Genomic DNA, 115,343 nt, shown 5'->3' with positions numbered 1-115,343 from the left:
TTTCTGGTGCGCACAGCCAAATCGTAAAATACAACAGAGCTCTAAAACTCTTCTCCATTTGCTTCATGACCACCGAACACATCTCCCCCATCATTGAAAGAAAGCCGCTGTCGCGTTTGGCCAAAGCGCTATATGGTTTTGCCGGTGGCGTGTCTTTGCTGCTGGGGGTGATAGGTATATTTTTGCCGGGGCTGCCTACTACACCGTTTGTTTTGCTGGCTGCAGCCTGCTTCGCGAAAGCATCGCCGCGCGTGCACCAATGGATGTTGCAGCATCAGCTGCTGGGCCCAATGCTGCGCAACTGGCATGAGCATCGCAGCCTGACGCGCAAGACAAAATCCATCGCTATCGTCTCGATGGTGTTGATGCTGAGTATTTCTATGTGGAGTTTTTCTGGCCGGCTGTGGATACAGCTAGCCTTGCTGGCGTTGGGAGCAATCGGTGCTGCGATGGTGTTGCGGATACCGACACGCGTTACCAAGGTAGCGCCACCACGCAACTAGGCACGTCATAAAAAAAAGCACCGTGTTTTGCACGATGCGTTTTTTCCTTCACGAAGCAAAAAATTATTTTTTGTCGCGGATACGCTCAATCAGCAAATCACCGTACTTAGACGTCGATACCTTGCCGCCGATATCTGCGGTACGGCCATCTACTGTCGCGACGGTTGCATCAATCGCATCGCGCAAATCCAGCGCGACTTTATGCAAACCTTTGTGCTCGGCCATCAGTGCTGCTGCCAACAACAATGCGGTTGGATTAGCCAAGCCCTGACCGGCGATATCCGGTGCTGAACCGTGGACTGCTTCAAAAATTGCTGCACCTTCACCGATGTTTGCACCCGGCGCCATACCGAGGCCGCCGACCAAACCAGCGATCTGATCTGACAAGATGTCGCCAAACAAATTGGTCGATACCAGCACATCGAACTGCCATGGATTCAATACCAATTGCATCGCGCAAGCGTCGACGATGCGATCGTTGAATTCGATTTGATCGGCGTAGTTGAGGCCGACTTGTTTTGAAGTTTCCAGGAACAGGCCGGTTAATGCTTTCAACACATTGGCTTTGTGGACGATGGTGACTTTCTTGCGATTGTTGCGCACTGCATAGTCGAATGCGAACTTGGCGATGCGACGGCTGCCGGCGCGGGTATTAATACCAGTCGCCATCGCGACTGCATGCGCGTCGTCGCCGATTGGTACGTAATGCTCGTGGCCTACGTACAGGCCTTCTAGATTTTCGCGCACCATGACCAGATCGATTTTTTCGTAACGACCGCCGGGCACGATGGTGCGGGCTGGACGTACGTTTGCATAAAGCTGGAAGGTTTCGCGCAGACGCACATTGACTGAACGGAAGCCGCCACCGATAGGCGTCGTCAACGGACCTTTTAATGCGAGGCCAGTTTGGCGAATGCTGGCGAGCGTTTTTTCCGGCAAGAGGTCGCCGTGTTTTTCAAATGCATTCAAGCCAGCTTGATGTTTGTCCCATGTGAATGGGTTGCCCAGCGCATCGAATACACGTTCGACGACATCAACGATTTCAGGGCCGATACCATCACCCGGAATAAGCGTCACCGGAATTTTTTGCTGCGTGCCAGGGTTAAGCATGTTGTGTCCTATCCATGATCAAGATAATAAAAGCGCGAATAACTTTGTGTAAAAGCTGGACGTAGTTTAACTCAAAAGTCTTATGTCATATATAAGAGCAAAGGCTTTTTATGACTGAATGATTTTTTGACAAGCTGGCAAATGAACAATCCAAGCCTGGGTCAAGACAGCATATTTCCGCCTAGGCTATAGTGACGCTCACGCTAGCTCGCTTGCAGGAACTGGCCAATTCACCTCTCAATCACGCATTCAATCAAGGATATTACAAATGGCACAAACCGAAATCAAAGTAACAAAAGGCGCAGGCAAGTTTCAACAGATCGTCGCTGCTGGCCCACACAGCTTGATCGCAGATGCACCATCCGCCTTCGGTGGTGATGACGCAGGTTTTGTACCGCATGATTTGCTGGCAGCAGCATTGGGCGCGTGCACCGCAGTGACATTGAATATGTATGCAGGCCGCAAAGAATTGCCACTGGAAAAAGTCGACGTCTCAGTCATCGCCGCTGAACAAGATGGCGCGTATGTATTCACCCGCACACTGACTTACTACGGCGACCTGAACGCAGAACAAAAAGAAAGCCTGAACAAGATTGCTGACAAGTGCCCGGTACATAAAGCACTGTCAGGCGACATCAAGATCGTCACATCGTCGAACTAAGTAGTAGTTAATAAGATGGGAGATAAATTTTTCTCTCATCCATGATTCTGAAAAAATACGAAAGCGAGTTGTGTATGGAACCCGATCAAAGCGCTCTAGAACTTGTCGTCGTACCGCGCACGCGCGACCTCGGTGACAATTTTGAAGTACGACGTGCATTGCCGACGACGCAAAAACGCATGGTCGGGCCTTTCGTCTTTCTGGATCAAATGGGGCCGCATGCATTTATCGCAGGCCGCGGGCTGGATGTGCGGCCGCATCCGCACATCGGCCTCGCTACCGTCACATATTTATACGATGGCGAAATCGAACATCGCGACAGCGTCGGTTCGATTCAAACCATCAAGCCGGGCGCAGTGAACTGGATGACAGCCGGCAGCGGCATCGTACATTCCGAACGCACAGGTGCAGCCTTGCGCGCGCAAGGCACGTCGCTTTACGGCTTGCAGTGTTGGGTTGCGTTGCCAAAGAAATATGAAGAAGTAGATCCGGCTTTTCAACACACGGCCGCCAATCAATTACCGATCATCGAAGGCGATGGCGCGACTGCGAAAATTATTGCCGGTAGTTTTTTCGGCAAAAAATCGCCAGTCGCTACTTTGTCAGATTTGTTCTATGTCGATGTACAGCTAGAAGCTGGTGCACGACTTGATGTACCTGCCGAATATCCCGAGCAGGCAATGTATGTGATTGAAGGTCAGCTCGATCTGGGACGCGATGGTATTTTCAATGCGGGGCAATTACTGGTATTGAAGGCTAATACCGCCGTCACGCTGCGCGGCGTCGGACCTGGCATCACCAAGCTGATGCTGCTCGGTGGCGAACCTATGGATGGTTCGCGTTACTTGATGTGGAATTTTGTTTCCAGCTCACTGGATAGACTGGAACAAGCCAAGGAAGACTGGAAGGAACGACGCTTTGCCGAGGTGCCGGGCGAAACCGAATTTATTCCGATGCCGGATATTCCCGGCACCCCAGTCGGCTATCCCTGATCGTCCCGCAAGCGCGAGACTACAAGAGATTAGAAACCAACGTCTGTACCCGGATCGAAGTCCAGCAAACCATGATCCAGTGAAGCGCTGGAACCTGGTCCTTTTGCCTTCGCCAGCATCAGTGCCTGACTGGCGCGCAAAATCATCTTGTCTGCATCATCACCAGCCATATTAGTCGTCAGGCCAGTCGAAAAAGTCACGGCCAATGACGGTGCAATCGAGGCCCAGTCCAGCGCAGAAACCGCTCCGGTCAAACGCACAATCGCGCCATCACTTTGATCCAGCCAGGTAGTCGGCAAGATCAATGCAAATTCGTTAGGGCTGATACGGCCGAATGAATCCAGCGAACGGATCAATGACAGCACTGCGCCTGTCAGATTTTTCAATACTTGATCGCTGATAACGCTGCCGTATTGTTCGTTCAACGTGTGATATTGGTCGATAGAGATAACCGCGAATGAAAATGGATGGCCGGTACGTTTGGCCCTATCCAGTTCGCCGTCCAGTTTTTCGATCAAGCCACGGCGGTTCAAGGCGCCGGTCAAACCATCGGTAGTCGCCACCGCATCCAGATTTGCCAATATCGACTGCAATTCGCGAATCACGACATCGCCACCCACGCCGGCTTTGACTTGCTCTAACAGAGCATTCAATTGCGTCGTCACATCTTGAAGATTCTGCGCGGGATTGGTTTGCAAATCGCTCTCCGTATCGGAAAAAATAGCGTTAAAAATGTTTGGTATGCACTACAGCCGGCTAATTAATCAGCAGCACAGCCGCATGAATAAATCATCGGCTTGATTGTCGTCATTATTTTGGCTGATTGCAACATTGATCGCGCCACCAAAATGCGCAAATACATCACTCATCGCCAGCCCAGCCGGGCTAGCTTACAGGCTTTGGCTTTTCGGGATTGTTAACTGTTGTTAATGAGTGTTGTAAAACGAGGGAAATAACAAGGGCGGCATTGCGCCCAAATCGGCAGATAAACTGAACAAGCTATTGCTACTTGCTATCCAATTGGTCGTAAACCGCATGCGCGATTTTCGCCAGCTCACCTTTGTCGACGCCGCCTGATAAGGCATAGCCGAACTTGCCATCTATCCAATAAAACACATTGACCGCGCCTTGCTGTGCGAAGCGGAAACCAGTGTCCTTGTTCTGCGCCTGATCGGTAGAAACATACAGCGTCAAACGCTGACCGCCAACGTCCTGATACATGAATTGCGCGACCGGACTGCCGCTTTCACCCGGCAACAAACGTCCACCCACTAATTCATAACCGAGCTTGCCCAGCTTGGGCGGATGCATATCTGCGCCTGTGCGTTTGTATAACCAGGCCACCAGTTGATCTTCATGATCGGCACCTATCTCTACCGGACGACGCACATCTGGTGTGTAGACGCCATGCGCAATTGCTGCCTGCCGCGCAAAACCAGTCAGCGCGATATGCGCATCGGGATTCTTGATTGTGGAACCAGCCAACATGCCGGTTTGCGTAGAACCGTGCAACATCCAGCCGCCAGCGCCACTGACAATGGCGATCAACAAACCTGCTGCGAAACGTAAATAAGATGGCGTAATCGAAGATGCAAGCGATGAGTTGTCATCCTCCAAATTTTTAGTCAAACGTAGCGGCACCACTTCATCCAGCACGGGATTGAATAGCGCACGCAATCCTTCATTCTGCTCACGGTACGCATTGATGCGCGCCAGCTCTTCCGGCCGCGCAGCCAGATACGCAGCGACTTCCTCGCTGCGCGCGTCACTCAGCAAGCCATCGACATAGGCGTGCAGATCTGATTCTGTCACCGCTAGCTGATTCATTTAACTACCTTTAATGGCGACAGGACTGCTCGCCCTTCCATATGTGCGCGCAATTTTTGCCGCGCGCGCGACAGGCGTGACATCACAGTTCCTATTGGCAGGCCCAGCGTTGCAGCCACTTCTTCATAAGACATTTCTTCCAGCGCTACCAACAACAGAATTTCTCTTTGCTCGGCGGGCAATGTGGCGAGCGCGGATTGCAGATCGCGCATTTCCAGACCATAGGTTTGCGTCGCCCTAGCTATTGGTAGCGGCGTATCGTCGTCCAACACTTCTGTTGCAATCGTTGGACGCCGAACTTGATCGATATGCAGGTTGTGCATGATGCCAAACAGCCATGCGCGCATATCGCTACCGTGCTGCCACGACGACAATTTTTTCCAGCCGCGCTCCATCGTGTCTTGCACCAAATCGTCAGCGCCCGTGCGATCACCTATCAGTGCACGGGCGTAACGACGCAGTCGCGGGATGCACGCGATCAAACGATCGCGCTCATCCTGCATAACAACCTCCACAAAGGTGCGACAGCAATTGCATCAGGACTGCTTAGTCCTTGACGACGTGCCAGACTTCTTTAACGTTGTCGCCGTTACGATCACCGGCTTTGGTGTCGGATACAAACAGGTACAGCGGCTTGCCTTTGTAGGCAACTTGCTTGGCACCATCGTCACGTGTGACGACAGAATACGGCGCAGCCAGTTTGGCATCACCAACAGCTACTGGCGGCCATGCAGTTGCGCAAGGACCGTTACATACACTTTTGCCGCTATCGGCGACATCTTTGTCGAAGGTGTAAACCGTCATGCCAGCGCTGTTGACCAGAATGCCATCGGCTTTTTTGACAGGTGCGGTTTGCGCAAAAGCAGCGCTGGAAAAAACCAGGGTAGCAGCAGCGGAGAACAGAATCAGTGAGCGTTTCATTTTGTAATTCCTTTTCGGTGAGGGTGATGACGCTAGCAAAATGATGAAAACGTTTTTCAAACCGCTTGCATCGGACAACTCAAGAACACACAGCAATCGCTGATATCGAGGTAAACGTTAGTGCGACAACTTTATTCCATGAAAACGAAAATATTTTTCTACAACTTCTTCTACTAGGGCTGATTGCTGCCCATAGACTACGCCGCTCTGCCGAAACAAACTACTGGCGTAAACCAATAGCGATAAGCATTGCTGCCTTTATATAGTGAAGCACTATAGACACGGCACTATAGAAGCACCTCATCCGCGCTAGATAAACACTACATACGCAATGAAGTACAACCGAAATCAAAACGCGTGCTTAAGGCAAAAAACTCTCAAAATATTTGCGCAAATTCACTAGCAAATCACTTCACACTATCTTAACAATTTACGTACTATCCACAAAAATCATAGGTGGTATCCACACTTCCTATTTCTTATCGTGCCGTGAATACGTGATATCCACAATCTGAATATCAGACATTCTTGCATTTATCTATTGCGACGATTTATCACTTCTCTGATAGTTGCGTCGTTGAATTTAATAAACACGGATCGCATGCACGCAGTCAGCTGAATATCCGCTTTCTGAAGATGCTTGCGATTGCAAATGATCGAATGAATCAGTTGTTTATTGCAACGAGCGCACTGAGTAGTACATAGGTGCATTCCCATACCTGAGAGTTGAGAGAAGGCAAAAATGAATCAAGCTACTGTTACTCGTCCATCGTCGTTTCGCTGGATACAATTGATCCTAGGTATCGTCGCCATGGCGATGATTGCAAACTTGCAGTACGGTTGGACGTTGTTCGTCGATCCTATCGCTGCAAAACACGGCTGGAGTCGCGCTGCGATTCAAGTCGCATTCACGATTTTCGTTCTGACCGAAACATGGTTGGTACCAATCGAAGGCTGGTTCGTCGATAAATTCGGCCCACGTCCAGTTGTTATGGTCGGCGGCATATTGTGCGGCCTTGGCTGGTTCATCAACTCGTTTGCTGACTCCCTGCCTATGTTGTACTTCGCAGCAGTCGTCAGCGGTATCGGCGCTGGTGCTGTGTACGGTACTTGCGTTGGTAATGCGTTGAAATGGTTCCCGGACCGTCGCGGTTTGGCAGCTGGCTTGACCGCTGCTGGCTTCGGTGCTGGTTCTGCTGTCACCATCATTCCTATCTCGGCAATGATCGCTACTCGCGGCTACCAAGATGCGTTCCTGTACTTCGGTATCGGCCAAGGCATCATCGTTGTGTTGGTTTCGCTGTTCTTGGCACGTGCTCCAGAACACAAAAAAGGCGATGCAGTCGCAAACGTTCAACAAACCAAACGCGATTACAAACCATCGGAAGTTCTGCGTGAGCCAGTGTTCTGGGTCATGTACGCAATGTTCGTCATGGTTGCAGCTGGTGGCCTGATGGCAACTGCTCAATTGGGTTCGATTGCACGTGACTTCAAAGTGTTCGACGTTCAAGTCAGCATGATGGGCCTCACATTGCCAGCGTTGACATTTGCTCTGGCTATCGACCGCGTATTGAACGGTTTGACCCGTCCATTCTTCGGCTGGGTATCGGATCAAATCGGTCGCGAACCAACCATGTTTATCGCGTTCTCGATTGAAGCAGTTGGTATCCTGGCTCTGTTCCACTACGGCCACAACCCATTCGCATTCGTTATCCTGACTGGTATCGTGTTCTTTGCTTGGGGCGAAATCTACTCGCTGTTCCCATCGACTTGCGCTGATACATTCGGCAGCAAATTTGCAGCGTCGAATGCTGGCTTGCTGTACACAGCTAAAGGTACCGCTTCGTTGCTGGTCCCACTGTCAGCAGTGTTGGCTACCGCGACCGGTGGTTGGTACGCAGTGTTCGTAGTTGCTAGTGCGTTGAACGCAACTGCAGCTCTGATGGCATGGTTTGTATTGAAACCAATGCGCGCCAAACACATGGCTAAACCAGCTGCTGCTGAATAATTCATTCAGTTAAGCTGTTCCTCTTCAAGACCGGCCTAGGCCGGTCTTTTTTTGTCTGCGTTTTTGCTTGTATCACCATCACCGGCCGAGTTTTGATTTGCCAGCAGCTTGATGCCGGCCAAACATCCGATCTCGCCCTCCCAGCATCCTTATGTGAGCTGGCGCTCTCACTTACGCCACAAGTTCAGGTAGCATTGGCGGCATCAACAATGCGCGCCGTTCAGCGGCCACCCCTACATGAACTATCCAGAAATCCAGCAAAAGACTTTTCTCACTTTATTGGTTGTCTTTTCGCTCGCGTTCATCGCGATTTTGCTACCCTTCTATGGCGCGGTATTCTGGGCTGCCGTACTGGCGATTCTTTTTTCGCCCTTCTATCGCAAGCTGTTAATCAAGATGAATCAGCGCAGCAATTGGGCTGCGCTCGCCACGCTGGCAATCTGCATGCTTGTGGTGGTGCTTCCGCTGGTGCTGATTTCGATCTCGCTGGTACATGAAGCGACTAATTTATACGGCACCATCCGTTCCGGCCAACTCGACTTCGGCGTGTTTTTCCAGAAAATCGTTGCTGCGCTGCCGGCCTGGGTCGTCAATCTGCTGGATAGGTTCGGCCTGACTGACTTCACCGTTATCCAAACCAAACTGTCGAACGCGGCAGTACAAGGTAGCCAGTTCATCACTACCCAAGCGATCAACCTCGGCCAGAACACATTCAACTTCCTGGTCAGCTTCACGATCATGTTGTACATCTTGTTCTTCTTGCTGCGCGACGGCGATAAGATTGTGATGCGCATCAAACAAGCTGCACCTTTGAATCCAGATCACAAACGGGTGTTGTTCAACAATCTGACCACCGCCATCCGCGCTACAGTCAAAGGCAACATCATCGTGGCCGCAGTACAAGGCGCGTTGGGCGGTATCGCCTTCTGGTTCCTCGGCGTACAAGGTGCGTTGTTGTGGGCTGTATTAATGGCGTTTCTGTCGCTGTTGCCGGCAGTCGGTGCCGCGCTGATCTGGGTACCGGTTGCGATTTACTTCTTGGTGACGGGAGCGATCTGGCAAGGCGTATCGCTGATTGTGTTTGGGGTGATGGTCATCGGTCTGGTCGATAACGTGTTGCGCCCTATTCTGGTCGGCAAAGACACGCAACTGCCAGACTTCGTCGTATTGATTTCCACAGTCGGTGGCATGGCCTTGCTGGGATTGAATGGCTTCGTGATCGGCCCGGTGATTGCGGCACTGTTTATTTCTTTGTGGGAGATGTTCTCTTCAGGGAAGCAAAAACAGGAAACCGACAAACATCATCGCCCTGATTAAATTTGTTTGAGTATTACCGACTAAGCACGCTGCGATTTCTTGTATCCAGCGTGCTTTTTCTTTTGCTCGGCGTGTTTATTCCGTAAATATAAATATTGCCCGAGTACCGCAGCGAATAGCAGCAAGGTGTTGGTCACCACAAATACCCAGTTTTCCACGGCGAAGCTATAAATAACAAAGCCGACCGATGCGCTGATTTGTCCTATGAACAGCCACTTGGAAACGCCGGCGCTGGTCTTGGTGCGCCATTGCTTCCACACCTGCGAAGACACTGTGAACAACAGTATCAAGGCACTCGCCCACCCTATCGCTTCGGTCATCATTGCTATATCAGTTTCCGAATTTTTAATATTGAATAAATTTAGAAAATCTTGCTGTCGCGCTTGGTCGGCGTCTTGGCATTTTTGTGTGCTTCGTCAGCCTGTTCCGAAGTGAGTGTTTCCGGAGGATCAGACAATTCTTCGTTATCAATCAGATTGCTGATTCCTGAATTGCCATCCACATGGCTTTGCTCGCCGCTCGCATCGTGGTTGTCATTGATGCCGCCATTTTTCTTGCTCATCTCGTCTCCTTAGTAACGCTGACGGCACTCCGATAAGAATGCCGCCAGTTACCCAGCTAGCTTACGCCATTGCTGTCATCAATTCTTCCTTGCGTTCCATGATCTCTACCGCGAGTCCTTCCAGATCCATTTTTGCTTTTCTCGCTTTAGGAAACATCTCTGTCTCTTCTTCTTCGACGTGGTGATCGATGTACTCGCTCAACACTTTTACCTTGGCGTCGTACATAGGATCGTCGCCCGACATCTCTTCAATTTGTGCGATCAGGTCTTTGGCTGTGGCGTGCTCAACCTCAGCCTCATTCAGCAAATCGTCGTCCTTGATTGCGTCACGTGCAGCCGGGTAAAAAATTTCTTCTTCTACCTGCGCATGAACCGTTAATTCTTCGCAAATTTGCAGAGCGATCTCTACCTTGCCATCTACATCATCCTTTTTGGCTAACTTTTCATATTCCTTGAAAAGCTTTTTCACTTTCTTGTGATCGTCGATCAATAAAGTCACCGCATCCGGACCGACCGCCTTGGTGGCAGATTTGGCTGGCGATTTCTTGGCTGGCTTGGCATTCGATTTAGTTGCAGTTGTCATCATGACTCCCGAATATTTTTAACGTGAAATCGGGCAGAAAACGAAAGTGTTTTTGCCCACTATAGGCGAATGATTTATTTAAAGTGTAAATTTCGCCTGTGGGTCAATGTAGTACTCGCGCAGTGCTATGCGTATCAGACAGCGGCTTTAGTTGATGTAAGAATATGCGCTCTTGCCCTGCTTCAACGCTTGCGTCTGCGCAATCTGCCCGGTAAATCTGCGACAATCTCGGTATGAACCAAACCCAGCCTTTGGCAGCAGACACGCTGTTGCACACCGCCTTTTATAAATTTGTCGCCTTGACCAATGCCGACGCTGTCGTCACGCATTTACGCGAGCTGACGCGTGATTTGCTAGGCAGCATCCTGGTGGCAGATGAAGGTATCAATGGCGTGCTGGCTGGCCCTGGCGCAGCGGTTTATGCCTTCGAGCAAGCATTGCGTAGCGATGCGTTTTTCGATGGCAAATTTGCCGATATCCGCTTTAAGCACAGCGCTTGTGACACCGCGCCATTCGCGCGCATGAAGGTGCACAAGAAATCGGAAATCGTTTTCCTCGGCGTCAATGGTGTCGATGCGGTCAGCAAAACCGGTATCGACGTCAGCCCGGAAGAATGGCGCGCACTGATTGCGCAAGACGATGTGGTCGTCATCGACAATCGCAACAGCTTTGAATTCAAGCTCGGCAAGTTCAAGAATGCGATCGATCCCGGCGTCGATAATTTTCGCGACTTCCCAAAATACATAGAAGAAAACGTGCCTCAATGGCAAGCCGACGGCAAGCGCGTCGCGATGTATTGCACAGGCGGCATACGTTGCGAAAAAACCAGCGCATGGATGCTGGACATGGGCGTACCGGTATATCAACTCGAAGGCGGCGTGCTCAACTATTTCGAGAAAATGCCTGACGCGGAAAAAGACTGGGAAGGCGAATGCTTCGTCTTCGACAACCGCATCGCACTCGATACCAAACTGCAGGAAACCGATACCACGCTGGAAGATGTCTACGGCGGCGTGCCTGAATGGGAATGGCGTTTGCAACGTGCAAAACGTCTGGATGAAGACAGCGAGTGAGCGAGAAAATAAATACGCTGACTAAACCAGTCAGCAGGAATGGCGTCGGCCCCAGCAGCGTAGCGCTGCCGCCCGGTCCATGGCCTTCCATTATCGATTTTCTGGTTGAACAATTCCCTGCGATTCCGCGCAGTGAATGGACAGAGCGCATGCAACGCGGCGATGTGCTGGACGCGCACGGCAAGACATTAACGCCAGCGAGTGGCTATCAAGCAAACAGCAAGATTTTTTACTTTCGCAGTCTGCCGGTCGAAGCGCGTATTCCATTCGATGAAGTGGTGTTGTATCAAGACGATTATTTGATCGCAGTCGACAAGCCGCATTTTTTACCCGTCACGCCAGCGGGCCGCTATCTGCAAGAAACGTTGCTGGTAAGACTGAAAAATTCTCTAGGCATAGACACGCTCGCGCCCATGCATCGCATCGATAGAGAAACCGCAGGTTTGGTGCTGTTCACGATACAGCCGCAGACACGCAATCTGTATCAAAGCCTGTTCCGCGAACGCAGCGTCAGCAAAGAATACGAAGCGATCGCGCCATATCGTGCCGATCTCGGCTTGCCGATTACCTACTGCAGCCGGCTAATGGAAAGCGCTGCCTTCATGAAGATGGAAGAAGTCGCGGGCGAACCGAATGCAGAAACTGCGATTGATTTAATTGAAGTTGAAGGCACGTTGGCGCGTTACAAACTGGAGCCTGTCAGCGGCCAGAAACATCAACTGCGCGCGCACATGGCGGCGCTTGGAATACCGATCGTGAACGACAGGATTTATCCCGAACTATATCCGGATGAAGGTGCAGATCAAGATTACAGCCAGTCATTGAAACTGCTGGCGAAGACGATAGAATTTGTCGATCCGATTTCCGGGCAATTGCGTCAATTCCAAAGCCTGCAAAAATTATCGTTCTAAAAAGCCCATGTAAAAATCCTTTACACTGCTCATTACACTGTACCCGTCAATCTACAGAAAGAAATCGATGTCATTGGAATCCTTTACCAGCTTTATCGGCAGCACCATCACCCCGCTATCGCTCTGGCTCACAGAAAAAGCCGCAGATCGTTTTGGCGGTCCTGAATCAAACCTGCGACAAGTGGTAATTCGGAGTCTGGCATTCATCTTGTTGCTGATACCGATCGCGCTCGTCGCACTCATGATGGTGGGCATGAGCATATTCAGTTTTCAAATGCTGTATGCCGGTATCTAAGTAAAGCACTAACTTTCACTTTACGCCGCCTGAAGCAAGGCCTTGTCTTTGCTCTCATTGATTTGAGTACAAATACGCTCCTGCCAATCCGAATGCGCTTGACCTGAAGTCCACACTGCCAGATGCAGTTGCGACATATGGAGCGGGTCGCTCAGCAGAATATTCTTTTGCGCATCAGCCAATGCAGTTGGACCACTCAGCAAAGCAGTCTGTACCAAATCGTTGCTGATTTTTTGTGCAGCAGCAGAACGGTGTAGATGCAACTTGCCGCTCGCACAAACCACCCCATTCAAATTCGGCTCAATCACTGCTTCGATAAAATCGGGCGGTGGCGGCGTCGCTTTGACATGCGCCACGGTTGCCAATAATTCCACCGGTGGTTCAGCTTCTTCCGGAATCAAAAACAGTTTTTTCTTGCGAAAGCGCAAGCCGTTAGACACCTTGCTGGAATAAATCGAAATCGGAATCGCCACTGCCAGTGAGCCGACAATCGGCAGCAACCACGGCAAGAAAGTTGGATTCAACCAGAACACCGCGCCGCCCCACGCCAAACCTAGCAGAGTATGCAAACCATGATGACGGAAGGCTTCAGCGGGAGTCGTTTCGGTATCTTCACGCGGCGGCGATTTCCAGCGTAAAGCCCAACCCATGAACGCAGAAATCACAAAGTGTGTATGGAACAGCATGCGCACTGGTGCAAGCAACATAGAAAAAAACATTTCGATCAATACACTGAACAACAAGCGCATGCGGCCACCGAATTGTTTTGCGCCCTGCCAGCAAATCAACAACGCACTCAATACCTTAGGCAAGAACAACAAGGTCGCGGTTGCGCTAAATAGTGCCAGCGCTTTTTCCGGATGCCATTGCGGCCAGTTAGGAAACAACTGCCACGGCTCGGTGAAGTAAGTCGGCTCGGTCAGCGTATGTTGCGCCAGCAAACCAGTAGAAAGTATCAAGAATAAAAACCACAAAGGTGCAGACAGATACGCCATCACACCAGTCACGAATACTGCGCGATGTACTGAGTGCATGCCGCGCGACAAGAACAAACGGAAGTTCATCAAATTGCCCTGGCACCAGCGGCGATCGCGCTTCAATTCATCCAGCAAATTCGGCGGCATCTCTTCATAACTGCCATCCAGATCGTAAGCGATCCAGACCTTCCAACCGGCACGCCGCATCAGCGCAGCCTCAATAAAATCATGCGACAGGATTTCGCCAGCAAACGGTCCCTTGCCCGGCAATAGCGACAAAGCGCAATGTTCTATAAAAGGCTTGACGCGAATGATCGCGTTATGACCCCAGTAGTGCGATTCACCAAGTTGCCAATAATGCAGACCTGCCGTGAACAGCGGACCATACACACGCGTCGAAAATTGCTGAATCCGCGCATATAAAGTATCGCGGCCCGCAGCGCGTGGTGCGGTTTGAATAATACCGGCATCTGGATTGGCTTCCATCGATTGCACCAGCTTGCTCAGGCAATCACCGCTCATCACACTATCGGCATCCAACACAATCATGTAGCGATAGTTGTTGCCCCAACGTCGGCAAAAATCATCGATGTTGCCGCTCTTGCGTCGCGTGCGACGTTGACGTCGGCGATAAAAAATTCGGCCGAAGCCATCGACCGCTTTGCATAATGCCGCCCACGCTGCGACTTCTGCCGCGCAGGTATCGCTGTTGCCGCTATCGCTTAATACAAAGAAATCGAAATGCTCGAGTTGCCCTGTCTTCTGCACTGATTCATACGTGGCGCGCAAACCGGCAAACACGCGCGTCACATCTTCATTACAAATCGGCATTACGATCGCGGTACGTGCGCCCGCCTCTATCGTGCCGTTGGTCAATGCAGTTTGTGAAATCAGGAATGGATCTTTACCGCGCGCCAGCAAGATGAAGCCTGTCATCGCCGTCCAGAAGCCGGCAGACACCCAGCAGAACAGCAGCGCGAACAAACTGAGCAGCGCAATTTCCAACCACTCTTTGCCTTGATACGGCAAGACGCGACTCATGTAATACGTGGCGAGCGCAGTTTGTCCCAGCATCAGGAACAACAAGACCAAACGTCGAATGCCGCCGTTGGCTTTGCTGCTTGCAGTCGGCTCTTTAGCAACTACGGCTAATTCAGGCGGAGTTTGATTTACTGATACATCTGCAACTGCAGAGTCTTCAATTTTCGTCTCGGCGATATGACTCCGATTCATGCGCACCGGGCCGAACGCACGCTGGAACCAGCGCGTGAAAGGATTCAAAGCGCCCCAAGGATGCGGCACCATCGACGCACGATTCAGCGGCGGTGCTACACACAAAGCTGCCGGCGCATTATCTTCATTGGTATCTGCAGCGGAAATTTCATCACGTCCGCGCCACACGGCGGCATGTCCGAGCGCAAGCTTCGCGCGTGCAACGACAGAGCCGTAGGCTGGATTATCGCCATCAGCATTTTTCTGCGCGAGTATGTGATGCAAGCGCGTCATTGCATCACGCGTGGATAAAGTCGGCGTCTCTGCGAGTTGCGCTTCTATGCCCTCGCGCACGGTAGGCGGCAAGGCCAGCCGATCCAGATAATGACTACACGGCAGCGGAATAATTGGCGCGTCCATCAATCAGCCGGCAGTATGTAACTCCACGTTTCCGATAGAGTCGTATTCACGGTTTGCAAGAAGCCGCGCATTTCCACCGGCTTCTTGTCATCGATGCGTTTGACACGCAGAGCAGCGCGATAGCCGCCTGTCGCTTCATTCTTGATCACATGCGACTCAAGAATTTCGCCATTACCATCTACTGAAACGCGCATGCTGATCTTGGATTCCTTCGCCAATTTTTTGAAGATAGGTCCTTCAAAATCGACAAACAAGGCAATGCTGTCATCCGGCTTGCGCAAGTAGCCGTGGCCGCGCCGGGTCTGCGTCACCCATGACAAAGGCGGCAGTTTTTGCGCACCCTTATGCCACGACAATCGATAATCGAAATTGAGTGGCGTGCCCGGCTTTGGAATTTGATCCGGTACCCAGTACGAGACAATATTGTCGTTCAACTCATCAGGCGTCGGTATCTGCACCAACTCAACACGACCCGGGCCCCACTTGCCGATTGGTTCTACCCACGCACTCGGACGCGCTTCGTAACGCGCTTCAAGATCTTCATAGTTGGCCTGCTTTTCATCTCGCTGCATCAAGCCAAAACCAGATGGATTGCTCAAGCCATACGAAGTCACCAGCAAGCGTTTAGGATTAACCAGTGGTCGCCAGATCCATTCACCGGTGCCAGATTGAATCGACAAGCCATCCGAGTCATGCACCTCTGGTCGATAATCATCCGAGGTGGCGCGCTGGTTCTCGCCAAAGAAATACATGCTGGTCAGCGGTGCGATGCCGAGCTTGGTGACGTTCTCGCGCAAGTACAACTGCGACTTCACTTCAGTGATGGTTTGTTCACCCGGCTTGACGACAAAACGATATGCGCCAGAAACGCGACGCGAATCCAGCAAGGCATAAATCGTCAACTGCTTGCTATTGGCGTTTGGCCGCTCTATCCAGAATTCCACAAAGCGCGGGAATTCTTCACCCGAATTCAAAGCCGTATCAACCGCGAGCCCGCGCGCTGACAAACCGTAAATTTGTTCCTTACCCACTGCGCGCAAATAACTCGCACCCAGGAAAACCACGACCTCATCTTTATACGACGCTTTGTTGATCGGGTAATGCACGCGGAAGCCGGCAAAACCTGCATGCTTTAAATCCTGCGCGCTTAATTTGTTTTTTCCATAATCGAAGTTGCGCGCATCAAACGGAATCGGCCGCGCGCGATTGCTGGTGATCTCATTGAGTTTGACGGCGCTGGCGAATTGGCGACCTTGATGGAAGAAGGTCAGCTCAAACGGCAATTTGGAAGTGCGCCAGTAAGCGCTGTCGCGTTTATAGCGGATGTCGCGATATTGATCGTAGTTCAGATTCTCCAAACCTTTGGAGATGTTCTTTGGCGGCTCTTTATAAGAAGTCGACGCAAGTTGCTTGGCCTTCTTGGCGACATCATTGAAATCAAATGCCAGTGCCGGCACGCTGGAAACAAAAGATAAAACCAACAACAAAATACCTGCCTGTACCCGCTTGGCAGTGAAGCAATCCGTAGAGAAATTCCGCAACATGTTTTCCAACTTATACCAACCTATCAGCAAAAAATATCGAGCCTGCCTCGCCGGGAGGCGAGTAGCTCCTGAATATTACCGGGATGACGGTGCCATCTGAGACGAAAAATGAGCTTTCGGAGGAAGAGTGCCATCTGGCGTGGTTCTCTTCGATTTTTCAGCGTCTTTTTCTCTTGGATGCGCTTGTCGATTAAATCCGATTACATAGAGTCAATAAAGTTCCGTTATTCAGCAGGCTTTTGCCTATTTCAATATTACTTCCCAAATGCACAATGCATGCCAATAATGCGGGATTCCGTACCGAGCGTTTCATCCAACAACTTCATACTGCCGTTTTAGCGCCGATCAGCGCCACATCATCAGCGCGGATCGGCATTAACCGGCATATGCAAATGCACAGGGAGATTGCATGGCGAACACAAAATGGCCGGACCACATATGGTTGGTCCGTCATGGTCAAAGCGCGGGCAACGTCGCGCGCGAACTGGCTGAAACACGCGGCCTGGAGTTGATAGACATTGTCGAACGCGACATCGATGTGCCGCTTTCCGATTTAGGTCGGCAGCAAGCGCAAGCCTTAGGCGACTGGTTCGGCAAACTGCCGGTTAATCAAAGACCGACCGTTGTGCTTTCCTCGCCCTACATACGCGCATGGCACACCGCGCAGATCATCACGAAAAATCTTGGTCCGACAGTCGACAAGCCCGATCATTTTCATACCTTCATCAGCGATGAGCGTTTGCGTGAAAAAGAATTCGGTATCTTGGATCGTTTGACCCGGCTGGGTATCGCACAAAAACATCCCGATCTTTACGATCAACGCCAACACGTAGGCAAATTTTATTTCCGTCCACCCGGCGGCGAAAGCTGGTGCGACGTCATCCTGCGCCTGCGCAATGTACTCGACACCATCACCCGAGAATATCCGGGCGAACGCATACTCATCGTCGGCCATCAAGTCATCGTCAACTGCTTCCGCTATCTGCTCGAGCACATGACAGAAGAAGAAATCCTCAACACCGACAAGGCAAGCGACGTACCCAACTGTTCAGTCACGTCCTATCAATTCAACCCCGACGTTGGAAAATTCGGCCAGCTCGAACTGCAACTGGTCAATTTTGTTGCACCGTTGCTGGAAGCCGGTGCACCAGTAACTGCTGCACCGGACATGTCCGGCGCACCCAAATCTTGAGGTAGTGATGACAGCGAATCAAACGTCGCAGCAAGACTCACCACAAAATTCCAAAGTGGATAACGGACGCATTCAAAAACTGGATGCAGAATCGCTGCGCAACTGGCCCTTGCCATTCCCATCAGGCGATGGCGACAAAGAAGATCGCGGCCACGTATTAGTCATAGGCGGCTCACGCGAAATGCCAGGCGCAGTCATCCTCGCTGCCACCTCAGCATTACGTGCCGGCGCGGGAAAATTGACCGTCGCCACCGGCGCAAGCGTCGCGCAACTGGTCGCATCGGCACTGCCAGAATCCCGCGTCATCGGCTTGCCAGAAACTGAAGACGGCGGCATCTTGCCCGGCTCCGCACATTTGTTCGATCCGCTGATAGGCAAAGTCGATGCCGTATTGATAGGCCCAGGCATGCAAGACGAACCAGCAATCTGCGCCTTCGTTCTATCGCTGCTGCCAAAATTTATAGACACAAAAATTGTGCTCGACGCCTGCGCGATGGGCGTAGTGCGCAACATGCAAGGCGACCCTTCGCACGATCACGCTAGCCAGAAAAATAATGCAGATGTGCGACTAGCCAATCTAGTCCTCACGCCACACGCCGGAGAAATGGCGCACCTGACCGGCGACGACAAAGACAGCATTCAAGCTGATCCACTTACTGTCGCACGCACAACAGCAAAAAAATGGAATGCAGTCGTCGCATTGAAAGGTCCAATCACCTTCATCGCATCACCCACTGGCGAAGCATGGCAACACGAAGGCGGCAACATCGGCCTGGCGATTTCCGGTTCAGGCGATACGCTGGCCGGCATCATCGCCGGCTTGGCGGCGCGTGGCGCGACCTTAGAACAAGCAACTGCCTGGGGCGTGGTCTTGCACGCGCAAGCTGGTGAGCAACTTGCGCAACGTGTAGGTTCGCTTGGTTATTTGGCGCGGGAAATTGCGGGGGAAGTACCGGGCTTGATGGATAAGCTTGGGCGGCGTGCAATTTGAAAATTATTGAACGTTAAGCCTGCCAAACCCCATATCCCGCTTCACGCAAACCTATCCCCAACTCCACTTCCATTTCGCACGCAGCCTGATACGGCATCGGGTTATAGACTGCATACAGTTCCGGCAGCAAACGCAGGCCGAACTTCTCCACGTATTTATTACTCTGAATGCCAGCCTTGTGTTTATCGAAGCGCTGATCTGGATCAAGGCCGGTCATGCCGACATACACACACGGTTTGCCGGGTATGTAATCGGGGTTGGCTTTTTTGAAGCGCGGCTCATACATGACGTCGGGCGACAATTCGACGACATAGACATGATGATGATGGTGGCGACGCGACATGAGAGTTTTTAAGCAAAACGTAAACGAGCGGTCAGCATAGCAGGCCAACGGAAGCGACGCGCATAGCAACATGGCCGCGACTATCGGTACAATCGCCACAGATACCATGCAAATAAAGACCATCTAAGCCGAGCAGAATCTAGGCGAGCACAACCTGATATCGCAGAAAGCGAGCGTCACAATGCAGCAATTCCATTTAAACGAAGCATGGCTTATCACCAAGCAAGCCGTCACGGCCTGGGTCGATGATTTTGCGCCCAGCATGGGTGCGGCCTTGGCTTATTACACGATCTTTTCGCTGGCGCCGATGTTGATTATCGTGATTGCGATTGCCGGTTTTTTCTTTGGGCAAAACACGGCGCAAGGAGAAATCATCCAGCAGTTGCGCGATCTGGTCGGTGATACCGGCGCGGCTGCGATTGAAGGCTTGTTGAAATCCGTCAGCGAGCCGGGTAAAGGCATCGTCGCTGCGACGCTAGGCACATTGACGTTGATGATAGGTGCGACCGCGGTGTTCGGTGAATTGCAAAGCGCGCTGGACCGCATCTGGAAAGTGCCGCCAGAAACCAAACGTGGCGGCCTGTGGAAAATGGCGCGCAAACGTCTGCTGTCTTTCGGCATGGTGATGGGACTCGGCTTCATGCTATTGATCTCGCTGGTGTTAAGCGCGGCGCTGGCAGCACTCGGCAAATGGTGGGGCAGCATCCTCGGCAACTGGGGCATCGTGCTGGAGATTTTGAATTTGGCGGTATCGTTTGCGGTCGTCACTGGTTTGTTCGCCATGATTTACAAGTTCATGCCGCGTGCATCGATACCGTGGCGCGATGTGTGGGTGGGCGCGGCAGTGACAGCCATCTTGTTCACGCTGGGTAAATTTTTGATCGGTCTGTATTTGGGCGGCACGAATATGGCGTCCGGCTTCGGCGCCGCCGGTTCGCTGGTGATCTTGTTGGCGTGGATTTATTATTCTGCGCAGATTTTTTTGCTGGGGGCTGAATTTACCTGGGTCTTTTCGCAAAGACGTCTGGAACGCATCAAGGAAAAAACGGCGGCTACTTCAACTGCAACCGCTACTGCAACACAGGCTGTCATCACCGAATAATTTCTTCATCTTGAACAGGCCGTACAAGGCTGCGGTCTGTTTTATTTACGGCGTGATCTTGAAACTGTTTTCAAGACGCCAACTCAGGTCGCTTTCAATCAAGATTCAATGACAGTTCTTTCAAATCAAACTTCACGCTTAGCCCGCATCGACGCTCTGCGCGGGATTGCCGTGTTCGGCATTCTGCTAGTGAACGTATGGTCTTTCATCTGGGGCTTTGAGAGTTTGCGCTACGGCGTGTTGCCGGCGACCGCATCGATTTTCGATGTGCTGTCTATCGCGTTCACCGCATTCTTTGCCGAGCAAAAGTTTTATCCTATCTTTGCATTTTTGTTTGGGGCGGGCTTTGTGATGGTGACGCGTTCACTTAAACAAAAGCTTGGTCGCTGGAGCGATGCTGAACGTTTGTATCGACGTCGTCTGAAATGGTTGCTGGCTTGCGGCGTGGTGCACGGCACGGCAATCTGGTTCGGCGACATCTTGACGGTGTATGCGATTGCGGGATTCTTTATACTGGCTGGATTGACCGGCGCGCGCTTGCGTAAAGTGCGCACTAGGCTGCGCGTCTGGCTCGTCATTTTCTTTGCGCTGTTGCTGGGAAATTTTTTTCTCGGCTTGCAAATGGTCAGCCCTGCTGCCTTGCAGGATCAAGCGATTAATACCGTCGCTGCGGTGGAAGCCGGACGCGTGGTTTATACAGAAGGCAATCTGCTGAGCATAGGGATACAACGCGTAGGCGACTATCTGTCCGTCACGACGCAATCGATATTCATCTTGCCGCATATCGCAGTGCTATTTTTATTAGGCGTACTGTCAGTGCGACTCGGCTGGTTAACGCAGCCAGTACGACACATAAAATTCTGGCGCAGAGTGCAATGGATAGGTTTTGCGATTGGCATTCCCTTCAATCTCGCATGGGCCACGATGGTGGTGGTCGAAGCAATCGATCCTTTGCATCCATCGGTTTATTCTTTCCTGCTGTATGCGTGGCTGCCGGTAGGCGGTACCTGTCTGGCAGCGGCGTATGTCGCCACCATCTTACTAGCTGAAGAAAGCATTGGACGTTGGCTGGATAACTGGATGGCGCCTGTCGGCAAGATGGCCTTGACGCATTACCTTTCACAGTCCTTGCTGTGCTCGATCTTGATACAAGGCTTCGGCTTTGGACTCGGTGCGACATGGACGCCGGCTGGATGGCTGGCGATTGCATTCGCGATCATGCTGCTGCAATTATTCTGGAGTCGTTGGTGGCTGGCGCGTCATGCGCAAGGTCCGATTGAAATGTTGTGGCGACGCTATGTCAACAAAGGGATAGTCAGCGCCGAATAAAATCCAAGTGCTTTAAGCGATGCTGTCATTCAAATGACAGGCTGAGAAATGGCTGGGCGCGAGTTCTTTCAATAGCGGTTGCTCGACACTGCAGCGCGGCATCGCGTGCTCACAGCGCGGGTGAAAATGGCAACCCGATGGCGGATGCATCGGTGATGGAATTTCTCCCTTTACTGCATAAAAATCAATTTTCTTCACTTCCAGTTTTGGTGCCGATGCCAGCAAGGCAATCGTGTACGGATGATTAGGCCGCGCAAATAATTCTGCCGTCGGCGAAGACTCGACAATACGTCCGAGATACATAATGACGACGCGATCGGATACGTGGCGCACCACGCCAAGATCGTGACTGATGAATAGATACGTCAGGTTCAGTTCATCGCGCAGCTTGATGAACAGATTCAACACTTGCGCCTGTATCGATACATCGAGCGCGGCGACCGCTTCATCACACACCAACAATTCTGGATTGACTGCCAAGGCGCGTGCGATGCCGATGCGCGCACGTTGACCGCCAGAGAATTGATGCGGGAAGCGACGCGCCAGAGCCGGATCGAGATTCACTTTTTGTAAAAGCTGCGCTACGTATTCCTTTTGCTGTGCGGCCGGAATCATGCCGTGCGCAACTGGCGCTTCGCCGACAATATCCTGTATGCGCATGCGCGGATTGAGCGATGCATACGGATCCTGAAAAATCATTTGCATCGCGAGTTGTTGCTTGCGTCTTTGCGCAACGCTGACGGCGGCGAGATCCTCGCCTTTCCACAAGCGCGTGCCGGATGACAAGGTATGCAAGCCGACTGCCATTCGACCTAAGGTCGATTTACCGCAACCTGATTCACCAACCAGACCGACGACTTCGCCGGAATGAATCGTCAGCGAAACCTGATCGACGGCATGCACCACTTCTGCTGCCTTCTTTGCGCCAAAGATGTTTGCCACTTTGGAAACCGCATCCAAAGGTTTAGCGAAGCGCTTGCTGACGTCGCGCAATTCAAGCAGGGGCTGAAAATGCTGAAGTGGTTCAGTCATGTTTTGCCTCTAGCGTCAAACTTGCTGCTTCCGGGATGGGATGAAAACAGCGCAAGGTGCGCGCGCCATCAGTCGTCAAAGGCGGCGTGTTCTCGCACACCGACGTTGCGCGTTCGCAGCGGGTGCGGAAAGCGCAACCGGACGGCAGATTCAGCAATGATGGCGTCATGCCGGCAATTTGCCGTAGCGGCTGACCGGGCAGATTGCGCGATGGCGACGATGCGATCAAACCATAGGTATATGGATGCTGCGGTTTCTCCAGCACATCTTGCACACTACCGCTCTCGACAATCTTCCCGGCGTACATTACGCACACTGCATCGGCCAAACCGGCAATCACGGATAGATCATGCGTGATCCAGATCAGCGAGGTGCCGGATTCTCTACACAGCTTTTGCATCTCGTACAAAATCTGGCCTTGTATCGTGACATCGAGCGCGGTCGTCGGCTCATCGCAAATGATCAAGTCCGGTTTATTCAACAAGGCAATCGCGATCGCCACGCGTTGTCGCATTCCGCCCGAGAATTGATGCGGATACGCAAGCAGCCGCTCATCCGGCGACGCGATGCCGACACGCACCAGCGCGTCGCGTGACATCTCACGTGCGGTCGCTTTGCTAACCTTCTGATGCGCCAGCACGGCTTCTATCATTTGCGTATCGATGCGCAGCACAGGATTAAGCGTAATCATCGGATCTTGAAAAATCATCGCGATGCGATTGCCGCGTATGCGACGCATCGCTTGCGGTGGCAACGCGCGCAAGTCCTGATCTTTCAGCAGAATTTTTCCGCCTACGATTTTTCCTGGCGCATCGATCAAGCCCATGATCGAATACGCCGTCATCGATTTGCCTGAACCGGATTCGCCAACCAGGCCCATGATCTGGCCGGGCGCAACCGAGAACGACACGTCTTCTACCGCTTTCACAATGCCGTCGCGCGCAGAAAAATGCATCTGCAGGTTTTGCACGCTGAGGGTTGGCGTAGTGTTCGTCATGGTCATTGCGTCTGCAGGCGGGGATTCAATACGTCGCGCAATTGATCGGCGACCAAGTTGATAGACACCACTGTGACCAGCAAGGCGATGCCGGGGAAAACGCTGATCCAGTATTTGCCGGACATCATGTAGTCGAAGCCGTTAGCGATCAGCAAGCCTAGCGACGGTTCGGTGACCGGCAAGCCCAAACCAAGAAATGACAAGGTCGCCTCCAGCGAAATTGCTGACGCCACTTGCAAGGCTGCGATGACGATGAGCGGTGGCAGGCAGTTCGGTAACAGATGGCGGAACACAATGCGCAATGGCGACAGGCCGAGTCCGCTCGCAGCTTCTATATATTCTTTTTTGCGTTCGACCAGCGCCGCGCTGCGCGCCGTGCGCGCGTAATACGCCCACTGCACCGCTACCAATGCGATGACGATTTTGCTGGTGCCTGGCCCCATCAATGCCAGCAAAATCAACGCGACCAAGATCGGTGGAAAAGACAATTGAATATCTGCCACCCGCATGATGAAGCCTTCAACGCGACCGCCGAAATAACCGGCGAACAATCCCAGCGTTAAACCGATCATCAACGCAATCGCCGTACTCACGACGCCGACAATGATGGAAATCCGCACGCCATACAAAATCGCCGACAGCATGTCGCGCCCTTGCTCATCGGTGCCGAGCAAATAGGTGAACGTGTGATCGATATTTTGTCCGCCCGGAGCGAGGCGTGAATCCATGATGTCGATTTGCGTCAGGTCATACGGATTCTGCGGTGCGATAATCGGCGCAAAAATCGCCGCCAATACGATCAGACTCAATGCGACAAATCCCGCCAGCGCAATTTTGCTGGAAAAGAAATTGCGCGTGAAACGCTTGAATGGTGTTTCCACTTCGAGTTTGATTTCAGCTGATTTGATTGCTGTGTTCATCATCAGCCTTTCGCATCCGACAAGCGCACGCGCGGATCAAGCATCGAATACACGACATCGACGATCAGGTTGATGAAGATGAACAGCACAACAATCAACATCAGGTAAGCGACGATCACCGGCCTATCCAGCACACGGATGGAATCGATGATCAGCTTGCCCATGCCCGGCCATGCAAATACCGATTCCGTCACGATCGCAAACGCGATGATGGAACCGAACTGCAATGCGATGACGGTAACGATCGGAATCAAGATATTTTTCAGCACGTGCACGCCGATGATGCGGCTGTTCGACAAACCCTTGGCGCGCGCAAATTTTACGTAGTCCTGCAACAGCGCTTCTTGCGCGCCGGCGCGCGTCAGTCTGATGACCAATGCGATATTAAACAGCGCGAGATTAAATGCGGGCAATAGCAAATGCTGCAAACCATCCAGTGTCAGGAAGCTGACCGGCACGCCGAACAACATGCTTGTTTCGCCACGTCCGCCCGATGGCAGCCAACCGAGCTGCACTGCAAACACCATGATCAGCATCAAGCCGACCCAGAATGTCGGCAATGAAAACCCAAGGATGGAAACCGCCATGATGCTTTTTCCGGTCCAGCTATTCGGCCGCAAGCCAGCCCACAATCCCAGTGGAATGCCGAGTACGATCGCAATGAGGATGGCGCAAATCGCCAATTCCAAAGTTGCAGGGAGACGTTCAAGAATCAGCGCCAATGCGGGCGTGCCGAATGAAAACGAGCGGCCGAGATCGCCGCTCAATGCTTGCTGAATAAAAATGAAATATTGCTGCCACAACGGTTTGTCGAGACCAAACGCGGCAATCGTGCGTGCGCGTTCCAGCTGATCGGCATCCGGACTGATCAGCATATCAATAGGATTGCCGATCGCGTACACGCCGACAAATACCAGCAGAGACATCACGGCCAGCACCAGTATACTTTGAGCCAGGCGGCGCAGAATGAAGTCGAGCATGATCAGTCCACGCTCGCTAATACGAAGTTAAAGGCGCGCGCACGAACCTCCGGCAAATGCAATTGCGCGCGGGATTTATTCAGGATGGAACTGATGTGCGAAGGTGAATTCATCGGTACGCGCAGTGTACTTCAAGCCTTTGCGCAGCGCCCAGGTCGCATATTGATGATGCAAGGGCACCACCGCGTAATCCTTCAGCGCCACGGAAGCTGCATCCTTCGCAAATGCTTCGCGCTTGGCTTGATCGACTGACGACAACGACGAGACGATCAATTTATCCACTGCGGGATTGCTGTACTTGCCCCAGTTCCACGAACCCCAACCGCTTTCTGCATTCGGTGTACCGACCAAAGTACGCAAACCAAAATCGCCTGCCAAAGTACCCCAACCTAATAAAGACACACTGAATTCGCCAGCACGTGCCTTGGCGAAATAGACTGACAGCGGCAGCGTCTCGACCTTGGTCTGAATGCCGATGCGATTCAGAAATTGCGCAACCGTCTGCACCACTTGTTCGTCATTGATATAGCGATCGTTCGGGCCGTGTATGGTCAGTGCAAAGCCGTTCGGATATCCGGCATCCGCCAGCAATTTCTTCGCGCCTTCCGGATCGTAGGCTTCGACTTTCAATGCGTCGTTATAGCCAAAGATGCCGGGTGAAACGATATTTGATGCCGGCACTGCCAGGCCTTCCATCGTGCGCTCGACCAAAGCCTGACGGTTAATCGCTTTTGAAATAGCCTGGCGCACGCGCACGTCGGCAAGCGGATTCTTGGGCAATGGTTTGCCGGCTTTGTCAGTCACGTAACGTGAAGGACGCGGCGATTGATCGAGCTCCCAGAAAATCGTGCGCCAGGATATTTTCTGCGCGAAGCTGAATTTCGCATTGTTCTTCAGGCGCGATAAATCGGCAGTCGGCACGCCTTCAATCGCATCAACGTCGCCCGACAATAAAGCAGCGAGGCGTGGTGCGGAATTAGTGATGATGCGGAAGGTGACTTTATTCCAATCTGATTTGCCGCCCCAGTAGCTATCGTTGCGCGCGACTTCAATCCGGTCGCCGCGTTTGAAGCTGATAAATTTATACGGGCCGGTTCCTATCAAAGCCTTGCCGCTGTTGAAATCGTCGGTTGTAGCTTTCTCTGCTGCTTTTTTCGAGACAATGAACACTGCGCTCATATCCAAGGTCAACGGACCGTAAGGTGCAGCCGTCGTCAGGCGCACTGTGTAGGGATCGACAATTTTCTTGGCGACGATCTGTTTTGTATATGCAGTGAATGGGCCTGGGCTGTTCGTCAGCTTGGCTGGTCTATCCAGCGAAAAGATCACATCTTCCGCAGTGAAGTCAGAACCGTCATGAAATTTCACGCCGCGTCGCAATTTAAATTCCCAGGTCGTCGCATCGACTGCGCGCCATGAGGTTGCGAGGCCAGGAACCAGTTTGCCGTTGGCATCCACATTCAACAGTGCGTCGAAGATGTGCGCAGAGAACGCGACGTTAGGCGCGATATTCAAATAATGCGGATCAAGCGAAGATACGTCAGCGGACAAACCGATTTTAAGATCGGCGGCCAGCGCAGAATGCGTCATCAAAGTCGCCGAGCATGCAAGCGCGCCGACCAATGCCAGCGCAGATAAATTTTTTCGTTTGAAACCGAACATGGTGTGCTTTCAGGAAAACTATGGGTGATGCTTGCGATGACTTGTGCAGGCTTGCGATCCGAACTCTTCGCATAAGTATGCACGACCGCGCTCAACATGCGATGTTAGTCACCTCACCGATGAATGTAAATAATGCATTTCGGCTATGGATAGTTCAAAAACTTATATCGGCCAGCAGACCTGGAATCATCGGGTGATAATAAGCAGCTTGAGACGAGGAACCGCCGCTGGTTCACGCGTTCTAAATATGTATTGTCGCTAGGAATGGAGCTTGCCATGTTGATCCGATCACTTACCCTCGCCTTTGCCGCGCTGATGGCGTTCAGCATGCCGGCTTTTTCGGAACCTCGATTCGATTTGCTAGGCAATCCAGCACCATCGAATGCAGCCACCCGCACCATCGTCATCACGCCAGAAACCAAATGGGTCAATGTTGAAGGTGGTGAGATTATTAATTTCGTTGTCGGCGACAAATCCTTCGGCTGGGATTTCTTTGTTGGATCAACCGTTTCATCTTTTGACCTCAGTCGCGTAGCTCCTCCCGGTGTACTGAATCGACGCATTGAAGCTTACGTTTCGCCAGATCCAAAATACAGAGGTTGGGACTAAAGATTTGCGCAGGTTTGAGCTAGTCATACAGTCAGCTGCGCTTTAACGCAAAGGAACATCATGAACATCGGTCAAGCCGCAAGCGCTTCCGGCATTTCCGCGAAAATGATTCGTCATTATGAATCCATCAATTTGATCAAGCAAAGCACGCGTACCGAGGCCGGCTATCGCACCTACACCGACCACGATCTGCATACCTTGCGTTTCATCAAGCGCGGGCGATCGCTCGGTTTTTCACTTGATCAGATCAAGGATTTGCTGTCGCTATGGAACGACTCGCATCGTGCCAGTTCAGATGTCAAAGCGATCGCCTTGACGCACGTCGCCGATCTTGAAAAGCGTATTACAGAATTGAGCGAAATGCGCGATACGTTGCAAGATCTGGCGAAATCCTGCTCAGGTGACGCGCGTGCTGACTGCCCTATTCTGCGTGGCTTAGCGCAAGAAAATGACGGCGCTGAATGTGGTGCCTGCCACTAGAAATATGTACTAATTAAGTCACACAATAAAAAAGCGAGCCGGTTCATCACCGACTCGCTTTTTTATTTCTAGCTACAGATTTATAGCGTTGCTCTACCAACAACCGGATAACCGGCAGCGACTATCGCCGCAGCAATCTTGTCCAATTCTGCAGAGGAGTCGACACGCACTTTGCGCTGCGCCAGATCGACCTCTACTTTCGCTTGCGCATCGACTGCCTGTACCGATTTCGTCACGCTGCTGGCGCAATGTCCGCAACTCATTTCTTCAACTTGCAATTCATACATGATTTGCCTCCTGTTAGTGAATCAACGCCTTCACTGTAGTGCTTCCCATTGTGGGAAGGTCAATAAGACTTCTTAATAAACCCGTTTATTTTCTGCTCGCTTTTGCTCGTCATCCAATTCCCTACAAATGTTGACGATTGTTTTTCTAATAATTTGGTACAAGCGTTTTGCCGAGCTTCCATTTTTTAAACCAAGAAAACCGTTCAGTTGCCGACACGCAAAAAAAGATGTGCATTAAATAATGCACGACATAAAAACATTTACTAATAGAAATTTTCATTCACATACTCAGTGAATATTTTGTGAATGTGTCATCAAGAAAGCAAAATAAGCGGGAATATCCCATATTTATGGGATGTGGTTAAGCGAATAAAACAACACAATCAATACGCAGATCCGATTGCCCGCCGTTAATAACTTTCCACCCTCATTGTTTCGTTGAATCGAAGCAACATACCGTGAGGCAATGCCGATGAATTACAGCCATCAACCATTGATCGCTCGCTTTAAACCGATCCTCTCGTCCGGACATACAGGGCTCGCGATATTTCTTCTATTTATTGGTCTGTGCTCATTTATATATACAGCGACCAAAGGTCTGCAAAGTATTGAGCAGATCGATCTGCATAACCAAGCCAGCCGACAGGCACTTCAAAACACTATTCTCATCGGTGAAACGATGTCCTTGTTAAAGGATATCGAAACCGGCCAGCGTGGCTTCATGATCACTGGCGATGAGGCATATCTCTTGCCATACAAGCATGCGCACGATCTGATCGACCAAACCAATAAAAAACTAAAAGCCAGTCTGGCGGAAGAGCGCGCCGATGGTTACTCGCAAACACGCCTCGACGATTTGATGGCAAGACGCATTCACCATGCAGAAGTCTTGATAGATCTGCGACGTCAAAAAGGTGCGGCGATACTCGAAGATCCATCCTTGTTCGGCGAAGGCAAACAAATGATGGATGAAATTCGACAAGAGATTGCCTTCTTGCAGAACGATCAAATGAGCTTGAGTGCTCATCGGATTCATCAAGCTGAAGACGTGCAAGAGCGTTCAATGACGCTCAATTTTTGGCTGTCTATTTGGGGTACTGCGCTTCTTTTCGTTTCCGCGATGTTTTTGATCCGTGAAAAACGTATTCGCGATCTGGCGCAACTCAAATTAAAAAATGCGAATGAAATGCTGGAGCGGGTCGTACATGAACGCACCTTGCAATTGCAACATGCCTTGCAACGCATCAAGAAGTTTGCGATGGAGCTGGATGAAAACATAGAGACTGAACGTCGTCGACTTGCGCGCGAAGTACATGATCAGTTGGGACAGATATTCACCTCATTGAAGTTGGTAATGATGGGAGTAAAAGGCGAACACACGCCAGAAACGATTAAAGAAAAAGTTGATGAGATTGCCGGCTTGCTAGACGAAGGTGTCAATGTCGCGCGCAGGATTTCAGCCGAGTTGCGTCCTGCCCTGCTGGACGACTTTGGTTTGTCGGCAGCGATTGAACATTATGCGGAGGCGTTCACCAAGCGTGGCGGTCCTGCAATGACAATTGATGTATCGCACGATTCCGCATTGACACCGCAACAAGCCAATCAACTGTTCCGCATCTTTCAAGAAGCAGCCACCAACGTATTGCGTCACGCGCATGCCGAGCGGATTTGGATAGATGGCAAATTTGAAAACAACAGTTATCGCTTCACCATCATCGACGACGGCGTCGGCCCCAAACAAATCAGAAAAGATGCGAGCGGCGTGCGCAATATGCGCGAACGCGCAACGCTGATAGGCGGCACTTTTGAATTCGGTCCGGCCGAAGATCAGGGCACAAAGATCACCGTATTAGTACCTTTGCAACTTGAGGGCGACGAATGAAGTGCTTGATTGTTGACGACCATCCCATCATGCGGCTCGGCGTGCGCCAGCTCATCCTCGGCCGCTGGCCTGATGCAGAAATTGCCGAAGCAGAATCCGTAGCCAGCGCCACTGCCAAATTTGCGGCAAGCAAACCCGACATCATCATCCTTGACCTCAGCCTGCCCGATGTCAGCGGCACCGAAGGCGTGGCGAAGATGCTGCGGGTCGCCAAAGAAGTGCCGATACTCGTCCTCAGCCTGAATGCAGAAACCGTCTACGCCTCACGCGTTCTGCAAATGGGCGCCGTCGGCTATTTGCCCAAGGATTTGGCCGGCGATGAATTGATCATTGCTATCCAGCGCATCCTCGAAGGAAAACGCTATGTCACCGCCAGCATGGCCGATCGCCTGCTGGATATTCTTGGTGGCAAAGCCATGGATCAATTGCCGCACGAAGATTTATCCGCGCAAGAATATCGCGTAATGCTCTTACTGGCTGCAGGTAAAAGTGCAAATGAAGTTGGTGAATCGATGCATGTATCCGCCAAGACCGTCAGCACTTATACCGCACGCATCCTGCAAAAAACCGGTTGGAAAAACAAGGTGGAAATGACTAAATATTGTGTGCAACACGGCCTGACGGCCAAAGACTGACTGTTTTACCCCTGTGCGCTTTCTTGTAAGGATTTCCTTACTTAAAGAGACGAACAATCCCTTCCGACACCATCGGCATCTGCGTCTTACCCCGAACGAGCTACTTGTTTATTCTTTAGTTCATCGGAGGTGCTTATGAAAATAGTTGTCGTGGAAGATTCAGCGGTGATACGGAAGCATCTGGTTTCGTTGCTGTTGTCGATACCAGGAGTCTCCGTGATAGGCGAAGCGGAATCGGAACATGAAGCGGTAGAGATGATCCTGCAGCTTTATCCCGATGTCGTGATGTTAGACGTCAATCTGTCACCAGGAAGTGGATTTAATGTGCTGAAAGCGCTTGGGAAAGCTGGCTCTACGTCGGAAATATTCATGCTGACGAACCAAACGCATGACCAGTATCGCCGTTTAAGTTTTGAATTAGGCGCCACTGGTTTTTACGATAAAAGCACGGGTATTGAAAACGTATTGGACAAGATCCGATCCATGATGCAGCCCGGATTGTCCAGCTAACCAAAAAATTACAGGAGTTGTAAATGTCTAAATTATTGAAATCAGCTGTTCTTTGTTCAGTACTTGCTACAAGCGGTGCATTTGCTGGTACGGCAGCGACTACCTTCCAGGTCACCGCAACAGTGTTGAGTTCATGCAATGTCACCGGCACCTTGCTGAACTTCGGTAGCAGCATTGATCCGATCGCAGCTGCAGTGCCTTTGGATTCGAATTCCAGTCTGACAGTGCAGTGTTCAAACACGACACCTTATACAGTTGCTTTGAACGCAGGTACTAACGCAGGTGGCGCATCCGCTTTCGGTGCACGTGCAATCAAAAACGGTTCGCACACCTTGGGTTATCAGTTGTACACGGATGCTGCTCGCACCACAGTATGGGGCGATGGCACCAGTAGTAACACAGTAGGTGGAACGGGTTCGGGCGGTAATCAATCGTTGAGTATCTACGGTCGTTTGCCATCGTTGGTTGGCGCAGTGCCAGGCAGCTATACCGATACAGTCACCGTTACCATCACTTATTAATCTCCTGATATTTGCAAGGGGCTGAGATGATGCGACTTTGTTTGCTGTTGCTGGCAATTTTTTCACAGACTTTATGGGCAGCTAATCTCGGTGTTACACCGGTTGCCATCCATATGGGCGGAGCGGTTAATCGCACTACGGTGAATATCGTCAACTACGGAACAGAAGCCGTCACCATGCAGGTGGAAACCATTGCATGGACCCGTGTGAATGGTGTGGATCAGGATGGCGAAACGTCAGAAATCATGGTCAACCCTGCAGTATTTACAGTTGAGCCTAATGAAAGCCAGGTCGTGCGCGTCGGTTTGCGCCGTCCCTCGGACAAAACTGACGAAGTAACGTATCGCCTGGTATTGCGTGAAGTACCGGTCGCTCGTACCGAAACAGCTGGCACCAATGTTCGTGTGTTGGTCGCGATGCGGCTGCCTATTTATGTGGCACCGGCACAAATCATTCGCGATGAAAAATGGACCGTACGCGCTGATAAAAAAGGCAACCTGGTCGTCAAGCTGCAAAATGGCGGCAATGTCCATTACAAAATCGGCGGCGTCAAAGTCAGATTGAACGAAGCCAAAGGCGGTGAAACCGTTGCGTCCACCACGGAAGGCGGCGTCGTCTTCCCCGGTGAAACACGCAGCTTCAACATGCGCACTGCGCAGACCATCTCCAGCCAACCGATCACACTTGAAGTGTTTACAGATCGCGGACCGCAATATATTTCCACGGAACTGGCACGAGGGGACTAGATGCGCAGCTGTTTGATTGCCGCGCTTGCCTTGAATACCCATGCCGTCCTTGCACAAACTAATGCGGCGGACGAGCGCGCCATCGTCCCGGAATTAGTAGCGCCCGCGCCCGACTATGCAGCGAAACAAAAAATATCGAACGCAACTGTGGTCGTATTGGCGGTCTTGATCAATGGCATTGAACAAGACGACACCAGCGCCGTATTGCAATTACCAAAAAATGAAATTGCTGTTTCGCAGGCAGATCTGCTGAAATGGAATATGCCGAAGTCGGCCGCGACAGAAATAATTTTTGAAGGCGCGGCATACATCAAGCTGGCAGATATCCCCGATATTGAATGGAAAGTGAATCCAAAAACGCAATCGCTCTTGATCAATGCCAAGGCGTCTGCTTTTTCCGTTTACAAGATCGCAGTCGAAGATGAAAAGACACCGGTACTTACCGAATCGCCCCTTGGTGGATTCTTTAATTACGACGTACAGGCAGAACGTAGCGATCGCCTGAATTCAGTTGGTGGTTTGTATGAATTTTCGTTATTTGGGAAGTGGGGTTTTGCATCCTCATCATCGCTGTATCGCAGCAATAACGGCAACAGTAGCAACATCCGTCTGGATACCAGTTGGACGATTGATGTGCCGGATAAACGGCAGAGCGTATGGTTGGGCGATGCCATCAGTGCGGGCGGTACGTGGGGACGTTCGGTACGTTTTGGCGGTGTGCGCTGGGGCACGAATTTCGCATTGACGCCTGGCTTCTCAACCTTGCCTTTACCAACCGTACGTGGCGAAACCGCTTTGCCATCCACGCTGGATTTGTATGTCAACAATAGTTATGGATCGCAGACGACAATCCCAGCCGGCCCTTTCGATTTAGCGAATGTGCCACTAGTGACCGGCAAAGGAGAAATCCGCATGGCAGTTCGTGATGTGCTTGGTCGGGAGCAAATTATTGTGCAGCCGTATTACGCCAGCCGCGCTTTGCTGAAACCGGGTCTGCATGACTTTTCGGTAGAAGCCGGGTTTGTGCGTGAGGATTATGGCTTTGCCAGTAATAACTATGGCCGTGCGTTTGTTTCCGGCACAGACAGGCTGGGCATCACGCCTAATTTTACGAGCGAAGTACGAGGCGAAATTCTTAGTTCGCAACAGACAGTAGGTGCGGGCGGCACATTGCTGCTCGGCACCTTTGGTACGGTCGGCGTGCAAGGTGCGGCCAGCAGAGCTGATGCCGGTAGCGGCTGGTCATCGGGCATCAGCATGGATAGACAAGCACCAGATCTCAGCGGCAGTTTTATCGCGCGTTACGCGACACGCAACTTCACGCAGCTTGGTGAAATCGAAGGACGCGCAACCAAAGTGTCGGGCGCACTGGCATTAGGCATGCCGTGGCTGAACGGCGGTATCGGCGCCAGTTATGCGCATCAGACGACCTGGCAAAACGAGCGCAATCGTTTGGCGGCACTTAGCTATAGCCGCAGCCTTGGACAGCATGCCTACTTCAGTATCGCTGCGACACGTCAACTGGATGCCAGAAACGGCACCATGCTCAGCCTGACCTTGATACATACCTTGGGTACGCAAGGCAGTGTCTCCGCAGTGCAAACCAAGGATAAGGATTCGTCTTATACCGCTTTGCAATTGCAGCGCAATATGCCAACTGGTCCAGGTTACGGTTATCAAATCAATGCTGATCAAAGCGAATCACGCCGTTATAGCGCGCAAGGCACAGTACAAAATGCCTATACGCGCTTGAGTGGTGGCGTCGCGCATACCGACTTCGATAATGCATATCGCGTCGGTGCTGCAGGCGCAGTGGCGGTGATGGGCGGCAGTGCCTTCCCGACGCGACGCATTGAAGACAGTTTTGCCGTGGTCAAGGTCGGCGACTACAACGGCATCAGTGTTTTACGCGATAACCAGAAAGTCGCCAGCACTGGCGATAATGGTTATGCCTTCATTACCGGTTTGCGCGGCTACGAAAAAAACCGTATCAGCATCGATCAGGCTGATTTGCCTTTCGATGCAGAGATCGACAAGCTCGATATGATCATCACGCCGGCGATGCGTAGTGGAATTTCCGTTCTTTTCCCGGTACGTCGTATGCAGTCGGCCACCGCAAAAATTGTTAGCGCTGACGGCACGCCATTACCACCTGGCACTGAAGTAACAGTGAAAGATCAGCCTAAAAAATCGACAGTTGGTTTTGATGGCAAGATTTTTATCAGCAGCATAGAAAAACGCGTCAAACTCAGTGCAAGAATCAATGCGGCTGACTGTTACGCAGAACTCGACATGATTGAATCATCAGAAACGATTCCCGCGCTGGGAACCGTGGTCTGTCAAGAAAGGACGCAATGAAAAAGCTGATGCTGACGCTGTTTTTCCTGTTCGTATCGAATCAGGCATCCGCCTTGTGCGTGCCGATTGTATGTACTTGCTCGGTCAGCATTACGCCGGTCAGTTTTGGATCTTTTAATCCTCTGTTGGCAGGTACGCATGATGCCAACGGTAACGTCGCCGTGAATTGTGGTGGTGTGGTTGGACTTCTAATTCCGTACACAATCAAACTCAGCCAAGGCGGCGGTACAAGTTATACGGCACGCAGAATGGCGAGCGGTACGCATTACCTTAACTACAACATGTACACCGATAACTACGTGACGATATGGGGCGATGGCACAGGGGGCAGTGCATTGCCCGGCGGGTCCATCACACTGGATTTGCTCGGCTTGTCGCCGGCGCGCAATCACACTATTTACGGACGTGTGGCGTCAAATCAGACAACGGCAGTACCGGGGCTTTATACGGATACGATCACAGTGACCGTTACTTATTATTGATGCGTTGCTTGAGATCTCGATGATGTAGCGAGTGCATCATCTTTTCGCAGGTGCGAAATTCTCTTTAATAAAAATCAATCACACGAACTGTGTAGAGCTGATCAGATGCACCAGCAACCGCCTCGCCACTCACGTTAATCATTTGCACTTTTTCAGAAACTTCGGCGACGTGCTGCACGACTTTGCCAGCGCAAATACGCATGTTTGCGTAATAAGAATTCAGGCAAGGATCGGCGACAGACAAACCTATCGCGACGACAGGTGACTTGATCTTATTGTTGGTAGCAGGGCCGGCAACACTTGGGAGGTGAATCGCGAGGCTGCAGAGTATGAAAACAAGATAACGCATGGTGTTTCCGCTGTTTTTTTGATGATTCAGTATAACAGCGGGGCATGCAAAATTCCTTGAACAGGCGCTCAGGAATTGTTAAAGATGATGTCTTTATGATGCGAAAACCACAAGCGATTTGATGAACAAATGTCATGCTTTTTTGACGATGACTAACTACCTTTAAACTTTAAAAATTTTCCCCGTCTCAAGAGTATTTTTGTTTTACATGTATTGAATAAATGTCTTTTTGATCTCGGCGACCAGTTCTTCCAGCTCAATACTTTTATCAAAAAATCCCTCAGCACCCAGCTCGCTACCAAGCTTTCTATATTGAGCGCCGTTATGGTTAGTCAGCATCCAAACCTGGCTGGGATTGCCGGCTAATCTGATTCTTCGCAAGGCTTCGAGACCGGTTCCCTTTTGCAGAGAAATATCCATCAAAACCAGATCAGGAAGTTTCAAGTTAATCATGTCAACTGCCTCATCTTCACTAGCGGCGTGACCGACGACATGCACGCCGGGGAGCCGGGTCAGTACCGAGGTCAAATTAGCTCTAACCATGGTGGAATCATCAACGAGTGCGATATTCATTATTTCTCTCCTAACAGATGACTCTATTTTAGGAGTTGCCGATTGAACGAAGAAGAAGCCGATGACGACGTGAATTGCAAAGATAGTCTGAATCAACTGTAAGGTATTCCCTACAGTTGATTCAGGCTCGATATGCGAATGGGATTGTGCGCAAGAAAGGACTAGTTTTGATTCTTATCTGAAGTCGTCGCCACGTCATCGCGCGAGCTCATGATTTGTTTGAATTCGCTCGCAGGTTTGCTTTTACCTATCGATTCACCCAATTTGGTTTCAGCTATACGCACGATTACATACGCGATCAATGCAAACATGAAAAACACCAGCAACATCCACGCGATGCCTTGCAATGTTTCGATGGCGGTTTGATACAACTCCAGCACCCAACGTTGCATAGTGAACTCAACCACTTTTGCATCTTTATCCCAACGCGATGGCGCAATATACTTTTCGAATTCACGCACGCGCACACCGGATGAAACGCCCACCACCAAAATCGCAAACTTCAAGTACTTGAGCCATGCAGCGCTGATTGCATCGGCAATGATTCGGTGCAAGATCGCATTCAGCGATTTGGAAAAAGCCTGCATCACTGCAATTGAAATGCCGAGCGAAATCAACAAGGTGACCACCAGCAAAAGAATAAACATGCCCGACTCCACAGAAAAATGAACGCCGGCGGCGCTCAAAAAATTTCACGCTATTGTCTGCGTGACGGCTTGGACAAACAAGAAATTATTTTGAAACGCGATCTAAAAATTGCTATTTGAATTTCTTATATCAACCTTCATTTATTCCACTATTTTCAGGCAAATCACTCATTTATAAGACATTTAATTTCCACATGGAAATATATTTGTTACATTTTTGAAATGGTCTCTTGTCGCTATATCACTTGTCTCATAGCCAAGAAAAAGCGCAAACGTAAAATATGGTTACCCGCACTGAACTAATGATGTTGTCGCGGAGTATTCAGATAAAATACTTAGGCCTAATCTGGTTATAAAAAACATATAAATCAATTAGTTGGAAATTTTTTGCGCTCTTGAAATTAGCTTCTCTTAATAGAAATTTTTCTTGAAGTCACGCCCCATGCTCACACAGATTCAATACATCAATACTGATCATCGTTTCGGCATGGGCTTACTGTGAATAAAGATCCTTCAATGATGGGATCTCTACTGGATCATTTGGTAGAGATCACCGGCCATCGCGATCACGACTTGCTCGACATCTCTGTGATGACAGCACTGCTCAACATGATCGGCGTGCATCGTGCGCGCGTCATGGAATTATTTCAGTCTCGCGGCGATCTGCTGATACGTCCACGTGTGTGGATTGTAGACGGCAAAGTACAAACCGTCGATGACGAAACATCTGCTCCCGAAATAGCTGGCGAACCGATTGTCGATTATCCAGGCCTGGTCGCGTGCATCGCACAACGCAAAAATCGTTTGGAAGAAGTGCGGCCTGATGGTCAGCACGCTTTGTGGATTCCGATCTGGCAAAACGACAAAGTATCGACTTGTCTGGAAATCGTCCACGAAGCACCTTTCACACCGCAGATGCTGCAAGTGATGGAAGGCATACTCAGCGTCTACCGCAACTATCAAAGCCTGCTCGATTACAGCGAGCGCGATTCGCTGACAGGTTTGCTGAATCGTAAAACCTTCGACGAAAAATTCGCGCGCATGGTTCACGCCAGACCGCAAGAACCATTACCACGCGACGATGGCGAACGCCGTCATCATGGCGAGATCAAATCACAATGGCTTGCCGTCATCGACATCGATCACTTCAAGCGCGTCAACGATGTATTCGGTCATTTGTATGGCGACGAAGTATTGATTCTGGTTGCCAATGTATTGCGCTCATCGTTCCGCTCGCAAGATCGCGTCTTCCGTTTTGGCGGCGAAGAATTTGTCGTGTTGCTGCGTTCAGCAACATTGGCCGATGCGCAAATGGTATTCGAACGTTTCCGCGAAAACATCGAGCAGCACGCATTCCCCCAAGTAGGCCAGATCACGGTCAGCGTCGGCTTTGCCAGCATCTCGCAAGAAACCCCGGTTGTGATTCTCGGCCACGCCGATCAAGCTCTGTATTACGCCAAGGATCATGGCCGCAATCAAGTGTGCCAATATGAAGCGCTGCTTGGGCAAGGTCATCTGCATGCCGACAGAAAAGCTGAATCGGTTGAATTCTTCTTCGACGAGCCTTGATTCTCGCTAGTAGCACCACAACTTCTTTCATATTAAAAAAGCACTGCTTACGCCGTGCTTTTTTAATTCTGATTCTGCCGCAAGCACCCCATCAGCAAAGTAAATCGCAAGCTGCGATAATCTGACGCTTGTATCTTCATCGCAGCGACGCTGCGTTATCCTTCAGCTTTTCTACCGAGCACTCCACCATGAACCCCGGCATTCTTTACGCCCTCTGCGCTTACGTGATCTGGGGCATGTTCCCGATTTACTTCAAGTCGTTGCAGGAAATCCCACCGATGGAAGTGCTGATGTATCGCATGGTATGGGCGCTGGCGTTTCTCGCGATTGTATTGAGCGTGCGCAAGCAGTGGGCATGGCTGGGACCAGTCTTGCGGCGGCCAAAAGTATTGATGGGTTTTACGGCGAGTGCGCTGCTGTTGTCGAGTAACTGGTTTCTTTATATCTGGGCAGTGAATCAGGATCGCGTGGTTGATGCCAGCCTGGGTTATTTCATGACGCCGTTGGTGAATGTGTTGCTGGGCTCGGTTATTTTGAAAGAGCGACTGCGCATGTTGCAGTGGATGGCCGTCGGCATGGCGGCACTTGGTGTGTTGTGGCTGACGTGGCAAAGCGGTCATCCGCCCTGGATCAGTCTGATGATAGGTATCACCTTCGGCATGTATGGCTTGTTGCGTAAAACTGCATCGCTGGGAACGCTGGAAGGCTTGTCGCTGGAAACCATGTTGCTGTTTCCGCTGGCGGTGATTTCTTTACTATTCATGACGTATCAAGGTGCGCACGGTTTCGGTGATGCATCGACCACCACCAAGTTGCTGATGATTGCATCTGGACCTATTACGGCAATACCGCTGCTGATGTTCGCCGCAGCTGCACGCTTGGTACCGCTTTCAACGATGGGGTTGATGCAGTACATCACGCCGTCACTGCAATTGGTTGCCGGTATCTGGTTGTATAACGAACCTTTTGGCGGTGCGCGTTTGATAGGCTTCGCGGCGATCTGGATTGCGCTGATTTTTTATACGATAGATGGTTTGTGGTCCACGTATGGACGCGCAAAAAATCCGTGTGAGATAAAGCTAAAAAATTGAAGCAAATAAAAAGGACGGCAATGCCGTCCTTTTTATTGAGTCGAATTTTTAATCAAGCTTAATTATCAATTTCTAACTCGCGAATGCATCGCGCTTAAATCTCAACCTTGGTACCAAGCTCGATCACGCGGTTCGATGGAATTTGATAGTAGTCGGCTGCGCCACGTGCATGGCGCGACATTGCGACGAAAATATGTTCGCGCCACAAAGCCATGCCGCGTACTGGATTCGCGACCACAGTTTGACGCGCGATGAAGAAAGAGGTTTCCATCATTTCAAATTCCAACCCCTGATCTTGCGCGAGATACAGCGCAGCAGGAATATCCGGTACGTTCTTGAAACCGTAGGTCACATTCATCTGATAGCACTCATTGCCCAGCACCTCGACACGAACCTGATCCTCTTCCGGCACATACGGCACTTCCTGCATCAACACGGTAAGAAACACCACGCGCTCATGCAGCACTTTATTGTGCGAAAGGTTATGCAGCATTGCATGCGGTACACCGTCCGATTCACCGCGCAGGAAAATCGCGGTACCCGGCACACGTACTGGTGGCGAAATAAACAGCGATGCCAGAAAATCGTCCAATGGAATCGCATGCTTTTGCAGATTCTCGAACACCAGTTCACGACCACGCTTCCACGTCAGCATCATCGTGAACAGGAACGCACCGAGCAACAGCGGGAACCAGCCGCCGTGGAAAATTTTCAGCATGTTGGCCGAGAAATAAGCCACGTCGATGATCAGGAAGAATCCGGTAGCAGCAATACACAAAAGCAGGTTGTAGTGCCAGCGATAGCGAATCACGAAGAAGGTCAGTATGGTCGTTACCAACATCGTCGCCGTCACGGCAATACCGTAAGCCGCAGCCAGATCAGATGAAGAGCCGAAGCCGATCACGGCCATCAAGACCACGACCATTTGCAACCAGTTCACGGCTGGAATATAAATCTGTCCGATCTGACTGGCCGATGTGAATTCGATTTTCATGCGCGGCAAAAAGCCCAGCGCAATCGCTTGCTTGGTCATCGAGAACGTGCCGGAGATCGTCGCTTGCGATGCAATGATTGCCGCCATCGTTGCCAGTATGACTAATGGATACACGCTCCACGGACCAAGCTGTTGATAGAAAGGATTACTGACTGCAGACGGATTCAACATCAGCAAGGCGCCTTGCCCAAGATAGTTCAGAGCCAGCGCAGGGAAGGCAACCATGAACCACGCCATACGAATCGGCTTGGCACCGAAATGACCCATGTCCGCATACAGCGCTTCCGCACCGGTGAATGCCAGCACGACTGCGCCCAGTGAAATAAACGCCAGCAGCTTGTTCCCTTCGAGGAAATGCATCGCATACCAGGGATTCAATGCCGCCAGAATTTCGGGCGCATCAATAATATTGATCACGCCCATCACAGCAAGCGCGCCGAACCACATGATCATGATCGGGCCAAACCATTTACCAATACCTGCAGTACCACGGGCTTGCAGCGAATACAAACCGACCAATACAGCCACCGTCAACGGCACTACATACGGATCGAACGCCGAGGTCGCAACACTTAAACCTTCGACCGCCGACAACACAGAGATCGCTGGCGTAATCACGCTATCGCCGTAGAACAGCGTCGCGCCGAACAAACCCATCACCATCAATGGAAAATACCAGCGTGAATGTTTGGTCACGGAAGAAAGTGCCAGCGCCATCAGCGCCATGATGCCGCCTTCGCCGCGATTGTTCGCACGTAAAACCAGCGTCACATATTTGAGTGAAACGATGATGATCAAACCCCACACGATTAGCGAAACAACGCCGAGCAGATTTTCAGGTGTGAGCGCAAGGCCGTGTTCTTCAGAGAACACTTCTTTCATCGTATATAACGGGCTGGTACCGATGTCGCCATAGACGATGCCGACGGCGCCCAGCGTCAATGCAGCGAGGCTGCTTTTTTTATCTGGTGAAGACAAAGAGTGCTCTCTTTAGAGGGGATTGTGCATCGCACAATAGGATAATGACCTCCATAATGCAAGAAAAACGGGCCGCTTGCACCCACAGTGTTGCGTCGGCGTTGAAACGTGTTCGCCCGTATTTACAAACCCAAAAATATTCGGTCTGCAATCGCACTCCTTGCGATATCGGTTATCCTTGCACCCACTTCCCGCAAGCAACTCCTTATTGAAAATAATCATGGCAAATTACGTCTACACAATGAATCGCGTGGGGAAAATCGTTCCCCCTAAACGTCAGATCCTGAAAGACATTTCACTGTCCTTCTTCCCTGGCGCAAAAATCGGCGTACTGGGTACGAATGGTTCCGGTAAATCGACTCTGCTCAAGATCATGGCCGGCCTCGATACCGACATCCAGGGCGAAGCGCGCCCGATGCCAGGCTTGAACATCGGCTACCTGCCGCAAGAACCGCAACTCGACCCGGAAAAAACCGTGCGTGAGGAAGTCGAATCCGGTCTCGGCGAAGTATTCGAAGCAAAAGCACTGCTCGAAGCAGTCTATGCTGCCTATGCCGAAGAAGATGCAGACTTCGATGCGCTCGCCGCAGAACAAGGCCGACTGGAAGCGATCATCTCGACTGCTGCCGGTGACAATCCTGAACAACAACTGGAAATGGCTGCCGATGCACTGCGCTTGCCACCATGGGATGCAAAAATCGCCGTGCTGTCCGGCGGTGAAAAACGTCGCGTTGCACTGTGCAAGCTGCTGCTCTCCAAACCCGACATGCTCTTGCTCGATGAACCGACCAACCATCTGGATGCGGAATCGGTTGAATGGCTGGAACAATTTCTGTTGCGCTTCCCTGGCACCGTGGTCGCCATCACCCATGATCGCTACTTCCTCGACAATGCGGCCGAATGGATTCTGGAATTGGATAGAGGCAGCGGCATTCCATGGAAAGGCAACTATTCGTCGTGGCTGGATCAGAAACAGGCACGCCTGAAGCAAGAAGAATCGACCGAATCCGCACGCCAAAAAGCACTGCAGAAAGAACTGGAATGGTCGCGTCAAAATCCGAAGGCACGTCAAGCCAAATCGAAAGCGCGTCTTGCACGTTTTAACGAAATGTCAGAACACGAATATCAAAAGCGCAACGAGACACAAGAGATCTTCATCCCGGTCGCCGAGCGCTTGGGCAACGAAGTCATTGAGTTCAAAAATGTCTCGAAAGCTTTTGGTGATCGCCTGTTGATCGACAACCTGTCATTCACCGTGCCACCGGGCGCGATCGTCGGCATCATCGGCCCGAACGGTGCCGGTAAATCGACCTTGTTCAAAATGATCGCCGGCCTAGACACACCGGACAGCGGCGAAGTCGTCATCGGACAAACTGCAAAAGTCTCGCTGGTCGATCAGTCACGCGACGATCTCGGCAACAACAAAACCGTATTCGAAGATGTCTCCGGCGGCGCCGATATTCTGAGCGTGGGTCGCTTCGAAATGCCATCACGCGCCTATCTCGGCCGCTTCAACTTCAAGGGCGGCGACCAGCAAAAAATCGTCGGCAACCTGTCCGGCGGTGAACGCGGTCGTTTACATCTGGCGAAAACCCTACTCAAAGGCGGCAACGTCTTGCTGCTCGATGAACCATCCAACGATCTCGACGTGGAAACTCTGCGCGCACTGGAAGATGCCTTGCTGGAATTCGCCGGCTCAGTGCTGGTGATCTCACATGATCGCTGGTTCCTCGATCGCATCGCAACCCACATCCTCGCGTTCGAAGGTAACTCGCAAGTGTCCTTCTTCGACGGCAACTATCAGGAATATGAAGCCGACAAACGCAAGCGTCTGGGTGAAGAAGGCGCTAAACCTAAACGTATTCGTTACAAACCTTTGACGACCTAATTAATCCTACGATAGTCGTCGCATCGCATGGGACGTGAAGAAACAGCAAAGCCTGCATCAATCAAAAGTTGATGCAGGCTTTTTTGATACGGAATTTTTTAATGCTTACTTTTTCATTTCATCTTTAGACATCGCGTCCTTGCCCATGCTGTCTTTTTTCATACCGTCTTTTGCCATGTGATCTTTTTTCATCGCATCTTTCGACATGCTGTCTTTTTTCATTTCATCTTTTTTCATGCCGTCCTTGGCCATGTGATCCTTCTTCATTGCATCCTTGGACATGCTGTCTTTCGCCATCTCATCTTTTTTCATTGCGTCCTGAGCGAAAGCAGCGCCAGACATCAACAGGCAAGCGGAGAGAATTGCGGTGGTGATTGTTTTCATGATGTATTTCCTTTGATTTAGTTAAAGAAGAACTGCCATTGCTTGAAACTTCAGGGCAACTGCACTACATATTGGTCAGCTGCCGCCGAACCAGTTGTACCCCTGGTCTTCCCAATAACCGCCGGGGTAGGTATTTGTGACGAACATCGCCTGTATGTGTTTTGGATTTTTGTAACCGAGCTTGGTCGGCATGCGCAGCTTCATTGGATAGCCATATTTCGGCGGCAATTCTTCACCGTCATACGTCAGCGCCATCAGCGTTTGCGGATGTAATGCGGTCGCCATATCGATGCTGGTGTAATAGTCGTCGGCACATTTAAAGCCGACATACTTCGCACTCAGATCTGCGCCTACGCGTTTGAGAAAATGCGAGAACGGCACACCGCCCCATTTGCCTATCGCACTCCAGCCTTCTACACAAATGTGGCGCGTGACTTGATCGGTCTGCGGCAGATTGCGCAATTGCGCCAGCGACCAAGGCTTTTTATCCATCACCAAGCCACTTAGCTCAAGTCGCCATGCATTGCCATCAACTTCTTGCACTTCGTCTTCGCCATAAAACGCATTGAACGGAAATGGCCGCGTGATCATCGAGTCGGGATAAGTAGGTGCCAGACGATTCGGATCAAACAAAAGCGCTTGCGCCTTATCGTTCAACTTCGACACTTTCATCAATGCCGCTTCAATGCTGCTGTTGTCGCTGATCGAACAACCCGTCAGCAGAGACAGTCCGCCCAAGGTCAAACTACGTTGCAGAAAAGCGCGGCGCGATGGCTGACTGATAGTGCGTATCGCATCATTCAACATCGCGACACTATCGCCTGGCATTGCAATTTTTTTCTTGATCATGTTGTTGTCCTTGGCGTGATTAACGACCACGTACCATCGCCAGCAAAGTACGCGGCACTAATGCCACCATCACCAGATGCACAGCGACAAATCCGACTAGCGCCGCCATCGCAAAGAAATGCACGCGTCGCGCCGCTTCATATCCACCCATCAATTCACGCAACAGTGGGAACTGCACTGACTTCCACAACACCAGACCGGATAGCACTATCAATACGATGTCTAGCATCACGAACAGATAAGCGACGCGTTGCACCGTGTTGTATTTGCGTGGATCGGCGTGCGCCAGTTTTCCTTTTAATGCTGCAGCCATGTCGTTTAAAAATGCGCTTGGCGAAACCGGAAAGAACTGTCTACGCAAACGACCTGAGAAAAAATTGATCAGCAAATAAGCGATGCCATTTATTAGCAGCAGCCACATCGCAAAGAAGTGCCACTGCAAAGCACCGCCCAGCCAACCGCCTAAAGTCAGATTCGCTGGAATCGAGAATGGAAAGAATGGTGACGCGTTATAAATGCGCCAGCCGCTGGTCACCAACAACAGCACGGCAAATGCATTGATCCAATGGGTGGCGCGCAACCAGACTGGATGAATCAAAATATTCTTATCGGACATCACATCCTCTTTGTTTGAATGCTGCGACCTTGCTGGTGTAAAGTTCGGCCTGCACTTGCATGGCAAGCTCGCTTTTGACTTCGCAGCCATTACCGGCATACGATAGCGACGCGATGCAAGTCGAACTAGCTGGCTTTGTAACTATGTTTGATTTCATGGTGCAGTGTGTTCAACGTATGTTTTAGCAAGTGATGTGCAAGGTAATTCGCACCCAGATGGAATTTGGTTACAAGAAAAGTAAAAATAATTTCAATGCCACCGAAATTTATTTTGCAAACCGTGTCACCTAAGGCATAGATGCAACGAATACCCAATAGAGATGAGCCAAATGACCATGCAGGCAACGCCCGCAATGAGCTGATTGAGCTGCGCCTGCACGCATTGCTGGTGCAAGGACTGAGCGGCGATGCGGCGGCGTATCGTGATTTTTTGCAGGCTAGCGCCACGCATTTGCGCGCCTTTCTGCGGCGTCGTCTAAGCCGCTGGCCGGATGAGGTAGAAGATTTGCTGCAGGAGTCGCTATTGGCGATTCACAACCAGCGTATGACGTATGACCCTGGCGCGCCCTTGACCGCCTGGATGTATGCGATCGCGAAGTACAAACTGATCGATTGGTTGCGCAGGCACGCCAGACGCGAGATGCAGAACGATGTGCTGGATGACGAGAATGAATTATTTTCGACCGCGGATGCAGATGCGAACGAAGCACAACGCGATCTGGCGACATTACTGGAACTGCTGCCCGAGCAGCAACGTGGCGCCATCATCCACACCAAAATCGATGGCTGGTCGGTGCGCGAAACCGCTATCGCCTTGAAAATATCCGAGGCGTCCGTCAAGGTCGCGGTACATCGTGGCTTGAAAACCTTGGCAGAAAAATTAAGAGAACAATCATGAAAACAGATGACTTGATCAATATGCTGGCCAGCGGGCCGGACGTTGCCGCAACCAAGCTACCGCTAGGTCGCTTCGCGATGCTGATTTCTGTTGGCGTATTGGCGAGCATCCTCATCATGATGACGACTTTAGGCCTGCGTCCTAACATGGCCGAACTCGCGATGTTGCCGGCGTTCTGGATCAAGATGGCGTTCGTCCTGGCGCTAGCTGGCACTGGCTGGATCACCGTGTCGCGTCTTGCAACACCCGGCGTGCGGACCACCATGTTGCCAGCACTGATCGCGGCACCTATCGTATTGATATGGTTGGTAGCGGCGGCGTCTTTAATAAATACCGCGCCGAATGAACGCGCCACGCTATTCTGGGGTGACACTTGGCATTACTGCTCGTGGTTGATCGCGATTTTGTCGCTGCCAATTTTTGCAGCGGTACTGAAAGTTATGCGCGAACTGGCCCCAACTCGCTTACGCCTCGCGGGTGCGGGTGCTGGCTTTGCGGCCGGTGCTGCCGCGACTTTGGTGTATTCATTCCACTGCCCCGAAATCCAAGCGCCGTTCATAGGTTTTTGGTACTTACTAGGCATCTTGATCCCAACTGGCATTGGGGCGTTAATCGGGCCAAGAATTTTGCGCTGGTAGTAAATTTATTCGCAAAACATCTAAAAAAAAAGGAGTTACACAACATTGTGTGTAACTCCTTTTTTTACGGTGCGACTTGAGCGAGCTTGGGTCCTGCCTTTATTTCATTAACAATTTCGAGACACATTGCCTGCACCTGTTTCTCTGTCATCGCAGAAAATACTCCCTGCCATGCAGTCGATGAAGAGTTATAAGCACGCTCCCCAAAAGATGAACCTGTTTCCAAATCGTTGAACTGAACCTTTGCATCCATGTATGCATTACCAGTCAACACGCCTAATCCGTAGCGAGCGCCAGGTGACACATAGCGGTAGTCATTTATATTGACCACGACCAGTGTGCCAACTTCTCCTGTCGGTTGCGGCTTGCTATCCTGACTCGAAAATTTAGCTCCAATCGAAGCTGCTGCGGCTTTCATTGCTGCGCGCCATTCACCTTTAAATTGTTCCCAGTCAGCTGATTCCAGGAGTTCCGGCTTACCCGTTACGTTTAGAACAATCTGTTTTGTTGACGCAGCAGGAATACCAATTACCGTTGCATGTGTTGATGACTTTTGCACGGATGCAGCACATCCACTTAACAATATTGATGCGAGTACAAGACCTGAAACTGCAAATTTCATTATTTTCTCCCTGATTGATTTTTGAATTAATTTTAGTCCGCGGCTATTCTAGCTCGGGAAGGAATACGGTTGAGAATTCAAATGTGTTTCGATGAAAATCATTCGATATATACCTAGCGTTTTGAACTACAAACACTTCTCTTGATACTGGCTTATCATCGCGTCTTCCCGATCTATTTATTCCTTATGTATCAATTAGCCGCACCCGCCACCGCTGAAACCGAAATCAAAAAAAGTCGTTTCATCGGTTTGCTGTATCCACTAACTACGCGTGCCGAAGCGCGCGCAAAATTGGCGGAGCTGCGTACGCAACATCCGAACGCGGTGCATTTTTGCTGGGTGTTGATGTGCGATGGAGATTCCGGCCTGGATGATGATGGCGAGCCGTCAGGTACTGCGGCGCGACCTATGTATAACGTGTTGGTGCACAAGGATGTTTTCAATGTGCTGGCAGTCGTGGTGCGTTATTGGGGCGGGACGAAGTTAGGCGCAGGTGGCTTGACGCGTGCGTATGGACAAGCAATTTCTGAAGCGATCAAGACGGCGGAATTGATCCCGGTAGAGTCTATGTGCGAGCGACGCTTTGTGCTGCAGTTCGCTGATGAATCAACCTTGCGCAGATTATGTGAGCAATATGAAGTTGCTGTGCTGGATGCGCAATACGGCGATGCAGTGACGCTGCTGTTGAAAATGAAATGCAGTCAGGCAGATGCATTTACGCGGCAGGCTTTTGATTTGTTGCGCGGTGCGCTGGAAGATCGCAGCGACCAGTCTTCGAATTAAATAATAAAAATAAGCTGCACGATAAAAGTACGAAGATAGCCGGAGAATTTAGGAATCTTCGCACTTTAAGATCAAATCATTTCCAGCGATTCCGGTCCACTAGGTGGCGGGAATACTTCATCCAGCTCAGCCAAATCTTCTTCCGTCAATTTAACGTCGAGCGCGGCACGATTATCTTGCACATGACTCAGCGTCGATGCTTTTGGAATCGCGATCACGCCTTGCTGGCGCAAGACCCAGGCCAATGCAATCTGCGCCGGCGTCACCCCATGCTTGTCAGCGATATCTTCGACTTCAGGATATTCAGTCAAACGCCCTTGTTCGATAGGCGAGTATGCCATCAGCGGCAATCCTCTGGCTTGCGCTTGCGGCAGCAAATCATATTCAATGCCACGACGCGTCAGGTTATATAAAACTTGATTCGTCGCGATTGCATCGCCGCCAGATGCGCGGGCGATTTCGCGCATGTCATCGACGTCCATATTGCTGACGCCCCAATGACGAATTTTTCCTGCGTCTTGCAAAGCTTCGAAGGCAGCGATGGTTTCGGCAAACGGTGTGCGACCGCGCCAATGCAATAAGTACAAATCGATACGATCAGTGCCGAGTCGTTTGAGACTGCGTTCGCACGCGGCAATCGTGCCGTTGCGCGATGCATTGCTCGGCAATACTTTGCTGACCAGAAAAACTTCATCGCGACGACCGGCAATCGCTTCGCCGACCAATTTTTCCGATGCGCCATCGCCATACATTTCTGCGGTATCGATCAAGCTCATGCCGAGATCGAGGCCTAGACGCAGCGTGGCGATTTCTTCAGCGCGACGACGCGGCTCATCGCCCATATACCAGGTCCCTTGACCAAGTACGGGAATGGATTCACCAGATGGGAGTTTTGTTTTACGCATAAAAATCTTTCACGTTATTCGGATGCCAGCGACCAGAGCGCTCATCTCAAAATATTGAATCTGGAAATCTGAATCCGGTTTTACCGAATCGGTTTTCCGCATCCAGCTTTAGAAATCAAGATTTATTCAACCAAGGTTTCAAACTTGAACGTATCTCACCTTCGCTGTAACCGCGTATGACTTTATCGCCAATCACGATCAAGGGCACACCGTTGCCATTCAATTTCCTGTGGCCTTCGTAGCCGGCACTGGTCTTTTCGATATCCAGTTCGGTGTATGCAATTCCGTTCGCGTCGAACAACTGGCGCGTGGCTGCGCAATAGCCGCACCAGTCAGTGGCATACAATATGACTTCCGGCTGGGCGGCATTGGCCGTCGATACTACCGAAGCTGTTTTCCCAGACCAGAATGGCTTGCTGAAATACAGGCCCGCGCCGAACACGGCAAGTATGACGACCCACTTCAGCACGCCGGATGATGAGCTTTTTTCGACCGGCGCACTGTAACGGCCGTAATTGGCAGAGACCGGTTCGCCAGATGCCTTGATGTAAGCGACCTGACAGGATGGACATTGCCATTCCGGTGCTTCATCAGTCGGTCTACGAGCGTAAGAGCACTTCGGGCAGATGCGAGTCATGTTGGAGTCAGTGAGTTCGATTCTTTTCATTATACGTAAATGTGATTCGTCCCTAAACTGAGCCGAACCGGTAGCAAGCAATATGTCACCAGCAAAATATTGGCGACAATTAACATGATCAAGTACAAGCAAAGAACACCATGAACAAGCCAGAAGCAAAACAGCCGACTAGCCAAATCGGCACCTTGACCACCTGCCATCCAGCGGATATGGAATGGTTGCCGTGGGCGATGCCAGGCGCGTATTTCAAATTACTGCATGCAAACGCCGTCACTGGCAGCTTTACCTTGCTGATCAAATTTGAAGCAGGTGCCGCCGCACCTATTCATCGTCACGTAGGCGCGGTCGAAGGCTATGTGCTGGAAGGTGGCTTCCACTATAAAGATGAGCCGGAACGTCCATTTGAAACCGGCTGCTATCTGTGGGAAAGCGATGGCGCCGTGCACCAACCGGTCAGCCCAAACGGCGCCGTGATGTTTGCGGTATTCCACGGACCGGTGGAAGGACTGGATGACGACGGTAATCTGACCGGTCGCATCAACTGGAAATGGCACGTCGAAAAATGGAAAGCTGCCGGTAATGATTTTGAAGCTAGTGGCATGACGGAAATCGCAGCGGATAGCGCAGCAAATAAACGCTAAGCATAGTCTCGAAAATCAGGCTTCTGAATTGCAGCCTTTATAATGCCGCTTATTGCAGAATGACTTTTCATTTGCGGACGCAGCACTCAGCGACCAAACCCCTATTCCCGAATTCATGCGCCTCTTTTCTGAAAAATATCGTTTACTCACATGGCTGAGCATTTTGCTGATAGCCGGATTTTTGACGACGATCATGGCCAGTTATATCGTTTCGCGCGACGCGATCAGGCAGAACGTGGTGGAACAAGCCTTGCCGCTGACCAGCGACAATATTTATTCAGAAATCCAGAAGGACATACTGCGTCCTGCTTTCATTTCATCACTGATGGCGAGCGACACCTTCGTGCGCGACTGGATCATTGCCGGTGAAACAGACCCCGAGCAGATCTCACGTTATCTGAAAGAGGTGAAGGAAAAGTACAACACGATCACCAGCTTTCTGGTTTCCGAAAATACCAAGCGTTACTACTATGCAGATGGCTTGCTAAAAACTGTCAGCAAGGATGAGCCGCGCGATACCTGGTTCTATCGCGTGCGTGAAATGAAGGCCGACTACGAAACCAATGTCGATAACGACATGGCCAACCGCGACACGATGACGATCTTCATCAACTATCGCATCTTCGACTACGATGGAAAATTCATAGGCGCTACCGGTGTTGGCTTGACGCTGGATACGATGACCGAAATTCTGGATAGTTACCAGAAGCGCTTTCATCGCAATATCTATTTCATCGATGCACATGGCGAAATCAAAATTGCCGGCAAGTCGATGAGGAATATCCACGGTCCGATCACCAAGTTGCCTGGCGTTTCCAGCATTGCGAAAGATATTCTCAATCGCGATGTGCGTCCGACTCAACTTGAATATCAACACGACGGTGCGACGATTCTGATGAGCTCGCGCTTCATCCCCGAGCTGGATTGGTATCTGCTGGTAGAGCAGGATATTACCGATGACGTACGGCCTATCGAGCGTGTTTTCTTCATCAATATTATTGTCAGCGCCATCGTCACGCTGCTGATCCTCGCGCTGACTTTGTTTGCAGTCAATCGCTACCAGCGCCGACTCGAACTCATCGCTGGCACCGACACACTGACCGGCCTGTTGAATCGTCAGGCATTTGAAATCGTGTTTCAGCAAGCGATTCTGGACAGCGAACGCAGACGTATTCCGCTGTCGGCAATTTTGTTCGACATCGATTTTTTCAAAATGGTGAACGACAATCACGGCCATCTGGCGGGCGATCGTATTTTGCAAAGCATTGCGATCATTACCAAAAATGCTCTGCGTGAAAGCGATATCGTCACGCGTTGGGGCGGTGAAGAATTTTTAGTGCTGCTGAAAGATTGCCCATTGGAGAAAGCCTCCGCGCTGGCTGAAAAAATACGCTGCGTGATCGCGGGACATGACTTTGAATTACCAGCCAGTGAATTGAATCTGACAGCAAGTTTGGGCGTCGCCGAATATGCGTATCGCGAAACATGGTTGAGCTTTTTCGGACGTGCCGACAAAGCGCTGTATCAAGCCAAGAGCGAAGGTCGCAATCGGGTCGTCGTTTCCAGCCCTGAAGTAACGGCCACTACGCAATAATTCTTAGACAATGCGCTGAGGCCAGTTCAACACGCAAATTGAACTGGCGCTACACTTATCCTTCCAGGATAGATTTAATCCGCAACCGCATTCAATATGAGCACGACACACACGACCGCAATGGACACTGCACTTTCCAGCGAACAGATTCAGCAATTCAAGACCGATGGTTACCTGGTTTTTCGCGCGATGCTGGAGCCGGCAGCCTGCGAGCACATGCTCGCGGTTGCGGCAGAACAATTGCGCGCTGCCTTACCGCCGTTGGAATATGAAGCCGAGCTGGGTTACGCAGGTGCGCCATCCTCGCTGGAAGCGGAAGGTGGTAGAACCATACGTCGTTTGCGTGGTGCTTATGATCGCGATGCATGTTTTCATGATTGGGCCGAAGACACCCGCGTGGTTTCCAAACTGCGTCAATTATTTGATGAGCCAGTTTGCATGACGCTGGCGCATCACAATTGCGTGATGACCAAGCATCCGCAATACGGCACCGCAACTGGCTGGCATAGAGATATTCGTTACTGGTCATTCACACAGCCGGATCTGATTTGCGTGTGGCTGGCATTGGGTAATGAGACACCTGAGAACGGTGGCTTGAAGTTTATCCCCGGCTCGCATCGTTTGCAGATCGCACCGGATCAACTCGACGAACTGGATTTCTTGCGGCCAGAACATCTGGCTAATCAGGCGATATTTGCACAAGGCAAAGCGGTTGAATTGCAGCAAGGCGACGTGGTGTTTTTCCATAGCTGGCTGTTTCATGCTGCTGGTGTGAACGCAACGCCCGCTGTTAAAACTTCTGTCGCGTTTGCTTATCACGGTTGCAGCAATCAAGCCGTTCCCCGCACTCGCTCTGCTGCATCGCCAGATGTACGCGTGGCTGATTAATTCACGGTCTTGAGTTTCGCGCTAGGCCAACTCAAGACCGTGCTGATCTACTGCACGAATCAACTACTTCTTGGGAATGCTAGGCGGTATGCGCGATGAAGCGGGAATATCTTCCTGCACATTGCCCGGCTTCTTGCGCTCGACTTCTTCCACGCCAGGAATGCCGCGTCGATCGGTATCCATCTGCCCTTCATTGATATCATCAAACGCTTGCTTGATATCCGCGCGCGGTTTGTCTTGCTGACTATCCACGGATTCGTCGCGCTCATGCGGCAAGCGCGGGGATTTTTCATTCTTGTCTGAAACCCCGGTTACGTCTTGCTTGTCACCATGTTTTTTAACGGTGGAAACTTCTGCTTGTGTCAATTTGCTAGCCATCGAATCTCCTTTTAACTTCTTTGTATTTTTTACAGTGTGGCTTTAAATTTGCGCCTAACTTGTGCATAAGGTGCGCGTGCCAGACGCGTTTTGCATGCGAGAAGTTGGAGTTAAATAATCGCTAATAATTCCCTGATAAAAATCCAGGCGTGCCAAAACGCACGTGCTCTGATATCATTCGCTTCGAACGTTGGGGAGTAGCCGGCCTTAGTCAACTAAGGCATCTGCATCAACACTCTTGGCCCGCAGGCCATGGTGCAGATAATCGAAAGATTTGGCGAGACCATAGCTCAAATGACGACCGCATGGGCCGGGGTCGCTGTTTGGGCTTTGGTTATTTATTCCGGCCCCAGAAAGTTTATCCCCATCATGGAAGCATTCTTCGTCTCAACCGGCATCGTTGCCCTCGCTGAAATCGGCGACAAAACGCAACTACTCGCTTTTCTTCTTGCAGCAAAATTCCGTCGACCTTTGCCTATCGTGCTCGCCATTTTGGTAGCGACGATTGCCAATCACGCGTTCGCCGCCGCCATCGGTACCTGGATCACAACCTTGCTCGGACCGGAAACCTTGCGTTGGGTCCTTGGCATCTCATTCTTGTTGATGGCTGGCTGGATATTGATTCCAGACAAGCTGGATGAAGGCGATACCAAGCTCGCAAAGTACGGCGTCTTCACGACAACCTTGATTGCCTTTTTCCTGGCGGAAATGGGCGACAAAACGCAAGTCGCGACCGTTGCACTGGCGGCTCAATACCATTCGTTTTTCTGGGTAGTGGCCGGCACGACTTTCGGCATGATGTTGGCGAATGCGCCTGCGGTTTATTTCGGCGACAAGATTGCTAATCGTATGCCGGTGAAAATCGTGCATCGCATTGCTGCAGTGATTTTTGTCGTATTGGGAATTGCGACACTGATGGGTGCAGGTTCTCGTTTCGGATTTTAACGAGAGTTGAATCCCGCGCATACGCGGGATTCAACTAGCTGTTTTAAATCACGGTTAAACGTGCAAGCGCGCTTTTGCTGCAAGATATTCCGCAGTAAGGCGCTGCACAATCTCGGCCACACTCGCTACTTCATCGATCAGGCCGACGCCTTGACCTGCGCCCCAAATATCGCGCCACGCTTTAATTTTGCTGCCGCTGCCTGAACCGAAATTCATTACCGTTTTATCTGCTTGCGGCAAATTATCAGGGTCGAGTCCGGCGTTGATAATGGATTGCCGTAAATAGTTACCGTGCACGCCAGTAAATAAATTACTGTAAATCACATCAGCTGCGGTCGAGGACACGATGCCTTGACGATACGCTTCATCCACATTCGCTTCCTTGCTGGCGAGCCAGCGTGAACCGATGTACGCAAAGTCTGCGCCCATCGCTTGCGCTGCTAACACTGCATCGCCAGTTGCAATCGCACCTGACAAAGCAATCGGGCCCTTGAAGAATTTTCGTATTTCTCCAACCAGTGCAAATGGCGACAACAAACCGGCGTGACCGCCTGCACCCGCTGCCACCAAAATCAAACCATCAACGCCGGCTTCCCATGCTTTTTGTGCATGGCGTATCGAGATCACATCGTGCAGCACGATGCCGCCATAACCGTGAATCGCATCCATCATTTCCTTGGGCGGTGCGCGCAAGGATGAAATGATGATAGGCACGCGATGTTTGACACAGATTGCTACGTCATGTGCGAGGCGATCGTTTGATTGATGAACAATTTGATTGACGGCTATCGGACCGATGATGGCATCCGGATTTGCTATTTGGTGATCAGCCAGATCGGCTTGCATCTCAGTCAGCCACGTATCCAGCATTTCTGCCGGACGTGCGTTCAGTGCAGGGAATGCGCCGACGATGCCGGCCTTGCATTGCGCCAGTACCAGCGCGGGGCCGCTGGCGATAAACATCGGTGCAGCAATGACAGGCAAGGCAAGATTCTGCAATGCGCTTGGCAGGTGATTCTGTGTGCGATCTTGCGAACGATTCGACATCAAGCTTTACTCCTTTTTGCAGATTGCATGCACGCGCATTTGCACGGCGTACATGCAATCGATTACAGGAATCGGTCTAGCAGTTTGCGGCTGTGTTTATCCAGCTGTTTTAAATCACGAATCAAAAATTGAATGCCATGCGTGTCGGCGATGATCAATGCCGATTCACCGATGCGGCGAATATCTTCTTCACCTTTCAACACCAGCAATGCATCGCCGCGATTAGTGACGACGGTCCAGGTACTTGGCGATGCGAAAACGGATACATGTTTGATCTGTTTGATCTCTGGCAAAAATTCGCGATTAGCTAATTCTTCTTCAAGCAGCAAACGTGTTGCTTCCGGCAAATCGCTGAGTTTTTCTATCCACGCCAGTTCGCGACCATCGGTGCTGACGATGGCGATGCCGACATCTGGTGCGGCGATCGGGAACGAGCGCACAGGCACCACGCTTTCATGCACTTCGTCATCGCCGGCTGCGATGAAAAGCAGTTTGCCGAAAGCATTGCGACTAAGTTGGAACTGCTTGGTTTGAATGTCGTCGCTCATGCCACTTCCTTCGCTGCATTGTCTTCCAGCATATCTTCAGCTTGCCGTTGTTGCGCTTGATACAGCTTGTAGTACGCGCCTTCACGCGCCAGCAATTCATCATGCGAACCGACTTCAACGATATAACCTCTATCCATCACAACGATACGATCGGCGCGACGCAAAGTCGACAGTCGGTGTGCGATGGCTATCGTGGTACGTCCACGCACCAGGTTATCGAGCGCTTTTTGAATCTCGCGTTCGGTCGTGGTATCAACCGATGAGGTTGCTTCATCCAGAATCAGAATATGCGGATCGATCAACAACGCGCGTGCGATCGAAATACGTTGGCGTTCGCCGCCCGATAAAGTTTGTCCGCGCTCACCGACCATCGAATCGTAACCATGCGGTAAACGCAAAATAAATTCATGCGCATTGGCTGCGCGCGCTGCGGCGATGATGTCTTCACGACTCGCATCCGGTTTGCCGTAGGCGATGTTGTCAGCGATAGTGCCGAAGAACAGGAAAGGCTCTTGCAACACGAGGCCGATATTGCGGCGATATTCTGGAATTGAAATCGAACGGATATCGACGCCGTCCACCATGATCGCGCCTTGCGACACATCGTAGAAACGGCAAATCAAATTGACCAAAGTACTTTTGCCGGAACCGCTGTGACCGACCAGACCGATCATTTCGCCCGGTTCAATATTCAGATCCAGACCACGTATCACCGCGCGATTACCATAACGGAAACCGATGTCGCGTATCGTGATGCGACCTTGCACTTTTTCCATGCGAACTGGATGAGCTGCTTCCGGCACACTCGAAACGTGATCGAGAATATCGAAAATCCGCTTGGCGCCAGTCGCTGCTTTTTGCGTGACAGAAACGATACGGCTCATTGAATCGAGACGCGTATAAAAACGGCTGATGTAAGCAAGGAATGCAACCAGCACACCGACCGTAATCAAGCCGCGCTGCACTTGCCAGATACCGAATGCCCACACCACCAGCAAACCGATTTCCGTCAGAAAAGTAACGGTCGGCGAGAACAGTGACCAGACTTTATTGACGCGATCGTTGATCACCAGATTGTGATTATTCGCTTCACGGAAACGTGCAGCTTCGCGTTTTTCCTGCGCAAATGCTTTGACTACGCGGATACCAGGAATTGTATCGGCCAACACGTTGGTCACTTGCGACCAAATGCGATCAACTTTTTCGAAGCCGTTGCGCAATTTGTCGCGCACTACATGGATCATCCATGCGATGAATGGCAGCGGCAACAATGTCACCAGCGCCAGCCACGGATTGATAGACGCCAGAATCACCGCCGTCATCACGATCATCAATACATCGGTGAAGAAATCCAGCAAATGTAGCGACAGGAAAACGCAGATGCGATCCGTCTCCGAACCGATACGCGTCATCAAATCGCCGGTACGTTTACCGCCGAAATATTGCAACGACAAACGTAATAAATGTTCATAAGTTGTGGTGCGTAAATCCGCGCCTATGCGCTCACTGACCAGCGCAAGGATGTACGTCTTGGCCCAGCCCAAACCCCACGCAACCATCGCAGCAGCAAACAAACCACCGAGATACAGCGAGACCAAAGCGGTGTCCAGCGGCGCGCCGTTTTGATACGGGATCAGGACGTTATCCATCAAAGGCATCGTCATGTACGGCGGCACCAGCGTCGCGGCGGTAGATGCCAGCGTCAGCAGAAAACCGGCCAACAATTGCCCGCGATAAGGTTTCGCAAAACGCCACAAGCGGAATAACGAAGCCGTCGATGGCGCTTGCTCTTCCGCAACGCCCTCAACATCACCCTCTTCTTCAGAATCGTCATCTTGTTCGGCAACAGGTGCTTTAACGCCTGTCGTAATTTCATGGCGCAAGCGATCAAATTGCGTCAGCAATGCGAGGGCCGCAGGATTTTGCGCCAGCGTGTAACGCCAGCTAGCCAACTGCGCTGTTGCATCTTGTAATTCCAGCGTGCCGACACCGGCGTGATCGTAGTGTTTCAGCGCCAGATTTGGCGTGTCGCAAGACCAGCTTTGCCAGATGCTTTCCGTCAGGGAACGGGTTAACAGGCGCAAATTGGTCAAAATGACCACGCCAGGTACGAAATGCAAACTCAGGTCAAGATCTAGTTCCAGATGAGCGAGTATGATTTCATCCTTGCTCAATTGACTAGTTGCATCCTGTAGCAGCGCAGGAAGTGCTTGTTTTGTTGACAACAGTGGTGGAAACGCGGTTTTCATCAAGGCAGGAAGGTGTTTCGTGAAGAACGGATGTTGATCGAAGTTGCGACCAGAATAAATGGTTTTATCTCGATATTGCGGCAAGTATATCCAAACGCCTCAAAGTTGTTGCTGCGTATTTGACGACTAGCGAAATATATTCACTAAACAAGTAAACCAAAGAACGCCGAGAGCGTTACATCAATTTTAGCCATAAAGTTTATGGCGGCTGCACTCACCCACACATTATAAAATGAACAATAAATCCATCGAGATTATCGATGTGCTGAGTCTACGTGGACCAAATATCTGGACGTATCGTCCTGTGCTTGAGGCATGGGTAGATATTGGCGATCTGGAAGACTTTCCTTCCAATACCATCCCCGGATTCTATGAGCGTCTGACTGCGTGGCTGCCGAGCCTGGTTGACCATCATTGCGGCGTCGGCGTGCATGGCGGCTTTTTGATGCGCCTTCGAGAAGGCACTTGGCCAGGTCACATCATGGAACACGTGATGATCGAACTGCAGAATCTGGCTGGCATGCAAAGCGGCTTCGGCAAAGCGCGTGAAACCGGCAAACGTGGCGTCTATAAAGTCGTCGTCCGCTCCCGCCATGAAGAAGTCAGTCGCGCGGCTTTGTATGCCGCCCGCGATCTGGTGATGGCTGCAATCCAGGACAAACCCTACGATGTTAAATCGACGGTAGACAATCTACGTAACATTTTGGAATCCGTAGCCTTGGGCCCGAGTACCGGGTGCATCGTCGAAGCCGCCACTGACCGTCGTATCCCATCAATGCGCTTGAACGAGGGCAATCTGGTGCAACTCGGCTACGGCATCAAGCAACGCCGCATCTGGACTGCAGAAACCGACCAGACCAGCGCGATTGCTGAAACCATCTCGCGCGATAAAGAACTCACCAAAACCCTGCTGCAATCTTGTGGCGTGCCTGTACCTGAAGGCAGCATTGTCGATTCCGCCAACGCGGCATGGAACGCAGCAGAAAATATCGGCTTGCCAGTCGTGGTCAAGCCGCTAGACGGTAACCACGGTCGTGGCGTGTCGATTAACCTCAACACCGAAGCCGAAGTACGCGCCGCATTTGAACTGGCTGAGCAGGAAAGCAGCGACGTCATCGTCGAACGTTTTGTACGCGGCGACGAACACCGTTTGCTGGTCGTCGGCGGCAAGCTGGTCGCCGCTGCCCGCGGTGAAGAAGCCTGGATCACCTGCGACGGTGTATCCACGGTCATGCAATTGATTGAAAGCCAACTCAACAGCGATCCACGTCGCGGCAGCAGCGAAGAGCATCCGCTTAATCTAGTCCTGACCGATCCGGACGATGATTCGCGCCCGGTCTTGCTGCAACTGGCACGTCAAGGCTTTACGACCGAATCCGTGCCGAAAAATGACGAACGCGTTCTGGTGCAACGTAACGGCAATGTCTCCTGCGATGTGACCGATCTGGTTCACCCTAGCGTTGCAGCCATCGCCTCGCTTGCTGCGCGCATTGTCGGACTGGATATTGCCGGTGTCGATCTGGTGGTCGAAGATATTTCCAAACCGTTGAACGAACAAGGCGGCGCGATTGTTGAAGTCAACGCCGGCCCGGGTTTACTGATGCATTTGAAACCAGCCGATGGCCCAGCCCGTCCGGTTGGTCGCGCCATCGTTGATCATTTGTTTGCTGAAGATGAAAGCGGCCGGATTCCTATCGTTGGCGTCACCGGCTCACACGGCACCACGGCTGTCTCGCGCCTGATCGCATGGCTGCTGCATCTGCAAGGTACGTATGTCGGCCTCGCATGCAAGGACGGTTTGTTCCTGCGTCAACGCCATGTCTTGAAAAAATCCGGCGACAACTGGGATGCCTCACGTCAAATCCTGATTAACCGCATGGTCGAAACCGCTGTGTTTGAAAACAGCAGCAAAGCCATTCTGTCGGAAGGCCTCGCCTACGACTGGTGCCAGGTTGGCGTCGTGACAAATATCGATTCGGCCGACAGCTTGCCGGATTTCTATATCGATGATGCGGACCAGATGAGCCGCGTTGCGCGTACCCAGGTTGATGTTGTATTGCCGACCGGCGTCGCGGTATTGAACGCTGACGATGCACGCGTCGCCGAACTGGCTTCACTGTGCGATGGCAGCGTGATTTTCTTTGCTACTTCAGCAAATGCTGCTGCGATTGTTACGCATCTGGAAGAAGGCCAGCGCGCCGTTTTCTTGCGTGATGATCAAATCGTACTAGCATCCGGCAAGGAAGAAATTCTGATGGTGAATGCTGCACAAGATCGTTCCACCTTGGATGTAGAAACTGTATTAGCCGCCATTGCAGCTGCATGGGCACTTGGCGTCAGCCCCGACTTGATGCGCGTCGGGATTGAGTCGTTTGAACCAACCGATGCGGCCATCGCCGCCTAAAGCCATGAGCACTGTTTTCGCATATCACAAGAATAAAGAGACCGATGCGGTTTACACTAGCGCATCAAATAACAAAGTGACGCGCGCAGCCAAAATTCGGCCAGCTGCTGCGCCAAGAAGGAAGATGTCCATGGAAATATCCCGCGTTCGCGCCCTGCGCGGCCCCAATCTCTGGAGCCGGCACACGTCGATCGAAGCCATTGTGTCGTGCAATGAATCAGAACAAGACATTGCTGCAATCCCCGGTTTCGAAGACCGCTTGCGTGCGCGTTTTCCTGAAATTAAATTTATCGAAAGCGCTCGCCCTAAACAGGCATTTTCGATGGCAGATGTACTTGAGTTCGCAGCCTTGGGCTTGCAAGCGCAAGCTGGTTGCCCAGTAACATTCAGCCGCACCATAGCTACCATCGAAAAAGATACTTACCAGGTCGTCGTTGAGTACACCGAAGAAGCAGTCGGTCGCCTCGCCTTTGAACTTGCACAAAACCTGTGCCGCGCAGCCGTCGAAGATACGCTGTTCAATTTGGCGACAGCACTGGCCAGCCTGCGCGAACTGGATGAAGACATCCGCCTCGGACCATCGACCGGCTCCATCGTCGATGCAGCAGTTGCACGCGGCATTCCATATCGCCGCTTGACCGAAGGCAGCATGGTGCAGTTCGGTTGGGGAAGCAAACAATTGCGCATTCAAGCTGCGGAAACTGGTTTCACCAGCGCGATTGCCGAATCGATTGCGCAAGACAAGGAAATGACCAAGCTGCTGTTGAGCGCAGCTGGCGTACCGGTACCTGACGGTCGCTCAGTAACAACTGCGGAAGATGCGTGGAAAGCAGCTGGCGAAATCGGCGCCGCCGTCGTCATCAAACCGCGTGACGGCAATCAGGGCAAAGGCGTTTCCGTCAACCTGAAAACCCGCGAAGAAATCGAAGCCGGCTTCGCAGCCGCACAACTTATTTGCGACGACGTCGTGATCGAGCGTTTTATTTCTGGTCAGGATTACCGCTTCCTCGTGATCGGTAAACAGTTGATCGCTGCCGCACGTCGCACCCCGCCGGAAGTCATAGGCGATGGCGTACAAACGATTCAACAATTAATCGACCAGGTCAATCTCGATCCATTACGCGGCGATGGCCACGCGACGCCACTGACTAAAATCAAGGTCGACAGCACCACTATCGCGACGCTGGAAAAGCAGAATTATGTCCTCGCCAGCATTCCTGCCAAAGGTTCGCCTGTCCTGTTGCGCAACAACGCCAACCTGAGCACCGGTGGCATCGCAACCGACGTCACCGATGACGTACATCCAGACATGGCAGCACGCGTGATTGAAGCAGCGCAAATGATAGGCCTGGATATTTGCGGTGTCGATCTGGTTTGCGAAACAGTCAACAAGACCATGGAAGAACAAGGCGGCGGCATCGTTGAAGTCAACGCTGCACCTGGCTTGCGCATGCACATTCGTCCATCGTTCGGCAAAGGCCGTCCGGTTGGCGAAGCGATTATTTCCACCATGTTTGCCGAAGGCGACGATGGTCGTATTCCGGTTGTTGCAGTAGCCGGCACCAATGGCAAAACCACGACCGTGCGTTTGATCGCGCACATTTTGCAAGCGAACAAACATCGCGTCGGCATGACCAGCACCGATGGCGTGTATATCGAAAATGAACGCATCGACACCGGCGATTGCAGCGGTCCACGCAGCGCACGCAATGTCTTGATGCACCCTGACGTCGACGCGGCTGTGTTTGAAACAGCACGTGGCGGTGTCTTGCGCGAAGGTCTGGGCTTTGATCGTTGCAACGTCGCAGTCGTTACCAACATAGGCGTCGGCGATCACCTCGGCTTGAACTTTATTTCGACGGTAGAAGATCTGGCTGTGGTCAAACGCGTCATCGTACAAAACGTCGCGCCTAACGGCACCGCTGTTTTGAATGCGGCTGATCCGATGGTTGCGAATATGGCGAACAGCTGCGCAGGCAGCGTCACCTTTTTTGCAAAAGACGTGCATCAAGCAGTCTTGGCTACGCACCGCGCACAAGGCAATCGCGTGGTGTATGTGGATGGCGCAGACATCGTCGCGTCCGAAGGCAGCTTCGAACATCGCATCAAGCTGTCCGACATCTCCATCACACACAATGGCTTGATCGGCTTCCAGGTTGAAAATGCAATGGCCGCTATCGGCGCAGCATGGGGCCTGGGCCTCGACTGGAATGTTGTATTGACTGGCTTGCGCACGTTTGAAAACAGCGCAGCAAGCACACCTGGCCGCTTCAACCTGTTCTCACATCGCGGCGCTACCGTGATTGCTGATTACGGCCACAACCCGGATGCAATCGAAGCATTGACGCGCGCCGTAGAAGCGATGCCAGCCAAACGCCGCATGGTCGTCATCAGTGGCGCCGGCGATCGACGTGATGAAGATTTACGCCGCCAGACCGAGATCCTCGGTGACGCATTCGATGATGTGATTTTGTATGAAGACCAATGCCAACGCGGTCGTGCCGATGGTGAAGTATTGGGCTTGTTGCGCGAAGGTTTATCCAAAGCCAAACGCACACAATCAGTCAAAGAAATTCAAGGCGAATTCCGCGCCATCGATACCGCACTGGAAAGCCTGCAAGCCGGCGATCTTTGCCTGATATTAGTGGATCAAGTAGAAGAAGCGCTGGCGCATATAGCGGCCAAGGTCGTTGCATGACATTTGCGAATTAGACAAGATGAACATTAACAAAGCCGGCTTATGCCGGCTTTGTTTTTTTAAACCTTTGTTAAATCAATGCTTTTAGATACTGATCCGGCGCTGTTACTGCATGTACAGCAAGAATTTGAACTGTTTTCCTGTAGTATTTAATTCTTTGCTGCATTAAATACGCATTATTTTCAATGGCTTATCCGACGCGCATTTGAAATTTTATAGCCCAAACAATCTGCCTCACGACCTTAAGGAATCGCCGCCATGTCAAAAGCAAAACGCCCTTCATTCACTTCATTGAATCGCTGCTTGTCCCTTTCCATCATTGCAGCATCAAGCGCTGTAGTAATGACGCAGGCGCTGGCGCAAGCTCCTAAGCTTCCACAAGCCGCATTGCCTGAATCAGTGTGGGCTGTCACGGCGACTAATGAATTGTTTCAAGTGAACGCCGCAGCACCAAGCAAGGTCTTGCAACGCAAACCTATTAAAGGTTTGATGAAGGGTGAACATCTGGTCGGGATCGATTACCGCGTATCGCGTGGCGTGTTGTTTGGTTTGACGCAAATCGGCCGCATCTACACGATCAATACTGCTACTGGTGATGTGTCGCCAGTTGGCGCGAGTGTTGCGATCCCTGGCCTGCAAGATCAGACCGTAGGCTTTGATTTCAATCCAGCGGCTGATCGTATTCGCGTGGTTACATCCGGTGGTACCAATCTGAGATTCCATCCTGAAACCGGCGCACAAGTCGATTTCGATCCAAAAACAGATGGCGTACAAGCAGACCCATCTTTGAGTTTTGCTGCAGGCGATATCAATGCCGGTAAAAAACCGGATGTGGTTGCCGCTGCTTATACCTATAACAAAAAAAATGACAAGCTGACGACCAACTATGCGATCGATCGCTCTTTGGGCGCGCTGCTGATGCAGGGTTCGCAAGAAGATGCGCAGCCGGTCGTGTCACCTAATCTTGGACAGTTGACGACTATTGGTGCGCTCGGACTGGGCAAGTTGCAGGATGCATCTTTCGATATTTCTGATTTAGCCAATGTGCCTTTGGCTGCAATCCGCACTGCAAATTCAAGCAAAACTCGTCTGGTTCAAATTGATTTGAAATCAGGCCATGCAAAATCCTTGGGCACATTGGGCAACGGTGAACCAGTTGCAGGTCTAGCCATAGAACCATGAGACGTGCGAAGGCATCTTTGGTAGCGTTGCTGCTAGCCAGTTTGATTGCAAGCAGCGCTATTGCCGGCAATGTCAGCGTGACCGTGCTCGACGAATCCGGCAAACCTCTGCGCGATGCAGTGGTTTTTCTGGAATCTGCACAAGCCAAAAAACTGAGCAAACCTTTGCCACTCGCGCAAATGGCACAAAGAGATAAAGCCTTCCTCCCGCCACTGCTGGTTATTACAAGCGGCACCAGCGTGTCGTTTCCGAATATCGATACGGTACGCCATCATGTGTATTCGTTCTCACCCGCAAAACGTTTTGAACTCAAGCTGTATGTAGGCACGCCGACCAATCCTGTCGTATTCGACAAGCCCGGCGTGGTGGTCATGGGATGCAATATTCATGACCAGATGATTGCCTACATTCTCGTGGTCGACACACCGTTTTATGGCACCGCGACCCCCAACGGTTTAGTGTCCATCAATGACGTGCCACCCGGCGATTACAGCTTGCGGATTTGGCACAGCCGTCTTCCAGTTGGATCAGCCGCGCAAAAACAAGCCTTGAAAGTTGCTGACAACGATGCGCCCATCAAAGTGACCCTGAAAGGTTTGGGGCCACAATGAGTTTCTGGAAAAAACGCCTAAGCAGTACCAGCCTGTCATCACGTATTGTCATCGTGATGTTGGCATTGCTGCTGGCCGTTCAGGTCGCCGGCTTCTGGGCGGTACGCGCTGCAGTCGAGCGACAAGTGCGCAATGAAATTACCTCTGATCTTACGGTTGCTGCACGCATCTGGGAGCGTTTACTGCAGCAAAATGCGCAGCGCTTGCGCGAAGCCTCTATCGTGTTGGCGGCGGACTATGGCTTCCGTTCTGCGGTGACCACCGGCGATCAAGACACCATTGCATCAGCATTGGAAAACAGCGGCGAGCGCATAGGTGCATCGATCACCGCACTGCTAGATCCCAATCTGCGCTTGGTCAGCTCCAGTCAGACTGGCGGTAGCGACGCCATGGTCGCCACTGTATTAAGCGATATCGGCACGATCTTATCCAAGGATGTAGATGGCAGTCGCGTTGCATTGGTTAATGGCGGCGTCTATCAATTCGTAATGATTCCGGTGCGTGCGCCGTTGACGGTCGGCTGGGTATTGATGGGCTTTCCTGTCAGCCAACCATTGCTGGATGATCTGAAACGTTTGTCCGGCGTAAACATCACTCTGCTCTCGGGCAAAAATGCCGATACCCATGAATTAAAACTGACCACATTGCGCCAACAGCACGAAGCCGTTTTGCGCGCTGCGCAAGTCGGCGCGCAAGAAGTGAAAATCGACGGCGACAGCATGGTCGCCCGCTATGTTGCAATCGAAGCCGTGGGCGGCGCACTGCAAGTCGTGCTGATGCGCTCCATCGCCGAGGTGAATGCACCGTTTGCAAAACTGCAGTGGATGCTGGGCTTGATTACCTTGGGCGGCGTATTTCTGTTTGCGATTGGCAGCCAACAAGCGGCACGCTGGGTCACGCAGCCGCTAAAAGAATTGACGCTGCTGGCACAGGCTTTGGCCTCTGGAAATTTCGATGTCAAGGTGGCAGGCAAAGAGCGCGGCGATGAAGTCGGCCTGCTCGCGAACGGCTTCGACAGTATGCGCACCAGCATTGCTGCGCAAAGAGAAGAAATTCTGCGTCTCGCGTATTGGGATCGACTGACCGGCTTGCCGAATCGGGAAAAATTCCGCGAAGCACTCAAGGCAGCAATCGAAAACAATCAAGATAGCGCCGCACCATTAGTCGTCATCACATTGAATCTGGACAGATTCAAACACGTGAACGATGTGCTGGGTTACGCGTTCGGCGATGAATTGCTGAAGGCAGTGGCAGAACGTTTGCAGCAACAAGTTTCTGGCCCGGGCAATTTAGTTGCGCGTTTGGCTGGTGATGAATTTGCCATTTTGCTGACACAATCAGACGCACAAATCGCACTTGCTGTAACCGAGCAAATTACTAAAGCGTTTGAAGTGCCGTTGGCTTTTGACGAACAAACCGTCGATCTCAGCGCCAGCATGGGTTTGGCCTGCTGGCCCACTGATGCAACCGATGCAGATCTTTTGTTAAGCCGTTCTGAAATCGCCATGCATGCAGCGAAAACTCAAATTGCCGGCGTATTGTTTTACACACCAACACTCGATTCTTCCAGCACACTGACTCTATCGCTGCTTAGCGATTTGCGGCACGCCTTGCAAAATGATGAACTGCGCTTGTTCTTGCAACCAAAGATCTCGACTGCTACCGGACAAGTCGTGGCAGCCGAAGCCTTGATCCGCTGGCGACATCCGCAACGTGGTCTAGTGCCGCCGATGGACTTTATTCCGTTTGCTGAACAAACCGGCTTTGTGCGGCAACTGACAATCTGGATGTTTGAAACGGCCGCTCAACAATGGCTGAACCTTCAACCGACTGAAGGCGATTTACGCATCGCCATCAATCTATCCACACGTGACTTGATGGATCTGGATTTTCCGCAGCGCTTGGCGACCATCATGCAAAGTACTGGTGTATCGCCTTCCGCCTTCTGTCTGGAAATTACAGAAAGCGCGATCATGGATGATCCGCAACGCGCAGAAGCCACGCTATATAAATTATCTGAGCAAGGTTTCAAGCTGTCGATTGATGACTTCGGCACCGGCTTCTCTTCACTGGCTTATCTCAAACGCTTGCCAGTCAACGAACTAAAGATAGACAAGTCATTCGTGATGGCAATGGATAAGGACGAAAGCGACGCCAAGATCGTGCGATCGACTATCGATTTGGCTCACAATCTGGGCTTGACGGTCGTTGCTGAAGGAGTGGAAAACGAGGCACTGCTGAATAAATTACGCGAGTTGAATTGCGATGAAGCGCAAGGTTATTTCATTGCCAAACCGATGCCATTCGACGAGTTTGTTGAATGGAGAACGCGCTGGAATGCGTCTATCTGAGCATTTGAATAAGCGTTTGAATAATTAACAACGAGATAAGCTAATTGGTGCGGCTGGCTGGAATCGAACCAGCGACCCTTGGCTTCGGAGGCCAATACTCTATCCACTGAGCTACAGCCGCATAAGGGAGACCCCTTGAAGAGGTCTGCAGGATACCTTTTTTCTGACTTTCCGTCCACGTAAAGCCACGTTTTGCCGTTCCAACTCGATTACTTTGTGTCTATAATCAAGGGTTTGGCAAAGCATGAGCTAAAACCATGCGCCGCGCAGTCATCGTCGGCTGCATGCGCCGTCTAACGATTTTCGAAAATTGTATTGAGGGAATAATGAGCGACGCACACCACGAAGAATCAGCGATTAAAACGCCGAAGCAACTCATTTTAGCCATCTTGGCCGGTTTTCTGGTCCCGATTATCTGTATCGTTTTACTGGTGATTTACGTCACTAACGACAAAACAATAGGCGCAGGCTCCGACGGATTAAATCCTGAAGCGGTTGCGGCACGCGTCAAGCCGATTGCCGATGAAGGCTTCACATTGAAAGATGTGAACGCACCAAAAGTATTGAAAACCGGTGAAGAAGTTTACAAAATGGCCTGCGTTGCATGTCACGGCACCGGCGCAGCTGGCGCACCAAAACTCGGCGATGCCGGTGCTTGGGCTCCACGTATCAAGCAAGGCTACGAAACTCTGGCCAAGCATGCGATCGAGGGCATACGCGCGATGCCTGCCAAGGGCGGCAATCCTGACTTGGATGATGTAGAAGTTGAACGCGTGGTCGTCTTGATGGCGAATAGCGCGGGTGCCAAATTTGCAGAACCTAAAGTACCAGCGCCTGCTGCACCCGCAGCGGCGGCAGAGGCTGCAGCTCCAGCTCCAGCTCCAGCTCCAGCAAAGTAAGATCTACTGCACGCAATAAAAAAGCCGACGTCAAGTCGGCTTTTTTATTAGGCATTTCAACTGTTTATCTTAACGATGATCGATTGCTTATCGCAAGAATGTTTTACAAGCGCTCATGCAAGGCGACATGTTCCTGACTCGCCTTTTTCTTTTTGCGGGTAGCAAAATAAATCGCTGTCGCACCCACACCGGCAACCGCTGCGCCGCGCAAAAGTGAGCGCAATATAGTGCCTTTCGCCAGCAAAGAAACACCACTCACGACCAAGGGCAACAGTCGTTGCAACTTCGCAGCAGTCAAACTATTGAAATCAAACATGTCGGAAAAATTGGCAAACGCTATTTGTGCCCGTCTGCTGACCAAGCCGATAGCCGTCTTGGCAATTTCATTAGGACCAAGATGTGCGCTGACTACGCGGCGTGAGCGGCCTATGCCGGCTCGATAGGCATCGCACTCCTGCAGCAATCTTTTCTTTTGCTGCGCGAGTGTTTCTTGTTTTTCCGGTTGACTATCTTGTGTCATGCAAACCCTCTTGGATTACAACAATGCATCGTGGTCATTTCGCAATTCCTGCATGGTTGCCGGCATGGATAACTTCCCTTGTCGGATCAGTGACTGAATATAGAAAAGGATGCCAGCGGCAATCACCGTACATACGATCGCAAGAATCAGCAAAATCTTCCAGCCCAACGTCGGCCAACTGAGATACGCAATCAGCACAGTCCAGTAACCAATCGCAAAGAATGCAACAATAACGCCTAAAGCAAACAGGACCACCAATTGCAGCAGATGCGTTCTGACTTCAGCCAGCTCCAGCGCGGCAAGTTCAATACGGCTCATTAACAAGCCGAAGGAATTCTTGGCAAGCTCGACGATGCCGCCAATCAGACCAGGACGAGTATCTTGCGAACGGGAGCTAGGCTGTTCCATGATCGGATCCGTTCGATTACTTACGTGAAATCAAAAGGCCCACCAAAACACCAACGCCGGCTGAAATTGCCACAGCGCGCCATGGATTTTCATGCACGTATTCGTCGGTTTTTTCAGCGACTTCCTTGCCGGTTTCGATCGCTGCGGTTTGCACTTCATGCGCGCGCGTCAATGCCGAATCCAGCAATTGCAGGCCGCGGCTACGCAGTTCATCTGCGCGTTCGCCAGTGGCGCTAGTCGCTTCACGGAATAATTCTTGTGCGTCTTTGACTAAGGTTTTCATATCGCTCCGTGTGGTTTTCAAGGTAGATGCTTTCATGATGATGCCCCTTATTATTAGATCAAATGGTCAAAACAAACTGCGGTCCGCCTTCGATAAAAATCTGTAAAACGGTACTGCGTATTACATATTTAAATCACATATTCATTATCAGAACAGGCAAATAACCGTCGTTTCTCAGGCTACGATGCCGATCATCAACATTGTGACCTCGGCTTTATTCATTAGTTGCAGATGTTAAACATTCAAACTGCAATGCTAAATGCTTGCCTAAGTTTTATCATATTTAGAGCTACGGCGACTAGGCGTTACCGCACATAAGATGCAAATAATTTCTCGAAATTGAATTTATCTAATTCAAACGCCAGGCGTGCAATCAGCGCAGTGTTCGATGGCGCTGACCTGCTTGACCAGATTTTCTTTCAAATCCCGCAAAGCCGTACGCACCCCCTCTTCAATCACCGGATGATAAAACGGCATCTCCAACATTTGATCGACCGTCATTTGATTTTGGCATGCCCACGCCAATAAGTGCGCCAGATGCTCGGCACGCGGTCCTATCATTTCGGCGCCGAGAAACCGATGTGAACCGCGCTCTGCATAAACCCGTAGCAAACCGCGGTTCTGCAACATGACGCGGCTGCGGCCCTGATCGGCGAACGATACTCCACCGGTCTGAAAATGATCTTTCTTCAAGCTGCGGTGAGTTTGCCCGACTGTCGCGATCTGCGGATCCGTAAAGGCAATCCCCAATCCAACGCGCCGCAAACCTTCGACCACATTCGGAAAACGCGCAGCGTTATCGCCAGCTATGCGTCCTTCATCAGTCGCTTCATGCAGCAAGGGTCTATCATTATCGACATCGCCCGCAATAAAAATCGCGCTATCGCCGCATTGCATCGTCAGCGGATTGAACAAAGGCAGGCCATGTTCATTGAGTTGCAGGCCGGTCATTTCCAATCCCAATCCTGCGATATTCGGTGTGCGACCTGTCGCCGCCAACACATATTGAAAATGTTCAATACGTTCAATACCTTCATCACTGCGCGTATGCAATTCAACTTGCTGATTCACCAACTTGACGCCAACCAGCGTCGTATTCAAACGCAAATCAAGTTCGGCACCTAGGCAATCGACGGCAGTTTGATTAACTGTTTCGTCACTCAGCTGCGCCACTTTGCCGCCACGACCAAAAATCGCAACGCGCACGCCCAGTCTATGCAAGGCTTGCCCCAATTCCAAACCAATCACACCCGTACCGATTACGGCCACAGATTCCGGCAAATCATCCCACGCAAACACATCGTCATTGACGATCAAATGTTCGCCAAGATCACGCAATTCTTTTGGTATCTGCGGGCTGGAACCGGCTGCAATCACTATGCGTTCGGCCTTCACTTGCGTGTGATCGTCGATTTGCAAACAATCGACTGCGATAAACCGCGCATGACCGCGCAAGCGCTCGGCGGAGTCTATGTTTTCCACACCCTTGACGACAAAACCGACGAAGCGATCGCGCTCACTTTTGACACGCTGCATGACGGCTTTGCCATCGATACGCAAACCGCCTGCATGCACCCCGAAGCCCGGAGCCTCGGCAATCGCATGCGCCGCTTCCGCTGCTGCGATCAATAATTTGCTCGGCATGCAACCTACGCGCGCGCAAGTCGTGCCATACGGACCGCTTTCGATTAACACCGCGCTTTTGCCGTGCGCCTTGGCGGCGCGATAGGCTGACAAGCCGGCACTACCTGCACCTATCACTGCCACATCAAATTCCAGAGTTTTCATTATTTTCACTTTAGAAAGACAATGTCATTGCGGAGCATGATCGGCGTTATAGCGCGATCAATCGTTGCGGCTATGCAGTTCGGCGATATCTTCTATGCTGCCGATTTTGATCACGACAGGATGCACGGATGCGCCTGCATGCATGGGCCGCCAGGCAAAACGCCATTCGTTTTCTTTGGCGTGATCCTTGGTTTTGGAAAACACTTTGCCCAAGGGACTGGGCGCGCCGTATGAAACTGCAGCATCGATACCCGCCCAATTCGGCAGCGTTCTTTGCACAGCTTTATGCAGGCGCTCGCCAAATTCTTCTGCATTGTGTACGACCAGATAGGAATCCACGCCAGGTGCTGCATCGAACAAAGTGCCATCAAAGCTTTGCATCAAACTGAGGCTTAGATATTGGCCGGGAGTCGCTGCATGTGCAGCCAGATCTGGCGGCGGCGGAATTAAACGGAATTCGCCTAGCGATAACGAGCGCTCAAGGCTGCTGCGCTCAGAAAAATAATAAAGCTTGGAAGGACGTTTGCTATCGATCAAAGTCATACCGCGTCCTAAAAAATAATAATGATCAAACGATCAGGTCCTTCATTTTAAGCAGATTGATCAAGACGTGCTGCATCAATCTGCAAGAACCAGGGCACGATTACGCGCACATCATTTTTTGCGATGATTTCATAACTGGATTTTCCAAATAAAAAGCGACCCGAAAGTCGCTTTTTATTGAATACAAATCGGGAACAATCAAACGTTAAACAGTCTTCCCGAATTTACGCAGATATTAATTCCCACGCTGCGCTTTAACACGTGCATCGAGGCTGGCTTTTGCTTCAGCATCTCGTTTTTCACGCGCGGCTTTTTGCTCTTGATTACGCACATTGACGTCTGCTGCAGCCGAGGTACCGGCCTTTGCATCGTGCGCTGTACCTTTTGCACCTTGCACCGTGCTACCGGTGCTTACACCTGCATCAGTACTACCGCCGGTGCTGCCAGCTTGCACACCAACACCGACATTCGCTTTGCCGCCAGTTGAGCTGCCAGCGCCTGAGGTCGAGCTACCCGCACCCGCCCCGACTCCTGCACCGACACCAACTCCTTGTGCCAATGCGATGGAAGAAATGGATGCAACAACCACGAACGACACGGCATGAATAGTTTTTTTCAAGTTCATAGCAAACTCCTTTAGTGAATGGAAAGCATATTAATCACATGCAGAAGTTGGAGAACCGTAGAGCGCCGTCGTTCGATGAGGTGAATATTTCAGGCCTAAAATTGCGAAATAATATTCGCAAGGCATTGAATAAAAAGGAATTTATCTAATGTAAGAGTGTGTAACGATGGCGCAAAATAGTATGATATTCATCAAAATTTTTACTAAATTGTTTAGCTGAATTACTTGCCTAAATTTCGATAGCGCAATCCATACCATGCAAGTCCTAGCCATTCATGCATTGCATAAGATGACTTCTGAAGCCAGTGCGCGCTTGGCAAAAAATCAGCTGGCGTGGACCGCGTATTACTCACAAAAATAGTCGGGGCCACAATCACTTCAAACCCCATTTGTTCGAACACCAATTTCGCGCGCTGCATATGGAACGCGTCTGTAACAAGAAGGATGCGATGCACGCCGACAGCGTTCAACATGCGATAAGAGAACTGCGCATTCTCTGCCGTATTGTTCGACGCGCCTTCTACCCATTTCACCGGCACCGAAAAATCCTCGCGCAACACGCGCGCCATGATTGAAGCTTCTGATTCCGCAGCGCCGTCCGGCTGACCGCCGCTTACCAGCAAGGGCAAGCTGGTTTCACGCTGTAATTTTGCTGCGTAGTGCATGCGTTGCAAAGCAGCCGCGCTTGGAATGTCTTGCGCCGCATATTCAGGTGCAGCGCTGATGCGCCCGCCACCCAACACAACAATAGCCTGCGCACGAGTATCTTTGGTCGACGACAAAGCAGGATTTAATCGTTCTAGCGGCGTGACGAATAGTGAAGCGCCGAAGCGCGTACTGATGACAGTCAAGATGAGTAAAGCCGCGATGGACAAACCCACACCAAGGCGTGGCCAACGGCAGCGCAGCCACAAGCCCAAGGCACACAGCAGAATCAGATTCAGCGGCGGCAATAACAATGCGCCGAGAGCGGCATTGATCAACCAACTTAAACTCATTACTCGTTCTTTCGTTTTTATTTATCGAGTAGAGCACATGTAAATGTGCATGCGCTCATGAGCAAGAGTTTATTCATCCATTTGCGGTTCGGCAATCGTGCGCAGCTGGAAGCGGCCATCATTATTGAATAGCCAGGTCTCCATCAATTCCACGCGGCCGTTTTTCAACAAGGAAGATGCTGGTTTTGGAAACGGTGCCGTGTTGCGCAAGGTAGAAAGCGCAGTCGCCTCGGTAGTGCGATCGCGGTTCGAGCGCAAAATCTCGCTGCGCACCAAACTACCGTTGGCATCCACCGTATATTTCACCACCACGACCGAACGCAACAGTGCTTGCGGTCGGCCGATATACACCTTGGTGGAATTGACTTGCACGATGCGATTCGCTAAAGCGACCTTGTACTCGCCGATGGAATCGGCTTTGGAAGTGCCGTCCGTGGTGGTTTCTATCTCGGTGCGTTCCAAGCCTTCCTTGCCGCTACATCCGGCCAACGCCAGCAAGAGCATCGTGATCGTGATTCGTGTTTTTATCATTTTGGCGTTCACATCATAAGGAAGTTAATGATTCGACTCGGAAACTGAGAAGCTGGTTCCGTTCATCCTTTAGCCCAGCGGCGCTAAAGATAAATCTGCAATTATTTCAATCAAAGCATTGCCGCGTACGGAATTGTTCAGTTGCAGCAATCAGCACCGCCGCCGTACCTGGCTCCATCGCGGCATGTCCGGCATCCGCGACGATATGCAATTTGGCTTGCGGCCACGCTTGATGCAAGCGATACGCAGAAACCGGTGGGCAGACCGCGTCATAGCGCCCCTGCACAATCACCGCCGGCAAATGACGGATGCGATCAATCTCGCGTATCAATTGATCTTCCGCCATGAATCCCTGATGCAAAAAATAATGCGCTTCCAAACGACCTATGCCAAGCGCGATCGCATCGTCACCACAAGCGTCTAACGTTTCCGGCTGCGGATGCAAAAACAGACAAGCGCCTTCATAACGACTCCAGTCACGCGCAGTCTGCGTCGCCAACTCAACATCATCACCAAACAATCTGCGTTCATACGCATGCAGCAAATCACTACGCTCATTTTCAGGAATCGCCGCAACGAATGCATCATGCGCTTCCGGAAAAATTGCGCGCATGCCATATAAAAACCAGTCAATCTCGGCGCGCGTGCACAGAAAAATTCCACGCAAAATAAATCCAAGACAAGATTGGGGATGCGCCTGCCCATAAGCCAGCGCCAGCGTCGCACCCCACGAACCACCAAACACCAGCCATTGATCGATATTAAGCATCCGACGTAATGCTTCGATGTCTGCTATCAGCAAAGGCGTTGTGTTATCGCGCACTTCGCCGAGCGGCGTTGATTTCCCTGAGCCGCGTTGATCGAACAATACGATGCGGTAATACGCCGGGTCGAAAAATTGCCTGTGTGTAGGAGTAATGCCGCCGCCAGGACCGCCATGCAAAAATAGAACTGGCACGCCGTCAGGATTGCCGCACTCTTCCCAATACAGCGTATGCAAAGCATCGACCGCCAACATGCCGCTACGATGCGGTTGCAATGGTGGGAACAGTGGAGATACGGCTGCAGAATCGTTCATGTCTGCCTAGGAAAAAGAATGCCTGATTGTAGCCAAGCACGGCGCTCGCGCAGATTATTTCTGCGTAGCCCGCCGCAATGCCAAGCGATGCCGCGCAATGTCATACACCCAGTTGAAGCAAAACGCGTACAGCATGAAAAACGCTGAAAACACCAGATCGAGAACCAGCGCATCAAGTATCGAAATACTCAACCACCACGCCGTCAGCGGCAACGCAATCGACATGAAAAACACCTCGAAACCAATAGTGTGCCAAACCCGCATCCCGACCGTACGACGCCAGCCATAACGATGTTCAACTATTTCATAGAAATGGTTGTAAATCATATTGCTCAACATGGCAGCTGCGGCCAGCAGTAATGCCAAGGCGCCAAAATGGAACATATCCATATTGAAGCCGTAAGACATCAGAGGAACCAGAATAATCAGGGCGCAAAATTCGAACAGGATGGCGTGAAGAATGCGGCGAAATAATGTATTGATAACAAACTCAAAGAAGAAATTAGCCGCTCATTATAAACCGCCAGAAGCAGCCCCGTTGAGAGGGAATCCGCTAGCAATTTGTCATCTGATTGGGAGCGAAGTTGCCGCAATAAATTGAAGCAAATACAAAAGATTCTGCAAACAGTGGTGACAAAAAAAATTATATGCTTTATACTTCGGCCCCTTCAGGCATGTTGGTAGACACCAACAAATGTTTGACTGAGTAAGCAGTTTTACGCGGGTGCTTAGCTCAGTTGGTAGAGCGGCGCCCTTACAAGGCGTAGGTCGGCGGTTCGACCCCGTCAGCACCCACCAATCAGTCAAACGCGGTCCTGAATAAGTTTAGTAGTATGGAGTGGTAGTTCAGTTGGTTAGAATACCGGCCTGTCACGCCGGGGGTCGCGGGTTCGAGTCCCGTCCACTCCGCCAAAATAAGAAAATGCCCGCGCAAGCGGGCATTTTTGTTTTCAGTTCATCATTCGGCGCAGTCGACACTTTGCGAAGTGGATTGAGCCGCCTGCGCGGCTCACGGCGGGACCGAGGGAATCGCTTGCAAGCGATTCCGCGGCCGGCGGAACGTAGGCGAGTCCATTACTTCTTACCAAAAAATAAAAAGCCTCCGGCAGCGGAGGCTTTTTTGCATCTTCTGTGGTTTAAATCACGACATCATTAAAACATCTTTTTAACCGCAAGCATGAAGGAACGCGGCTCGCCGTAAAAGTTTTGACGTCCGAAGTTACTAACCTTTTCGTAATATTTTTTATCGAACAGATTATTGATGGTCAGGCTAGCAGTAGTTGTTCTGTCGATCTGGTAACCCACTTGCCCGCTCACAGTTGTGTAACCTTCACCAACTACACCTGTGGCACCAGCCCCTGATGAGAAATCGCTGACCGCTTTCAAACCACCCGCCAGACTCCAGCGATTGAGAGTTCCATTGGTCCAACTATGCTTACTCCAAAGATTGAAGCTATGGCGCGGCGTAATCGTAGAGAAAACTTGACCCACTTGATTTATCGGTGCTTGCAGATACTTTGTCGCCGTGTAGGCATAGCCCGCAATTAATTCCCAACCTGGTGCGATCTGCCCACTTACTTCCGCCTCCAGTCCTTCACTTCTAACTTTGCCGCCCGGGATCGCATCGGCCACACTCAAAGTACTCGGGTCATCAATCGCGCGATCTTTATCGATGATTCTGAATAACGCGAAGCTGGTATTTACACGCTTGTCGAGCCATTCACTTTTTACGCCGAACTCAATTTGAGAACCTGTGCGCGGATCCAGAAGTTTGCCATTTTTGTCTGTTGCTGTCTGCCCAACAAAGGTTTCGGCGTAGCTGGCATACAGGGAAGAATTGTCATTCAAAGTATAGATAACACTCGTCAGCGGCGTAAATTGTGTACCCGGCTTGGAGCTTGAACCCACAAAGCCTGTAGTCGGATTCACCGTTTCCGTTTCCCAACGTCCCAAACGTCCGCCGAGCAAAAAAGTCCAACGATCCATCGGCTTGAGCTGCAACTGGCCGTATACGCCTGTCTGAGTTTGTTTGCTACCGGAGATGAAATCGCCAAAACTCAACGAGGGATAAGGAATGTCATTGTTGGGACTATAGATATTCATGGTGCCGGCAACACCATTCGCTTGGCGATTTTTTGAATCCTCTGTACTGCGATTTACGCCCAGTAAAATTTTGTGTGTGCGGCCAGCAAGCTCAAATGGCCCTGCGTAGTAGGCATCAAAGTTTACATTCCGTGCTTCTTGCTGGAAATTGACCGTTTGAGTGTTGAAGACACCTGTATTCACATTGGCCAAGCCGTTTGCCCTAATTGCCTTGTAAGTCATAGCTCGATCAACTTGACGCGCGGCAAACTTGAACAGCCCACCATCATCAAATTTATGCTCCAACTCTACAAACATGTCGTCTGTTTGCATATCCTGAGCATTGTTTTTGCTGCCAAGAAACGTGGAGCGCGAGACATTCGGCAAAGTGTAATTTGCGAAGGTAGTCAAACCTTGATCCACTACTGAATCCACTTTTTGATGCGCCAATCCGAGTGAAAGCGTCGTCTTCGAACTCAGGTCGAACTCAACTGTGCCGTAACCCAGAGATTTTTTGCTTTCCAGCGTATTGACGTAGCTTTCACGGTCATCCACCAATCCAACCACGCGCGCACGGATACGACCATCTTCATCCAGCTTACTGGTCAGATCAAACTCAGCACGACGTGTATCCCATGAACCCAGCATGACTCCAACACTGCCAGAGAAGTCTGCGCGCGCACGCTTGCGCACCAGATTAATCGTGCCGCCAGGTTCGCCAGCACCTTGCAGTAAACCAGCAGGACCGCGTAACACTTCAATACGATCGTAAACTGCGGTATCCAACGCGGTTGAATAGTTGGCGCCTTGACTGATTGCCAACCCATCCAATTGAATAGTGCCAATATCAAAACCGCGCGCTTGAATCGAATTGAAGTTACCGGCTCCGTCCAAACGGGTGACGTTAACACCGGTCGTTTGTTTCAAGACATCTTCGATCTTGGTGATGTTCTGGTCGTCCAAGCGCTGGCGCGTCACTACGCTGATGGACTGCGGGGTTTCTCTCAAGGTTTGTGGAATTTTGGAGCCAACGGTAACCGCATGTGCTGCGTAAGAATGTGTGAATTCGCTACTTGAATCATCTGTCGCAGTCACGTGGACTTCTGGCAGAGTCGTGGTTGCAGTAGTTGACGCAGCGCCGCCGCTTTGCTGGGCAAACGTGGTGGCAGACATGGTGAGGCAGGCTAGGCCGACGGCCAAAGCGATGGTTTTACGGTGCAGCACAGTATTTCCTTTGGGAATGCACTGGCTGACGGTTGGCTGGCTGATGCGAGATTAACGAAAATTTTCCGCAATTCTAATTCGTAACAATTCTCATTAACGAAAATTTATGCTTTTTATCGTATAGACGTTACATATTTGCGACGGATTAAATGGATTTAAAAGAAAAATGTTTTCATAAAGGAAGCACTGCAATCGCCCAGATTTCGAGAAATGCATATCGGTTTGCTTCTGCTACCATAGCGGTCTAAACAAATTTAGCGCCTAATGCCTTGCCTTTAGGCGCCGCAGTACGAAAATATAGATGTAAGTGCGTCCACCACGGCACGCACGATGCGAGAAACAACATGACTGATTCCAAACCCGATTTCATACGCGAACCCATTCCACTTCCGAGCAAACCCGGCAAGGTCTTGCTGCATTCCTGCTGCGCGCCATGTTCGGGTGAAGTAATGGAAGCGATGCTGGCTTCCGGCATTGATTACACGATCTTCTTTTACAACCCGAATATCCATCCGGAAAAAGAATATCTGTTGCGCAAAGATGAAAACATTCGGTTTGCGGAAAAGCACAATATCGAATTCATCGATGCCGATTACGACACCGACAATTGGTTTGAACGTGCCAAGGGCATGGAAGATGCACCTGAGCGGGGTATACGCTGCACGATGTGTTTCGACATGCGCTTTGAGCGCACTGCCTTGTATGCGCATGAGCACGGCTTCCCGGTGATTTCGAGTTCACTCGGAATCTCGCGTTGGAAGGATATGAATCAGATCAACGATTGCGGCGTACGCGCGGCGGCGAAATATCCAGACATGCTGTACTGGGAATACAACTGGCGCAAAAAAGGCGGCTCTGCACGCATGATCGAAATCTCTAAACGCGAGAATTTCTATCAACAGGAATATTGCGGCTGCGTGTATTCACTGCGCGACACCAACAAACACCGCCGTGAAAGCGGTCGCGAACGGATTGCGATGGGCGTGCAGTTTTACGGCAAACAAGATACAACCGAAAAAACTGAGAAGTAATTTGATCAAGTCCAAGCTGCAAATGTCATCACCATTTGCAGCCGTCCACTCTCATCATCCCGGCGCGGGATAAACGCTTCAATTCAAATCTACTGCGCAGCGAACAATTCACCCTGTTCGGTTATCACTGGCAGTACTTCACCTGGTTTCGACAAAGAAGTAATCCGCACGCCGAGCAAGCGCAAACGTTTGTCTAGCGGCACGCGACGCAGACATTCACCTGCCGCTTGTCGAATCGCTTGTGCGTTATTGGTCGGATCCGGCAAAGTCAGATCGCGGGTCACCGTGCTGAAATCGGAATAACGCAACTTGATCCCGACGGTGCGGCCCAAATATTCCTTGCGCACCAAATCATCCGCCACACGTTCGCACAAATGCGTGAACAAGGCGCTCAATTCATTGCGATCAAGTTTGGCATGCAAGTCGCGCTCTAGTGTTGATTCGCGGCTGATCGATTTCGGTTCGGAACGCGTCACCACTTCACGCTCATCAATCCCTTGCGCAACACGCATCAACCATGCGCTGTAGACGCGGCCGAAATTTGCCTGCAACAAAGCGGGATCACACGCTGCCAATTGTTCTATCGTCAGTATGTCTAGTGTCGCCAGTTTCTCGGTTGATTTAGGGCCTATACCATTAATCTTCTTGACCGACAAAGGCCAGATGCGCGTTGGAATATCGGCTACCGAAAGTATCGTCAAACCATTTGGTTTTTCAAGATCTGAACATATCTTCGCGAGCAACTTGTTGGGCGCCACGCCTATCGAACAAGATAAACCCGTTGCGGCAACAACCGCATCCTTGATGCGCTGCGCGACAATCGCAATATCGTCGGTCTGGTCGTTTAGGTCTAGGTAGATTTCATCGATGCCGCGATCTTCCATCTTCGGCGCAATTGCGCTGACCGCCGTCTTGAACAATTTTGAGTAATGGCGATAAGCGGTGAAATCGGTAGGTAACAGAATCGCATCCGGCGCCAGCTTCGCGACCTTCATCAAACCCATGCCGGAAAACACGCCCAGCGCACGGGCCTCATAAGTTGAAGTGGTGACCACGCCGCGCCCGGCATAATCGCGTAGACGCGAATAGCTGCGCGTGCCATCCGCTTGCATTACCGGCTGATGCGCAGCCCCCGCACCGATCACGACAGCTTGACCGCTCAACTCGGGATAACGCAGTAACTCAACGGACGCGTAAAAGGCATCCATATCCAAATGAGCGATATGGTTTTGCATTGGAATCATGAAAAAATCAGCATGGCGACAGAATGCCTGCAGCATATCATTTACTGTATGCATGCACAGTAATGGTTTGCAATTTTTTGAGTGCTCAAGTGACAACGAAGGACGTGCGCTCTAACACGGTTGAAGCAAATGAGAGAAGAGAAAGCGCTATTGTGAGCAGCCGTAAACGAAACAAGGCGGAATCGCTTCCGCCCTGCTTTACTTACTGTCACATCAAATTACTTATAACAAATTACTTCGACATGACTGGATCGCCTGAAGTTGATGGCTTGCCGGTTACCGGATCGACTGGCGTTGGCATGCTGCGAACTTCTGAACTACGAGTAGCTCTAGCGTCCTTTTTTTCTGCCTTGTATTCTTCCTTGGCAGCTTTTTTGTCAGCTTTATATTCTTCTTTCGCAGCTTTCTTATCAGCCTTGTATTCCGTTTTCGCGTTTTTATCGGCGACACGTTTTTTCACGAACGGATCTTGAGATTGAGGCGCACGAGATTGATCAGTGTAGGCCGGATCGTTCGGATTGGACGGTGCTTGCGCAGCCGGCACGACGATAGTGCCTGGAGGATATGACTGGGCTGCTGCAAATTGTGAAAACATGGCCACTGCCGTGCCAGCGAGGATTGTACGTAGTTTTATCATGGCAACTCCTTGTTCAATAGTAGAAACTGTACGAAATGTTCGTACAGAAAATGATGCCGCCAACCAAGCTGATTGGCATTGCACACACTATTACTGACTAGGCTGGTTTATAGAAGTTCATCAAATCCAAGCAATGCTGCTCATTTGAAATATTTACATAGTTGCTTACACGCTTTGCCTGCCAAACCACCACAAACTGATTGCCGTGAGCGATAAAACAATCGCAATCCATGACAGCAAAGACAGCCGTCGATAACGTCGCTGATTAGCAATCACACCCTGTTCGAGCGTCATCACCATTTGCTTCACTTGTTCCGCCAACTCCTTGATGTGCAGCGCATTCACAGACGCGACATCTTGCAATTCGTTGATTTGCTTTTGCAACAAGACCTCTTCCGTTGCCGCACTAGCATCGATCTTGCGGCTTTTAAATACCGGCAAAGCCGCGTTAACGATGTCGCCAACATAGGGCAAGATCGCTTTGACGGCGGGGAGCAGCCATGTGTACATAGAGTTCCTTACTTTGAATTAAGAGGCAGGCGCGAGCGCCTTAGTATGAGCCATTCATTACAGATCTTGATCAGAGTCGGTCGCGCGCAATAAATTCAGCCTTAATTCAGCCTTGTGCGTGCTTTTCCATTTCGTTGAAGCGGGGTTTTAAGTTATATTGCAACGACTCCTGTTGCTACACGATTACTGCTCAGCTACAGCATGATCGGCCGCGACTAGCCCCATCAATTTAAACATGACCACACCGCATATGCTCGACCCAAACGCATTACTCAAGCCATTGAATGGCTACATCGTCGAAGATCTGTCGAACGCAGATATCGCCACTACCGGCGCAATTGCGGCATCGATATTGAGCGACCTCGCGTCGCCAGTGTTGAAAATGCTGTCGGTCGCAGGCGAATCCGCCGACGACATCTCGGCCGAATTTTTTCCTGATCCGGATGATGAAAGCACACCCGGCACATTAATCTTTTGGCCGACGACACGTACCAGCGATATCAGCACACGCGATGACGCATTCAATGCGGAATACTCGTTGCGCCTGGCAGTATTTTTATCAGAACGTGAAGATGAAGATGTGATTTATCCAGCTGGCTTCAGCATGGTATTGAAGTTGAATGAAAACGGCTGCGAGCTGGTAAAGAATTTGCCGCCAGCCGTCTTCGAGCGTTTGGAATTTCAGATGAAAGGCAGCCCGCTGCCGAATGGATTTGAATTCCTGGATGACAGCGAACACATTACGGTCATTCCAAACATGCGTCGCCAGTTCCTGAAAGCGATTACACGCGCGCACTCAGTGACAGCAAAAAAACGCAGCAAGGAATTTGAAGCAGTGATGGCGCATTACATCTGGGATAACACTGAACCAGAAGCTCACTTCACTTCAGTACTGTCTACCCTGGCGACGCTGTTCGTCGCGATTCACCATAAATCGAAGCTGTAATTATGAGTTGTGGCGCGCAGCTATAATCTTCCGCAAATATGTCCGGCGCTTAATCTCTTAATCGTCGGACATATTCACAAATAGTTCTTCCACTTTGCTTCTGGCCCACGGCGTTTTGCGCAAGAAGGTCAAACTCGATTTGATGCTCGGATCGATGTTGAAGCACTTGATGTCGATGCGACTACCCAACTCTTCCCAGCCATAACGATCGACCAAGGTCAGCAGGATTTTCTCCAGGCTTAGGCCATGCAATGGATCGCTGCTTTGCGGTTTCTTATTTTGTTGGTCGCTCATGATGGCTACCGGTCAGACCGGTTTGTTTTCCTGCACCAGCACCCAAGGCCGGGCTACGACAGCCCACAACAAAGTATCGGCTTCCAGCCATACTGTCGCCTGCTCATCCGTCGCCTTGGCCAGCTTGCCCGCATTCAGCCATTGCTCAACCGTCGTTTTATCATCGATAGAAAAACGCGCAGCGACATCGACCAGATCCAGATCGCTGCTAACAACGATAACCAAACCACCGGCGAAATAACGCAGCAATTCTGACCACGCGATTTGAGATGTTTCGGTATTGAGTTTGGCGTGCAAGAGTTTTTGTTCTTGCGCAGATTCGGCTTGGGTAGTCATCATCGATTCAGTCTGAATATATTATTGGTGAAGATTTCTTTACGATACAAAAGTCGCACATCAATAGTGCGGCGGCCGTTCATGTGCAGCGCCTTGTTCATTCGCACCGTTGGCAATTTCTTTCAAACGTCCAACCAACGCAACACATAGAGCTTCGAGTTCGGTGATTTTCTTTTGCTGTTCATACACGATCTTGTTCAGCGCATCGACCAAATCTTCCTGGCGCGTTAACTTTATTTCGATATCAACAATACGATCTTCATTCATGATGCATATTCTTTCTCAAGGTTAAGCAACGGCGGATGTCGCCGGTGCTACCTGATGTTTGTGCATGGCTTCACGGCGAAAGCCGCGTGAAGCCGTGTGATAAAAAGGCCGAGGGCAAAATTGTCGGGAAATGACGGATGCAGTCAGCGTCGTTGCCAGCAACAGCAAGGTCACATCCTGGCTACGCGTCATTTCCATCACGATCACACTTGCAGTAATCGGGGCTTGCGTCGCTGCTGCAAGGAAAGCGGCCATCGACAGCAAGGCAATCAACTGGCCGTCCGATGTACCCGGCAACAGTAGAGCGATATTGTCGCCGATGCCGGCACCAATCGCCAGCGATGGCGTAAAAATGCCGCCGGGAATTCCCGCAAAATAGGACAAGATCGTTGCGCCCAGTTTGGCGATCCCAAACATCATGCTGTCGAGAGGGCGACCATTGAGCAAAGCCGCCGCCTGTTCATAACCTGTGCCGTAAGTCGCGCCCGCAGTCAGCAAACCCAGGAACGCAACCAGCAAGCCACACACGCCGGCCAACAGTATCGGATGGCGCTCGAGCCAGCCGCGTCGTGACGCTGGCAACCACGCTTTAGGACCAGCTAATAAAGCCTTGGCGAACAAGCCGCCCAGTACACCATTGACCGTTGCGCACAAGGCCACCGCGCCCCACGACGAATGTAGCGCCAATATCGACTGCTCGATATGGAAGTAGGCATTATTGCCAACCACTGCCAGCGCAATAAAACCGGCGCACAACACGGCCGACATCACCAATCGATCCCAACGAACGGCTGTACCGCGTCCGAGTTCTTCAATCGCGAATACGACACCTGCTAATGGCGTATTGAATGCAGCAGCCAAACCGCCAGCCGCACCTGCTGCAATCAAGGCTTCCGGACGAAAGCCGACCGCGAAGCGTGGTCGCTTTTGCCACCATTGTCCCCATGCCAACATTACTGCAGCGCCGACTTGCACCGACGGTCCTTCGCGACCTATCGAGGCACCGGCCAGCAAACCGGCAGCGGTCAACACAATCTTCCACAAGGATTGCCGCAAGGACACCAGCGTCGATTGCGCCGGTCCGGTTGGCATAGACATCGCCGCAATCACTTGCGGTATCCCGCTACCACGTGCCTCCGGCGCCAAACGCATGGTCAAATAACGTATGCCGGCAAAAGCGAGTGGCAGCATCAACAAAGCGCTCCACCAATACGCATGCGTCAACTCGCGATTCCATTCCAGCATTTTTTCGGCCAGCCATGCAAAGCCCAGCGAAAAAGCGGCGACGCACGCAGCACCGCCGAGAAAAACAGCAATACGGAATGAATGATGCGATGCACGCTTGGTATGGCGTGCACGTTTTTTTATTGCAAGGGGTAATTCAGTCATGATTCGAATAGTTGAAGTCGAGAAAATCAACACCCGTCCAAGCATGGCCGTGTGCGTAAAACTCGACGCATAATCCGTGCCTATATTCGATGAATGCCGTCGTCAATGCGAGTCAGCATCAAACAACGCTGTCACGCTGCCTTCGGTTTTTGCAGCAATGCCTTCAAATTAGCCAAGCGACTTTGCGGTGTGATGATTTCATCTTCGGTCGGTACCGCATCGCCTTCATCGAGTTTCATTTCCTTGATGAAGCGCGAGATATCGCAATGCACGTGTTCACGCGCGCGCTTGCGCTTCTTGCACCAGCTCACATGCAAGGAACGTTGCGCGCGTGTAATGCCGACGTACATCAGGCGACGCTCTTCTTCTATGCGCGCGCCTAAAGTTTCGATAGGTGCATCCGGATCGCCTTTGTGCGGCAGAATGCCTTCTTCAACCCCGACCAAAAACACATGCGGGAATTCCAAACCCTTGGAGGCGTGCAGCGTAGACATGCGCACCGCATCCGGATCTTCGTCCTTGCCTTCCAGCATGGACATCAGCGCGACCATTTGCGTCAGATCCAGCAAACTTCTTTCGGCATCGGTGCCATCTTTACCGCCTGCGCCCTTTTCTTTCAGCCAGGTCGTAAAGTCGATCACATTTTGCCACTTCGACTGCGCCTGTCTATCGTCGAAGTTATCGTACAGATAGGCTTCGTAATTGATCTCTTTCATCATGTCGTCGAGCAGCGTGCCGGCTTCTGTCTCGCGATGCGCGTGCCGCTCGAGATTATTGATGAAGGTGCAGAATTCGCGCAACGGCGTCAATTGACGATCGGCCAGTTTCGATTCGAGCCCGCCTTTGAACACCGCTTCGAAGAGTGAGCATTGCCATTGACCGGCGAAAGCACCTAGCGTTTCCAGCGTGGATTGGCCGACGCCGCGCTTCGGTGTCGTGACCGCGCGGATAAATGCCGGGTCATCGTCTTGATTCGCGATCAAGCGCAAGTAACTGATGATGTCCTTGATCTCGGCTCTATCGAAAAAACTCTGCCCGCCAGAGATCGTGTATGGAATTCTTTCCTTGCGCAGCGCCTGCTCAATCACGCGCGATTGATGATTGCCGCGATACAGAATTGCGTAATCGGAAAACTTGGCGCGACGCTCGAAGCGATGCGCCGACAACATAATCGCGATCTGTTCGGCTTCCTGATCGTCGTCCTGCATGCCCATCACTTTGATCGGATCACCCAGACCGTGATCAGACCACAAGGTTTTTTCAAACAGTTTTGGATTGTTGGCGATCACTGAGTTAGCGGCTTGCAGAATGCGCGTGCTGGAGCGGTAATTCTGTTCGAGCTTGACGACTTTCAGATCGGGGAAATCGACCTCCAGCTGCTTCAGGTTTTCAATCGTTGCGCCGCGCCATGCATAAATCGCCTGATCGTCATCACCCACTGCGGTGAACATCGGCTTCTTGCCGACGCCCGTGACCAGCATTTTGACCAGTTCGTACTGACAGGTATTCGTATCCTGATATTCATCGACCAGCAGATACCGTAAACGGCGCTGCCATTTATCGCGCACCGCTTCGTTGCTGCGAAATAGTTCGACCGGCAGGCGAATCAAATCATCGAAATCGACTGCCTGATACGCGGACAAGGTCGCGACGTAGCTGCGATAGATGCGCGCAGCTTGCGCCTCGTCTTCATCTTTCGCCTGATTCAAAGCGGTGTCGGGATCGATCAAGCCATTTTTCCACAATGACATCGCGGTTTGAATACGGCGTATCAATTGCTTGTCGGTGGTCACCGCCAAATCCTGCACCAACGAAAAACAATCGTCGCTATCCATAATGGAGAAGCGATCTTTCAGGCCAAGTTCTTTTGCTTCTTGCCGCAGGATTTTGACGCCCAGCGAATGGAAGGTGCTGACCGTCAGTTGCTTGGCCTTCTTCGGCTCCTTCAGCAACTTGGCGATACGTTCCTGCATCTCCAGCGCAGCCTTGTTGGTAAAGGTCAGCGCGGCTATGTTTTTCGCTTCATAGCCATGCTCTTCGATCAGGTTCGCGATCTTGGTCGTGATCACGCGCGTCTTGCCCGAGCCAGCGCCAGCGAGCACCAGGCACGGGCCATCCATATACTGGATCGCTTCGCGCTGCGGTGCGTTCAGACCGTGCGAGGAAGAATTCGGGGAAGATGACATCAGAAAAAATGCAAATAAGCCGGGAAATAAAGCAGGCCATTGTATCAGCGCAGGCCCACCCTCAGCCCACAAATCCCGGCAGCCGGAATTGGCTCATGCCATCCAGACAACTGCTTGCTAGGCTATCAACGATTAGCCGATATTGACGCGCCCGCCCGGATATTGAATGTCTGTGCCCTGCGGATTAGCCAGCGTGAACGCCAAGGTCAAAGGACCAACGCGGCCTATCAACATCAGCACCATCACCACGCATTGGCCGCCTATCGACAAGGTCGGCGTCACATTGCGCGACAAGCCGGTGGTCGAGGCGGCAGAAACAACTTCGAAGGCCAGATCGAGAAAGGGTCGATTTTCAGTCAACATCAAAATGAAGGTACCGGTAATCACGCAAAACAGTGCCATCACAGTCACAGCCAACGCACGCAAAATCATGCTGGCTTCTATGCTGCGGCCGAACAAAACCGGATGGCGTTGCTGGCGCAAAAAAGTCCGCGTCGCCACCAGCAATACGATGAAAGTCGTCAGCTTGATACCACCGCCAGTCGAGCCGCTGCCGGCACCGATGAACATCAAGGTCATGATGAAAAATGCAGTCGCCGGCATCAGACTGGCGGTATCCATCGTCGTGAAACCCGACGAGCGCGGCGCTACTGCCTGAAACCAGCTGGCCCACAGTTTTGTACCCAGACCATGCAATTCGCCCAGCGTATCGGGATTGCCATATTCCAGAATAAACAGCACCAGCATGGCGATCAGATTGATGACGACAGTACCAACCAGCATCAGCTTGGTATGCAAAGCAAAATCCTGAAAACGACGCTTGGCGCGCAGATCGGCAATCACCGCAAAGCCTATACCCCCAGAAATAAACAAGAAGGAAATCACCAGGTTGATCAGCGGATTACCAACATAGCCAGCGAGACTATTCGAGGCAAGACCGAAGCCGGCATTATTGAAAGCGGAGACCGCATGGAAGAAGCTGTAGAACAGGCCGCGCGACCATCCCATTTCCGGCACCCACTGCGTTGCCAGCAACAAGGTGCCGGCAAGTTCCGTCAATACGATAAAGCCAAACAACACGCGCAATAAGCGACGCATATCGAGACTGCCGCTTTGATTGAATGAGTCCTGCATCGCAGCGCGATTGCGCAGCGTCAAACGGCCGCTGGTCAAATGGATGATCAACACACCGAAGGTCAGCAAGCCGATGCCGCCCAGTTGTATCAGCGCCAGCAACACCCATTGCCCGAACAAAGTGAAATGACTGCCGACATCCAGCACCGTCAAACCGGTGATGGTCGATGCCGACACGGCGGTGAACAAGGCTTGCATCCATGAAGTCGGCGCGTTGCTGGCAATCGGCAATTTCAGCAAGAGCATGCCGACCATTGACAGCCCGACGAAAGACAGGATCAATGCCTGCGGCGGCGTCAGGTGTAATACCTGGCGCTTGACCTGCCGATACAACATCGGCGGTTGAAAGCCGCGTCTCATGCCGGTCTCACAAGAAAGCGGAAGTGCCGCGCAGATTATCGAGCGTGCCGCTCATCACCATTTGATCGCCAAGGCGGAATACATAATCGCCCGGCAATGCCGTCAACATTTCGCGCTGATGTTTGATCAACAATAGTTGCACGCCGCGCTCACTCAGATTCAAGGACGAGACCGTTTGGCCTGCGAGTTTTTCAGAAACGCGCACTTCCACCGTAAATAAATCATGGCCGAGGCTGATGTAATCAACTACTTCCGGATACATCATCGCGTGCGCCAGACGCAAACCCATTTCATGTTCAGGATGCACGATGTGATCGGCGCCCAGCTTGTGCAGGATGCGATGGTGATTGTGATTCAAGGCCTTGGCCCAGACTTCCGGCTTGGGCATGTTCTTGACGGTCAGCGTGACCAGAATATTCGCTTCCAAATCCTCCCCGATGGCGACGACGACCGCATCGCAATCCTGTACACCCAGATCGCGCAAGGTATCTTCATTACGCGCATCGGCGACCACTGCCTGCGTGATGTCATCGGCAATATCGTTGACGTGCGCCGGATCAAGATCGATGCCGAGTACGTCGTTGCCCAGGCGCGCTAATTCGCGCGCGACGGTAGAGCCGAATGCTCCGAGTCCGATAACAGTAAAGGTACGTTTCATGTGCGATAGTCGATGCGTCAAATGGACGCAAACGAAAAAAATGGGATCACGCATTAAAGCATAATTGCGTGCGACAGCAGATGGCAATATTAGGCGGAATGTTCGCTAGTTCACGCTAGCAAGTCCGCTGCACAGTACAATGTCAGTGAGCTCGCATCAGCACGCCAATAAAACAAAAAACATGGCTGTCCGGTGCGCCTTGCCCAATATCTATCCACCATTTTCATGAAACGCGTACGCCATGCAATTCCAGCATCTGATTGAAATCAATGATCCGCTCAACCCCCTGATCGATACGCTGACTCGCGATCAACTTTGGCGCGGGCTGGTCATGCGCGCCGAAGCGCCAAAATTATTTATCCCGTGGCTGGATGAATGCGATCTGCTGGAGCGCCAAGGCAATGTGCTGTCGCGTGCGCTGCGTTACAACGACTTGCTGATTCATGATCACGTCACTTTCACGCCGCAGGAAAAAGTGCATTATGACGTGCCGGCGCAAGAAGATATTCCCGCATCCAGTTTAGTAGTGACGATAGAAGAGCCGCAGCCGGGTGCCTTGTTTGTACGCTTTTCTTATGAGAGCGGCTTCGCTGATGACGATATGGATGCGTTTTATAACGAGTTCCGTCGTTCGGCTTATCAGGAAGCGGATATCGATACGATACGCATCATCCGCCAGCTGGCTGAAGAAGGTCGACTTGAATTGCCGATCTGATTTCTTGGTGATAGAACGTTGAACGATTCCAACGTTTTGCTGAAGACAATAAAAAACGCCGGGCATGCCCGGCGTTTTTCTTTTGCTCGCTCAAAAATCAATCAGGTACTTTGATTGAGTTTTTAACTGATTTGACGCCAGCTGTTTTTTTGGCAGCTTCGCCTGCCACATACTGCTGCCAGTCGTTTTTAACAGTGCCGGACAGGGTTACCGCGCCATCAGTTGTCGCAGCGGCAGTAACTTTTGTGCCCTTTAATTCTGCTTCTTTAGCCAGAGCAGCTGTTACCGCTTGTGTCAATGCAGCATCTGCAGCAGCAGGTTTTGCCGCTACTGCTGGAGCTTGTGCGGCTGCAGCTGGCGCAGGTGCTGGAGCTGCTTTTGTAGCTTCTGCTTCAGTGGTGGCGCAACCTGCCAGAACTGCCGAAAAAGCGACCAAGGCCAAAGCGCTGTGGATCTGTTTCATAGTGTGCTCCTCTATATTTATTTTGGTAATTATTGATTTTTGAGAAAACCTATTATTGAAAGCTAAAACTGCTTCCGAAATTAGTATAGCCACAGCATTTATGAAAAGGGGGATTGTTCGCGCTATTTTTTTGAGCAAAATTGACCTTGATCAGCGTCTATCGTCGCTTATGTAGCTTGGTAGCAACATCCGTTCTAGATGTTTGAAAAATCCTCTGACAGTGCGCGCTGACAATTTGTGAAAACAGCCACGGCATACGCCGTCAGCGCTGCACCGCTTTGGAACTCACACAGCGTTTTAACAGTCAAGTAATCACAACTCGCTAGCTGCGAGCATAACTAACAGGAGGCTGTCATGACCGTAATCATCGCCGGACGCTTTGAGCAACAAGACGAGGTGCAACAAGCGATTGCTGCGTTGCAGCGCGCAGGCGCACCGACCGAACAGATTAGTTCTTTTTACGTGAATCCGGCGGGGCAACATGACATGTTTCCGATAGGCGGCGACAGAGACGAATCGCCAGGCGCCGAAGATAGCGACAAAGGTACGGCCGTAGGTTTGGGTGCGGGTGGAATTGTCGGTGGCGCCGCGGGTGCAGCAGCCGGGCCGCTAGGTGCAATTACTGGCGCGTTGGTTGGCGCGCATATTGGCTCGCTGATGGGATCTTTATCTGCTACCGACGAAAACAAAGACATTCCACCGCTGCGCAAATCCGGCATGCTGGTTGCGGTCAGTGTGACTAGCGAAGATGAAGAAGAGAAAGCCATCGACACTTTCCGCGCACTCGGTGCAACGTGCATTGAACGTTCGGAAGGTCAAATTGTGAATGGCGATTGGGCCGACTTTGATCCGCTGTCGTCGCCGATATTCGTTTAATTTATTTCGAAGCGGCGAGCGCTGAGCAAACTGAATTTCATCGGCAACTTGCTGATGAAATTCAGTCGAAAATTTAGCCGATAAAACCCGTACTCTCCAAACCGGTAATGATCATATCGATCGCGATCGTCCCGATCAGCAGCGCAGACATACGACCTACCAGATCGATATAACGATCGGTCATGGCAGCATGTTTTTCCTTCAATTTGTCATGCGCGATTTTCATCGCGACCAATATCGCCACCGTTAATACCAACGTGCAAACGATGACCGCTGCCGCACCCGCCAATGGCAAGCGCGTGCCGATCACCACTGCTGCACTGACAGTGCCGGGACCGATCATGATAGGCATCGCGATACTGCCCGCGATGGCGGCCGGATTGTCGCGCATGCTTTCAATCGCATGCGCGCCGGAAAACACGTAACGCAAACCGATCAGCAAGAAAACAATCCCGCCAAAAATCTGGAAGGATGCAAATCGTACTTGCAAGGTATCGCGAAAAAATGCTTCGCCGCCCCACGCAAACAAAGTGAATACACACGCACTAATTAGACTGCCGCGTATCAACACGCGCGCGAACGTGGGCGTAGGCAAACCCCGAATCAGGTCGAGCAAATAGATGCTCATCAAGAAGGGATTGAACAACGCGAAGAACAAGGCAAAAGAACGCAGATAAGCTTCCATCAATTCCCTATGAAAGTTTGCGTCGACAAGTTGTCTACTACCGCATTCGTACAAATACGGCAGCAGCAAACTCGGTGGTTTGTTTTAACTTAAAGCCGTTTTAATCTACCGCCAGCTCTTGCGGCGCAAGTGGCGCAATGCCGTCACGCGTGGCCACAAATTCAGGGCGTGGCGTCAAGCCACCTTTAGGCGACTCAAGCTGATTGGCGATACTGTTATAGACGAAGAACACATTGCTGCGCGGGTAAGGCGTGATGTTGCCGTTAGAGCCGTGCATAGTATTGCAGTCGAAGAAAACCACTGAGCCGGCTTTACCGGCGCAAGATTTGATGCCACCCATATCGGCCAAATAGCGCAGCAGGATTTGATCGGGCACGCCGACATCCTGCTTCTTCAATGAGGTTTTGTAATTCTCATCCGGCGTCTCGCCCATGCAAGAAACATAGTGATGATGCGAACCAGGGATCAACATCAGTGGTCCATTGCAATCGCTGTTATCGGTCAACAAAATCGAACAACTCAGCGCACGCATAGACGGCATGCCATCTTCGCTATGCCATGTTTCGAAATCCGAATGCCAGTAAAACTCTTTGCCGGTAAAACCAGGCTTGTAGTTGATGCGCGATTGATGAATATAAACTTCGCTGCCTAGAATTTCGCGCGCCACATTCAACACACGCGGATCGCGTACCAGGTTGGCGAAGATTTCATTCAATCTATGCACGTTGAAAATCGAACGCACTTCGCCACTACCCGGCTCGGCGATCACTTCCTTGCGACTTGCATGCGTAAATTCTTCACGCATGCCTTGCATCGCGTCGAATAGAAAGCCGACTTCTTCTTGATTGAATAACTCGGGCATCAGCAAGAATCCGTTTTGCTGATATGTGTCGCGCTGGCTTGCGCTTAAACCTGTGTTTCGCTTGGTCGCGATTTCGCGTTCGTAGACGACAGGATCATGCCGCGCGAGGATGGCGGCGCTGTTCTGTGTACGTGTGGGATAGGCATCTTGAGAAAGCATAATCATCTCCTTAAGCTTCGATCGTGTTTGTATCGATATTGGCTTTAGTTTGCTGGGCAAGACCCGTTCTTGCAGTTTTGCTAGCGGGCGCAGGCGGTGCTGCATACACACCATTTTCATCATGCGTCTCGTCACCAATCAGTGGCGGATTGAAAGTACAGATCAAATGCAGATCGGTTTCTGCACGCAACCAATGTTCATCGTTCTTGTTGAGCGCGTACAAAGTACCCGGCTCAATACGGAAAGTTTCGCCGGAAGGAATTAGCTCAACCGAGCCGACGCCTTCGACGCAGTACACGCCTTCCAGATGATGTTGATACCAGATGTGTGTTTGCGTGCCGGCATAAATCACCGTGTGATGCATGGAGAAACCCATGCCGTCTTCTTGCAATAGCAGGCGACGGCTGCACCAAGTCTTGGCCTTGACGTCACGTGGCGTATCGATAATTTCTTTGAGGGTGCGGACGATCATACTGTCACCTCTTTGTCGGATTCGACATTGGATTCAGCTGTTTCCGTCACCGCTTCTGCTACTGCATGTTCCAGAATATCCAGACCGGCCAGCAAGGTTTCTTGCTCGATGGTCAATGGCATTAGCAATTTGACGACTTCATCCTCGCCGCCCGAGGTTTCGATAATCAAACCATTTTGAAATGCGATCGAGGTAATGCGATCAGCCAGTGCAGCATCAGCACACGCGATACCTTGCATCATGCCGCGACCGCGACGTGTGAGTTTGGCGGCTGGATAACTATCGACCAGCTTGTCGAGGAAGATCTCTATCGTCAGCGCTTTCTTTTGAATAGCTGCTTGGAATTTGTTGTCGCGCCAGTAGTGTTCCAGCGCGGCGGTCGCCGTGACAAACGCCATGTTGTTGCCACGGAAGGTGCCGTTGTGCTGGCCTGGCTTCCAGATATCCAGCTCAGGCTTCATCAACAGTATCGCCATAGGCAAACCGAAACCGGACAATGATTTTGATAAGGTGATGATGTCTGGTTTGATGCCTGCAGGTTCGAAACTGAAGAATGTACCGGTACGACCGCAACCCGCTTGAATGTCATCAACGATCAACAGAATTTCGTGACGCTTGCAGAGTTGCTCGAGCTTTTTCAACCAGTTCAAACCGGCGACATTCAAACCACCTTCGCCTTGTACACACTCAACGATGATGGCGGCCGGCAGATCAACGCCGCTACTCGGATCAGCGATCAATTTGTCTAGCATCGCAATCGTGTCGATGTTCTGGCCGAAGTAGCCTGAGTACGGCGCGCGATGCACATCGGACAGCGCTACTCCAGCTGCATCGCGGAACTTGCGATTGCCGGTCAATGCCAACGCACCCAGCGATACACCATGGAAACCATTGGTGAATGAAATCACCATTTGGCGACCTGTCACATTGCGCGCAAGTTTGATCGCGGCTTCCACTGCGTTGGTACCAGTCGGACCGGTGAATTGCATTTTGTATTGCATGCTGCGCGGCTTCAGCACATGACTTTCAAACGTTTGTAGAAACGCTTTCTTGGCGCTGGTTGCCATATCAAGACCGTGGATGATGCCGTCTTCCGCCAGATAGTCGATGACAGCCTGCTTCATCACCGGGTTATTGTGGCCGTAGTTCAAGGTACCGGCGCCGGCCAGAAAGTCGATATACGTGGTGCCGCCTTCGTCGGTCAGCACCGCATTCTGGGCTTTCGAAAATATGGTTGGGAACGAGCGGATGTATCCGCGAACTTCTGATTCAAGTCGATTAAAAATACGCATCATGTTTCTCCTGATGGATGATTGATGGGATGGTCCGGCTACGCGCGATCAAGCAACGTGCAAGTGGGGACCGATTTGATATAGCCATTCTTCTTCATGCCGGCCGCCGCCAAAATCGACAGCGGTGAGATAAGGTCGGCCCTTGATGTCGACGTGATGACGTCGCGCATAACTGGCGAATAATTTTTGCGAGCCTATATTGCTTGGGCTGATGGTGGCTTCGATCGTGGTGAAGCCGTGGGTATGTGCGCAACGCTCGGTCAAACTGTCGAGCATGCGTGAACCGAGTCGCTGACCTTGCATAGTCGGCGCTACCGCGACTTGCCAGATGAATAGCGTGTCCGGTTGCGACGGTGGAATGTAGGCGGTGATGGCACCCGCCAGCTCACCATTGAATTCCGCTACCACGCAGGTATTAGCGTGGTGTTCGCACTGCATCAAATAGGCGTAGCGCGAGTTAAGATCTAGTGGCGGACAAGCTGCGATCAAATCGTGCAGATAGGCGCCGTCGCGGCGGTCCGGAATGCGCAGCACGAGGTGATCGGCTGATGTGGGCGCAAATGTTGCTGGTGCGCGTGCGTTCATGCTTTCTCCTTTTACGAGAAAAGCGATCCCCGTAGCCGGTTTGGCCACAGTGTCACTCGTCGGTTAAAGGGGAGATCAGGTTTGCGCAGGAATGCGTGGATATATGTACTAAGTATTCGTACTAAATATCTGTACTAAGCATTCTGTTTCTACACAGGTTCGGCAGGTATTTTTGCTTCGAGCAAAGAGGCGAATTGTTCCAGCGTGATGACTAAAGCCTGACGATCAGTTTCTGGCAAGGCGCCAAGCGCGCTGCCAAAACCGTTCGGTAATGCCGACGGGGCATTGGCCAGAACCAATTGGCCCGCCACTGTCACTGCGACAAATACATTGCGACGATCGCGCGTATCGCGCTGTCGTTGCACCAAACCCTTTTCTTCCAGCCGATCAACAATGCCGACCACGGTACTTGGACTGAGTTGGATCGCACGCCCTATGGATTTGAGCGTGCTCGGCCCCAATTCCGCAATTGCAAGAAGTGCCACGAGTTGTGGCGATGTGATGTTGTGTGTGACCGCTAGACGCTTTGAATGGTGCTCTACACATTGAGCAATGCGACGTACGCTTTGCAAAATGCGAATCGAATCATTTACAGCAACAAGTTGGGTGATGTCATTCATGACCGCGAGTTTAGCGACATCTTTTCATTCTGTCGCGTCGCATCACAACAAGCTCACATTTTCCTGTTTTTGATATCCCGGTTGCTTGATTAATGAGCAGCCATTGTAGCGACGACATCAGTTGAAGTCAAATCATTCGTATGCGAATAATACTTGAGCGAATCATTTCTTGAGCATTGCGATGTGGGGAATGCCGTCTTCCAGATAGGTGTCCGAGTCGCGAAGAAAGCCGAACTCGCCGTAGAAATGTTCCAGATGTGCTTGCGCTGAAATGCGGATTGCGGAGCCGGGAAAATATTGCGCTACGCAGCGCATGCCTTCTGCCATCAACTGTTTGCCATAGCCACGGCCGCGTGCAGATTGCACAGTCAGCACGCGACCCAGCGCGGCTTCTGGATAGTGATCGCCGGGCGCAAAACAACGTAGATAAGCGACTAGTTCTTGCGACTTCTGCTGTAATTCTTGTTCGCGACCAATCAGATGAAAAGCGCGTTGGTCCTTGCCGTCGATATCCGCATACAGGCATTGCTGCTCCAGCACGAACACGTCTTGCCGGGCAGCGAGCACTGCGCACAAGGTCGCGGCATCAAGTTCATCAAAAGCCGCCCATTGCCAAGTGATCATTGCGCTTTTGTTTCTGCTTTTCTGTTCGGCTTAACGTCCGGTGCATCATTCGTGCATCCTTGCATGCCGCAAGCCTGCACTTTCAAATCTTCGGTTCGACGCGTCGTGTGCTTTTCCAGGCAAGAGAAATGCAGCAAAGGCCAGATCGAACCGGACTCTTCGCGCGGGCCGGTATCGGCCAGACAATCCTTGTCGCGGAATGTCAGCCAGGCGCGTTGCGCATCACGCAAGCGTGTTTGTGCAGGCTGCTCTTTTATCGCTGCCAAATTTTGTTTGTATTGCTCATTCAGAGCTTTATCCGCTTGCTCAAAACGATAGCTGGCGCAAACGTTCATGGCCAGCTGATTCTTGTCGCAATCTTTCAGCGATTCTTGCAGCAAGCCTTGATTCTGCGCAATGGCAGATGCGCTGAGCGCGAACAAGGCGCAGGCAATCAGGTGACGACTAATCATTTCTTCCCCCAGTAAGAAAACTCGGCCTCGTAGCAACTGACATCCAGTTCAGCGACTTTATCCTGCATCGCCGATTGCGCGTCCAATATCGCCTGGTTGTAGATGCTTGGGCCAAGTTCTTTCACACAAAAATCCAGCAAGAGCTTGGCTTTCAGATCGCCTATGCCGTCATCCATATTGACGTCGAAATAGCGTTGGATGGAACTGATCAGGCGTTCTTCAGTTTCAGGAGTGAGTTTGATAGTCATGATAATGAATAAATTATTTAGTTTAAATGTCGACCGGATCCACTTCCAGTGACCAACGCACGCGTGACTTCATGTCGCGCAAAGTTGAAATCCAGATTTTCAAAAATGCCTGCAATGCTGGCCGCGATGAACATTCCACTAGCAATTGCGCGCGATCGATATTCGCCACGCGCGTCATCGTCATCGGAATCGGATCGTTCATCGTGATGCCGTCATGTTCTACGCAAGCTATTGCTTGATGCAAGAAGTCGAGCGCGATCTTCAACTCTTTCGCTTCCGCGCGCAGCAAGGCTTGATACATGAATGGCGGGAAGCACGCCTGTTGCCGCTCTTCCAGCAACTCGCTGGCGAAGGTGTCGTAATCATGCTTGCGCACGGCTGAATACAGAGGATGTTGCGGATAGCGGGTTTGGATCAAGACCTCACTCGCGCTGCCGCCTTCCTTCTGCGCGACGCGACCGGCGCGACCGGCGACCTGCATCAATTGCGCGAACAGGCGTTCACTGGCGCGGTAGTCGTGCGAGAACAGCGCGGTATCCGGATTCAACACGCCAACCAAGGTCAGATTCTGGAAGTCATGTCCCTTCGCCACCATTTGCGTACCGATCAAAATATCGACCTCGCCTCTATGCACGCTGTCGAACGCTTCCTGCGCACTGCCCTTGCGCCGCGTCGAATCGGCATCGATGCGCAAGATGCGCGCTTCAGGAAAAATCATCTGCAGATTTTCTTCTACCCGTTGTGTACCACGTCCCAATGGTTGGATATCTACGTTGCCGCAGTCCGGACAGGATCGCGGTATGCGCTGTTCGTAACCGCAATGATGGCAACGCAAACGTTTATCGAGTTTGTGTAGAACGAGGTAGGCGCTGCAACGCGTGCAGTTGCTGACCCAGCCGCAAGAATCGCAGGAAAGTACAGGCGCATAACCGCGCCGATTCAGGAACAGCAGGGATTGCTCGCCGCGCTCAATCCGCAACTTCAATGCAGCGATCAAGGTTGCGCTGATGCCTTCGACCATTTGTTCGCGCGGCGCTTTACGCTCCAGATCGATCAAACCAACTTTGGGCAAAACCGCATCCTTGACGGCGCGCTCGCGCAATTCGAGTTTGCGATAACGGCCGGATTGCGCGTGATGCCAGGTTTCCAGCGATGGCGTGGCCGAACCGAGCACGATGGGAATACTTAACTGATGCGCACGCCACACCGCCAGATCGCGCGCCGAATAACGCAAGCCTTCCTGCTGCTTGTAGGAAGGATCGTGTTCTTCATCGACGATGATCAATTTGAGATGCGGCAATGACGACAAGATCGCCAGACGCGTACCTAGAATAATCCGCGCCTGGCCTAGATGCGCAGCCAGCCAATGCATCATGCGCTCGCCTTCAGCCAAACCGCTATGCAAAGTTGCCAGCGCCACGCCGGGGAAACGTGAGCGCACGTTTGCTTCCAGCTGCGGCGTCAAATTAATCTCCGGCACCAGGATCAGGATTTGCGCTGGATTATGTTCATCGATGCTGTGCGCCAGAATTTGCGCTGCGGCTTGCAAATACACTTCGGTCTTGCCGCTGCCAGTTACGCCGTACAACAGGGTAGGCGCGAATCCCTGCGCGCCAGCAATCGCGTCAGCCGCAGCTTGTTGCGCGGCATTCAGCTGTGGCATCGCGATTGGCGTTGCATCGTGGACAGCATCTGCCTTGGCTAATTTCTTGACGGCTTTGTCCAGCGAGGTGGTTTTGAGCGCACGCAGATTTTTCGGCAAGCCGGGAATCGCGACTTCGCCCAAAGGACGCTGGTAATAGTCCGCGGCGAACGCGCATAGCGCAATCCATTCGGGCGACAGCGGCGCCAATTGCGTGCGCACTGCGATCGCCTGCTTGAGTTTTTCCAGCGGCACGTCGGTGGTCTCGTGTACCGCGATGATCAACCCCATCACTTCGCGTCTACCGAACGGCACCAGCACCAATTGCCCAATTAGCGGACGAGCGTCTCCTTCTGCTAGCGGCCAAACATAGTCGAAGCAGAAATCAAGCGGCGTGTCGAGAGCGACTTTGAGAATGCAATTTTCCACAGAGTTAATGTAATACCTGAGGAAATGATCTAACTACCCGTTTCATAAGCGCTTTTTAATCTATCCACAGGGATTGTGGATAACTTTGTGGATAACAGGCCCTTGACAGCTGGCGAGGCCAGTATTTATGCGGGTTCCAATAGATTGCCTAAAACCAAAGCACAAATTTAACTGTTTTTAATCAATGACTTACAAATAGATGGTTTTTGTAATTAATAAATTTAGTAAATAAATCATGTTGCTGTGCACAAGCTATTTTTTGTGAATAAGTTTTTGTTTCACGCTTAAAAATTGTCCCACAGCGATTTAAATATGCATTTTCCATTACTGTTTTAACAAGTGCTTGTTTCCAACCGGAAAAGCCTTTGGAGCAATTTTATTGCAGCGCAGAGGATCTTGATACGTCTTTGAAGTAAATTCGCTAAAGCCCGGTTTCATAAAGCTTTTTCCAGCTATCCACAATTCCTGTGGATAACTTTGTGGACAAACTCCCCTGCTCAAAGCCTATACAGGTCTGCTTGAAGGCTGGAATTATTCAACTGAGTTTGGAGCAATAAATAAGTATTTTAAAATCAAACACTTATATAAATTTGCTGAATGCAGCTACAAAATCCAGATAGTAGTCATTCTTGATATCTTCACGCACTATTTTGTGAATAAGCTCGTGCGGTTTACGACATAAAATATCTATAAAGCAATGTTTTTGCTAAAAGCTCTTTCCGACTTTACTTTCAAAAGTACTGGTTTAGTGCAACTACTTCTTTCGATTTCGCGCATTTTGGCGTTAAGTTTGCGCAAATAAAATGCCGGCACAACTTCATGTGAAATATCACCAAGTGCGCTAACTCCACGTTTCTTAAGCGCTTTTTATTCTATCCACAATTTCTGTGGATAACTTTGTGGATAAGCTGCCAAAACCCCTGCTCACACCAGATTTCATGCGGGTTTCAATAAAATGCCAAAACAAAAAGCAAAATATTTATCTATTAAAATCAATGACTTATAAAATCCGCTTTGTTAAGAAACGTTAAGAGCGGGATAAACCGACAACACTCCACGGCCTTACAATTTCTGTGCATAAGGTTAATTGCTTCGCGCTAAAACTGAGCGTTTGCACGGCAATTTATGCACCGCCTTCCGCATCACAGCTTGAATTTAGTGCACAAGCGCCGCGAATGGGCGGGCTTGTATTTATATGTGCAAGGGCCGGCTGAATTCGTGCACAGCATCGACCAGAACCGAGACGGCTTCCGGCGGTGTGAACTGCGAAATGCCATGTCCCAGATTAAATACGTGGCCTGAACCTGGCGCATGTTGGCCAAATGATTCCAGTACTTTGGCAACTTCTGCCCGGATTTGATCAGGTTGAGCAAACAGAATCGTCGGGTCCAGATTGCCTTGCAAGGCGACCCGATCACCAACTTGCGCACGCGCATTGGCCAGATTTACAGTCCAATCCAGACCAACCGCATCGGCACCAACATCGGCAATCTCGTTGAGCCACAAACCGCCACCCTTGGTAAACACGATGCTTGGAATACGCACACCGTCTTTTTCGGTCTTCACATGCTTCAGGACTTCGCGCATGTAATGTAGTGAGAACTGTTGGTACGCGCCATCGGCCAACGCGCCGCCCCAAGTATCGAACATCATGACGGCTTGTGCGCCAGCGTCGATTTGCGCATTGAGATAACCGGCAACCGTGACCGCATTGGTTTGCAGGATGTGATGCATCAGATCCGGGCGGTTATAAAGCATCGCCTTGACCGTGCGGAAGTCATCCGAGCCGCCGCCCTCCACCATGTAGCAAGCCAGCGTCCACGGGCTGCCGGTGAAACCGATCAACGGTACGCGGCCGTTGAGTTCGGTACGTATCTGCGTCACCGCATCGAACACGTATTGCAGCGAACCCAGTTCTGGCACGGTCAGCGCCATCACAGCCTTCTCGTCACGCAAGGGGCGTTCGAACTTAGGCCCCTCGCCTTCGACGAAATACAGACCCAGACCCATTGCATCCGGCACCGTCAAAATATCCGAAAACAAAATCGCCGCATCCAGCTTGTATCTATCCAGCGGTTGCAAGGTCACTTCGGTTGCGTAATCGGGATTTTTCGCCAAGCCGAGGAATGAGCCGGCGCGCGCGCGGGTGGCGCGATATTCCGGCAGATAACGCCCAGCCTGGCGCATCAGCCATAGCGGCGTGTATTCGGTCGGTTGGCGCAGTAATGCACGTAGAAAGGTGTCGTTCTTGAGCGGAGCAAATTGTGTAGGCATCAGGACTGAATTTCTCGGTATGAATTCACTGCATTAGGGTGGATCTGGGAACGAGCCGCTATTATCGCCGAAAGAGGATAGGGCTGGACCGCGATGGATCTGACACTACATCGACTATGACTTATTCACGATGGCCGATGTTGAGTAATTTGTCGGCGCGCTCTTCTTCTGCGATGACGCGTATGTAATTGGCAAAATCCTCATCTTCACCGCGCAATAATTGCGGCAACAGATAATAGAAGTCTGCACGCCGGCACCATTCGCGCATGTAATCGTCCCACGAACCCCAGCGTCGTAACGGCAAGCCGCGCAAGTCGGGTTCATAAGAAACGATGTAGGCGCGCTCAAACAAGGCGATCAACATTTCGAAAATAATCAACGCGCGTTCACGTTGTTCTTCACTCAAATCGCTGCGCGAGGTTGCGCTGCGCAATTGCAGATCGGGATTGTCGAGTACAATTTTTAGAAAATCGTTGTACGCATTTTGCAGTAGCTGATACGCCTCTTCATCCTCGGAATCGCGCTCTTTGCGCTGTTCGTACAGAAAAAGAAAGATTGCAAACGGTAAAGCGAGTGCCGTCACAACAAAGCTGGCGACTTCCCAGAATCCGGGATCGAGTATGAAGTTCATGTGTGCGTGTGACAAATCAGAAGAGGCTCAGTGTACCGCGGCGCATCGGCTATCGTGTGCGCTATATCGCAGCGACATCACAGCATCTATGCCGTTTATCTATCCGGCTGCCATCGCATTGCAACCATTGTGCTGCAAATCCTTGCGGGGATTTTGATTTCGATCAACGTCTAATTGTTTTACGCAAAAAAATACGGCACCTAAGCGCCGTATTTTTTAAAGCTGAATCATTGTCGATGCTTCAGAACCGTGTGTGCGAATTTTATTTCGCGACAACAGGCTGGCTGGTCTCGCTGATGATTTGCCAACGGCCATCAAGATTTTCCCATTGCAGGGTTTTCTGCACAACGTCTTGATAAGACGCAGAACGATAGGTCTGCACAAAAGTACTGGTCGCCGATTTCGGACCTTTAACGTCGACATTGATATCGCTGAGTGACACTTCAATTTTCTGTGCACCAGATATCGATGCAGTACGCTGCGCTTCCCACGCCTCACGCGTCAGGCCGCGCGCCGGTTTGAAGTTCTTCGAATACGCTTGAAGATAGCCTTGAACATTGCGAGCCGACCATGCATGCACCCAACTCGACATTGATTCGATCAATGCTTTGCGTAATGCAGCTGGACTATTGGCGTCTTGCTTCGCATCCGGAGCCGTCACAACAGGTTCCATCGCTGGGGTACCAAATGTGCTGATCACAGGCGAAGGCGAAGGCGAAGTCGAGGTCGCGTTTGCATTCGGATTTGCAGCAGCCGCTGCACGCGCTGCGGTAGCCGCAGCCGCAACTGCCACCGATTCACGTACCAGTTGTTCGGCTCGTACGTTCAAGGCATCTTTATCAACGACATAGCTATCAGGTCCGAGTGGCGGACAGCCAGTTGCAGATTCACCGCTTTCAGCAATATCCGGCAATTTGGATACGGCTTGACGCGCCAGACCCAAGCTGGAAAACAAAGTCCCCATGCCAGCATTGGTACGTGCATAAGCAACGCTTAAATCAAACTCGGAATTCACATACGCGCGTTTGGCTTGGAACAATTCGTTTTCAGTATCCAGTACGTCCAGCAAACTGCGTTGGCCGATATCGAATTGCATGCGATAGGCATCGCGCGCTTTTTCAATCGACAACTGATGCTGATCCAGATAAATCAGTTGTTCAGTCAACTTGCGGGTGTCGTTGTAGGCGATCGCCAAAGTCTGACGCAGATCGCGGCAGGTTTTGTCACGCAGATCACGGGCTACATTGATCTGCTCGGCGTATTGACGTACACGAGCGCGATCGCTGCCGCCGTTGAATAGATTCCAAGTCATGACGACTTCGGCTGAATTGCTTTTGCTGTCGCCAGTCGGGCCTGTGTTACTCGACAAATTCTCACCGCGATCGCTACGCAAACGGAAATCGAAACGCGGTTGAAACGCCGCATTACGAACCTTGGCAGAACTGTTGGCGGAACGGACATTTTCAATCGCTGCCAACAATGCCGGATTGCTGTCTGCGATTTTCAGCGCCGTATTCAAATTAGGCGGCATGTTTTTGTTCAGGTCGCCCGGCATTTGCATGTTCGGTCCAGGTGGCGTACCGACCAAACGCTGAAAGCGTGTGCTGACGTCATACAGATTAGAGGTATCGGTCAACAGATTGGATTCTGCCAATGCCAAACGACCGGCAGCTTGCTCCAGATCGACGCGACGACCGACACCGGCATTGGTTTTTTCACTGATTTGCGAAAAGACGGAGCGATGACGTACGTAGTTCTCTTCAGACAAACCGGTCAATGCGCGATGACGCAAAACGTCGGCATACGCGCGCACGACTTCCAGCGTGGTGCTTTCTGTGATGTCGTATAACTCGAACAGGCGGACCCGACGCGCAAAATCCAGTCGGTCAACTTCATTGCTGGTGGCGAAGCCGTCATAGATCAGTTGCGTTAATGTGACGGTTGCCGAATTGCGGCTGCTGCGTGTTTGTACCGGCTCTTTATATTGATCACGACCGACACCAGCAGACACATCCAGTCTTGGCAGAAAAGCGCCGAAGGCCACATCACGTTCGCCATCGGCGGCTTCAAAAGCATGGACCCGCGCCTCGATTTCCGGATTGGTTAACACCGCCTGTTGCGCAGCATCCTTCAAGGTCTGTGCTGATGCGACTAGCGGCAACAGCAAGAGGAAACTCCAATAAATTTTACGCATAAGGGCCTGCTTAGTACCGGTTCGCGGAACCGATGGGGATAAAATGCTTACTTTATACAAGACATTCCGATGACGGAGTGTGAATTATTGTGAACGTAGTGTCGATCTTACGACGGTTCTTGTACTATCGATGGAGCGAAGATACTCTCTAATACATGCCTTTTCTGGCGAATGCTATGATCAATCGGTCAAAGCGTTCATAGACATCGCAGGCCCTCACACAGATCTCTCTTTTGATCAATTGCATCCGTAGATCGCCGTTCTTGCTGCAAATCCTGCTGCTCATCATGGCGGGAATACTGATGCTGCCTCCGAATCCGGTCGCTGCCTTTGATGTCACGCAACTCCAAGCCACTTTACGCAAGCTCGGCGGCAATCCGCAATCATTGCTTGACTGGCAGCAGCTGCTGCAAGAAAGCAAAGCGTTGCCGGTGCCCGCCCGTTTAAAACGTGTGAACGAATTTTTTAATCGTCGCGTACGCTTTAGCAGCGATCAGGAAATCTGGCATCAATCAGATTATTGGGCCACGCCTATGGAGACATTATCCAAAGGTGCCGGCGATTGCGAAGACTTCACGATCGCAAAATACTTCACCTTGCTGAATGCAGATGTGCCCGTCGAACAGCTTCGCCTGATTTACGTCAAAGCGCGCATAGGCGGCATGAACAGCAATCTGCAACAGGCACACATGGTGCTAGCGTATTACGCGTCGCCAGATTCAGAGCCGCTGGTACTCGACAATCTGATCACGGATATTAGACCTGCATCGCGCCGCACCGATCTATCACCAGTTTTCAGTTTTAACAGCCAAGGCATCTTCAACGGTGTCGATGCAAAGACCACGCCTGAAAAAGGTGGCGTCACACAACTATCACGCTGGAGCGAGCTGCTGCAACGCGCACGCGCCGAAGGTTTCAATTGATTCATGTAACAAAGAGAGGCAATCATATGTCGATGTATCGCCAACTTTGGCTTGCACTTATTCTCAGCACGACGCTGTCACTAGTTGGCGGCTTTCTCGCATCGACGTTAGGCGCGCGCGTCTATCTTGAAGAGCAGCTGAGACTAAAAAACAATGACACCGCCGCTGCGCTGGCGCTATCGCTGAGTCGCGGTGGTGTTGATCAAATCGAAATGGAGTTGAGTACCGCCGCACTGTTCGACAGCGGCTATTTCCAGTCGATAAAGATCCTCGATCCCAAAGGTGATGTCATCGTTGAACGCGTTGCCGAACCGGCACAAGACAGCGCGCCGCAATGGTTTATCAACAGCCTGCCTATCGTGGCGCAACCCGGCGTCGCAAATATTACCGACGGCTGGAAACAACTCGGCTCCGTTGTTTTAGAAAGCCAGGCATCGCATGCCTACAAAACTTTATGGAGCGCCACCAAGGAATTGATGGCGGCTTTATTCTTTGCCGGTCTGTTGGGCGGCTACCTTGGCACCTTGATTTTGCGTCGCTTGAAAGGCCCGTTGGCCAAAGTAATCGAACAAGCACGCGGCATTAGCGAACGTCGTTTCTTTACAACGCCAGAACCCAAAGTACCGGAGTTGCGCCAACTGGTCGCGGCAATGAACTCTTCCGTCGTGCGCTTGAAAAGCATGTTTGATGAAGAAGCCAAACGTCTGGAAGCCGTGCGTCAGGAAGTTAACTACGATCCATTGACCGGCCTCGCCAATCGCGACTACTTTATGGCGCGTTTGCGTGCAGTCTTGGAAACTGAAGAAGGCCCAGGCGGCCAACTGTTCCTGATCCGCGTCGCCAATCTGACAGAACTCAATCGCCGCTTGGGACGCGAATCGACAGACGCCTTATTGCAAGCAGTTGGCAAAGCGATAGAAGAATTTTCGATGAGCTTGCCGGACGCATTGGTTGCGCGTTTGAATGGCGCCGATTTCGCGCTGATGATCCCGGGTCAATGGGATGCCGTCGCAATGGGTGACGAGTTATTGCAAAAATTGATCAACAGCAGCCGCGCCTTTTTGCAGAACGAGCCGATTGCATTTATAGGCACCGGCGCTTTCCGTCCGCAACATGCGATGGGCGAATTGTTAACGCAAGTTGATAGCGCGATGGCCGCGGCAGAAGCGACCGGCGTCAACAAGGTGCGCGAAGCGATTTCCCACGATGACGATGCGCCTAGCAGCGCCGAACAATGGGGCCGTCAGATCGAGCATGCGCTAGACAATGCGCTATCTAAAATCGCCTTGTTCCCGGTGGTGAATTTTTCAGGCCAGATCATTCACAGAGAAAGCGCATTGCGTCTGATGTTAACGCCGGGTAGCCCTTGGTTGCCAGCTGGCCGCTTCTTGCCAGCCGCCGAACGCATGGGCATGACGGCGAAGCTAGATCTGGCCGTGGTCAAACTCGGCTTGGCAGAACTGGCGAAAGATCCGCAGTTGCCAGGCGTTGCGATTAATCTTTCCGGCCAATCAATACATGACCCCGAGTTCTGCCAAACATTACTCGCCTTACTCACTGCTCAACCGCAGATCAGCAAACGTCTGTGGCTTGAGGTGCCGGAATATGGTGCACTAGCGCATCTGCCTGCCTTCCGTGTATTTTGTCTACAGATTTCCAAAACCGGTTGCAGTCTCGGCATCGAACATTTCGGCAATCAATTCAGTCATATCGGCAAGTTGCATGATCTCGGTCTCGATTACCTGAAGATCGATGCAAGCTTTATTCGCGACATACAAAACAATCAGGGCAATCAAGTATTTTTAAAAGGACTGACCAACATTGTTCACAATATCGGGATGAAGGTTTTTGCTGAAGGCGTGATCTCGCAGGAAGAAGTCGACATGCTGGCGACGTTGGGATTTGATGGCATTACCGGACCGGTGGTGAAGTAGTCGAACCGGCACAAAACTGCTTGCAAGTGTAAATTTGCGTACAGCATTTACCCAATAAAAAAACCGCTCAGTTAAACCTGAGCGGTTTTTTTACGTACACAACTTGCGGCGGATCATCAGTCCGTAATCAACTTGCCACGTGTGATCATGTCTTGAATAATTTGCTGATCGGTCGTAAATGAACCGATCAGATTTACTCCTTGCAGGACAATGGTTTGGTCTTCGTGACTGGCCGTTTGGCCGACGCCAATGGTGTGCGTATCGGCTGAAAAACCACCATTCGAACTAATATGTACGATCGTGTTACTGCCGCTCTTCTCGAAGTGCAAATAATTTTCCAGATTCGCGTCCAGTCCCGTCTTGTGCTCACCGCTCAACAAATCGCGCAGGTCCAGGTTATCGCTGGCGTTGATATTGTTAAAATCGGTAATGGTGTCGACTGCCGGCGACCCTTGTGTCCCCTTATCGCCTAGATGCCAGACAAACGTGTCCGCACCCAGCCCACCAGTCATCATGTCATTACCGATGCCGCCATCCATTAGGTCATTGCCGGTGCCGCCATCCAGTGTATCGTTACCTGAGCCACCTTCCAGGCGATCATCGCCCGAACCACCGCGCAAGATGTCCTCACCACTATTACCCAGCAACACATCCTTGCCGCCCTCGCCAATCAACGTATCGGCGTTGTTGCTACCGTAAAGGATTTCGTCCGATGCACTTCCGACGATCGTTGAACCCGATACGCCGTAGATGGTTGCCCCGGTTGAATCATGACCGCTGGAATCATCCAATGTATAGATGAAACCATTGGTCGATGTGGGTGGCAAGACTTGCGGATCAATCGACAGCCACAGGTCATAGTCGCCGCCTGCATCGGTGGCTGATGCGTTTGCACCTTGGGCGACGCGGACATAGTAGTCGCCTTCGACGCTGACGGTATAAACCAAATACGGATCCAACAACGACGTTGATCCCGACTCGATGACTGCAGATGTATTGTTCGATGCCAACAAGGTGGTGCCGTTGGTACCGTATAGATACAGGTAGGAGTCGACGCTCGTGGAGGCAACGCCATCGATACCCCGGTCGATATCCATATAGAGGGTTTCACCTGCCTTCAGATGGACCTTGATGTAATCGCTGTCAGCCGCGCCGTTGACCGCCTGCAACGTGCCACTGACCTTGATTGATGGCAGTTCTGGATCGGCCAGATCTAGAGCGGCGGTGGCATTTGTCACTGGGCCAAACAACGCCCGGTTCGTCAAATTCATTGCCGTCTGATAGGTATTATTTTTGGCGTTATTTGAAGCATCGCCTGCGAAGGCGCTATTGTTAAAAGTACTTTCCGTAATCGCCGTAAAGTTTGCGCCGAAACCACTGGTGCTGGTTGTCAGTGCCGCCGTTGGATCGAACACGACATTGCCGCCACTGACCACCACTGCTCCACCGACCGCACCGCTGGTACCGCCGAACGTAGTGCTGCTACCGACGACATCGTTATGCAGCAAAGCACCCGTCGAGATAGTCAGTGGCGAGCCATCAATCACGTTGGTTAAGATGATGTCGCGGCTGGCGTCCAGGTTCGCAACATAGTCGAGGTTGACCGTCAGATTGATGGTTTTCGTATCGCCGTCGTTATCAACCACAGTGATCGGGAAAATTTCTTGTTGACCCTGAATGGTGGTATTGACCGTCAGGCGATAACTGTATTCCCCGGTAACCATATTTATCGTGAGATCGCCGCCCTTTGCTGTGTGTATCGTAAGGTTCGGGGTTGCTGCCGAATAGTTGTACGTCGTTCCGTCCACCACAACGCTTTGCAGATGACCTCCATCGGCACCGATTACAAATCCGCTACCGCCACTACTCGATAGAACCGAGACGTTGCCGAGAACGACCCCTTGATCGACTGTACTCAATAATGTATCTGCAAGATCGGCGGGATCGCTGACTTTAATTGCGTAAGGCTCATTAGTACCGTTCGGGAAGGCAATCGGATTCAATGCCGTCAGGCTGGCGTCACCAATACCGATGCCAAACGAAATATCTCCATTTGCTGTAACGAAGTTTTGCCATAGCGTTTGTTGCGCTGCGGTGACCGAATAACCCGACGTTGGTTCGCCGTCCGAGATGAAATAGAACAGTGTCTTATCCGCATCCGGCTGCGTGAAATTATTCATGACTGTATTCAGCGCGGTCGAATACCGAGTTTCACCTGACGGTTGCAGTAAATTGATATACGACAGCGCGCCTTGAGGGTTATCAGAAAACCAGCTTGATTCTGTAGCGCTACTACTGAACGATACGATCTGTACATTGACATTACCGATTTCATCGAACTTGTGGATCAGTTCAGCTAACGCTTCCTTCGCAATCTGTAAGCGGGTCTTGCCGGTATTGCCGACCGGATCCGCCATGCTGCCCGAAACGTCTATCGTCAATACTAAGTTATAAGTCGGCAGGGTAGCCGCAGCATGTAACGTTTCCGTCACGTTGCCGCCGATTGGCGCATCATCGGCTACGTTTACAGTCAGCGTAGCGCTACTGGTTGCACCGCCAGCACCGGATAATTGATAGGTATATACGCGCGCATCCGTGCTGCCTTGCGCGGTCGGCGATGTCAACGTGTATTGATAGTCGCCAGCTTGATGCGTCGCATCAGCCGTAGTCCATACCTTCAAAGTTCCAAAGTCATCGATTACCGTTATCACGCCGTTAACCGGCGCAGAACTGCCAACGTTGGTGATCGTTGTCAGGCTGCCCACGCCGGCATCGTTATCCAGCAAATTGCCGGTCGCGACGATGGGGTGCGCACCCGGGTCGGTACCATTGCTGAGACCGGATTCATATACGGTTGCTGTGTCCGCGACCGCCTGCGCTTGCGTACTCGTTCCTACCGTCAACGTAGTGGTGCTGGTGTCGCCGTCCGAGTCAGTCAACGTATAACTGATGACATCCGGATTCAGGCCCGACAGATCCTGCTGTGCTGACAATGTATTAATCCGATAAGCACCGGATGTTGCCGTGAACATCAGATATTGAAAGGCCGATGCCGTCGTGATGTTGACGTTGGTTATGGCGCCCGAGAACGTACCAGTACCTACCTGTACCCCAGTGCTGCTATACGCATACCAGACGCCCGTTTCTCCAGAAGCCAGATTGGAAATGCCGACGCTGGCTGCTTTCGAGTTCATGCCTAAATTCAGCACAAGTTCTTCGCTGGTACCCAGCTTGGCATCACCACCCAATTGCTCGACACCCAATCCTTCGTTACCGGCGGTCGTCGTAAAATTAACGTTCTGCCCGGCGGCTGAAGCCACAGAAGCCGTATTCAACGTACCGTTGGTATTCACTGGCGAAAATAAGTCAAAGCCGGAATATGTCACGCCCGACGTTGCGGGAGCCCAGCTCGCTTGTGCAGAATTGGTAATCGCAATGTTGTTGTACTTCGATGTGTAACTGTAATTGCCGTCCGGTTCGATGGTGAATGTTCCATTGGCTGCCACCACGGTCCACTTGCCAGAGCCGGAGTTGAAGGTTGCTGGCGTGCCGTTGTAACTGATACCCGTCAACGTACCGCCGTCCAGCAGAATCTTATCTACACCAGTCGTCGTATTGCCACCGGCACCGCTAATTACATTACCAGTAATCGTACCGCCGACACCGACGCTATCCGTATCAGCATTGGCGGTCGGCGCCGTATCGGCCACCACCACGTTGAAGTTTTGTGTGGTCGATGCAGAACCGCCGCCGACTTCGGTGCTGGTCGCACTCAACGTCAGCGTGTACGTTTTGCTGGTTGAATTCATGTCGTTGTCGACACCCTGGAATTTCAGAGCGGACAAATTCCAACCGGACAAATTAAGCGATGTGTTGCCAGACGTCGCGGTAAAAGTTTGCGTGCCGTCGGTGATGCTTGCACCAACAGGAATTGCACTCAAGGTACGCGTAGACAGCGCTTCCGAACCATCGGTATCAGTCAGCGCCGCCGCCAGTGAAAGGTTAATCCATTGGCCTTCCGTGCCGCTCGCATTGTTGACTGCGACTGTCGGTGCATCTGCTACAGGATTGATATGCAACGTAACGGTATCTGTATCGGACAAAGCGCCGCCAGTACCGTTGTTGCCAAGATCGTTGGTAGTGACGGTCAATGTCACATCGTCACTTGCATTCAAAGCCGAGGTGTACTTGACGCCGCTTGCCGCGATGTAAGCATTGATCGCACTTTGCGCGCCGGTCAGCACGATGCTGCCGCTGCCGGAGCCGGCGATCGTCACACCACTACCGGATACTGCGGTCAGCGTGCCGGTCGGTGCGCTTAGCGTAACTTGTAGGTTGCTGTTACCGGCATCCACGTCGCCCACACTAATACCGGTCAATGAAGTTGCGACATCCTCGGTAACCGCAATGGTGCCCGGCACTGTATTGGTCGGCGCATCGTTCAGCGATATGACATTGATCGTCGCAGTTGCCGTGTTGCTGCTATTAACGCCGTCAGTAACGACAACTGTAATCACGCGAGGTGTGGTATCCGGAATTTCGCTGGTGTTGACGAAGGTCAGTGAACGAATCGCGGCTTGATAATCCGCCATGCTTGCAGAACCGGTCAGCACAATCGAATTGCCAACAATGCTGGCCGTGATACCCGCTGGCAGACTGCCGAAATTGCCGGAATCGCCAGTTTGTGGATTGGTCAGCGTGATCGTCGCACCTTGGATATTCGAACCATCCAGATCCGTGATCGAGATATCAACGTCTGCAATAGAAATGGCAGCGCCGTTCTCGGTATATGTGTTGGTGAAACCGGTACCTGCGGCGGAAGCATCCAGATCCAGGACCGGCGCGTAGTCGTTGTTGAGAATGGTGCCGACTGCAGTCACACCGCCCAACGTGAGGTTGACCGTTTCGTTAGGTTCAACCAGTGAATCATTACCGGTAGGAATACTGATTGTGAAGCTGGTGACACCGGCAGGTACTGTCAACACATTACCAACTAGCGTAACGCCATTGGTAAAGGTTGGCGTTGCCGTGTAATCGCTACCCGCCGTTGCAGTACCGCCACCCAGGTTAAAGGTGAAGGTCGTACCCGCGCTGGACGTTCCAGTGACATTGACGGTGTAAACCAACGCTCCACCTTCGGCTACTGATGGGCTGGTGATGCTGCCAATGACTGGAACAGGATCATTGTCCGTGATGGTACCAACACCAAAATTGTCACTGATCGTGGCATTCGTTGGCGCGCTCAGGTTGACGTTAAAGGTCTCTGTGCCTTCATACACGCTGTCATTCGTAATATTGATTGTGATCGTTTTGGTCGTTTCGCCAGGTGCAAACGTCAAAGTGTTGGCAATTGACGTGTAATCGCTGCTTGCAATTGCTGTGCCATTGGTGGTGTTGTAACCCACGGTCACTGTTTGACCCGAAGCTGCACTCAAGGTGACAGTGAAAGTTGCAGTGCCAGCGGCTTCGTTCACCGTCACATCGTTGATGGACAGACTCGGCGTCGCATCGTTGTCGATAATCGTCGCAACACCACTTGCCGCTGCGTTACTGGTGTTACCCGAAGTAACGTTGGCAGTGAGCGTGAAGTTTTCACTTACTTCATTCGCCGTATCGTTGATGATCGGTACCCGAACCAAGGCGCTTGTGCTGCCGGCTGGGATACTGCCGTTCGACGTTGTGGCCCAGGTTGTCCCGCCATCGGTAGAAATTTGCAGCGCGTTGGTGAAATCCTGACCCTGCGTTGCCGTACCGTTATTCAATCCCAGCCAGAAATTCGTGGAACTGCCACTTACTCCGGAAAGCGAAACTGTGAACGTTGCGTAGCCTCCATCTTCCTGCACCGAGACGTTGCCGACACTGACGGTGGGCGCCGCTTCGTTATCGACAATCGTGCCTTGGCCGATAGGACTAGTAATCTGTGCGTTCTGCGCATTCGAAAGATTGACTAGGAAATTTTCACTTCCTTCAAAGACCATGTCCTCAGTGATTGAGATGGTGATGGTCTTGATTGTTTCGCCCGCTGCGAAATTAATCGTACCATTACCCGCCACGTAATCCTGACCAGCCTTGGCACTGCCATCTTGCGTTGCGTAATCGACGCTAATTGGTTTGCCGCTGGCAGAAGACAAGGACACCGTGAACGTCATCGTGCCGGCGCTTTCATTCACGCTGACATTGTTGATAGTGATGTTAGGCGCGGTGTAATCGTTGTCGAGAATGGTGGCCGTCGCACTATCGCTGGTATTGCTGGTGACGCCGGCTGTTTTGGTAGCGGTCAACGAGAAGGTTTCATTAAACTCATTCAGCGCATCATCGACGACTGGCGTACGCACGACGAAACTGCTTGAGCCAGCGGGAATCGTCGCCGATGTCGCATTGCTCCAGGTTGAACCGCCGTCGAAAGAAACTTGCAGATTGGTCGCACCGCTCGAACCGTAATCGACACCACCACCGGTTGCTGTGCCATTGCTCAACACCAGTGAAATTGTGGTCGCTACCGAACTGGTGGCAGACAACGAAACTGTGAAGTGAGCGTAGCCGTTTCCTTCTGTAAGGTTGTAGTTATTCAACGCATCGTTAACGGTGACTTGCAATGCCGGCGCGGTGTTGATAAGAACACTATCGCTACCACCCGAACCAACATTAGTTGCGGCATCGGTATAACTACCACCAGTCACGGCGACCGTACCTGTCCCGTTAAAGCCGGGCGTCGCTGTGAAGATGGCCGCCCATACCAAAGGATTTGATGTCGCAGCAAGGCCGGAGATCGTGCCACCGGCAACCGTGATGTCACCAGCGGTAAAGCCAACCGGTGCTTCGCTGAACGTGAAAGTCACCTGGCTCACGCTATCGGCAACATTCAATGCTGCGTCAACAATATTGACGGCCACAGTCGGTGCGGTCGTATCGACGGTATATGTTTCTATATCCGTACCCGTGCCGACATTACCTGCCGCGTCCGTGGTCGTGATTTTTGCATCGATGGTCTTGTCGCCATCAGCAACCAGGTCCGATCCCGGCACGTTAATGCTGAAGCCCAATCCGACTGCAACCGTACCTGTGTAGGTATGCCCGTTGACTGTCAAAGTTACCGTATCGCCGACTTTCGCGTCGCCACCTACAGTGCCCGTAATGGCAATGTTTTGGCCAGCCTCTGTCGCGTTAATGACGTCATCAGACGTGATATTGGTCGCCAATGTAATCGTTGGCACCGGTGGAGTGGCGTCGACTGTGTAGCCTTCGGTGTCCGTCGCTGTTGTGCTATTGCCCGCTGCGTCCGTCGTCGTCACTTTTGCGTCAATGACTTTGTCCGCATCGGCAACAAGATCCGATCCAGGGACATTGATAGAGAACGTGTTG

The 115,343-nt window shown here is 51.4% G+C and carries 110 protein-coding genes, 3 tRNA genes and 1 riboswitch; of the genes, 45 read left to right on the top strand and 68 right to left on the bottom strand.

The window, feature by feature from the left end; translation table 11 throughout:
- The first annotated feature begins 65 nt into the window (after positions 1-65).
- Positions 66-503, top strand: a complete 438-nt coding sequence (locus Q7T66_RS06110; protein WP_304932444.1) for a YbaN family protein — start codon at positions 66-68, stop codon at positions 501-503.
- A 63-nt stretch (positions 504-566) separates the two neighbouring features.
- On the opposite strand, the gene Q7T66_RS06105 is transcribed toward Q7T66_RS06110, so the two are convergent.
- Entirely contained in the window at positions 567-1,613 is a 1,047-nt protein-coding gene (locus Q7T66_RS06105) for an isocitrate/isopropylmalate dehydrogenase family protein (protein ID WP_304932443.1), read from the bottom strand.
- A 268-nt stretch (positions 1,614-1,881) separates the two neighbouring features.
- Here Q7T66_RS06105 and Q7T66_RS06100 point away from each other — a divergent pair, with 268 nt between their 5' ends.
- Together Q7T66_RS06100 and Q7T66_RS06095 are read left to right on the top strand one after the other, a co-directional pair.
- On the top strand, positions 1,882-2,274 hold the full coding sequence (locus Q7T66_RS06100) for an OsmC family protein (RefSeq protein WP_304932442.1): 393 nt from the start codon (positions 1,882-1,884) through the stop codon (positions 2,272-2,274).
- 74 nt (positions 2,275-2,348) lie between these two features.
- Positions 2,349-3,266: a pirin family protein gene (locus Q7T66_RS06095; RefSeq protein WP_304932441.1), complete on the top strand. Its 918-nt coding sequence runs from the start codon at positions 2,349-2,351 to the stop codon at positions 3,264-3,266.
- A gap of 29 nt (positions 3,267-3,295) precedes the next feature.
- Here the strand turns inward: Q7T66_RS06095 and Q7T66_RS06090 are convergent, their stop codons facing one another.
- The 4 genes from Q7T66_RS06090 to Q7T66_RS06075 all read right to left on the bottom strand — a co-directional run bounded on the left by Q7T66_RS06090 (position 3,296) and on the right by Q7T66_RS06075 (position 6,014).
- Positions 3,296-3,964, bottom strand: a complete 669-nt coding sequence (locus tag Q7T66_RS06090) for a GGDEF domain-containing protein (RefSeq protein ID WP_304932440.1) — start codon at positions 3,962-3,964, stop codon at positions 3,296-3,298.
- A gap of 307 nt (positions 3,965-4,271) precedes the next feature.
- Entirely contained in the window at positions 4,272-5,093 is an 822-nt protein-coding gene (locus Q7T66_RS06085; protein ID WP_304932439.1) for an anti-sigma factor, read from the bottom strand.
- Positions 5,090-5,596 (bottom strand): RNA polymerase sigma factor, encoded by a 507-nt coding sequence (locus Q7T66_RS06080; RefSeq protein WP_304932438.1) that lies wholly within the window; start codon positions 5,594-5,596, stop codon positions 5,090-5,092. Before Q7T66_RS06080 ends, Q7T66_RS06085 begins: the two co-directional genes overlap by 4 nt.
- Positions 5,597-5,639: 43 nt before the next feature.
- Complete coding sequence (locus Q7T66_RS06075) at positions 5,640-6,014, bottom strand: hypothetical protein (RefSeq protein ID WP_304932437.1); 375 nt, start codon at positions 6,012-6,014, stop codon at positions 5,640-5,642.
- A gap of 742 nt (positions 6,015-6,756) precedes the next feature.
- Between Q7T66_RS06075 and oxlT the strand changes: the two genes are divergently transcribed.
- A complete protein-coding gene (oxlT, locus tag Q7T66_RS06070; protein WP_304932436.1) occupies positions 6,757-8,022 on the top strand; it encodes an oxalate/formate MFS antiporter in 1,266 nt (421 codons plus the stop codon).
- 237 nt (positions 8,023-8,259) lie between these two features.
- Positions 8,260-9,339 carry an AI-2E family transporter gene (locus tag Q7T66_RS06065; RefSeq protein ID WP_304932435.1) on the top strand — a complete coding sequence of 360 codons (1,080 nt, stop codon included), beginning with the start codon at positions 8,260-8,262 and terminating at the stop codon, positions 9,337-9,339.
- Positions 9,340-9,359: 20 nt separating this feature from the next.
- Here the strand turns inward: Q7T66_RS06065 and Q7T66_RS06060 are convergent, their stop codons facing one another.
- From Q7T66_RS06060 to Q7T66_RS06050, 3 genes are all read right to left on the bottom strand, one after another.
- The gene (locus tag Q7T66_RS06060) at positions 9,360-9,659 is read right to left on the bottom strand and encodes a hypothetical protein (protein ID WP_304932434.1); all 300 of its coding nucleotides are present in this window, start codon (positions 9,657-9,659) and stop codon (positions 9,360-9,362) included.
- 41 nt (positions 9,660-9,700) lie between these two features.
- The gene (locus tag Q7T66_RS06055; protein WP_304932433.1) at positions 9,701-9,901 is read right to left on the bottom strand and encodes a hypothetical protein; all 201 of its coding nucleotides are present in this window, start codon (positions 9,899-9,901) and stop codon (positions 9,701-9,703) included.
- A gap of 61 nt (positions 9,902-9,962) precedes the next feature.
- Positions 9,963-10,484 (bottom strand): hemerythrin domain-containing protein, encoded by a 522-nt coding sequence (locus Q7T66_RS06050; RefSeq protein WP_304932432.1) that lies wholly within the window; start codon positions 10,482-10,484, stop codon positions 9,963-9,965.
- Between the two features lie 233 nt (positions 10,485-10,717).
- Between Q7T66_RS06050 and Q7T66_RS06045 the strand changes: the two genes are divergently transcribed.
- The 3 genes from Q7T66_RS06045 to Q7T66_RS06035 all read left to right on the top strand — a co-directional run bounded on the left by Q7T66_RS06045 (position 10,718) and on the right by Q7T66_RS06035 (position 12,763).
- A complete protein-coding gene (locus tag Q7T66_RS06045; protein WP_304932431.1) occupies positions 10,718-11,557 on the top strand; it encodes a rhodanese domain-containing protein in 840 nt (279 codons plus the stop codon).
- Positions 11,554-12,468 (top strand): pseudouridine synthase, encoded by a 915-nt coding sequence (locus Q7T66_RS06040; RefSeq protein ID WP_304932430.1) that lies wholly within the window; start codon positions 11,554-11,556, stop codon positions 12,466-12,468. The genes Q7T66_RS06045 and Q7T66_RS06040 overlap by 4 nt, the downstream gene beginning before the upstream one ends.
- A gap of 67 nt (positions 12,469-12,535) precedes the next feature.
- The gene (locus tag Q7T66_RS06035) at positions 12,536-12,763 is read left to right on the top strand and encodes a hypothetical protein (RefSeq protein WP_304932429.1); all 228 of its coding nucleotides are present in this window, start codon (positions 12,536-12,538) and stop codon (positions 12,761-12,763) included.
- Positions 12,764-12,783: 20 nt separating this feature from the next.
- Here Q7T66_RS06035 and mdoH read toward each other — a convergent pair whose 3' ends face one another.
- Positions 12,784-15,372, bottom strand: a complete 2,589-nt coding sequence (mdoH, locus tag Q7T66_RS06030; protein WP_304932428.1) for a glucans biosynthesis glucosyltransferase MdoH — start codon at positions 15,370-15,372, stop codon at positions 12,784-12,786.
- The gene (locus Q7T66_RS06025; protein WP_304932427.1) at positions 15,372-16,916 is read right to left on the bottom strand and encodes a glucan biosynthesis protein G; all 1,545 of its coding nucleotides are present in this window, start codon (positions 16,914-16,916) and stop codon (positions 15,372-15,374) included. Before Q7T66_RS06025 ends, mdoH begins: the two co-directional genes overlap by 1 nt.
- 409 nt (positions 16,917-17,325) lie before the next feature.
- On the opposite strand from Q7T66_RS06025, the gene Q7T66_RS06020 reads away from it, so the two are divergent.
- Both Q7T66_RS06020 and Q7T66_RS06015 read left to right on the top strand, forming a co-directional pair.
- A complete protein-coding gene (locus tag Q7T66_RS06020) occupies positions 17,326-18,108 on the top strand; it encodes a histidine phosphatase family protein (RefSeq protein WP_304932426.1) in 783 nt (260 codons plus the stop codon).
- A 7-nt stretch (positions 18,109-18,115) separates the two neighbouring features.
- Positions 18,116-19,099 carry an NAD(P)H-hydrate dehydratase gene (locus tag Q7T66_RS06015; protein WP_304932425.1) on the top strand — a complete coding sequence of 328 codons (984 nt, stop codon included), beginning with the start codon at positions 18,116-18,118 and terminating at the stop codon, positions 19,097-19,099.
- 13 nt (positions 19,100-19,112) lie between these two features.
- Here Q7T66_RS06015 and Q7T66_RS06010 read toward each other — a convergent pair whose 3' ends face one another.
- Positions 19,113-19,442 carry a hypothetical protein gene (locus Q7T66_RS06010; RefSeq protein WP_304932424.1) on the bottom strand — a complete coding sequence of 110 codons (330 nt, stop codon included), beginning with the start codon at positions 19,440-19,442 and terminating at the stop codon, positions 19,113-19,115.
- A 181-nt stretch (positions 19,443-19,623) separates the two neighbouring features.
- Here Q7T66_RS06010 and Q7T66_RS06005 point away from each other — a divergent pair, with 181 nt between their 5' ends.
- Positions 19,624-20,544 (top strand): YihY/virulence factor BrkB family protein, encoded by a 921-nt coding sequence (locus Q7T66_RS06005; RefSeq protein ID WP_304932423.1) that lies wholly within the window; start codon positions 19,624-19,626, stop codon positions 20,542-20,544.
- A gap of 108 nt (positions 20,545-20,652) precedes the next feature.
- The gene (locus Q7T66_RS06000) at positions 20,653-21,873 is read left to right on the top strand and encodes a DUF418 domain-containing protein (RefSeq protein ID WP_304932422.1); all 1,221 of its coding nucleotides are present in this window, start codon (positions 20,653-20,655) and stop codon (positions 21,871-21,873) included.
- A gap of 12 nt (positions 21,874-21,885) precedes the next feature.
- Here the strand turns inward: Q7T66_RS06000 and Q7T66_RS05995 are convergent, their stop codons facing one another.
- The 5 genes from Q7T66_RS05995 to Q7T66_RS05975 form a co-directional block, all read right to left on the bottom strand.
- On the bottom strand, positions 21,886-22,905 hold the full coding sequence (locus Q7T66_RS05995) for an ABC transporter ATP-binding protein (protein WP_304932421.1): 1,020 nt from the start codon (positions 22,903-22,905) through the stop codon (positions 21,886-21,888).
- Positions 22,898-23,902 carry an ABC transporter ATP-binding protein gene (locus Q7T66_RS05990; RefSeq protein ID WP_304932420.1) on the bottom strand — a complete coding sequence of 335 codons (1,005 nt, stop codon included), beginning with the start codon at positions 23,900-23,902 and terminating at the stop codon, positions 22,898-22,900. The genes Q7T66_RS05995 and Q7T66_RS05990 overlap by 8 nt, the downstream gene beginning before the upstream one ends.
- Positions 23,903-23,904: 2 nt before the next feature.
- Positions 23,905-24,822, bottom strand: a complete 918-nt coding sequence (locus tag Q7T66_RS05985; RefSeq protein WP_304932419.1) for an ABC transporter permease — start codon at positions 24,820-24,822, stop codon at positions 23,905-23,907.
- Between the two features lie 2 nt (positions 24,823-24,824).
- Positions 24,825-25,802, bottom strand: coding sequence for an ABC transporter permease (locus tag Q7T66_RS05980; RefSeq protein ID WP_304932418.1), 978 nt, complete (start codon positions 25,800-25,802; stop codon positions 24,825-24,827).
- Between the two features lie 75 nt (positions 25,803-25,877).
- Positions 25,878-27,464 (bottom strand): ABC transporter substrate-binding protein, encoded by a 1,587-nt coding sequence (locus tag Q7T66_RS05975; protein WP_304932417.1) that lies wholly within the window; start codon positions 27,462-27,464, stop codon positions 25,878-25,880.
- Positions 27,465-27,740: 276 nt separating this feature from the next.
- Between Q7T66_RS05975 and Q7T66_RS05970 the strand changes: the two genes are divergently transcribed.
- Together Q7T66_RS05970 and cueR are read left to right on the top strand one after the other, a co-directional pair.
- Positions 27,741-28,073, top strand: coding sequence for a CzcE family metal-binding protein (locus tag Q7T66_RS05970; protein WP_304932416.1), 333 nt, complete (start codon positions 27,741-27,743; stop codon positions 28,071-28,073).
- Positions 28,074-28,133: 60 nt separating this feature from the next.
- Complete coding sequence (gene cueR / locus Q7T66_RS05965; protein WP_304932415.1) at positions 28,134-28,553, top strand: Cu(I)-responsive transcriptional regulator; 420 nt, start codon at positions 28,134-28,136, stop codon at positions 28,551-28,553.
- 80 nt (positions 28,554-28,633) lie between these two features.
- Here the strand turns inward: cueR and Q7T66_RS05960 are convergent, their stop codons facing one another.
- A complete protein-coding gene (locus Q7T66_RS05960) occupies positions 28,634-28,840 on the bottom strand; it encodes a heavy-metal-associated domain-containing protein (protein WP_304932414.1) in 207 nt (68 codons plus the stop codon).
- Between the two features lie 472 nt (positions 28,841-29,312).
- Here Q7T66_RS05960 and Q7T66_RS05955 point away from each other — a divergent pair, with 472 nt between their 5' ends.
- The 7 genes from Q7T66_RS05955 (at position 29,313) to Q7T66_RS05925 (ending at position 35,974) form a co-directional block, all read left to right on the top strand.
- Positions 29,313-30,722, top strand: a complete 1,410-nt coding sequence (locus Q7T66_RS05955) for a CHASE3 domain-containing protein (protein WP_304932413.1) — start codon at positions 29,313-29,315, stop codon at positions 30,720-30,722.
- Positions 30,719-31,357, top strand: coding sequence for a response regulator transcription factor (locus Q7T66_RS05950; RefSeq protein ID WP_304932412.1), 639 nt, complete (start codon positions 30,719-30,721; stop codon positions 31,355-31,357). The genes Q7T66_RS05955 and Q7T66_RS05950 overlap by 4 nt, the downstream gene beginning before the upstream one ends.
- A gap of 135 nt (positions 31,358-31,492) precedes the next feature.
- The gene (locus Q7T66_RS05945) at positions 31,493-31,867 is read left to right on the top strand and encodes a response regulator transcription factor (RefSeq protein ID WP_304932411.1); all 375 of its coding nucleotides are present in this window, start codon (positions 31,493-31,495) and stop codon (positions 31,865-31,867) included.
- Positions 31,868-31,890: 23 nt separating this feature from the next.
- Positions 31,891-32,388: a spore coat U domain-containing protein gene (locus tag Q7T66_RS05940; protein ID WP_304932410.1), complete on the top strand. Its 498-nt coding sequence runs from the start codon at positions 31,891-31,893 to the stop codon at positions 32,386-32,388.
- Positions 32,389-32,414: 26 nt separating this feature from the next.
- On the top strand, positions 32,415-33,134 hold the full coding sequence (locus Q7T66_RS05935) for a molecular chaperone (RefSeq protein WP_304932409.1): 720 nt from the start codon (positions 32,415-32,417) through the stop codon (positions 33,132-33,134).
- Positions 33,135-35,492, top strand: coding sequence for a fimbria/pilus outer membrane usher protein (locus Q7T66_RS05930; protein ID WP_304932408.1), 2,358 nt, complete (start codon positions 33,135-33,137; stop codon positions 35,490-35,492).
- The gene (locus Q7T66_RS05925; RefSeq protein ID WP_304932407.1) at positions 35,489-35,974 is read left to right on the top strand and encodes a spore coat U domain-containing protein; all 486 of its coding nucleotides are present in this window, start codon (positions 35,489-35,491) and stop codon (positions 35,972-35,974) included. The genes Q7T66_RS05930 and Q7T66_RS05925 overlap by 4 nt, the downstream gene beginning before the upstream one ends.
- 64 nt (positions 35,975-36,038) lie before the next feature.
- Here Q7T66_RS05925 and Q7T66_RS05920 read toward each other — a convergent pair whose 3' ends face one another.
- The 3 genes from Q7T66_RS05920 to Q7T66_RS05910 all read right to left on the bottom strand — a co-directional run bounded on the left by Q7T66_RS05920 (position 36,039) and on the right by Q7T66_RS05910 (position 37,543).
- Positions 36,039-36,323: a hypothetical protein gene (locus Q7T66_RS05920; RefSeq protein WP_304932406.1), complete on the bottom strand. Its 285-nt coding sequence runs from the start codon at positions 36,321-36,323 to the stop codon at positions 36,039-36,041.
- A gap of 204 nt (positions 36,324-36,527) precedes the next feature.
- Complete coding sequence (locus Q7T66_RS05915; protein ID WP_304932405.1) at positions 36,528-36,896, bottom strand: response regulator transcription factor; 369 nt, start codon at positions 36,894-36,896, stop codon at positions 36,528-36,530.
- Between the two features lie 161 nt (positions 36,897-37,057).
- Complete coding sequence (locus Q7T66_RS05910) at positions 37,058-37,543, bottom strand: hypothetical protein (protein ID WP_304932404.1); 486 nt, start codon at positions 37,541-37,543, stop codon at positions 37,058-37,060.
- Between the two features lie 519 nt (positions 37,544-38,062).
- On the opposite strand from Q7T66_RS05910, the gene Q7T66_RS05905 reads away from it, so the two are divergent.
- The gene (locus Q7T66_RS05905; protein ID WP_304932511.1) at positions 38,063-39,112 is read left to right on the top strand and encodes a GGDEF domain-containing protein; all 1,050 of its coding nucleotides are present in this window, start codon (positions 38,063-38,065) and stop codon (positions 39,110-39,112) included.
- Between the two features lie 188 nt (positions 39,113-39,300).
- Complete coding sequence (gene rarD / locus Q7T66_RS05900; protein ID WP_304932403.1) at positions 39,301-40,203, top strand: EamA family transporter RarD; 903 nt, start codon at positions 39,301-39,303, stop codon at positions 40,201-40,203.
- Between the two features lie 94 nt (positions 40,204-40,297).
- Here rarD and Q7T66_RS05895 read toward each other — a convergent pair whose 3' ends face one another.
- Entirely contained in the window at positions 40,298-42,175 is a 1,878-nt protein-coding gene (locus Q7T66_RS05895; protein ID WP_304932402.1) for a potassium transporter Kup, read from the bottom strand.
- A gap of 220 nt (positions 42,176-42,395) precedes the next feature.
- Here Q7T66_RS05895 and ettA point away from each other — a divergent pair, with 220 nt between their 5' ends.
- Complete coding sequence (gene ettA / locus Q7T66_RS05890) at positions 42,396-44,063, top strand: energy-dependent translational throttle protein EttA (RefSeq protein WP_304932401.1); 1,668 nt, start codon at positions 42,396-42,398, stop codon at positions 44,061-44,063.
- A 105-nt stretch (positions 44,064-44,168) separates the two neighbouring features.
- Here the strand turns inward: ettA and Q7T66_RS05885 are convergent, their stop codons facing one another.
- The 3 genes from Q7T66_RS05885 to Q7T66_RS05875 form a co-directional block, all read right to left on the bottom strand.
- The gene (locus tag Q7T66_RS05885) at positions 44,169-44,447 is read right to left on the bottom strand and encodes a pentapeptide MXKDX repeat protein (protein WP_304932400.1); all 279 of its coding nucleotides are present in this window, start codon (positions 44,445-44,447) and stop codon (positions 44,169-44,171) included.
- 75 nt (positions 44,448-44,522) lie between these two features.
- Positions 44,523-45,296: a molybdopterin-binding protein gene (locus tag Q7T66_RS05880; RefSeq protein ID WP_304932399.1), complete on the bottom strand. Its 774-nt coding sequence runs from the start codon at positions 45,294-45,296 to the stop codon at positions 44,523-44,525.
- Positions 45,297-45,315: 19 nt separating this feature from the next.
- Entirely contained in the window at positions 45,316-45,912 is a 597-nt protein-coding gene (locus Q7T66_RS05875; protein ID WP_304932398.1) for a cytochrome b/b6 domain-containing protein, read from the bottom strand.
- Between the two features lie 297 nt (positions 45,913-46,209).
- On the opposite strand from Q7T66_RS05875, the gene Q7T66_RS05870 reads away from it, so the two are divergent.
- Both Q7T66_RS05870 and Q7T66_RS05865 read left to right on the top strand, forming a co-directional pair.
- Positions 46,210-46,809 (top strand): sigma-70 family RNA polymerase sigma factor, encoded by a 600-nt coding sequence (locus Q7T66_RS05870; protein ID WP_304932397.1) that lies wholly within the window; start codon positions 46,210-46,212, stop codon positions 46,807-46,809.
- Positions 46,806-47,447, top strand: coding sequence for a DUF1109 domain-containing protein (locus Q7T66_RS05865; protein ID WP_304932396.1), 642 nt, complete (start codon positions 46,806-46,808; stop codon positions 47,445-47,447). Before Q7T66_RS05870 ends, Q7T66_RS05865 begins: the two co-directional genes overlap by 4 nt.
- Before the next feature lie 64 nt (positions 47,448-47,511).
- Here Q7T66_RS05865 and Q7T66_RS05860 read toward each other — a convergent pair whose 3' ends face one another.
- Entirely contained in the window at positions 47,512-48,069 is a 558-nt protein-coding gene (locus Q7T66_RS05860; RefSeq protein ID WP_304932395.1) for a hypothetical protein, read from the bottom strand.
- A gap of 186 nt (positions 48,070-48,255) precedes the next feature.
- Between Q7T66_RS05860 and Q7T66_RS05855 the strand changes: the two genes are divergently transcribed.
- Complete coding sequence (locus tag Q7T66_RS05855) at positions 48,256-48,852, top strand: YigZ family protein (RefSeq protein ID WP_304932394.1); 597 nt, start codon at positions 48,256-48,258, stop codon at positions 48,850-48,852.
- A gap of 71 nt (positions 48,853-48,923) precedes the next feature.
- Here the strand turns inward: Q7T66_RS05855 and Q7T66_RS05850 are convergent, their stop codons facing one another.
- The gene (locus Q7T66_RS05850; RefSeq protein ID WP_304932393.1) at positions 48,924-49,757 is read right to left on the bottom strand and encodes an aldo/keto reductase; all 834 of its coding nucleotides are present in this window, start codon (positions 49,755-49,757) and stop codon (positions 48,924-48,926) included.
- A 115-nt stretch (positions 49,758-49,872) separates the two neighbouring features.
- Complete coding sequence (locus Q7T66_RS05845) at positions 49,873-50,394, bottom strand: glutaredoxin domain-containing protein (RefSeq protein WP_304932392.1); 522 nt, start codon at positions 50,392-50,394, stop codon at positions 49,873-49,875.
- A 140-nt stretch (positions 50,395-50,534) separates the two neighbouring features.
- Between Q7T66_RS05845 and Q7T66_RS05840 the strand changes: the two genes are divergently transcribed.
- From Q7T66_RS05840 to Q7T66_RS05830, 3 genes are all read left to right on the top strand, one after another.
- Positions 50,535-51,035: a 2,4'-dihydroxyacetophenone dioxygenase family protein gene (locus Q7T66_RS05840; RefSeq protein WP_304932391.1), complete on the top strand. Its 501-nt coding sequence runs from the start codon at positions 50,535-50,537 to the stop codon at positions 51,033-51,035.
- Positions 51,036-51,150: 115 nt separating this feature from the next.
- Positions 51,151-52,629: a diguanylate cyclase gene (locus Q7T66_RS05835; protein ID WP_304932390.1), complete on the top strand. Its 1,479-nt coding sequence runs from the start codon at positions 51,151-51,153 to the stop codon at positions 52,627-52,629.
- A gap of 120 nt (positions 52,630-52,749) precedes the next feature.
- Positions 52,750-53,517, top strand: a complete 768-nt coding sequence (locus Q7T66_RS05830; protein WP_304932510.1) for a phytanoyl-CoA dioxygenase family protein — start codon at positions 52,750-52,752, stop codon at positions 53,515-53,517.
- Between the two features lie 63 nt (positions 53,518-53,580).
- On the opposite strand, the gene Q7T66_RS05825 is transcribed toward Q7T66_RS05830, so the two are convergent.
- Positions 53,581-53,895, bottom strand: coding sequence for a hypothetical protein (locus Q7T66_RS05825; RefSeq protein ID WP_304932389.1), 315 nt, complete (start codon positions 53,893-53,895; stop codon positions 53,581-53,583).
- A gap of 180 nt (positions 53,896-54,075) precedes the next feature.
- Positions 54,076-54,248: riboswitch (yybP-ykoY riboswitch) on the top strand.
- A 16-nt stretch (positions 54,249-54,264) separates the two neighbouring features.
- On the opposite strand from Q7T66_RS05825, the gene Q7T66_RS05820 reads away from it, so the two are divergent.
- Positions 54,265-54,840 (top strand): TMEM165/GDT1 family protein, encoded by a 576-nt coding sequence (locus tag Q7T66_RS05820; protein ID WP_304932388.1) that lies wholly within the window; start codon positions 54,265-54,267, stop codon positions 54,838-54,840.
- 54 nt (positions 54,841-54,894) lie between these two features.
- Here the strand turns inward: Q7T66_RS05820 and Q7T66_RS05815 are convergent, their stop codons facing one another.
- The 3 genes from Q7T66_RS05815 to Q7T66_RS05805 all read right to left on the bottom strand — a co-directional run bounded on the left by Q7T66_RS05815 (position 54,895) and on the right by Q7T66_RS05805 (position 58,684).
- Positions 54,895-55,887 (bottom strand): nitronate monooxygenase family protein, encoded by a 993-nt coding sequence (locus tag Q7T66_RS05815; protein ID WP_304932387.1) that lies wholly within the window; start codon positions 55,885-55,887, stop codon positions 54,895-54,897.
- 62 nt (positions 55,888-55,949) lie between these two features.
- Positions 55,950-56,435 carry a DUF1854 domain-containing protein gene (locus Q7T66_RS05810; protein WP_304932386.1) on the bottom strand — a complete coding sequence of 162 codons (486 nt, stop codon included), beginning with the start codon at positions 56,433-56,435 and terminating at the stop codon, positions 55,950-55,952.
- Complete coding sequence (locus tag Q7T66_RS05805; RefSeq protein ID WP_304932385.1) at positions 56,432-58,684, bottom strand: ABC transporter ATP-binding protein; 2,253 nt, start codon at positions 58,682-58,684, stop codon at positions 56,432-56,434. Before Q7T66_RS05805 ends, Q7T66_RS05810 begins: the two co-directional genes overlap by 4 nt.
- 232 nt (positions 58,685-58,916) lie before the next feature.
- On the opposite strand from Q7T66_RS05805, the gene cphA (Q7T66_RS05800) reads away from it, so the two are divergent.
- The 5 genes from cphA (Q7T66_RS05800) to Q7T66_RS05780 all read left to right on the top strand — a co-directional run bounded on the left by cphA (Q7T66_RS05800) (position 58,917) and on the right by Q7T66_RS05780 (position 67,930).
- A complete protein-coding gene (cphA, locus tag Q7T66_RS05800) occupies positions 58,917-61,088 on the top strand; it encodes a cyanophycin synthetase (protein WP_304932384.1) in 2,172 nt (723 codons plus the stop codon).
- A gap of 130 nt (positions 61,089-61,218) precedes the next feature.
- The gene (gene cphA, locus Q7T66_RS05795; RefSeq protein ID WP_304932383.1) at positions 61,219-63,786 is read left to right on the top strand and encodes a cyanophycin synthetase; all 2,568 of its coding nucleotides are present in this window, start codon (positions 61,219-61,221) and stop codon (positions 63,784-63,786) included.
- A gap of 258 nt (positions 63,787-64,044) precedes the next feature.
- On the top strand, positions 64,045-64,968 hold the full coding sequence (locus Q7T66_RS05790; RefSeq protein WP_304932382.1) for a DUF4394 domain-containing protein: 924 nt from the start codon (positions 64,045-64,047) through the stop codon (positions 64,966-64,968).
- Positions 64,965-65,579, top strand: a complete 615-nt coding sequence (locus Q7T66_RS05785; protein ID WP_304932381.1) for a methylamine utilization protein — start codon at positions 64,965-64,967, stop codon at positions 65,577-65,579. The genes Q7T66_RS05790 and Q7T66_RS05785 overlap by 4 nt, the downstream gene beginning before the upstream one ends.
- On the top strand, positions 65,576-67,930 hold the full coding sequence (locus Q7T66_RS05780; protein ID WP_304932380.1) for an EAL domain-containing protein: 2,355 nt from the start codon (positions 65,576-65,578) through the stop codon (positions 67,928-67,930). Before Q7T66_RS05785 ends, Q7T66_RS05780 begins: the two co-directional genes overlap by 4 nt.
- Positions 67,931-67,975: 45 nt before the next feature.
- Here Q7T66_RS05780 and Q7T66_RS05775 read toward each other — a convergent pair.
- Positions 67,976-68,051: transfer RNA gene (locus Q7T66_RS05775), tRNA-Arg, on the bottom strand.
- Positions 68,052-68,256: 205 nt separating this feature from the next.
- Between Q7T66_RS05775 and Q7T66_RS05770 the strand changes: the two genes are divergently transcribed.
- Positions 68,257-68,829 carry a cytochrome c5 family protein gene (locus Q7T66_RS05770; protein ID WP_304932379.1) on the top strand — a complete coding sequence of 191 codons (573 nt, stop codon included), beginning with the start codon at positions 68,257-68,259 and terminating at the stop codon, positions 68,827-68,829.
- A 103-nt stretch (positions 68,830-68,932) separates the two neighbouring features.
- Here Q7T66_RS05770 and Q7T66_RS05765 read toward each other — a convergent pair whose 3' ends face one another.
- The 10 genes from Q7T66_RS05765 to Q7T66_RS05720 form a co-directional block, all read right to left on the bottom strand.
- Positions 68,933-69,349 carry a hypothetical protein gene (locus Q7T66_RS05765; protein ID WP_304932378.1) on the bottom strand — a complete coding sequence of 139 codons (417 nt, stop codon included), beginning with the start codon at positions 69,347-69,349 and terminating at the stop codon, positions 68,933-68,935.
- A gap of 15 nt (positions 69,350-69,364) precedes the next feature.
- Complete coding sequence (locus tag Q7T66_RS05760) at positions 69,365-69,757, bottom strand: phage holin family protein (RefSeq protein ID WP_304932377.1); 393 nt, start codon at positions 69,755-69,757, stop codon at positions 69,365-69,367.
- A gap of 16 nt (positions 69,758-69,773) precedes the next feature.
- Complete coding sequence (locus tag Q7T66_RS05755; RefSeq protein ID WP_304932376.1) at positions 69,774-70,076, bottom strand: YqjD family protein; 303 nt, start codon at positions 70,074-70,076, stop codon at positions 69,774-69,776.
- Positions 70,077-70,394: 318 nt separating this feature from the next.
- Positions 70,395-71,828, bottom strand: coding sequence for a dihydrolipoyl dehydrogenase (locus Q7T66_RS05750; RefSeq protein WP_304932375.1), 1,434 nt, complete (start codon positions 71,826-71,828; stop codon positions 70,395-70,397).
- Positions 71,829-71,885: 57 nt separating this feature from the next.
- Positions 71,886-72,371, bottom strand: a complete 486-nt coding sequence (locus Q7T66_RS05745; RefSeq protein ID WP_304932374.1) for a hypothetical protein — start codon at positions 72,369-72,371, stop codon at positions 71,886-71,888.
- Positions 72,372-72,606: 235 nt separating this feature from the next.
- A complete protein-coding gene (locus Q7T66_RS05740) occupies positions 72,607-72,996 on the bottom strand; it encodes a hypothetical protein (protein WP_304932373.1) in 390 nt (129 codons plus the stop codon).
- Between the two features lie 221 nt (positions 72,997-73,217).
- Positions 73,218-73,994 carry a YdcF family protein gene (locus tag Q7T66_RS05735; RefSeq protein ID WP_304932372.1) on the bottom strand — a complete coding sequence of 259 codons (777 nt, stop codon included), beginning with the start codon at positions 73,992-73,994 and terminating at the stop codon, positions 73,218-73,220.
- Positions 73,995-74,063: 69 nt separating this feature from the next.
- Entirely contained in the window at positions 74,064-74,525 is a 462-nt protein-coding gene (locus tag Q7T66_RS05730) for an energy transducer TonB (protein WP_304932371.1), read from the bottom strand.
- A 106-nt stretch (positions 74,526-74,631) separates the two neighbouring features.
- Positions 74,632-75,603, bottom strand: coding sequence for a prolyl aminopeptidase (gene pip / locus Q7T66_RS05725; RefSeq protein ID WP_304932370.1), 972 nt, complete (start codon positions 75,601-75,603; stop codon positions 74,632-74,634).
- Positions 75,604-75,657: 54 nt separating this feature from the next.
- Entirely contained in the window at positions 75,658-76,086 is a 429-nt protein-coding gene (locus Q7T66_RS05720; protein ID WP_304932509.1) for a PACE efflux transporter, read from the bottom strand.
- Positions 76,087-76,325: 239 nt separating this feature from the next.
- Here Q7T66_RS05720 and Q7T66_RS05715 point away from each other — a divergent pair.
- Positions 76,326-76,401: transfer RNA gene (locus Q7T66_RS05715), tRNA-Val, on the top strand.
- Between the two features lie 37 nt (positions 76,402-76,438).
- A tRNA-Asp gene (locus Q7T66_RS05710) sits at positions 76,439-76,515 on the top strand.
- A 240-nt stretch (positions 76,516-76,755) separates the two neighbouring features.
- Here Q7T66_RS05710 and Q7T66_RS05705 read toward each other — a convergent pair.
- Entirely contained in the window at positions 76,756-78,909 is a 2,154-nt protein-coding gene (locus Q7T66_RS05705; RefSeq protein ID WP_304932369.1) for a TonB-dependent siderophore receptor, read from the bottom strand.
- Positions 78,910-79,253: 344 nt separating this feature from the next.
- Here Q7T66_RS05705 and Q7T66_RS05700 point away from each other — a divergent pair, with 344 nt between their 5' ends.
- Positions 79,254-79,940, top strand: coding sequence for an epoxyqueuosine reductase QueH (locus tag Q7T66_RS05700; protein ID WP_304932368.1), 687 nt, complete (start codon positions 79,254-79,256; stop codon positions 79,938-79,940).
- Positions 79,941-80,029: 89 nt separating this feature from the next.
- On the opposite strand, the gene dinB is transcribed toward Q7T66_RS05700, so the two are convergent.
- The 3 genes from dinB to Q7T66_RS05685 form a co-directional block, all read right to left on the bottom strand.
- Entirely contained in the window at positions 80,030-81,175 is a 1,146-nt protein-coding gene (gene dinB, locus Q7T66_RS05695; RefSeq protein ID WP_304932367.1) for a DNA polymerase IV, read from the bottom strand.
- Between the two features lie 241 nt (positions 81,176-81,416).
- A complete protein-coding gene (locus Q7T66_RS05690) occupies positions 81,417-81,821 on the bottom strand; it encodes a hypothetical protein (protein WP_304932366.1) in 405 nt (134 codons plus the stop codon).
- Positions 81,822-81,986: 165 nt separating this feature from the next.
- Positions 81,987-82,331, bottom strand: a complete 345-nt coding sequence (locus Q7T66_RS05685; protein ID WP_304932365.1) for a hypothetical protein — start codon at positions 82,329-82,331, stop codon at positions 81,987-81,989.
- A 235-nt stretch (positions 82,332-82,566) separates the two neighbouring features.
- On the opposite strand from Q7T66_RS05685, the gene Q7T66_RS05680 reads away from it, so the two are divergent.
- Positions 82,567-83,277, top strand: a complete 711-nt coding sequence (locus tag Q7T66_RS05680) for a hypothetical protein (protein ID WP_304932364.1) — start codon at positions 82,567-82,569, stop codon at positions 83,275-83,277.
- 57 nt (positions 83,278-83,334) lie between these two features.
- Here the strand turns inward: Q7T66_RS05680 and Q7T66_RS05675 are convergent, their stop codons facing one another.
- The 7 genes from Q7T66_RS05675 to Q7T66_RS05645 all read right to left on the bottom strand — a co-directional run bounded on the left by Q7T66_RS05675 (position 83,335) and on the right by Q7T66_RS05645 (position 89,901).
- Positions 83,335-83,571, bottom strand: coding sequence for a VF530 family protein (locus tag Q7T66_RS05675; RefSeq protein WP_304932363.1), 237 nt, complete (start codon positions 83,569-83,571; stop codon positions 83,335-83,337).
- Between the two features lie 12 nt (positions 83,572-83,583).
- On the bottom strand, positions 83,584-83,910 hold the full coding sequence (locus tag Q7T66_RS05670) for a DUF2288 domain-containing protein (RefSeq protein ID WP_370691615.1): 327 nt from the start codon (positions 83,908-83,910) through the stop codon (positions 83,584-83,586).
- 57 nt (positions 83,911-83,967) lie between these two features.
- Positions 83,968-84,174: a SlyX family protein gene (locus Q7T66_RS05665; RefSeq protein WP_304932362.1), complete on the bottom strand. Its 207-nt coding sequence runs from the start codon at positions 84,172-84,174 to the stop codon at positions 83,968-83,970.
- A gap of 21 nt (positions 84,175-84,195) precedes the next feature.
- Positions 84,196-85,563, bottom strand: a complete 1,368-nt coding sequence (locus Q7T66_RS05660) for a chloride channel protein (RefSeq protein WP_304932361.1) — start codon at positions 85,561-85,563, stop codon at positions 84,196-84,198.
- Positions 85,564-85,694: 131 nt separating this feature from the next.
- The gene (locus Q7T66_RS05655) at positions 85,695-87,749 is read right to left on the bottom strand and encodes a UvrD-helicase domain-containing protein (RefSeq protein ID WP_304932360.1); all 2,055 of its coding nucleotides are present in this window, start codon (positions 87,747-87,749) and stop codon (positions 85,695-85,697) included.
- A gap of 132 nt (positions 87,750-87,881) precedes the next feature.
- On the bottom strand, positions 87,882-89,243 hold the full coding sequence (locus Q7T66_RS05650; protein WP_304932359.1) for a TrkH family potassium uptake protein: 1,362 nt from the start codon (positions 89,241-89,243) through the stop codon (positions 87,882-87,884).
- 7 nt (positions 89,244-89,250) lie between these two features.
- The gene (locus tag Q7T66_RS05645; RefSeq protein ID WP_304932358.1) at positions 89,251-89,901 is read right to left on the bottom strand and encodes a TrkA family potassium uptake protein; all 651 of its coding nucleotides are present in this window, start codon (positions 89,899-89,901) and stop codon (positions 89,251-89,253) included.
- A 241-nt stretch (positions 89,902-90,142) separates the two neighbouring features.
- Here Q7T66_RS05645 and Q7T66_RS05640 point away from each other — a divergent pair, with 241 nt between their 5' ends.
- On the top strand, positions 90,143-90,616 hold the full coding sequence (locus Q7T66_RS05640) for an SRPBCC family protein (RefSeq protein ID WP_304932357.1): 474 nt from the start codon (positions 90,143-90,145) through the stop codon (positions 90,614-90,616).
- Positions 90,617-90,713: 97 nt separating this feature from the next.
- Here Q7T66_RS05640 and Q7T66_RS05635 read toward each other — a convergent pair whose 3' ends face one another.
- On the bottom strand, positions 90,714-91,079 hold the full coding sequence (locus Q7T66_RS05635) for a BON domain-containing protein (protein ID WP_304932356.1): 366 nt from the start codon (positions 91,077-91,079) through the stop codon (positions 90,714-90,716).
- Positions 91,080-91,433: 354 nt separating this feature from the next.
- On the opposite strand from Q7T66_RS05635, the gene Q7T66_RS05630 reads away from it, so the two are divergent.
- Positions 91,434-91,955: a hypothetical protein gene (locus tag Q7T66_RS05630; RefSeq protein ID WP_304932355.1), complete on the top strand. Its 522-nt coding sequence runs from the start codon at positions 91,434-91,436 to the stop codon at positions 91,953-91,955.
- Between the two features lie 73 nt (positions 91,956-92,028).
- Here the strand turns inward: Q7T66_RS05630 and Q7T66_RS05625 are convergent, their stop codons facing one another.
- From Q7T66_RS05625 to Q7T66_RS05565, 13 genes are all read right to left on the bottom strand, one after another.
- Complete coding sequence (locus Q7T66_RS05625; RefSeq protein WP_304932354.1) at positions 92,029-92,640, bottom strand: MarC family protein; 612 nt, start codon at positions 92,638-92,640, stop codon at positions 92,029-92,031.
- Between the two features lie 100 nt (positions 92,641-92,740).
- Positions 92,741-93,667 carry an ectoine hydroxylase gene (thpD, locus tag Q7T66_RS05620; protein ID WP_304932353.1) on the bottom strand — a complete coding sequence of 309 codons (927 nt, stop codon included), beginning with the start codon at positions 93,665-93,667 and terminating at the stop codon, positions 92,741-92,743.
- A 4-nt stretch (positions 93,668-93,671) separates the two neighbouring features.
- Positions 93,672-94,133 (bottom strand): ectoine synthase, encoded by a 462-nt coding sequence (locus Q7T66_RS05615; protein ID WP_304932352.1) that lies wholly within the window; start codon positions 94,131-94,133, stop codon positions 93,672-93,674.
- Positions 94,130-95,425 carry a diaminobutyrate--2-oxoglutarate transaminase gene (gene ectB, locus Q7T66_RS05610; protein ID WP_304932351.1) on the bottom strand — a complete coding sequence of 432 codons (1,296 nt, stop codon included), beginning with the start codon at positions 95,423-95,425 and terminating at the stop codon, positions 94,130-94,132. The genes Q7T66_RS05615 and ectB overlap by 4 nt, the downstream gene beginning before the upstream one ends.
- 48 nt (positions 95,426-95,473) lie before the next feature.
- A complete protein-coding gene (ectA, locus tag Q7T66_RS05605; protein WP_304932350.1) occupies positions 95,474-96,010 on the bottom strand; it encodes a diaminobutyrate acetyltransferase in 537 nt (178 codons plus the stop codon).
- Between the two features lie 149 nt (positions 96,011-96,159).
- The gene (locus Q7T66_RS05600) at positions 96,160-96,630 is read right to left on the bottom strand and encodes a MarR family winged helix-turn-helix transcriptional regulator (protein ID WP_304932349.1); all 471 of its coding nucleotides are present in this window, start codon (positions 96,628-96,630) and stop codon (positions 96,160-96,162) included.
- A gap of 162 nt (positions 96,631-96,792) precedes the next feature.
- Positions 96,793-97,254 carry a GNAT family N-acetyltransferase gene (locus tag Q7T66_RS05595; RefSeq protein WP_304932348.1) on the bottom strand — a complete coding sequence of 154 codons (462 nt, stop codon included), beginning with the start codon at positions 97,252-97,254 and terminating at the stop codon, positions 96,793-96,795.
- Positions 97,251-97,706, bottom strand: a complete 456-nt coding sequence (locus Q7T66_RS05590; protein ID WP_304932347.1) for a lysozyme inhibitor LprI family protein — start codon at positions 97,704-97,706, stop codon at positions 97,251-97,253. Before Q7T66_RS05590 ends, Q7T66_RS05595 begins: the two co-directional genes overlap by 4 nt.
- Positions 97,703-97,954: a DUF2164 domain-containing protein gene (locus Q7T66_RS05585; RefSeq protein WP_304932346.1), complete on the bottom strand. Its 252-nt coding sequence runs from the start codon at positions 97,952-97,954 to the stop codon at positions 97,703-97,705. Before Q7T66_RS05585 ends, Q7T66_RS05590 begins: the two co-directional genes overlap by 4 nt.
- Before the next feature lie 22 nt (positions 97,955-97,976).
- Complete coding sequence (locus Q7T66_RS05580; protein WP_304932345.1) at positions 97,977-100,025, bottom strand: primosomal protein N'; 2,049 nt, start codon at positions 100,023-100,025, stop codon at positions 97,977-97,979.
- A 1,191-nt stretch (positions 100,026-101,216) separates the two neighbouring features.
- Positions 101,217-102,299: a uroporphyrinogen decarboxylase gene (gene hemE / locus Q7T66_RS05575; protein WP_304932344.1), complete on the bottom strand. Its 1,083-nt coding sequence runs from the start codon at positions 102,297-102,299 to the stop codon at positions 101,217-101,219.
- A 121-nt stretch (positions 102,300-102,420) separates the two neighbouring features.
- Entirely contained in the window at positions 102,421-102,930 is a 510-nt protein-coding gene (locus tag Q7T66_RS05570) for a hypothetical protein (RefSeq protein WP_304932343.1), read from the bottom strand.
- A 262-nt stretch (positions 102,931-103,192) separates the two neighbouring features.
- Positions 103,193-105,124 (bottom strand): TolC family outer membrane protein, encoded by a 1,932-nt coding sequence (locus Q7T66_RS05565; protein WP_304932342.1) that lies wholly within the window; start codon positions 105,122-105,124, stop codon positions 103,193-103,195.
- A 302-nt stretch (positions 105,125-105,426) separates the two neighbouring features.
- Here Q7T66_RS05565 and Q7T66_RS05560 point away from each other — a divergent pair, with 302 nt between their 5' ends.
- Together Q7T66_RS05560 and Q7T66_RS05555 are read left to right on the top strand one after the other, a co-directional pair.
- Entirely contained in the window at positions 105,427-106,047 is a 621-nt protein-coding gene (locus Q7T66_RS05560) for a transglutaminase-like cysteine peptidase (protein WP_304932341.1), read from the top strand.
- A gap of 26 nt (positions 106,048-106,073) precedes the next feature.
- Complete coding sequence (locus Q7T66_RS05555) at positions 106,074-107,981, top strand: EAL domain-containing protein (RefSeq protein ID WP_304932340.1); 1,908 nt, start codon at positions 106,074-106,076, stop codon at positions 107,979-107,981.
- A 116-nt stretch (positions 107,982-108,097) separates the two neighbouring features.
- Here Q7T66_RS05555 and Q7T66_RS05550 read toward each other — a convergent pair whose 3' ends face one another.
- Entirely contained in the window at positions 108,098-115,273 is a 7,176-nt protein-coding gene (locus tag Q7T66_RS05550) for a Calx-beta domain-containing protein (RefSeq protein WP_304932339.1), read from the bottom strand.
- Positions 115,274-115,343: the final 70 nt, after the last annotated feature.

It is taken from the genome of Herminiimonas sp., assembly GCF_030655415.1.
The sequence above is the reverse complement of the archived record's forward strand: the minus strand, read 5'-3'. Positions and strand labels throughout refer to the sequence as shown.

Bases quoted from the DNA above. Each gene is read 5' to 3' on its own strand.
- Q7T66_RS05595 (WP_304932348.1), bottom strand. From the start codon at position 97,254: ATGATCACTTGGCAATGGGCGGCTTTTGATGAACTTGATGCCGCGACC.
- Q7T66_RS05565 (WP_304932342.1), bottom strand. From the start codon at position 105,124: ATGCGTAAAATTTATTGGAGTTTCCTCTTGCTGTTGCCGCTAGTCGCA.
- ectA (WP_304932350.1), bottom strand. From the start codon at position 96,010: ATGAACGCACGCGCACCAGCAACATTTGCGCCCACATCAGCCGATCAC.
- Q7T66_RS05790 (WP_304932382.1), top strand. From the start codon at position 64,045: ATGTCAAAAGCAAAACGCCCTTCATTCACTTCATTGAATCGCTGCTTG.
- Q7T66_RS05585 (WP_304932346.1), bottom strand. From the start codon at position 97,954: ATGACTATCAAACTCACTCCTGAAACTGAAGAACGCCTGATCAGTTCC.
- Q7T66_RS05600 (WP_304932349.1), bottom strand. From the start codon at position 96,630: ATGAATGACATCACCCAACTTGTTGCTGTAAATGATTCGATTCGCATT.
- Q7T66_RS05970 (WP_304932416.1), top strand. From the start codon at position 27,741: ATGTTGATCCGATCACTTACCCTCGCCTTTGCCGCGCTGATGGCGTTC.
- Q7T66_RS05590 (WP_304932347.1), bottom strand. From the start codon at position 97,706: ATGATTAGTCGTCACCTGATTGCCTGCGCCTTGTTCGCGCTCAGCGCA.
- Q7T66_RS06095 (WP_304932441.1), top strand. From the start codon at position 2,349: ATGGAACCCGATCAAAGCGCTCTAGAACTTGTCGTCGTACCGCGCACG.
- Q7T66_RS05875 (WP_304932398.1), bottom strand. From the start codon at position 45,912: ATGTCCGATAAGAATATTTTGATTCATCCAGTCTGGTTGCGCGCCACC.
- Q7T66_RS05925 (WP_304932407.1), top strand. From the start codon at position 35,489: ATGAAAAAGCTGATGCTGACGCTGTTTTTCCTGTTCGTATCGAATCAG.
- Q7T66_RS06050 (WP_304932432.1), bottom strand. From the start codon at position 10,484: ATGACAACTGCAACTAAATCGAATGCCAAGCCAGCCAAGAAATCGCCA.
- Q7T66_RS05640 (WP_304932357.1), top strand. From the start codon at position 90,143: ATGCAATTCCAGCATCTGATTGAAATCAATGATCCGCTCAACCCCCTG.
- Q7T66_RS06075 (WP_304932437.1), bottom strand. From the start codon at position 6,014: ATGAAACGCTCACTGATTCTGTTCTCCGCTGCTGCTACCCTGGTTTTT.
- pip (WP_304932370.1), bottom strand. From the start codon at position 75,603: ATGAACGATTCTGCAGCCGTATCTCCACTGTTCCCACCATTGCAACCG.
- Q7T66_RS06000 (WP_304932422.1), top strand. From the start codon at position 20,653: ATGACAGTTCTTTCAAATCAAACTTCACGCTTAGCCCGCATCGACGCT.
- Q7T66_RS05700 (WP_304932368.1), top strand. From the start codon at position 79,254: ATGACTGATTCCAAACCCGATTTCATACGCGAACCCATTCCACTTCCG.
- Q7T66_RS06060 (WP_304932434.1), bottom strand. From the start codon at position 9,659: ATGACCGAAGCGATAGGGTGGGCGAGTGCCTTGATACTGTTGTTCACA.
- Q7T66_RS05935 (WP_304932409.1), top strand. From the start codon at position 32,415: ATGATGCGACTTTGTTTGCTGTTGCTGGCAATTTTTTCACAGACTTTA.
- Q7T66_RS06045 (WP_304932431.1), top strand. From the start codon at position 10,718: ATGAACCAAACCCAGCCTTTGGCAGCAGACACGCTGTTGCACACCGCC.
- Q7T66_RS05865 (WP_304932396.1), top strand. From the start codon at position 46,806: ATGAAAACAGATGACTTGATCAATATGCTGGCCAGCGGGCCGGACGTT.
- ettA (WP_304932401.1), top strand. From the start codon at position 42,396: ATGGCAAATTACGTCTACACAATGAATCGCGTGGGGAAAATCGTTCCC.
- Q7T66_RS05635 (WP_304932356.1), bottom strand. From the start codon at position 91,079: ATGAAACAGATCCACAGCGCTTTGGCCTTGGTCGCTTTTTCGGCAGTT.
- Q7T66_RS05840 (WP_304932391.1), top strand. From the start codon at position 50,535: ATGAACAAGCCAGAAGCAAAACAGCCGACTAGCCAAATCGGCACCTTG.
- Q7T66_RS05940 (WP_304932410.1), top strand. From the start codon at position 31,891: ATGTCTAAATTATTGAAATCAGCTGTTCTTTGTTCAGTACTTGCTACA.
- Q7T66_RS05755 (WP_304932376.1), bottom strand. From the start codon at position 70,076: ATGAAAGCATCTACCTTGAAAACCACACGGAGCGATATGAAAACCTTA.
- Q7T66_RS05910 (WP_304932404.1), bottom strand. From the start codon at position 37,543: ATGTTTATTCTTTTGCTGGTGGTCACCTTGTTGATTTCGCTCGGCATT.
- Q7T66_RS05950 (WP_304932412.1), top strand. From the start codon at position 30,719: ATGAAGTGCTTGATTGTTGACGACCATCCCATCATGCGGCTCGGCGTG.
- oxlT (WP_304932436.1), top strand. From the start codon at position 6,757: ATGAATCAAGCTACTGTTACTCGTCCATCGTCGTTTCGCTGGATACAA.
- Q7T66_RS05770 (WP_304932379.1), top strand. From the start codon at position 68,257: ATGAGCGACGCACACCACGAAGAATCAGCGATTAAAACGCCGAAGCAA.
- Q7T66_RS06035 (WP_304932429.1), top strand. From the start codon at position 12,536: ATGTCATTGGAATCCTTTACCAGCTTTATCGGCAGCACCATCACCCCG.
- Q7T66_RS06020 (WP_304932426.1), top strand. From the start codon at position 17,326: ATGGCGAACACAAAATGGCCGGACCACATATGGTTGGTCCGTCATGGT.
- ectB (WP_304932351.1), bottom strand. From the start codon at position 95,425: ATGCGTATTTTTAATCGACTTGAATCAGAAGTTCGCGGATACATCCGC.
- Q7T66_RS05570 (WP_304932343.1), bottom strand. From the start codon at position 102,930: ATGAACTTCATACTCGATCCCGGATTCTGGGAAGTCGCCAGCTTTGTT.
- Q7T66_RS05825 (WP_304932389.1), bottom strand. From the start codon at position 53,895: ATGGCTAGCAAATTGACACAAGCAGAAGTTTCCACCGTTAAAAAACAT.
- Q7T66_RS05650 (WP_304932359.1), bottom strand. From the start codon at position 89,243: ATGAGACGCGGCTTTCAACCGCCGATGTTGTATCGGCAGGTCAAGCGC.
- Q7T66_RS06010 (WP_304932424.1), bottom strand. From the start codon at position 19,442: ATGTCGCGTCGCCACCATCATCATCATGTCTATGTCGTCGAATTGTCG.
- Q7T66_RS05645 (WP_304932358.1), bottom strand. From the start codon at position 89,901: ATGAAACGTACCTTTACTGTTATCGGACTCGGAGCATTCGGCTCTACC.
- cphA (WP_304932383.1), top strand. From the start codon at position 61,219: ATGGAAATATCCCGCGTTCGCGCCCTGCGCGGCCCCAATCTCTGGAGC.
- Q7T66_RS05750 (WP_304932375.1), bottom strand. From the start codon at position 71,828: ATGAAAACTCTGGAATTTGATGTGGCAGTGATAGGTGCAGGTAGTGCC.
- Q7T66_RS06055 (WP_304932433.1), bottom strand. From the start codon at position 9,901: ATGAGCAAGAAAAATGGCGGCATCAATGACAACCACGATGCGAGCGGC.
- Q7T66_RS05945 (WP_304932411.1), top strand. From the start codon at position 31,493: ATGAAAATAGTTGTCGTGGAAGATTCAGCGGTGATACGGAAGCATCTG.
- Q7T66_RS05685 (WP_304932365.1), bottom strand. From the start codon at position 82,331: ATGTACACATGGCTGCTCCCCGCCGTCAAAGCGATCTTGCCCTATGTT.
- Q7T66_RS06025 (WP_304932427.1), bottom strand. From the start codon at position 16,916: ATGTTGCGGAATTTCTCTACGGATTGCTTCACTGCCAAGCGGGTACAG.
- Q7T66_RS06015 (WP_304932425.1), top strand. From the start codon at position 18,116: ATGACAGCGAATCAAACGTCGCAGCAAGACTCACCACAAAATTCCAAA.
- Q7T66_RS05850 (WP_304932393.1), bottom strand. From the start codon at position 49,757: ATGCGTAAAACAAAACTCCCATCTGGTGAATCCATTCCCGTACTTGGT.
- Q7T66_RS05680 (WP_304932364.1), top strand. From the start codon at position 82,567: ATGACCACACCGCATATGCTCGACCCAAACGCATTACTCAAGCCATTG.
- Q7T66_RS05765 (WP_304932378.1), bottom strand. From the start codon at position 69,349: ATGACACAAGATAGTCAACCGGAAAAACAAGAAACACTCGCGCAGCAA.
- Q7T66_RS05560 (WP_304932341.1), top strand. From the start codon at position 105,427: ATGCTGCCTCCGAATCCGGTCGCTGCCTTTGATGTCACGCAACTCCAA.
- Q7T66_RS06005 (WP_304932423.1), top strand. From the start codon at position 19,624: ATGCAGCAATTCCATTTAAACGAAGCATGGCTTATCACCAAGCAAGCC.
- Q7T66_RS05830 (WP_304932510.1), top strand. From the start codon at position 52,750: ATGGACACTGCACTTTCCAGCGAACAGATTCAGCAATTCAAGACCGAT.
- Q7T66_RS06110 (WP_304932444.1), top strand. From the start codon at position 66: ATGACCACCGAACACATCTCCCCCATCATTGAAAGAAAGCCGCTGTCG.
- Q7T66_RS05730 (WP_304932371.1), bottom strand. From the start codon at position 74,525: ATGATAAAAACACGAATCACGATCACGATGCTCTTGCTGGCGTTGGCC.
- Q7T66_RS05985 (WP_304932419.1), bottom strand. From the start codon at position 24,822: ATGAACACAGCAATCAAATCAGCTGAAATCAAACTCGAAGTGGAAACA.
- cphA (WP_304932384.1), top strand. From the start codon at position 58,917: ATGAACAATAAATCCATCGAGATTATCGATGTGCTGAGTCTACGTGGA.
- Q7T66_RS06085 (WP_304932439.1), bottom strand. From the start codon at position 5,093: ATGAATCAGCTAGCGGTGACAGAATCAGATCTGCACGCCTATGTCGAT.
- Q7T66_RS06080 (WP_304932438.1), bottom strand. From the start codon at position 5,596: ATGCAGGATGAGCGCGATCGTTTGATCGCGTGCATCCCGCGACTGCGT.
- Q7T66_RS05880 (WP_304932399.1), bottom strand. From the start codon at position 45,296: ATGATCAAGAAAAAAATTGCAATGCCAGGCGATAGTGTCGCGATGTTG.
- Q7T66_RS05990 (WP_304932420.1), bottom strand. From the start codon at position 23,902: ATGACGAACACTACGCCAACCCTCAGCGTGCAAAACCTGCAGATGCAT.
- Q7T66_RS05655 (WP_304932360.1), bottom strand. From the start codon at position 87,749: ATGTCATCTTCCCCGAATTCTTCCTCGCACGGTCTGAACGCACCGCAG.
- Q7T66_RS05855 (WP_304932394.1), top strand. From the start codon at position 48,256: ATGTATCAATTAGCCGCACCCGCCACCGCTGAAACCGAAATCAAAAAA.
- Q7T66_RS05675 (WP_304932363.1), bottom strand. From the start codon at position 83,571: ATGAGCGACCAACAAAATAAGAAACCGCAAAGCAGCGATCCATTGCAT.
- Q7T66_RS05630 (WP_304932355.1), top strand. From the start codon at position 91,434: ATGACCGTAATCATCGCCGGACGCTTTGAGCAACAAGACGAGGTGCAA.
- Q7T66_RS05915 (WP_304932405.1), bottom strand. From the start codon at position 36,896: ATGAATATCGCACTCGTTGATGATTCCACCATGGTTAGAGCTAATTTG.
- Q7T66_RS05885 (WP_304932400.1), bottom strand. From the start codon at position 44,447: ATGAAAACAATCACCACCGCAATTCTCTCCGCTTGCCTGTTGATGTCT.
- Q7T66_RS05555 (WP_304932340.1), top strand. From the start codon at position 106,074: ATGTCGATGTATCGCCAACTTTGGCTTGCACTTATTCTCAGCACGACG.
- Q7T66_RS05780 (WP_304932380.1), top strand. From the start codon at position 65,576: ATGAGTTTCTGGAAAAAACGCCTAAGCAGTACCAGCCTGTCATCACGT.
- Q7T66_RS05975 (WP_304932417.1), bottom strand. From the start codon at position 27,464: ATGTTCGGTTTCAAACGAAAAAATTTATCTGCGCTGGCATTGGTCGGC.
- Q7T66_RS05760 (WP_304932377.1), bottom strand. From the start codon at position 69,757: ATGGAACAGCCTAGCTCCCGTTCGCAAGATACTCGTCCTGGTCTGATT.
- rarD (WP_304932403.1), top strand. From the start codon at position 39,301: ATGAACCCCGGCATTCTTTACGCCCTCTGCGCTTACGTGATCTGGGGC.
- Q7T66_RS05995 (WP_304932421.1), bottom strand. From the start codon at position 22,905: ATGACTGAACCACTTCAGCATTTTCAGCCCCTGCTTGAATTGCGCGAC.
- thpD (WP_304932353.1), bottom strand. From the start codon at position 93,667: ATGATTATGCTTTCTCAAGATGCCTATCCCACACGTACACAGAACAGC.
- Q7T66_RS05955 (WP_304932413.1), top strand. From the start codon at position 29,313: ATGAATTACAGCCATCAACCATTGATCGCTCGCTTTAAACCGATCCTC.
- Q7T66_RS06105 (WP_304932443.1), bottom strand. From the start codon at position 1,613: ATGCTTAACCCTGGCACGCAGCAAAAAATTCCGGTGACGCTTATTCCG.
- Q7T66_RS05785 (WP_304932381.1), top strand. From the start codon at position 64,965: ATGAGACGTGCGAAGGCATCTTTGGTAGCGTTGCTGCTAGCCAGTTTG.
- Q7T66_RS05860 (WP_304932395.1), bottom strand. From the start codon at position 48,069: ATGAAATTTGCAGTTTCAGGTCTTGTACTCGCATCAATATTGTTAAGT.
- Q7T66_RS05690 (WP_304932366.1), bottom strand. From the start codon at position 81,821: ATGATAAAACTACGTACAATCCTCGCTGGCACGGCAGTGGCCATGTTT.
- Q7T66_RS05670 (WP_370691615.1), bottom strand. From the start codon at position 83,910: ATGATGACTACCCAAGCCGAATCTGCGCAAGAACAAAAACTCTTGCAC.
- Q7T66_RS05810 (WP_304932386.1), bottom strand. From the start codon at position 56,435: ATGAGCGACGACATTCAAACCAAGCAGTTCCAACTTAGTCGCAATGCT.
- Q7T66_RS05960 (WP_304932414.1), bottom strand. From the start codon at position 28,840: ATGTATGAATTGCAAGTTGAAGAAATGAGTTGCGGACATTGCGCCAGC.
- Q7T66_RS05835 (WP_304932390.1), top strand. From the start codon at position 51,151: ATGCGCCTCTTTTCTGAAAAATATCGTTTACTCACATGGCTGAGCATT.
- Q7T66_RS05920 (WP_304932406.1), bottom strand. From the start codon at position 36,323: ATGCGTTATCTTGTTTTCATACTCTGCAGCCTCGCGATTCACCTCCCA.
- Q7T66_RS06100 (WP_304932442.1), top strand. From the start codon at position 1,882: ATGGCACAAACCGAAATCAAAGTAACAAAAGGCGCAGGCAAGTTTCAA.
- Q7T66_RS05615 (WP_304932352.1), bottom strand. From the start codon at position 94,133: ATGATCGTCCGCACCCTCAAAGAAATTATCGATACGCCACGTGACGTC.
- Q7T66_RS05930 (WP_304932408.1), top strand. From the start codon at position 33,135: ATGCGCAGCTGTTTGATTGCCGCGCTTGCCTTGAATACCCATGCCGTC.
- Q7T66_RS05740 (WP_304932373.1), bottom strand. From the start codon at position 72,996: ATGAACTTGAAAAAAACTATTCATGCCGTGTCGTTCGTGGTTGTTGCA.
- hemE (WP_304932344.1), bottom strand. From the start codon at position 102,299: ATGCCTACACAATTTGCTCCGCTCAAGAACGACACCTTTCTACGTGCA.
- Q7T66_RS06065 (WP_304932435.1), top strand. From the start codon at position 8,260: ATGAACTATCCAGAAATCCAGCAAAAGACTTTTCTCACTTTATTGGTT.
- Q7T66_RS05805 (WP_304932385.1), bottom strand. From the start codon at position 58,684: ATGAAAACCGCGTTTCCACCACTGTTGTCAACAAAACAAGCACTTCCT.
- Q7T66_RS05735 (WP_304932372.1), bottom strand. From the start codon at position 73,994: ATGAGTTTAAGTTGGTTGATCAATGCCGCTCTCGGCGCATTGTTATTG.
- Q7T66_RS05625 (WP_304932354.1), bottom strand. From the start codon at position 92,640: ATGGAAGCTTATCTGCGTTCTTTTGCCTTGTTCTTCGCGTTGTTCAAT.
- dinB (WP_304932367.1), bottom strand. From the start codon at position 81,175: ATGCAAAACCATATCGCTCATTTGGATATGGATGCCTTTTACGCGTCC.
- Q7T66_RS05820 (WP_304932388.1), top strand. From the start codon at position 54,265: ATGGAAGCATTCTTCGTCTCAACCGGCATCGTTGCCCTCGCTGAAATC.
- cueR (WP_304932415.1), top strand. From the start codon at position 28,134: ATGAACATCGGTCAAGCCGCAAGCGCTTCCGGCATTTCCGCGAAAATG.
- Q7T66_RS05845 (WP_304932392.1), bottom strand. From the start codon at position 50,394: ATGACTCGCATCTGCCCGAAGTGCTCTTACGCTCGTAGACCGACTGAT.
- Q7T66_RS05745 (WP_304932374.1), bottom strand. From the start codon at position 72,371: ATGACTTTGATCGATAGCAAACGTCCTTCCAAGCTTTATTATTTTTCT.
- Q7T66_RS05665 (WP_304932362.1), bottom strand. From the start codon at position 84,174: ATGAATGAAGATCGTATTGTTGATATCGAAATAAAGTTAACGCGCCAG.
- Q7T66_RS05905 (WP_304932511.1), top strand. From the start codon at position 38,063: ATGGGATCTCTACTGGATCATTTGGTAGAGATCACCGGCCATCGCGAT.
- Q7T66_RS05815 (WP_304932387.1), bottom strand. From the start codon at position 55,887: ATGTCGAATCGTTCGCAAGATCGCACACAGAATCACCTGCCAAGCGCA.
- mdoH (WP_304932428.1), bottom strand. From the start codon at position 15,372: ATGGACGCGCCAATTATTCCGCTGCCGTGTAGTCATTATCTGGATCGG.
- Q7T66_RS05980 (WP_304932418.1), bottom strand. From the start codon at position 25,802: ATGCTCGACTTCATTCTGCGCCGCCTGGCTCAAAGTATACTGGTGCTG.
- Q7T66_RS05870 (WP_304932397.1), top strand. From the start codon at position 46,210: ATGCAACGAATACCCAATAGAGATGAGCCAAATGACCATGCAGGCAAC.
- Q7T66_RS05660 (WP_304932361.1), bottom strand. From the start codon at position 85,563: ATGACTGAATTACCCCTTGCAATAAAAAAACGTGCACGCCATACCAAG.